Source organism: Streptomyces javensis (genome assembly GCF_039525925.1).
GTDB classification, from domain to species: Bacteria; Actinomycetota; Actinomycetes; order Streptomycetales; family Streptomycetaceae; genus Streptomyces; species Streptomyces asiaticus.
This window is the reverse complement of record NZ_BAAAIF010000016.1, coordinates 1-86575: the sequence shown is the minus strand read 5'-3', so window position 1 is coordinate 86575 and position 86575 is coordinate 1. Positions and strand designations below refer to the sequence as shown.

Annotated in this window: 73 protein-coding genes and 2 pseudogenes; 39 read left to right on the top strand and 36 right to left on the bottom strand. The window is 72.3% G+C overall.

The genetic code is table 11. The features are described 5' to 3' along the window. Positions 1–414: 414 nt before the first annotated feature. Both ABD329_RS17120 and ABD329_RS17115 read right to left on the bottom strand, forming a co-directional pair. Positions 415–1071: a DedA family protein gene (locus tag ABD329_RS17120; protein ID WP_344316590.1), complete on the bottom strand. Its 657-nt coding sequence runs from the start codon at positions 1069–1071 to the stop codon at positions 415–417. Further along, positions 1068–1850: an MBL fold metallo-hydrolase gene (locus tag ABD329_RS17115; protein WP_344316589.1), complete on the bottom strand. Its 783-nt coding sequence runs from the start codon at positions 1848–1850 to the stop codon at positions 1068–1070. Before ABD329_RS17115 ends, ABD329_RS17120 begins: the two co-directional genes overlap by 4 nt. 90 nt (positions 1851–1940) lie before the next feature. Between ABD329_RS17115 and ABD329_RS17110 the strand changes: the two genes are divergently transcribed. From ABD329_RS17110 to ABD329_RS17100, 3 genes are all read left to right on the top strand, one after another. After that, positions 1941–2522 carry a MarR family winged helix-turn-helix transcriptional regulator gene (locus ABD329_RS17110; RefSeq protein WP_344316588.1) on the top strand — a complete coding sequence of 194 codons (582 nt, stop codon included), beginning with the start codon at positions 1941–1943 and terminating at the stop codon, positions 2520–2522. Then, the gene (locus ABD329_RS17105) at positions 2515–3708 is read left to right on the top strand and encodes an EamA family transporter (RefSeq protein ID WP_344316587.1); all 1194 of its coding nucleotides are present in this window, start codon (positions 2515–2517) and stop codon (positions 3706–3708) included. The genes ABD329_RS17110 and ABD329_RS17105 overlap by 8 nt, the downstream gene beginning before the upstream one ends. Before the next feature lie 401 nt (positions 3709–4109). Then, on the top strand, positions 4110–5135 hold the full coding sequence (locus ABD329_RS17100) for a dipeptidase (protein WP_198280630.1): 1026 nt from the start codon (positions 4110–4112) through the stop codon (positions 5133–5135). Between the two features lie 64 nt (positions 5136–5199). On the opposite strand, the gene ABD329_RS17095 is transcribed toward ABD329_RS17100, so the two are convergent. Next, positions 5200–6027: an alpha/beta fold hydrolase gene (locus tag ABD329_RS17095; RefSeq protein ID WP_198280631.1), complete on the bottom strand. Its 828-nt coding sequence runs from the start codon at positions 6025–6027 to the stop codon at positions 5200–5202. Continuing rightward, entirely contained in the window at positions 6024–7196 is a 1173-nt protein-coding gene (locus ABD329_RS17090; protein ID WP_198280632.1) for an FAD-dependent oxidoreductase, read from the bottom strand. Before ABD329_RS17090 ends, ABD329_RS17095 begins: the two co-directional genes overlap by 4 nt. Positions 7197–7329: 133 nt before the next feature. Here ABD329_RS17090 and ABD329_RS17085 point away from each other — a divergent pair, with 133 nt between their 5' ends. Then, positions 7330–8067, top strand: a complete 738-nt coding sequence (locus ABD329_RS17085) for a TetR/AcrR family transcriptional regulator (RefSeq protein WP_198280633.1) — start codon at positions 7330–7332, stop codon at positions 8065–8067. An 11-nt stretch (positions 8068–8078) separates the two neighbouring features. On the opposite strand, the gene ABD329_RS17080 is transcribed toward ABD329_RS17085, so the two are convergent. The 4 genes from ABD329_RS17080 to ABD329_RS17065 form a co-directional block, all read right to left on the bottom strand. Continuing rightward, entirely contained in the window at positions 8079–8714 is a 636-nt protein-coding gene (locus ABD329_RS17080; protein WP_198280634.1) for a fibronectin type III domain-containing protein, read from the bottom strand. Positions 8715–8836: 122 nt separating this feature from the next. Continuing rightward, positions 8837–9445, bottom strand: a complete 609-nt coding sequence (locus ABD329_RS17075) for a hypothetical protein (RefSeq protein WP_198280635.1) — start codon at positions 9443–9445, stop codon at positions 8837–8839. A 12-nt stretch (positions 9446–9457) separates the two neighbouring features. After that, positions 9458–10162: a cinnamyl alcohol dehydrogenase gene (locus tag ABD329_RS17070; protein WP_198280636.1), complete on the bottom strand. Its 705-nt coding sequence runs from the start codon at positions 10160–10162 to the stop codon at positions 9458–9460. 137 nt (positions 10163–10299) lie between these two features. Beyond that, complete coding sequence (locus tag ABD329_RS17065; RefSeq protein WP_198280638.1) at positions 10300–10806, bottom strand: GNAT family N-acetyltransferase; 507 nt, start codon at positions 10804–10806, stop codon at positions 10300–10302. Between the two features lie 234 nt (positions 10807–11040). Here ABD329_RS17065 and ABD329_RS17060 point away from each other — a divergent pair, with 234 nt between their 5' ends. The 6 genes from ABD329_RS17060 (at position 11041) to ABD329_RS17035 (ending at position 19015) form a co-directional block, all read left to right on the top strand. Then, on the top strand, positions 11041–13617 hold the full coding sequence (locus tag ABD329_RS17060; protein WP_344316584.1) for a SpoIIE family protein phosphatase: 2577 nt from the start codon (positions 11041–11043) through the stop codon (positions 13615–13617). After that, the gene (locus ABD329_RS17055; protein WP_198280376.1) at positions 13614–14804 is read left to right on the top strand and encodes a sugar ABC transporter substrate-binding protein; all 1191 of its coding nucleotides are present in this window, start codon (positions 13614–13616) and stop codon (positions 14802–14804) included. The genes ABD329_RS17060 and ABD329_RS17055 overlap by 4 nt, the downstream gene beginning before the upstream one ends. Positions 14805–14816: 12 nt before the next feature. Continuing rightward, positions 14817–15599 (top strand): ATP-binding cassette domain-containing protein, encoded by a 783-nt coding sequence (locus tag ABD329_RS17050; RefSeq protein ID WP_198280375.1) that lies wholly within the window; start codon positions 14817–14819, stop codon positions 15597–15599. Beyond that, on the top strand, positions 15596–16807 hold the full coding sequence (locus ABD329_RS17045) for a sugar ABC transporter permease (protein ID WP_198280374.1): 1212 nt from the start codon (positions 15596–15598) through the stop codon (positions 16805–16807). Before ABD329_RS17050 ends, ABD329_RS17045 begins: the two co-directional genes overlap by 4 nt. Before the next feature lie 395 nt (positions 16808–17202). After that, positions 17203–17847, top strand: coding sequence for a DUF5819 family protein (locus ABD329_RS17040; RefSeq protein WP_198280373.1), 645 nt, complete (start codon positions 17203–17205; stop codon positions 17845–17847). Position 17848: 1 nt separating this feature from the next. Beyond that, complete coding sequence (locus ABD329_RS17035) at positions 17849–19015, top strand: HTTM domain-containing protein (protein WP_198280372.1); 1167 nt, start codon at positions 17849–17851, stop codon at positions 19013–19015. A 518-nt stretch (positions 19016–19533) separates the two neighbouring features. Here the strand turns inward: ABD329_RS17035 and ABD329_RS17030 are convergent. Further along, a pseudogene (locus tag ABD329_RS17030) lies at positions 19534–19845 on the bottom strand (AAA family ATPase); the annotation flags it as partial. 494 nt (positions 19846–20339) lie between these two features. Between ABD329_RS17030 and ABD329_RS17025 the strand changes: the two are divergent. From ABD329_RS17025 to ABD329_RS17015, 3 genes are read left to right on the top strand one after another with little or no spacing between them, the layout of a single operon-like run. Further along, positions 20340–22640, top strand: a complete 2301-nt coding sequence (locus ABD329_RS17025; RefSeq protein WP_344316583.1) for a phage holin family protein — start codon at positions 20340–20342, stop codon at positions 22638–22640. Between the two features lie 37 nt (positions 22641–22677). Further along, on the top strand, positions 22678–24069 hold the full coding sequence (locus ABD329_RS17020; protein ID WP_344316582.1) for an amino acid permease: 1392 nt from the start codon (positions 22678–22680) through the stop codon (positions 24067–24069). Between the two features lie 35 nt (positions 24070–24104). After that, on the top strand, positions 24105–25211 hold the full coding sequence (locus ABD329_RS17015; RefSeq protein WP_344316581.1) for a PP2C family protein-serine/threonine phosphatase: 1107 nt from the start codon (positions 24105–24107) through the stop codon (positions 25209–25211). A 34-nt stretch (positions 25212–25245) separates the two neighbouring features. Here the strand turns inward: ABD329_RS17015 and ABD329_RS17010 are convergent, their stop codons facing one another. The 3 genes from ABD329_RS17010 to ABD329_RS17000 are packed head-to-tail and all read right to left on the bottom strand — an operon-like array spanning position 25246 to position 27603. Next, a complete protein-coding gene (locus ABD329_RS17010) occupies positions 25246–26292 on the bottom strand; it encodes a bile acid:sodium symporter family protein (RefSeq protein ID WP_344316580.1) in 1047 nt (348 codons plus the stop codon). After that, positions 26285–26722 carry a hypothetical protein gene (locus tag ABD329_RS17005; RefSeq protein ID WP_344316579.1) on the bottom strand — a complete coding sequence of 146 codons (438 nt, stop codon included), beginning with the start codon at positions 26720–26722 and terminating at the stop codon, positions 26285–26287. The genes ABD329_RS17010 and ABD329_RS17005 overlap by 8 nt, the downstream gene beginning before the upstream one ends. A gap of 14 nt (positions 26723–26736) precedes the next feature. Next, positions 26737–27603: an isocitrate lyase/PEP mutase family protein gene (locus ABD329_RS17000; RefSeq protein ID WP_344316578.1), complete on the bottom strand. Its 867-nt coding sequence runs from the start codon at positions 27601–27603 to the stop codon at positions 26737–26739. 263 nt (positions 27604–27866) lie between these two features. On the opposite strand from ABD329_RS17000, the gene proP reads away from it, so the two are divergent. Together proP and ABD329_RS16990 are read left to right on the top strand one after the other, a co-directional pair. After that, complete coding sequence (proP, locus tag ABD329_RS16995; protein ID WP_344316576.1) at positions 27867–29330, top strand: glycine betaine/L-proline transporter ProP; 1464 nt, start codon at positions 27867–27869, stop codon at positions 29328–29330. Positions 29331–29475: 145 nt separating this feature from the next. Further along, positions 29476–29847: a nuclear transport factor 2 family protein gene (locus ABD329_RS16990; RefSeq protein WP_344316575.1), complete on the top strand. Its 372-nt coding sequence runs from the start codon at positions 29476–29478 to the stop codon at positions 29845–29847. Positions 29848–29902: 55 nt separating this feature from the next. Here ABD329_RS16990 and ABD329_RS16985 read toward each other — a convergent pair whose 3' ends face one another. Next, a complete protein-coding gene (locus ABD329_RS16985) occupies positions 29903–30706 on the bottom strand; it encodes a helix-turn-helix domain-containing protein (protein WP_344316573.1) in 804 nt (267 codons plus the stop codon). 80 nt (positions 30707–30786) lie between these two features. Between ABD329_RS16985 and ABD329_RS16980 the strand changes: the two genes are divergently transcribed. Next, complete coding sequence (locus tag ABD329_RS16980) at positions 30787–31098, top strand: 4a-hydroxytetrahydrobiopterin dehydratase (protein ID WP_344316572.1); 312 nt, start codon at positions 30787–30789, stop codon at positions 31096–31098. A 19-nt stretch (positions 31099–31117) separates the two neighbouring features. On the opposite strand, the gene ABD329_RS16975 is transcribed toward ABD329_RS16980, so the two are convergent. From ABD329_RS16975 to ABD329_RS16935, 9 genes are all read right to left on the bottom strand, one after another. Next, a complete protein-coding gene (locus ABD329_RS16975) occupies positions 31118–32482 on the bottom strand; it encodes a cryptochrome/photolyase family protein (protein WP_344316571.1) in 1365 nt (454 codons plus the stop codon). Positions 32483–32562: 80 nt separating this feature from the next. After that, a complete protein-coding gene (locus ABD329_RS16970; RefSeq protein ID WP_344316570.1) occupies positions 32563–33339 on the bottom strand; it encodes an anti-sigma factor in 777 nt (258 codons plus the stop codon). Further along, positions 33336–33920, bottom strand: coding sequence for a sigma-70 family RNA polymerase sigma factor (locus ABD329_RS16965; RefSeq protein WP_044568962.1), 585 nt, complete (start codon positions 33918–33920; stop codon positions 33336–33338). Before ABD329_RS16965 ends, ABD329_RS16970 begins: the two co-directional genes overlap by 4 nt. A 185-nt stretch (positions 33921–34105) precedes the next feature. Next, on the bottom strand, positions 34106–35281 hold the full coding sequence (locus ABD329_RS16960) for a S1 family peptidase (protein ID WP_344316568.1): 1176 nt from the start codon (positions 35279–35281) through the stop codon (positions 34106–34108). A gap of 177 nt (positions 35282–35458) precedes the next feature. Next, positions 35459–36289, bottom strand: a complete 831-nt coding sequence (locus ABD329_RS16955; RefSeq protein ID WP_309142807.1) for an aldo/keto reductase — start codon at positions 36287–36289, stop codon at positions 35459–35461. 111 nt (positions 36290–36400) lie between these two features. Further along, positions 36401–37222: an effector-associated domain EAD1-containing protein gene (locus tag ABD329_RS16950; protein WP_198279062.1), complete on the bottom strand. Its 822-nt coding sequence runs from the start codon at positions 37220–37222 to the stop codon at positions 36401–36403. An 85-nt stretch (positions 37223–37307) separates the two neighbouring features. Continuing rightward, positions 37308–37982, bottom strand: a complete 675-nt coding sequence (locus ABD329_RS16945; protein ID WP_198279063.1) for a hypothetical protein — start codon at positions 37980–37982, stop codon at positions 37308–37310. 19 nt (positions 37983–38001) lie between these two features. Further along, positions 38002–39828 (bottom strand): AMP-dependent synthetase/ligase, encoded by a 1827-nt coding sequence (locus ABD329_RS16940; protein ID WP_198279064.1) that lies wholly within the window; start codon positions 39826–39828, stop codon positions 38002–38004. 186 nt (positions 39829–40014) lie between these two features. Next, complete coding sequence (locus tag ABD329_RS16935; protein ID WP_182468685.1) at positions 40015–40908, bottom strand: LysR substrate-binding domain-containing protein; 894 nt, start codon at positions 40906–40908, stop codon at positions 40015–40017. Positions 40909–41042: 134 nt separating this feature from the next. Between ABD329_RS16935 and ABD329_RS16930 the strand changes: the two genes are divergently transcribed. Next, positions 41043–42146 (top strand): bile acid:sodium symporter family protein, encoded by a 1104-nt coding sequence (locus ABD329_RS16930; RefSeq protein ID WP_198279065.1) that lies wholly within the window; start codon positions 41043–41045, stop codon positions 42144–42146. 2 nt (positions 42147–42148) lie between these two features. Here the strand turns inward: ABD329_RS16930 and ABD329_RS16925 are convergent, their stop codons facing one another. Then, on the bottom strand, positions 42149–42871 hold the full coding sequence (locus tag ABD329_RS16925; protein WP_309142808.1) for a class I SAM-dependent DNA methyltransferase: 723 nt from the start codon (positions 42869–42871) through the stop codon (positions 42149–42151). A gap of 231 nt (positions 42872–43102) precedes the next feature. On the opposite strand from ABD329_RS16925, the gene ABD329_RS16920 reads away from it, so the two are divergent. Continuing rightward, the gene (locus ABD329_RS16920; RefSeq protein ID WP_198279066.1) at positions 43103–43561 is read left to right on the top strand and encodes a VOC family protein; all 459 of its coding nucleotides are present in this window, start codon (positions 43103–43105) and stop codon (positions 43559–43561) included. On the opposite strand, the gene ABD329_RS16915 is transcribed toward ABD329_RS16920, so the two are convergent. The 12 genes from ABD329_RS16915 to ABD329_RS16860 form a co-directional block, all read right to left on the bottom strand. After that, entirely contained in the window at positions 43558–45573 is a 2016-nt protein-coding gene (locus tag ABD329_RS16915) for an exo-alpha-sialidase (protein ID WP_246618718.1), read from the bottom strand. The genes ABD329_RS16920 and ABD329_RS16915 overlap by 4 nt on opposite strands. A 262-nt stretch (positions 45574–45835) precedes the next feature. Next, on the bottom strand, positions 45836–46198 hold the full coding sequence (locus ABD329_RS16910) for a MerR family transcriptional regulator (protein WP_198279068.1): 363 nt from the start codon (positions 46196–46198) through the stop codon (positions 45836–45838). Between the two features lie 46 nt (positions 46199–46244). Then, the gene (locus ABD329_RS16905) at positions 46245–47570 is read right to left on the bottom strand and encodes a serine hydrolase domain-containing protein (RefSeq protein ID WP_344316565.1); all 1326 of its coding nucleotides are present in this window, start codon (positions 47568–47570) and stop codon (positions 46245–46247) included. 195 nt (positions 47571–47765) lie between these two features. Further along, complete coding sequence (locus ABD329_RS16900) at positions 47766–48524, bottom strand: SDR family NAD(P)-dependent oxidoreductase (protein ID WP_198278332.1); 759 nt, start codon at positions 48522–48524, stop codon at positions 47766–47768. After that, on the bottom strand, positions 48521–49960 hold the full coding sequence (locus ABD329_RS16895) for an MFS transporter (RefSeq protein ID WP_198278333.1): 1440 nt from the start codon (positions 49958–49960) through the stop codon (positions 48521–48523). Before ABD329_RS16895 ends, ABD329_RS16900 begins: the two co-directional genes overlap by 4 nt. An 80-nt stretch (positions 49961–50040) precedes the next feature. Further along, positions 50041–50625, bottom strand: a complete 585-nt coding sequence (locus ABD329_RS16890) for a TetR/AcrR family transcriptional regulator (RefSeq protein WP_198278334.1) — start codon at positions 50623–50625, stop codon at positions 50041–50043. A gap of 141 nt (positions 50626–50766) precedes the next feature. After that, entirely contained in the window at positions 50767–51642 is an 876-nt protein-coding gene (fdhD, locus tag ABD329_RS16885; RefSeq protein WP_198278335.1) for a formate dehydrogenase accessory sulfurtransferase FdhD, read from the bottom strand. 5 nt (positions 51643–51647) lie between these two features. Then, complete coding sequence (locus ABD329_RS16880) at positions 51648–52520, bottom strand: 2Fe-2S iron-sulfur cluster-binding protein (protein ID WP_198278336.1); 873 nt, start codon at positions 52518–52520, stop codon at positions 51648–51650. Continuing rightward, a complete protein-coding gene (locus ABD329_RS16875; RefSeq protein WP_198278337.1) occupies positions 52517–54355 on the bottom strand; it encodes an NAD(P)H-dependent oxidoreductase subunit E in 1839 nt (612 codons plus the stop codon). The genes ABD329_RS16880 and ABD329_RS16875 overlap by 4 nt, the downstream gene beginning before the upstream one ends. A gap of 2 nt (positions 54356–54357) precedes the next feature. Further along, positions 54358–56307, bottom strand: coding sequence for a molybdopterin oxidoreductase family protein (locus ABD329_RS16870; RefSeq protein WP_198278338.1), 1950 nt, complete (start codon positions 56305–56307; stop codon positions 54358–54360). A gap of 192 nt (positions 56308–56499) precedes the next feature. After that, positions 56500–56622, bottom strand: a complete 123-nt coding sequence (locus ABD329_RS16865) for an MFS transporter small subunit (protein WP_256653775.1) — start codon at positions 56620–56622, stop codon at positions 56500–56502. Continuing rightward, positions 56619–58007 carry an L-lactate MFS transporter gene (locus tag ABD329_RS16860; protein ID WP_198278339.1) on the bottom strand — a complete coding sequence of 463 codons (1389 nt, stop codon included), beginning with the start codon at positions 58005–58007 and terminating at the stop codon, positions 56619–56621. The genes ABD329_RS16865 and ABD329_RS16860 overlap by 4 nt, the downstream gene beginning before the upstream one ends. Positions 58008–58165: 158 nt before the next feature. Here ABD329_RS16860 and ABD329_RS16855 point away from each other — a divergent pair, with 158 nt between their 5' ends. Then, complete coding sequence (locus ABD329_RS16855; protein ID WP_198278340.1) at positions 58166–58843, top strand: GntR family transcriptional regulator; 678 nt, start codon at positions 58166–58168, stop codon at positions 58841–58843. A gap of 56 nt (positions 58844–58899) precedes the next feature. Here ABD329_RS16855 and ABD329_RS16850 read toward each other — a convergent pair whose 3' ends face one another. After that, a complete protein-coding gene (locus ABD329_RS16850) occupies positions 58900–59181 on the bottom strand; it encodes a ribosomal protein L7/L12 (protein WP_198278341.1) in 282 nt (93 codons plus the stop codon). A gap of 172 nt (positions 59182–59353) precedes the next feature. Between ABD329_RS16850 and ABD329_RS16845 the strand changes: the two genes are divergently transcribed. The 20 genes and pseudogenes from ABD329_RS16845 to ABD329_RS16750 all read left to right on the top strand — a co-directional run. Continuing rightward, on the top strand, positions 59354–59686 hold the full coding sequence (locus ABD329_RS16845; RefSeq protein ID WP_198278342.1) for a hypothetical protein: 333 nt from the start codon (positions 59354–59356) through the stop codon (positions 59684–59686). Between the two features lie 21 nt (positions 59687–59707). Then, positions 59708–60016, top strand: coding sequence for a pore-forming ESAT-6 family protein (locus tag ABD329_RS16840; RefSeq protein WP_198278343.1), 309 nt, complete (start codon positions 59708–59710; stop codon positions 60014–60016). Positions 60017–60060: 44 nt separating this feature from the next. Beyond that, positions 60061–60459: a DUF6507 family protein gene (locus tag ABD329_RS16835; protein ID WP_214665078.1), complete on the top strand. Its 399-nt coding sequence runs from the start codon at positions 60061–60063 to the stop codon at positions 60457–60459. Continuing rightward, positions 60456–62573 (top strand): hypothetical protein, encoded by a 2118-nt coding sequence (locus ABD329_RS16830; protein ID WP_344316563.1) that lies wholly within the window; start codon positions 60456–60458, stop codon positions 62571–62573. The genes ABD329_RS16835 and ABD329_RS16830 overlap by 4 nt, the downstream gene beginning before the upstream one ends. Then, positions 62570–62935: a DUF6086 family protein gene (locus tag ABD329_RS16825; RefSeq protein ID WP_198281958.1), complete on the top strand. Its 366-nt coding sequence runs from the start codon at positions 62570–62572 to the stop codon at positions 62933–62935. The genes ABD329_RS16830 and ABD329_RS16825 overlap by 4 nt, the downstream gene beginning before the upstream one ends. Positions 62936–63002: 67 nt before the next feature. Next, the gene (locus tag ABD329_RS16820; protein ID WP_198281959.1) at positions 63003–63269 is read left to right on the top strand and encodes a hypothetical protein; all 267 of its coding nucleotides are present in this window, start codon (positions 63003–63005) and stop codon (positions 63267–63269) included. A 23-nt stretch (positions 63270–63292) separates the two neighbouring features. Then, positions 63293–64660: a type VII secretion integral membrane protein EccD gene (eccD, locus tag ABD329_RS16815; RefSeq protein ID WP_344316561.1), complete on the top strand. Its 1368-nt coding sequence runs from the start codon at positions 63293–63295 to the stop codon at positions 64658–64660. A 71-nt stretch (positions 64661–64731) separates the two neighbouring features. Continuing rightward, positions 64732–66108, top strand: coding sequence for a type VII secretion protein (locus ABD329_RS16810; RefSeq protein WP_344316559.1), 1377 nt, complete (start codon positions 64732–64734; stop codon positions 66106–66108). Continuing rightward, positions 66105–70124: a type VII secretion protein EccCa gene (gene eccCa / locus ABD329_RS16805; RefSeq protein ID WP_344316558.1), complete on the top strand. Its 4020-nt coding sequence runs from the start codon at positions 66105–66107 to the stop codon at positions 70122–70124. The genes ABD329_RS16810 and eccCa overlap by 4 nt, the downstream gene beginning before the upstream one ends. Next, positions 70121–71536, top strand: a complete 1416-nt coding sequence (locus tag ABD329_RS16800) for a DUF6177 family protein (protein ID WP_344316557.1) — start codon at positions 70121–70123, stop codon at positions 71534–71536. The genes eccCa and ABD329_RS16800 overlap by 4 nt, the downstream gene beginning before the upstream one ends. A gap of 176 nt (positions 71537–71712) precedes the next feature. Beyond that, a complete protein-coding gene (locus ABD329_RS16795) occupies positions 71713–72894 on the top strand; it encodes an ROK family transcriptional regulator (protein ID WP_198277810.1) in 1182 nt (393 codons plus the stop codon). A 388-nt stretch (positions 72895–73282) separates the two neighbouring features. Then, complete coding sequence (locus tag ABD329_RS16790) at positions 73283–74812, top strand: sugar ABC transporter ATP-binding protein (protein ID WP_198277811.1); 1530 nt, start codon at positions 73283–73285, stop codon at positions 74810–74812. A gap of 125 nt (positions 74813–74937) precedes the next feature. Next, positions 74938–75885 carry an ABC transporter permease gene (locus ABD329_RS16785; RefSeq protein ID WP_214664988.1) on the top strand — a complete coding sequence of 316 codons (948 nt, stop codon included), beginning with the start codon at positions 74938–74940 and terminating at the stop codon, positions 75883–75885. Next, positions 75882–76940, top strand: coding sequence for a substrate-binding domain-containing protein (locus ABD329_RS16780; RefSeq protein ID WP_198277813.1), 1059 nt, complete (start codon positions 75882–75884; stop codon positions 76938–76940). Before ABD329_RS16785 ends, ABD329_RS16780 begins: the two co-directional genes overlap by 4 nt. A 60-nt stretch (positions 76941–77000) precedes the next feature. Continuing rightward, the gene (locus tag ABD329_RS16775) at positions 77001–78191 is read left to right on the top strand and encodes a Gfo/Idh/MocA family protein (RefSeq protein ID WP_198277814.1); all 1191 of its coding nucleotides are present in this window, start codon (positions 77001–77003) and stop codon (positions 78189–78191) included. Between the two features lie 13 nt (positions 78192–78204). Next, a complete protein-coding gene (locus tag ABD329_RS16770) occupies positions 78205–79212 on the top strand; it encodes a sugar phosphate isomerase/epimerase family protein (protein ID WP_198277815.1) in 1008 nt (335 codons plus the stop codon). A 269-nt stretch (positions 79213–79481) separates the two neighbouring features. Beyond that, positions 79482–81935 carry a PQQ-dependent sugar dehydrogenase gene (locus ABD329_RS16765; protein WP_198277816.1) on the top strand — a complete coding sequence of 818 codons (2454 nt, stop codon included), beginning with the start codon at positions 79482–79484 and terminating at the stop codon, positions 81933–81935. Between the two features lie 78 nt (positions 81936–82013). After that, positions 82014–83444, top strand: coding sequence for a ThuA domain-containing protein (locus ABD329_RS16760; protein ID WP_198277817.1), 1431 nt, complete (start codon positions 82014–82016; stop codon positions 83442–83444). A gap of 434 nt (positions 83445–83878) precedes the next feature. After that, on the top strand, positions 83879–85021 hold the full coding sequence (locus tag ABD329_RS16755; protein ID WP_198282330.1) for an inositol-3-phosphate synthase: 1143 nt from the start codon (positions 83879–83881) through the stop codon (positions 85019–85021). 62 nt (positions 85022–85083) lie between these two features. Beyond that, positions 85084–85995: pseudogene (locus tag ABD329_RS16750) on the top strand (UbiA family prenyltransferase); the annotation flags it as partial. Positions 85996–86575: the final 580 nt, after the last annotated feature.

Genomic DNA, 86575 nt, shown 5'->3' with positions numbered 1-86575 from the left:
GTCCCTGGCCCCGAACGGGGGCGCTGCCCCTGGCCCCGGACCGGGGTGCTGTCCCTGGCCCCGAAACTGGGGCGCTGCCCCCGGCCCCGGACCGGGGCGCTGCCTCAGACCTCGGGCCGGAGGTCTGGCCCCGGTCCCGGGCCGGGGTCCCGGAGCGGGGGTCCGCCCCTCCCCGCGGCATGGGTATGCGGCTCCGCCGCGTGGCGGGGCTCGGCCCCGGGCCTCGGGGTCTGGGGCGGAGCCCCGGTTCGGGGTCCAGGGGCGGAGCCCCTGGTATCGGGAAGGGGCGGGGAGGGGAAAGCCCCCCGGGCGGGCCGGTACGGCAGGGACGCTGCCGGAGCGGGCCGGGCCGTTCGGGCCCGGTCCGGGGTGGCGGGGCGTCAGCCCGCAGCCTCGCTCCGGGGTGGCGGGGCGTCAGCCCGCAGCCTCGCTCCGGGCGTCCTCCGCCGTACGGCGGCGTACGCGGCGCCACACCGCGGGCGTCGTGCTGATCACGACCGTCAAAACGACGGCCGCCGCCACGCCCTCCCACGGCTCGGGGAAGAGCGAGCCGCCCAGGATCCCGATCAGCTGATACGTCACCGCCCAGGCCAGCGCCGCCGGCCCGGCGCCCCGGGCGAACCTCCGCAGTGGCCAGCGCGCCAGCAGGCAGGCCAGCATCACCGGTATCCGCCCCGCCGGGATCAGCCGGGACAGCACCAGAACCGCCACCCCGTGCTCGTCCAGCCGCGCCTGTGCCTGGTCCAGCCGCTCCGGCGCCGCGTGGTCGTGGATCCGCTCCAGCCACCGCGAGCCGTTCTTCGAGCGCACCCCGCGCCGCCCGAGCCAGTACAGCATCACATCGCCGGAGAAGGCGGCCAGCGAGGCCACCCCGAAGACCACCAGCAGCGACAGCGGGGGAGCGGTCTGGTGGATGGCCACCACCGCCGCCGAGGAGACCACCGCCCCGGTGGGCACCACCGGCACCAGTGACCCGAAGACCACCAGCAGGAACAGCGAGGGGTACCCCACCGCCTGCTGTGTCGATTCGGACGGCACGCTCCGCGCCAGATCCGCCAGATCCCCTATCACCTGGCGGGCTCCAGCCGCACGCACTCCCCGTGCACCAGCCGGTGCACCACCGCGTCGGGGGCGAGCCGCCCGGCGTGGCGGACGAAGTCGTCGCCCGGGGCGTGGAATTCATGCGGACGGATCGCGTCCATCCCGATCGGCCAGTACGTCCCGTAGTGCACCGGCACCGCGCAGCGCGCCCCCAGCCGCGCCAGCGCCCGCGCCGCGCGGCCCGCGTCGAGATGGCCGGGGCCGAGGTACGGCCCCCAGCCGCCCACCGGGAGCAGCGCCACATCGCAGGCGCCCACCGCCTCCGCCATCCCGTCGAACAGCCCGGTGTCGCCCGCGAAGTACGTGGTCGACTCGCCGCTCAGCACGTACCCCAGCGCGGGCACCCGGCTCGGCCCGTACGGCAGCCGCCGCCCGTCGTGCGCGGCCGGTACCGCCCGGATCCGCACCTCGCCGACCGCGCACACGTCCCCTGGCGCCATCTCGGTCACCCGCAGCTCCCGCGCCGCGACCACCCGCCGCAGCCCGGGCACCGCCCGCCCGGCCCCGCGCGGCACCACCAGCCGGGTGCCGGGCAGCAGCTTGGCCAGCGAGCCGAGGTGCAGATGGTCGGCGTGCAGATGCGAGACCAGCGCCACGTCCGCCACCGCCGCGGCGGCCGGTGGCACGGCTCCCCGGCGGCGCCGCAGATGGGCCAGCCGCCGTACGAAGAGGGGGTCGGTCAGCACCCGCACACCGGAGTCCCGCACGGTCGCGGTGGCATGCCCCCACCAGGTGATCTCCACCGACATCTCCCGCCTCCTCCCTCGGGCCGTCCCGCCCCGATCCTCTCACCCCGCCGGGCGGCGCATGGAATCAGCTCCGCCGGGTATGCATGACTCATGCATGATGAGAGGGAACGCGTAGCGAATCTGCTGGGGGCCACGGCGCTGGCGATCACCGACGATCTGCTCAGCGCCCCGGCCGCCGCGTCCCGCCTGAGCATGAGCGCGGCCGCCGCGCTGATCGTGCTCCGCGCCGACCCCGGCGTGAGCGTGACCGAGCTCGGCCGCCGGGTCGGGCTGACCCAGTCCGCGGCGGTGCGGATGGTCGACGGGCTGGAGCGGGACGCCCTGGTCGAGCGGCGCCGCGGAATCGGCAACTGGACCGGGGTCCACCCCACCGCCAAGGGCCGGCGGACCGCGGGCCGGCTGCTGACCTCGCGGACCTCCCGGCTCACCGAGGTGCTGGACAGCCTCGGCGACGCGGAGGTCCGCGACCTCGGCGCACTGCTGGCCACGCTGCTCGACGGGCTCTACCAGGGCAGCGGCTCGGCCGACCGGATGTGCCGGCTGTGCGACCGGACCGCCTGCACCCCGGACGGCGTCGAGTGCCCGGTCGGGGCCGCGGACCGGGCGGCCGCCCGGTCCGCGACCCCGACCGCGGCCGAGGACGGGGACGGGGCCCGTACGGACCATGGGTGAGCTGCTGGCCGTCGCCTCGGCGCTCTGCTTCGGCACCACCCACTTCCTGAGCGGGCTGGTCTCCCGCCACCGGCACGGGGTGACGGTCGCGGCCTGCGCCCAGGCGGGCGGCACGGTGGTCAGCCTGGTCCCGGTGCTGCTCACCCAGGGTGCCGACGCCCCGCCGTCGGCCCTGGGCTGGGGCGCGCTCTCGGGGCTCGGCACCGGGGTGGGCGTGGCGTGCCTCTACTGGTCGATGAACCAGGGGCCGATGAGCGTCGTGGTGCCGGTCAGCGACGTCACGGCGGTAGGGCTGCCGGTGCTGGCCGGGATCGCCCTCCTCGGCGACCGACCCTCGCCCCTGGCGCTCACCGGGATCGCGCTCGGGCTGCCCGCGCTCTGGCTGGTCTCGCGCGGTGGGCCGAGTGGGCCGAGTGGGTCGAGCGGGCCGCGTGAGCTGCGTGAGCTGCGTGGGCCGCGTGAGCTGCGTGGGTCGCGTGGGCTGCGTGGGTTGCGTGGACGGTGTGGGTCGCGTGGGTCATCTGAGCGGTGTGGGTCGCGTGGGCTGCGTGGGTTGCGTGGGTTGCGTGGACGGTGTGGGTCGCGTGGGTCGTCTGAGCGGTGTGGGCCGCGTGAGGGGCGTTGGCGGTGTAGGTCGCGTGGGCGGCGCGAGCCCCGTGAGTCGCATGGGCTACGTGGGCGGCGCGGGCCGTTTGAGTCGCACGAGTTGGGCGGGCCGCATGAGCCGCGCGGGCCGCGCGCACTGCGGTCGGGGCACGGGCCGGACGCCGACCGGCCGCGCCCGGCCGTCGTCCTGGCGCTGGTCGCCGGAGTGGGCCTGGCGCTGCACTTCTTCGCGCTCGCCCGGATACCGGCCTCGGCCGGATGGTGGCCGGTGGTGGTCAGCCGGGCCGTGTCGGTGGCCGTCATCCTGGCGCTGTTCCCCGCCACCGGCGCCTCCTGCCGGCTGCCCCGCCGGGCGGCCGCCGTGTCGGTGGTCGCGGGTGCGCTCGGCACCCTGGCGACCATCCTCTATCTGCTCGCCACCCGGCAGGAGTTGCTGTCCGTCGCCGTGGTGCTGTCCGCGCTCTATCCGGCGGTGCCGGTGCTGCTCGCGCTGACGTTCTTGCGGGAGCGGATCACCCGGCCCCAGGCCCTCGGGTTGCTCGGCGCGGGGCTGGCCATCGGGCTGATCGCCCTCAACTGACGGCGTGCCGCATGCGGTCTTGGGCGATGCCCGGCGGGGCGTGGCGCCTGCGGCGGGCCTTTCCCCTCCCCGCCCCTCCCGCGGCATCGATATGCGGCTCCGCCGCGTGGCAGGAGCTCCGCCCCCGGACCCCCGGACCCCCGGGGCCCGGGGGCGGAGCCCCACCTTCCAGCCCCTCCAGGGGGCACCTCCCAGCGGTAGCTGGGGGAGTTTGAGGAGCGGGGTCTGGGGCGGAGCCCCAGTTGAGGGAAGGGGCGGGGAGGGGGGAACAGCCCGCCGATTCCCCGTCCGCCAGACGAAAATCCATGGACCGGCGGCCGGTCCGTACGCCACGATGACCGCCGCCAACCCCGGCCCCGGCCTCCGGGGTCCCGGTCTCACGAAAGGCCACCGTCGTCCGTATGAGCAGTGCACTTCACCAGCGCGCCGTCGTCGCCGACGCCCACAACGACCTGCTGATCGCCGTCACCGCCCGACCGCCGCACCGCTGGGCGGACTACTTCCGGGAGCGCTGGCTGCCGCAGCTGCGCGACGGCGGGGTGGATCTCCAGGTGCTGCCCGTCTTCATCGACGACCAGTTCCGCCCCGAGGGCGCACTGCGCGAGACGCTGCGCATGATCGAGTGCGCCCATACCCTCGCCGAGGGCAACGCCGACGAGGTACGGCTGTGCCTGGACGGCGACGACATCGACGCGGCGCTCGCCGACGGCCGGATCGCCCTGGTGCTGGCGCTGGAGAGCGCCCCCGGGCTGGATGCCAACGTGGAGCTGCTCCCGACCCTCCACCGCCTCGGCGTGCGCGTCGCCTCGCTCGCCCACTGGGGGCGTACCGCCCTGGCCGACGGCAGCGGTGAGGACGCCACCGGAAGCCGGCTCACCGAGGCCGGGGTCCAGGCGCTGAAGGAGATGGAGCGCCTGGGCATCCTCTTCGACGTCTCCCATCTCGGCGCCTCCGGGGTGGCCCATGTGCTGGAGCTGGCCACCCGCCCCGTGCTGGCCACCCACTCCTCCGCCCGCGCGCTGCTGGACCACCATCGCAACCTCACCGACGAGCAGCTGCGCGGGATCGCGGCCACCGGCGGCACGGTGTGCGTCAACTTCCTCGGCGAGTTCCTGGCCACCGACCCGGCCGACCGCACGGTGGACCGGCTGGCCGATCACATCGTCCACATCGCCGAGGTGATCGGCGTCGGCCATGTGGGCCTGGGGCCGGACTTCATCAAGGAGGTCAGCGCGGACACCACCCCGCCCTGCTGCGAGGACGTCGAGTACGCCCGGCTGGTGGTCCCCGGCCTCGAAGGCCCCCGCGGACTGCCTCTGGTGACCGAGGCGCTGGTCCGAAGGGGCCTTCCGGAGGGGGACATCGAGAAGATCCTCGGCGGCAATGTGCTGGAGCTCTTCCGCAAGGAGCTGGGACGCCCCAGCTGAGCACCTCAGTTGGGACGCCCCAGCTGAGCACCTCAGCCGGGACGTCCCAGCTGAGATGTGGCGCCTATCGCCCGGCGGCGGCGCCCAGGAACGCGTCGATCGCGGCGAACGTGGCCTCCGGGGCCTCCCGGGTGGGGAGGTGGCCCGCGCCCGCGATCAGCTCGAAGCGCGCCCCGGGGATGGCGGCGGCGTACGCGCGGCCGTAGTCGGGCGGGACGACGGTGTCGTTCTCGCCCCACACCGCGAGGGCGGGCACCGTCACCCGGGCGAGCCGGTGCAGCAGCTTCGGGTCGGACTTCGTCGGCCCGGCGTAGGCCGCCAGCGCCTGGAGCGCCGCGGGCGAGGGCCCCCGGCGCGGCGCCGATGCGCCGGAGCCTTGTCCGGGCCGGGAGCCTTCCCCGGACCCGGGGCCCTGACCAGGTTCGGAGCCTTCCCCGGGCCCGGAGCCCTCACCGGGCGGCGGGCCGGGCGGCGCCGTGGGGAACCGCACCTCGTGCCCCTCGAGCCGCGGCCCGAACGCGCCCATGACGACCAGCCCGCCGATGCGGCGGCCCCGGTCGCGCACGGCCATCTCCGCGGCGATCCAGCCGCCGAACGAGCTGCCGAGGACCAGGACATCACGCAGATCGCGGTCGTCCAGCAGATCCAGATACGTCTCGACGAGGTCGTCCACGCCCGCGAACCACTCGGGGCGCGGGGTGTCCTCCCAGCCCGGGTGGGTCGGCGCCAGCACCCGGGAGGTGGCGGCGAAGTGGTCCACCACGCCGCTCACACTGGCGGGTCCGGCGCCGCCGTGCAGCACGAGCACGGGGCGGCCCGCGCCCACGTCCCGCACCGTCAGGGGCAGACCGGGGTAGGGCTCGACGGTGGTGAGTTCGGTGGGCGTGGTCATCGGTCCGCACCTCCGGCGGTCAGTGTGGTGAAGGCGTCCCGCAGGATCCGCAGGGCGTCCGGCTGGAAGAAGTCGACGAGGTGGTCGGCCGATTGCGCGGCCGCCGCCTCGGCGCGCGGGAACATGGCTGTCTCGTAGGCGTGCAGAGCCGTCTCCAGGTCGTCGTGGGCGGCCAGGGCGAGGGCGAGTTCCGCGCCGTCGAGCATGGCGAGGTTGGCGCCCGCCCCGGCGAAGGGGGACATCAGATGGGCGGCGTCGCCCAGAAGCGTGACGCCGGGCACCCGGTCCCAGTGGTGGCCGACGGGCAGGGCGTGGATGGGCCGGGGGACGAGCGGGCCGTCGCTGTCCGCGATCAGCGCGCGCAGCCCCTCGTCCCAGTCGGGGAAGAGGTCCAGCAGCCGCTTCCTGGTCGCCGCCGGGTCCGCCGGGTCGATGAGGCCCGAACGGCTCCACTCCTCCGGCGCCTTGACCGCGGTGTAGACGCGGATCCGGCCGCCGCCGTTGCGCTGGGCGAACAGCCCCTTCTCGTCCGCGAGGGCGAACATCGAGCCCCGGCCCACGAGTTCGGCGACGGCCGGGTGCCGGGTGTCCACGTCGTTCAGGAGGCCGTCGACGAATGACACCCCGGTGTAGACCGGATCGGCGTCGGACAGCAGCGGCCGGACCCTGGACCACGCCCCGTCCGCGCCGACCAGCACATCCGCCTCGACGGCCGTGCCGTCGGCCAGGGTGAGCGCGGGCCGCCCCGCCGCGCCGAGGGCGACCGCCTTGACCTTCTGGCCCCAGCGGACGGTCCCCTCCGGCAGCGAGCCCAGCAGCAGCTCCTTCAGCACCCGGCGGTCGATCTCGGGACGGTCGTTGCCGTCACCGTCCCGCGGCGGGGGGATGTGGAAGCCGACGTCGGCGTGCTTGCCGAGCAGCCGCAGCTCCCCGCCCTCGGGACGGCTCAGCGGCCGGAACTCCTCGAGCAGCCCGGCGTGCAGCAGCGCCCGCTGGCCGGACTCCTCGTCCAGGTCCAGCGTGCCGCCCTGGTCGCGTGCGGTCGCCGACGCGTCCAGCTCGTAGACGGTCGAGGGGATGCCGTGGAGGTGCAGGACGCGCGCCAGCGTCAGCCCTCCCGGCCCTGCTCCGACGATGGCGATACGGCGTTCACGGCGTTGTGTGGACATGACGATGGATGCCTCCCTGGGCCTCCCTGGCTCGGCGCGGATGCGCCGTGGATGGCAGGAGCGTAGGGCGACGAACGCGTTCGTGGCAAACGTGTTCGTGGCGAACGCGTTCGTCGACCGGTACGATGGCGCCATGACAGCGCACCCCACCGCCCCGCGGAGCCGCCGGGAACGTCCGGCGAAACCGGCCCTGACCCGGGAAGGCATCATCGCCACCACGGTCGACCTCATGCGTGCCGAGGGCCTGGAGCGGGTGACGATGCGCCGCCTGGCCAAGGAGCTGGACACCGGGCCGGCGTCGCTCTACGTCTACGTACGCAACATGGCGGAGCTGCACGCCGCCGTCCTGGACGAGCTACTCGGAGCCGTCGATCTGCGCCCGGCGACGGCGGACGGCGAGTGGCGCGACCGGCTGGTGCGGATCCTCACCTCGTACACCGCGGTGCTGTTCGAGTACCCCGGTCTCGCCCAGTCCGCCCTGGTGGCCCGCCCGTTCGGCAAGCACTATCTGAAGCTGGTGGAGGCCCTGCTGACGCTGCTGGACGAGGGCGGCCTCGAGCCCGACCGGGCCGCGTGGCTGGTCGATCTGCTGCTCCAGTTCGCCACCGCGACCGCGGCCGAGCACGCAAACCGGGCCCCCGGCGACACCGCCCAGAGCGAGGCGGACTGGCAGGCACTCGCCACGGTGGTGCGGGACGTCTCACCGCGGACCCATCCGCGTATCGCCGCGCTCGGCCCGCGGCTGCTGTCCGGGTCCCCCCAGAACCGGCTGGCCTGGGGCTTCGACGTCCTCATCGCCGGGGCGCGGCACGCCCCGCTGCCGGAGGTGCTCGCCCCGTCCCCGGTGGACGCCCAGGACACCGGGGACTGAGGCGGTGGCGCTCAGCCGCGCCCGGCGGGTCGCTCGCCGGTGGTCATCCGGGCGATGTTGGAGCACTCGCCGTAGGTGAACGGACGGACCCGGTAGGAGGCCCGCTTCTCGTTCGGCAGGGTGATCAGCCCGAAGGAGTTGATGTCCGGGTCGAGCACGGCGACCGGGTGGAAGGAGCCGCCGCCCCGGGGCCGGTCCTCCAGCAGATAGCCCCGCTCGCCCTCGGCGTGGTCGGTCCAGGTGAACCGGATGCCGTTGGCGTGCATGACGGTCGCGCGCAGATCGGTCGGGGTGGCCGACGGCCGTCGGACGGGGCTGGTGCGCACCCCCGCCCGCCGGATGGTGCGCGGGGGCGCCCACCTGTGCTCCTGGCGCTGCTCCGCCTTGGTGAACGATCCCTTCGGCAGGGTGACGTCGACCGCCCGGGACGCGGGTCCGTAGTACGGCCGCACCCGGTAGTAGAAGTGGGTCTTCGGGATCAGATCCGGGTGCCGGTAGGTGGTCTGGGTGAGCGGGGCGTAGGTGAGGATCGTCCAGGGTCCCCCGGGCTCGGTCGCGAACTCCACGGTCCGCCCCGCGGCGCCCGGCGCCTCCCCGTGCCAGCTCAGCTCGGCGTCGACGGGGGAGACCCGGGCGACGCTGAGCACGGTCCCGGTCGTCCGGCCCCCGCCGGCGCCTTCCGGCGCCTCCGTGGACGCCGCACACCCGCTGATTCCGGAAAGTCCGGCGGCGACGAGAACCGCCGCCGCCAGGACGCGTACCGAGCCGCTCACTTGCGCCAGAACTTGACGTTGCTCCACACCACGGTGGCCGGGCCGTTGCCGCTGCTGGTGCGGTACGCCCCGAACTTGTCGTAGAAGCTGCCGCCGGGGCTGTCCACGGTGTGCTTGAGCGAGCCGTTGATGTACGTACGGTGCTCCTTGCCCACCTGGTGCACCGTGTTGACGCGCACCGTGGCCCCGACCGTGCCCGCGTTGGACAGGGTGTCCCCGCCGTGCACGGCGTACAGCCGCCCGCCGCGCTCGACCGCGAGCATGAAGTACGGACCGGCGTCGCCGTCGGTGTCGTTGAACGTCTGCTTCAGGCTGATCCGGGTGCCGCCCATGCTGGTGACCCGGAAGTAGCCCTCGAACTGATGGGTCCCGCCGGTGTAGGTGTCATAGCGCCGCTCGGCCCGCTGGTCCCCGCTCGCGGTGGAGCAGGTGAGCTCGAAGGTGAGGTTGTCGACCTCTCCGCACCCGCGCTCCTGCACCTTGAACCCGGGGGATTCGGATGACCAGCCGCCCGGTTCGACCTCGGCGTGCGCGACGCCCGACGCCGCGAGCAGCAGCCCGCAGGCGGCGGACATCCCGGCGGTCACACGGTGTTTCCTGGACACGGTCCCACTCCTCTACTTGACCCAATAGTGGATGTTGCGGAACCGCGCCTCGGCCCGGCCGCTGCCGTGGTGATAGACGCCGTTCTTGAAGTGGCGGGTCGCCGGTCCCCGGTCGTCGACCGTCAGCACGAGCTTGTCGTCGGCGTAGACCTGGATCTTTCCGGTGCTCGCGTTGTGGGCGACCTTCAGGTTCCACCACTTGTTGTAGATACCGGACTTGATGACCGTGTCCGTATAGCGCTTGAGCGTCCCGCCGTTCTCGCTGGACACCCGGAACATGATGTCGGTGGCCGGGGTTCCGCTGGGGTGCTTGACCCGCAGGATCTGCATGATGTCCGCGCCGCTGGTCCCGGACGGCACATACACATCGGCGTCCCACATGTGCTGTCCCGAGGTGTACTCCTGCTTCCACCGCATTTCGGTGCGCGGATCGGTGTCGCTGCCCTCTTCGAGCGGCTCGTCGGTGGAGTTGACCCACATGGTGTGGGTCTTCGTGCTCGAGTTGTAGCTGTAGCGCTCGCTCAGGTCGAGGTTCCACGGCTTGTGCATCGAGTATGTGAACGACGTCTGCGTCCATCCATCGGTCGGCGAGGCCGCGGACTCCTTCGCCGCGGCCGTCCCTCCGGACGCGACCCCCGCCGACAGGGCCCCGAGCAGCGCGGCAACGGCCAGGACCGCCCTGGCGCGGGGGAAGCGTCTGATGCGTAATGCGGGCATATCAACCCACCTCCGGTCTGTTCCGTTCCCTTGTTGGATCATGGTCTAGACCAAGAGTCAAGGTAGGGCAGAGTTGATGGCGTGTCCATATCAATGAACAGGATTCACGACTGTGGTGGCGGGTGCGGTGGGCCGGGTCAACTCCGCCGCAGCGCCTTCACCATGACCAGCTCCCTGGTCACGCCGTCGGCCAGCAGATCCCCCGGCTCCCCGGTGGCGGCGAAACCGTGCCGCTCGTAGAGGGCGATCGCCGGTGCGTTGCCCGGGAGCACCGCCAGCCGCAGCGCCGTGGCGCCCGTCCGCAGGGCCCAGCTCTCGACCGCCGCGATCAGCCGGCCGCCGACGCCCTGGCCGCGCGCCTCGGGGCTGACCCAGACCGACCTCAGCTCCGGCGGCCGCCCGTCCCCATTCCCGTCCCCATCGCCGGGCATGCCGCCCGCCATCCCGACCGCCCGGCCGTTCAGCAGGGCCACGACGTGGTAGGCGTCCGGCATCTCCAGCCGGGCGCGCCACCGCTCCTCGCCGCCGCGGTGCCAGTCGGCGAGCCGGGACTTGAAGGCGTGCGGCGCCTCGGCCAGCGCGGTCCGGCGGACGTCCCGCCACAGCGGCCAGTCGTCCGTCGTGACCACCCGCAGCCGCACCATGCCGCCCAGTCTCCCGCACCGCCGGGTCGCCGCCGTACGCCGTTGCCCCGAGGGGAGATGGCCGGGTTCACCCCGCTGTGCCATGCTTTGAGGAGAGGCGCCATCCCTTTCGAGGGGGCGCGGCAGCGAAGGCCCCGCCGGTGGTCGTGACCGGTCGCCGCGCGGAGGCCGATCAAGGGCCCGGGTACGCCCACGAGACCGGCGGTCCACGCACGGAGGCGGTGCAGGCGTGCTGTGACCGGGCATGTGCTGACGTTCACGGGGACCGCGTTGGTGGCTGTCTATGTGCTGGACGCGGAGGGTGCCGAGCTGCGGTTGGCCGAGACGGTGCGCGGCGCCGGACGGTCGTACGCGCTGCCGGCTCGCTACCCCCTGTCCGGGCGCTCGCCCGTCGCCGACGCCTTCCGCGCCGGGCGCCCCCTGTGGCTGACCCCCACCGAACTCGCCGCCTACGGCCCCATCGGGCCCACCACGCCCGAAACCCCCACCACGCCCGGCGTCTCGCTGGGGGCGCTGCCGCTCGGCGGGGACGGCAAGGGGCTGGGGTGTCTGGTGGTGGTGGACGAGGCACCCGGCGGGATCGACGCCGACCGCCGCGGCTTCATCGAGCTCTACGCCCACCACGTGGCCGCCGGGGTCGAGGCGGCCGGACCGCAGGCGCTCACCCAGCGGCGGGCCGAACTGCCCGGCCTCACCCTGGACCGGCTGCGGGTCGGCTCGTTCGTCCTGCACCTCGACAGCGGGCGGTTGACCGCCGACACCCAGGTGCTCCACCTCTTCGGCATCCCCGGGGAGGACTTCGACGGACGGGTGGAGACCCTGCTGGCGGTGGCCGTCCCGGACGACATCCCCGCCCTGATGTCGGTCCTGGAGCCCGACCTGCTCAGCTCCGGCACCGCGCAGCTGGAGTTCCGGATCCGCCGCCCCAACGGGGAGCTGCGCTGGCTGGGCCTGCGCGCCCGGGTCGAGACGGCGGCGGACGGCACCCCCCGGCGCATGCTCGGCGTGATCGCGGAGACCTCGTATCTGCGGCCCACCGCCGACGAGGTGTCCCTGGTCCAGCGGCTGTCCGCCGCCCTGGCCGGGACCACCACCGTCCGCGACGTGGGCCGGGCCGTGGTCGGCGCGCTGCGCGATCCGCTCGGGGCGGGCCGGCTCGCGGTCGCCGAGGTCCAGGCCGATCAGCTGGTGGTCGCCGTCCTCGCCCCCGCCGAACCCGCCGCCTGGCCCGAGGTGTGGCGGGCCGCCTGGCGCTCCGAATGGCCCGAGCCGCCCAGCCATGCCCTGCCCACACTGGCGGAGGCGCTGCGGGAGGGGCAGGTCAGCATCTGGCCCGAGGGTGCCGATCTCGAACCCGGGCTCGCCGGTATCGGCCCCGGCGGCCTCGCCGTCCTCCCGCTCCCGGCGGACGGTCGGATCGTCGGCGTATGCCTGATCGGCTGGGAGGAGCGGCATGAGTTCGGCCCGGAGGAGCGCTCGCTGCTGACCGCGACCGCCGGTCTGGTGGGCCAGGCCCTGGTGCGCGCCCACGCCCTGGACGCCGAGCACGAGCTGGCCACCATGCTCCAGCGCAGCCTGCTGCCCCGGAAGCTGCCGGAGCTGCCCGGCGGAGTGGCCGTCACCCGCTATCTGCCCGCGACGATGGGGCTGGAGGTGGGCGGCGACTGGTACGACGTCATCCCGCTGCCGGACGGCCATGTGGCGCTGGTCATCGGGGACGTGCAGGGCCACAGCGCCGCGGCCGCCACGATCATGGGCCAGATGCGCACCGCCATCCGGGCCTACGCGGTGGAGGGCCATCCGCCCGATGTGGTCGTGGCGCACGCCAACCGCCTCCTCGTCGGCATGGAGACCGATCTCTTCGCGACCTGCTGCTACGCCGACCTCGACATGGAGGAGGGCGAGGCGTGGTTCGTACGGGCCGGCCACATCCAGCCGCTGCTGCGTCACCCGGACGGCACCACGGCGGAGCTCGACGTCGAGGGCGGCCCGCCGCTGGGCGTGGTCGCGGACGCCGAGTTCCCGATGACCGCGGCCGGGCTGTCATCCGGCACCCTGATCGCGCTGGTCACGGATGGTCTGGTCGAATCCGCCCGGCTCGACCTGGACGACGGGGTGCGCCGGGCCCGCCAGGCGCTGGCCCGCGCCGACCCGTCCGACCCCGGCGGGGTCGCGGACGCGCTCCTCGGCGGGGACAGCCGCCGGGACGACGACGTCGCGCTGCTGTTGCTGCGCTACGACGGGATGCGGGTACGGCCCACCCGGGCCAGCTGGACGGTGTGGCGGCTGCCCGACGCGGTGATGCACGCCCGCCGCTTCACCGCGCGCACCCTGCGCAACTGGGGGGTGGAGGCCGAGCTGGACGTGGCCCTGCTGGTCACCTCCGAGCTGGTCACCAACGCCCTGGTGCACACCCGGGGCGAGGTGCGGCTGAATCTCACGCTGACCGCGGACCGGCTGCGGATCGCGGTGAACGACCCCTCGCCGCGTACCCCGGTCAAACCGACGAGCGTGGACTGGGAGGCCACCGGCGGGCGGGGGCTGCTGCTGATCGAGGCGATGTCGCAGACCTGGGGCTCGGTGCCGCTGAGCGGGGGCAAGCAGGTCTGGGGCGAGATCAACTTGTCGTCCCCGCGGAAGGAGCCCCCGGGCGGGCCCCTGGAAGGGCCTCCGGAAGGGCCCACGGAAGGGCCCCCGGAAGAGCCCACGGAAGGGTCTGCGGAAGAGCCCACGGAAGGGTCTGCGGACCGGCCTCCGGGGGAGCTCCCGGAAGGCCCGAGGGGGCCGAGAAGGAGGAGGGCGAGACGATGAGCCGTTCCCGCACGCGCTCCCGTACGCGTTCCCGTGCGTGCCCCCGTACGCGCGACCGCCTCCGCGTGGCCGTCGCCGTCGCGGTGGGCCTCGTCCTGGCCGTGTCCCTCGCCGCCTGCGGCAGGGCGGCCCAGCTCGGCGAGACGATGAGCGTGGCCGGGGTCCATCGCCACGGGCCCCTGCACATCGGCCTGCTGCTCCCGGAGAACGAGATCGTCCGTTTCGAGCGCTTCGACAGGCCCCTGATACAGCGGCGGGTCAAGGAGCTGTGCCCGCGCTGCACGGTGAGCTACTCCAGCGCCCAGCACGATCCGGCGTCCCAGCGCAACCAGATCGAAGCCATGATCACGAACGGGGTCGATGTCCTCATCCTGGACGCGGTGGACACCCAGGCCGTCCGTCACTCCGTGGTCCAGGCCCACCGGGCCCATGTCCCGGTCGTCGCCTACGACCGTCTCGCGGAGGGGCCCATCTCCGGCTATGTCTCCTTCGACGGCGGAAGCGTCGGCAGGCTCCAGGGTGAGGCGCTGCTGAGGGCACTCGGCCCGAAGGCCAGGAGCAGCCAGATCGTCATGATGAACGGCTCGTCGACCGACCCCAACGCGGGCTGGTTCGAGCGGGGCGCGCGGTCCGTCCTCCGGGGCAAGGTCAAGATTGCCAAGTCCTACGAGACCGTCGGCTGGCGTCCGGAGAACGCCAACCGCAACATGTCCGCCGCCATCGCCGTCCTGGGCCCCCACGACATCGACGGCGTCCTCGCCGCCAACGACGGCCTGGCCTCGGGCGTCATCACCGCCCTCAAGGCCGCCCGGATCCATCCGATCCCCCCGGTCACCGGCCAGGACGCCGAGGTCGCGGGCATCCAGCGGATCCTCGCGGGCGAGCAGTACATGACCGTCTACAAACCGTTCAAGCCCGAGGCGTACACCGCCGCGGAGATGGCCATCGCGGCGGGACGCGGCCAGTCGCTCAGCAAGATCACCAAGCAGCGGGTCAACAGCTTGAGCGCCCGTGACATACCCGCGGTGCTGCTCGAGCCGGTGGCCGTGACCGTGCACAACATCAAGAGCACCGTCATCAAGGACGGTCTGTATCGCGTCGATCAGATATGCACCAAGAAGTACGCGGATGACTGCCGCAGGGCCGGGCTCATCGACCGGGACGGCGCACCGCACGACGCGGAATGAAGGGAGGCGCGGATGGCCCGACCGTCGGCCCCGCCCCTGCTGGCGCTGAGTGGCGTCTTCAAGCGCTTCGGCGCGGTCCAGGCGCTCAGGGACGTCGAGCTGGAGATCCACGCCGGTGAGGTCATCGCCCTGGTGGGCGACAACGGCGCGGGGAAGTCCACCCTGGTCAAGGTGATCGCGGGCGTCGAACCGGCCGACACCGGCACCCTCGAATGGCGGGGCCGCCCCACCCACATCGGCCGCCCGCACGACGCCCAGCACCTGGGGATCGCCACCGTCTACCAGGACCTCGCGCTCTGCGACAACCTCGACGTCGTCGGCAATCTCTTCCTCGGCCGCGAGATCACCCGGATCGGCGTCCTGAACGAGGTGGAGATGGAGCGCCGCACCCGCGATCTGCTGGCCACCCTCTCCATCCGCATCCCCGACGTCCGCAGACCCGTCGCGTCCCTCTCCGGCGGCCAGCGGCAGACCGTCGCCATCTCCCGGGCACTGCTCGGCGAACCGAGCCTGGTGATGCTGGACGAGCCCACCGCCGCCCTCGGCATCGAGCAGACCGCCCAGGTCCTGGACCTGGTGGAACGGCTGCGTGAACGCGGGCTCGGGGTGCTGCTGATCAGCCACAACCTGGGCGACGTCAAGGCCGTCGCGGACTGGGTCGCGGTGCTCCGCCTGGGCCGTAACAACGGGTTCTTCGACGTCACCACCACCTCCCAGGAGCAGATCGTCTCCTCCATCACCGGCGCTTCCGACAACGCGGTCACGCGGCGCGCGGCGCGGGAGGGGGAACTGTGAGCATCCCCGGCGGATCCAGCGCCCACGGTGCCGAACGCTTCAGCGACGTGTTCGGGCGCAAAGTGGGCGGCGGTACGTTCGGCGGCGTCCCGGTCCTGCTCGGGCTGATCGCGATCTGGATCACCTTTCAGGTCCTCAACCCGCACTTCCTCTCCCCGCGCAACCTCTCCAACCTCAGCGTGGACATCGTCGGCACCGGCATGATCGCGGTCGGCGTGATCTTCGTGCTGCTGATCGGCGAGATCGATCTGTCGGTGGGCTCGGTGAGCGGCCTGGCCTCCGCCCTGTTCGCCGTGTTGAACGTCAACTTCGGCATGCCCGAACCACCCGCCATCGTCCTGGGCGTCCTCTGCGGTACGGCGGTCGGCTTCGTCCACGGCTTCTTCACGGCGGTGGTGGGCGTCCCCGCGTTCGTGGTCACCCTCGCCGGACTGCTGGGGTGGTACGGCCTGATGCTCTCCATCATGGGCGCGTACGGCACCATCAACCTCGACGATCAGGGCCTGGTCGCCCAGCTGACCAACTACTACTTCTCCGATGTCGCCGCCGCCTACGCCCTGGCGGCGGTCTGCACCGCCGGGTACTTCCTCACCACCTGGCGCGACGTCAAGCGCCGCCGCGCCGCCGGAGTGCCCAGCCGCGCCCCGGTCTGGATCGGCGTCCGCACGGGCGTGCTCGCGGTGCTCGCCTTCGCCGCCGCGTATGTGCTCAACCAGTTCCAGGGCCTGCCGCTGGCCCTCCTGATCTTCGTGGTCGTCCTCGTCATCCTCGACTACGTCCTGCGCCGCACGGCCTACGGCCGGATGATCTTCGCCCTGGGCGGCGGCGTCGAGGCGGCCCGCCGCGCCGGGATCAGCGTGGTCTGGGTGCGCACCTCCGCGTTCATGATGTCGAGCACGATGGCCGCCATCGGTGGCCTCTTCCTGGCCTCACGGATCAACTCGGTCAGCCAGACCTCGGTTTCCACGGACCTGTTGATGAACGCCATCGCGGCGGCCGTCATCGGCGGCACGAGCCTCTTCGGCGGTCGCGGCAGCACGTGGTCCGCCCTGCTGGGCGTGCTGGTCATCCAGTCGATCGCCTCGGGCGTCGCCCTCATGGACATCCAGACCGCCGTCCAGTTCATGATCACCGGCGGTGTGCTGCTGCTGGCCGTCGTGATCGACACCCTCTCCCGCCGAGCGCAACGGGCCCACGGCCGGGCCTGATTTCCGGCGCGGGTCCATTCGCACTAAGCCGTCGTGTCGTTCTTGCCGTTGCTCGCGGCTGTTGGGCAGGCTGCGGATTTATCGAGTCTTTCGAGAAAGGCGGTCTGGTGAAGAGAGTTATTCGCCTATTGGTGCTGGGCACTTCCGTTGCCTGCGCCCTGGTTTTCGGTGGGGTCAACGCGGCACAGGCCCAGAAGTGGCCGGTCCTGCCCAAGGAGTTCTTCAGCGGCCTTACCGGCCCGGGGACGAGTCAGAGTAACCAATGTGACTCCAAACCGTCGCTCGGATCCCCCGGCACGAGTGGTGGCGGCAGCAGCAACACCCCCGCCCAGCCGGGGCCGCCCGGCGGCTTTGGATCCAACTGCCAGAACACCCGCGGCTAGGGGGCCGTGTCCGTGGCTGACACGGGAGGGCCCGGCCCCGGCCGGCCCCTCCCGTCCCTCGTCGTTCTGGCGGTGACCGCCGCGGTGCTGCTCGGCGCCGCGTGCTGGCACCTCGCCACGCTCTTTCTCGCCGTCACGCCGGACAACCCGGTCAGGAGCCGGTATGCACATCTGATCAACGGGCATGTCTATCCGGAATTCACTCAGGGCTGGCAGCTGTTCGCGCCCGAGCCGCTCCATGAGAACGTCATCGTGGAGGCCAGGGTGCGCACCGCCCGGGATTCCGGAAATCCCCACACGGGGCAATGGGCCAACCTGACGACTCAGGATGTCGAGGCCATCCGGCACAATCCCGTTCCCAGCCACGCGGATCAGAACATGCTCCGGCTGGCATGGGACTTCTATCAGAATTCCCACAGTCGGCGGGACGTACCGTTCGGCACCCGGGGAACTCTCTTCGCCGAATATGTCAAGCGAATCGCCCTCCAGCGCCTCGAAGGGCGACTCGGCGGTGAGCGGGCCGTCGCCGTGCAGGTGCGCGTCACCGCCAGACCGGTGGCCCCGCCCCGCTGGAGCGACCGGACGTCCGCGCAGAGCACCCGCCATCGCACACTGCCGTGGTGGCCGGTCAAGGACTGGGACCGCAGGGGGCTGTGACATGAGCATCGACCACCTCGGCCACCCCACGACGCGGCCCTCCACCGTCCCAGCGGCGGGTGCTACCCGCCGGCGATGGCGGCAGGCGGTGGCGAGACCGATCGCCTTCGCCTGCGATGCGCATGCGCGGTACCAGTGCGCCCTGTTCCGGATCGGCCTGAGCGGGCTCGTCCTGGCCTTCCTGCTGCGGGAATGGCCGCATCGGCGGGTGCTCTACGGCGACCGCAGCCCCTGGGCGCTGGACCTGGCGGCCCGCCTGGTCGCGGAGAACCACGCCTTCACCGTGCTGACCTGGAACGCCGGACGCTGGTGGTTCGAATGCGCCTACCACGGCGCGATCCTGGTGGCGGCCCTGCTGATGCTCGGCTGGCGGACCCGGGCCACCTCGGTCCTCTTCCTGATCGCCGTTCTCTCGCTCCAGAACCGCAACCCCCTCATCGGGGACGGCGGGGACAACGTGATCGGCGTGATGGCCATCTACCTCGCCTTCACCCAATGCGGAGCCGTCTGGTCCCTCGACGCCCGCCGCGCCCGCCGCAACCGCAGAGACGGCCGGGTCGACCGGGCCGGGTTCGTGATGTGGCAGATCCTCGGAGTGGCCCTGCTGTGGGTGTCGGACGGCTTCCAGGGGACCGCCTGGGCGGCGGTCCTGTGGACCTTCTGGGCCTGCCAGGGCCTCTGGTACGCGGCCCGCCGATGGTCACGGGGAGCGTGGTCGCGCGAACTGCTCGACGCCGCCGCCACGATGCTGCACAACTGCGCGATGCTCGTGATCGCGGCCCAGATCTGTCTCATCTACGCGACGGCGGGCTGGTACAAGATCCAAGGCACCCGCTGGCAGGACGGCAGCGGGCTCCACTACGCCCTGCACCTCCACTACTTCAGCCCCTGGCCCGGACTCGGCAGCCTGCTCGCGAGCCATATGCTCCTGATCGTCCTGCTGAGTTATGGCACCGTCGTGGTGCAGGTGGCGTTTCCGTTCCTGCTCGGCTACCGCCGCCTGAAGACCGCCCTGCTCGGGCTGATGATCCTGGAGCACGCCGGAATCGCCGTCCTGCTCGGCCTGCCCTTCCTGTCGGCCGCGATGGTCGTCTGCGACGCGGTGTTCCTGCCGACGGCGCTTCTCAAGCCCTCGCGAAGGTCGTCAGGAAGTCGGCCCAGGCGGTAGCGGGTATGCGGAGGTGGGGGCCGTCTGGGTTCCGAGGTGCGTATCGCATACGACGCAGAGAAAATGGTCGGGGTCGAGGTGTCCGACCCCCGCGAGGGGCACCCCGCGCTGGCGGACCCGATGCCGGACGACGAGTCCGGTCGCGGTTTTGGCGATCGTGGACGCGCTGGCCGAGGCGTGGGGGCCGCGTCGCCGGCCGCCGGGCCGGTGGGGGCGGAGAAAGGGGCGGCATCCGGGCTCGCGGGTCGGGGTCGATCCGGACTGCGGGGCGCCTCCGGGTACCCCTATCGAAAACACTTGATCTGACGCAACTAATAAGTCAAGCAATCTTCAGAGGGGTACCCCACCACCGGGCAGAGTCGTCCGGCGTCGGCCCAAGCCCCGACCGCGGAAGCCGCCACCGGCCCCGACCTCCCATCGGCCCGGCGGCTGGCGACGCGGCCCCCGCCCCCCACCTGCCGCACCCATGCTCAAATGCGCCGAAGGCGCGAAACGGCGCCGCAGATGACCAACGACCCCAGTGGCGAATGCGTCGCGCAGATGACCTGCCCACCCTTCTTCACCAACTCATGCAAATGGCCGATGAGTCCAAGGCAGGAGGCGAAGGAGAGCGCCGCCTCAGGCTCGTCCATGACGTACAGCCCGGGCTGGAGGAACTTACCCCGGAACGCCGCGAGAAACCCCTCGCCGTGGCTGACCGCATGCGGGGCGAGCCCCTCCCGGTCCAATGCGTCCAACGCGGTCTCGGCGCGCAGGAAGAACCCCTTGCGCGCCGCCCAACTTCCCAGCATCCGCCGCCCGCGCGGTGCCGCGTCGAAGCGGATCCCCTCCTCCTCACGCGACCCCGGGTCAATGTGTGCGTACGCACGTTCGATAATCATCGCCCGAGTCTCTCATGGCGTCCAAAAGGAGGCGGGCAACGCCTCGACCTCAAGGGCGGCTTGGCGTAGGTGGGCGGCAACGGGCCCACTCGCCAACACTCACCAACGCGGTGTCCGAGTACACCCACGCAGGCCAGGGCAGCGCCTCACCAGTGGTCTCGCCCACGAGGTGGGTCAAGACCTCACGCCCTTGCCCGTCAGTCCCCAGCACCCGGGGCGCCCCGTCGAATCCCACGGCCTCCGGATGACGCAGCACCGCGTGCACGGCAGGCGTCCAGGGCTGGGCGGGACGGTGGACGCTCCTGGCGAACTGATGGGCTGCCGTAAGCGGAATCGATCCATCCCGGTAACCCGCTGTCCGCCGGGTCGCGGGGGCGCTGTGCCACGCTTGGAGCCGGTTCGCGCGCATGGTGCGGACCGGTGATGCGAAGTGAGGGCGCGGCGTGCAGAAGCCCCGATGGAAGACCGTGGGGGGAACCCTGCTGCGGGTGGCGGCGGTGTGGGCGGTGTCCACGCTCACGATGCTGGCGCTCGCCGGGATCCTCCCCGACTTCCGCTTGAAGTCAGGTGACGGTGACACCGCGACGCAGATCGCCATCACGGCGGCCAGCGGCGCGGGGGCCTTCGGGGTGCTCAGCGCGCTGGTGTGGCCGCTGCTCGTGAGGGCGTTGCTGCTGATGCCCGCGTTGGTTCTGGGGCTCCTGGTGTTCGTGCTCAACGGCTCGATGCTGCTGATCGCCCTCAGCGTGAACCCGGACGGGCGCGGCGCCGCCGAGCCGGAGACCGCCGTCGTGGTGGCGGCCGTGATGTCCGCCGCGTCGTCGGCCACGAGCACCTTTCTGACCGTGCGGGACGACGGCGCCTACCGGCGGCGGCTGGCGCGGCTGGCCGTGCGGCGCAGGCGGCGGCTCGGTGAGGACGGGGGGAGCGACGAGCCCCCGGGGACGGTGTTCCTGCAACTCGACGGGGTGGGGCACGCGGTGCTCCGGGAGGCGCTGCGGGAGCGGGAGAACCGGCCACCGGTGATGCCCACCGTCGCGGGCTGGCTCCACGGCACCCACAAGGTCACACCCTGGCGCACCGACTGGTCCAGCCAGACCGGCGCCAGCCAACTCGGCATCCTGCACGGCTCCAACGAGGACGTGCCCGCCTTCCGCTGGTACGAGAAGAAGACCGGGGAGGTGATGGTGAGCAACCGGCCGACCAGCGCGGCGGTGCTCCAGCGCCGCGCCGCCGCCCGGGCGAGACACGACGGGCTCCTCACGGTGGACGGGGCCAGCCGGGGCAACCTCTTCACCGGCGGCGCCGATCAGCTGGCACTGGTCCTCTCGGTCGCGGCGCGGCGCGGTAAGCACAACCGCTCCCGCTCCGGCTACTTCGCGTACTTCGCCGACCCCGCCAACGCCACCCGTACCGCCGTGTCGTTCCTCGCCGAGGTGGTCCGGGAGATCTGCCAGTCCACCCGCGCCAAGCTGCGCCGCGAGACGCCCCGGGTGAAGCGGGGCGGGCTGTATCCGTTCATCCGGGCGTTCGCCACCGTCGTGGAGCGGGACGTCGTGGTGACGGCGGTGATGGGCGACATCCTCTCCGGCCGTACCGCGATCTACGCCGACCTCGTGGCGTACGACGAGGTGGCGCACCACTCGGGGCCGCGCAGCCGGGACGCCCGGCAGGTGCTCGCCCGGCTCGACTGCTCCATCGCGCTGATCGCCAAGGTCGCCGAGCACGCCCCGCGCGACTACCGCATCGTGTTGCTGTCCGACCACGGGCAGAGCCCCGGCGAGACCTTCGCGGGGGCGTACGGGCTGAGGCTGGAGGACCTGGTGCGGGCCGGTTGCGGGCTGCCCGTCTCGCGGCGCGCCGGGCGGACCCCGAGCGGGGCGGAGGCGCGCGAGGCGGGGCGGGCGGCGCTGCGCCGGCCGGAGAAGCCCGGGGCGGACGGGGACGGGTGGTGCAGGGGGCGGGAGGTCCCCGCCGCTGTCGTCAGCGCCGACAGCGCCGATGACACCGCCGTTTCCGATCCCATCGTGCTCGCCTCCGGGAACCTCGGGCTGATCTCCTTCCCCGACGTACCGGGGCGGATGAGCCGCGAGCGGATCGACGCCCGCCACCCCGCGCTGCTGCGCACCCTCGCCGACCACCCCGGAGTGGGCTTCGTACTCGTACGGTCCGAGGCGCACGGCGCGGTGGTGCTGGGCGCGGACGGGGCCGAGCACCGGCTGGACACCGGGGAGGTCTTCGGGACGAGCCCGCTCACGGTCTTCGGGCCGGGCGCCGAGAGCGCCGTACGGCGCACCGCGCACTTCCGGAACACCCCCGACATCATGGTCAACTCCTCCTACGACCCGGCGCGCGGCACGGTGCACGCCTTCGAGGAGCAGATCGGCTCGCACGGCGGGCTCGGCGGGGAGCAGGGGCACCCCTTTCTGCTGTGGCCGGCCGAGCTGACCCCGCCGGTGGCGGCGGGGGAGGAGCTGGTCGGGGCCGAGCGGGTGCACCAGGTGCTGCGGCGCTGGCTGGAGGAGGCGGACGGGCCCCAGGTGCCGGAGAAGGAGGCGGCCGCCGCGCCCGTGGAGGTTGCGACGGCACAGGCCCAGGCCGCCCCGGAGGCCGACGTGCCCGCCGGCCCCCGGCCGGCTAAGGCGTCCGACGCGGCGCGCACTGTGCAGGATTCCCGGTGGGACGGCGCCCCCGCCGCACCATTTACCGTGGTCAGCCGGGTCGTGCCGAACAAAACCCGGTGATTTGGGTGCCCTCTACACGTTCTGTGACCATGTTCCTATGCACGACCAGCCCCACCCCCGCCGCTTCGGCCTGCCCACGGCGACCGCGCTCGTCATGGGAAACATCATCGGCGGCGGCATCTTTCTGCTGCCCGCGTCCGTCGCCCCGTTCGGCACCCTCAGCCTGCTCGCCTTCGGCATCCTGACGCTCGGCGCCATCGCGCTCGCGCTGGTCTTCGGGCGGCTCGCCGAGCGCGACCCGAGCACGGGCGGGCCGTACGTACACGCCCGCGCGGCGTTCGGCGACTTCGCCGGGTTCCTGTCGGCCTGGTCGTACTGGACGATGACCTGGGTCAGCAACGCGGCGCTCGCGGTGGCGGCGGTCGGCTATGTGCACGTCCTGCTCCCCGGCCATGACTCGAAGGGCGCGAACCTGGCCGTGGCGCTGCTGGCGCTCTGGCTCCCCGCGCTCGCCAACCTCGCGGGGACCCGCTGGGTGGGCGCGGTGCAGCTGGTCTCCACGGTGCTGAAGTTCATCCCGCTGCTCTTCGTCGCCGTCGTCGGCCTCTTCTTCTTCGATCCGCACAACCTCGGCTCGTTCAACGAGGGCGGCGGCAGCGCGCTCGGCGGTCTGTCGGCGGCGGCCGCGATCCTGCTCTACAGCTATGTGGGCGTGGAGTCGGCCTCGATGAGCGCGGGCGAGGTGCGGGACCCGGAGCGCAATGTGGGACGGGCGAGCGTGCTGGGCACGGTCGGCGCGGCCGTGGTCTATCTGCTCGGCACGGTGTCGGTCTTCGGCACCGTGGCCCACCGGGACCTGGTGGACTCCACCGCCCCCTTCTCGGACGCGGTCGACGCGATGTTCGGCGGTGGCTGGGGCGGCACGCTGATCGCGCTGGCCGCCGTGGTCTCGATCGTCGGCGCGCTCAACGGCTGGACGCTGATGAGCGCGCAGGCCCCGTACGCGGCCGCGCGGGACGGACTCTTCCCGGCCGCGTTCGCCACCAAGCGGCGCGGGGTGCCCACCTTCGGCGTCATCGTCGGCGTGCTCCTGGCGTCCCTGCTCACCGTGGTCAACTACACCTCCGGTTCGAGCGGGCTCTTCGAGATCCTCGTGCTGATCACCACCTTCTCCGCGACGGTCCCGTATCTGCTGGCGTCGGGCGCGCAGCTGTACTTCCTGCTGTCCGGGCGCCGCGAGGAGGTGCGGACCGGGCGCTTCGTCCGGGACCTGGTGCTCGCGCTCGCGGGCTTCGGCTTCTCGTTCTGGCTGGTCGCGGGCGCCGGATACGCGGCGGTGTACCAGGGCGTGCTGTTCCTGTTCGCCGGTGTGCTGGTGTACGTGTGGATGGCGGCGCGGCGGACGAGCCGGGCGGGAGCCGACGACATCACGGAGGCTGCCGACGTCACGGCGGTGGGTCCGGCGGTCGCCGCCGACAGCACCGCCTGAACGCGCCGCGCCCGTATCGGGTGTAAGCAGGAAGTATGCGCCTTTCGCCCGACCTCACCCGCATAGGTGGGGAAACGCGGTCGAGCAGGGCGCTGTTCGCCGTCCCGCTCATGCTCATCCTGGCGGTCACGGTGATCGACCTCAACTCGCCGCCGACCGTCCACCTCGCCCCCTTTCTGATCGCGGCGCCCGCGATCACGGCGTCCTTCGCGGGCGCGGGCGGAACTGCCGTGATCGGAGCCCTCGCCGTGGGGGCCCAGATCATCATCGGTGTGCTCCACGGCGGCCTGATGACCGCCAACCACCAGGCGCAGTTCGTCGCCCTGATCGTGATCTCCGGACTGGTGACCAGCTTCCGCTACGCCACCGACCGGCACCGGCGCCGGTTGAGCCAGGTGCGCTCGGTGGCCGTGGCCGCGCAGGAGGTCCTACTGCGGCCGCTGCCCGAACGGATCGGGGAGCTGAGGATCGCCTCGCTGTACCTCGCGGCCGATGAGGAGGCGCAGATCGGCGGCGATCTGTACGCCGCCGTCCGCACCCAGGGCGCGACCCGGCTGGTCATCGGGGACGTACGGGGAAAAGGGCTGGCCGCGATCGGTGACGCCGCCGTGCTGATCGGGGCCTTCCGGGGGTCCGCCTACCGCAATCTCTCGCTGCCGGGCATCGCCGCCCACATGGGCAACGCCATGTGCTGGAACTGGCGCCACGGCGGTGGTGAGGAGCGGCACTTCCTGGAGTCCTTCGTGACCGCCGTGGTGCTGGACGTCTACGACGACGGCCCGGTGACGGGGATGGTGAACTGCGGCCACCCCCCACCGCTGCTGCTCCACAAGGGCGAGATCGCGTCGCTGGAGGTGGACGAGCCCGCGGTGCCGCTGGGCCTCGAGGAGCCGAGGGAGCGGGACTACCAGGTCGAGACGTTCCGCTTCGAGTACGGCGACCTTCTGGTGCTGCACACCGACGGGGTCGTCGAGGCCCGGGACGACGGCGGGGCCTTCTACCCGCTCCTCGAACGGCTCGCGGTCTGGAAGGGCGGCGGCCCGCAGTCGCTGGTGGACTACCTCCACGCCGATCTGCTCCGGCACACCGGCGGGGTCGTCAACGACGACGCCGCCATCGTGGTGATCGCCCGCCGCGCCTGAGCCGCCGCCCCTTCCGGCCCACTCCTTCCCCGGTCTACCCCCTCACCTCCGTGATCTGGACGCGTTCCCCCTGCGCCGAGGCGGCCTCCGGCGCCCGCCGGGACCACCGGCCCGCGATGATCGCGCACACCATCAGCTGCAACTGGTGGAAGAGCATCAGCGGCAGGATCACCGGCCCGGCCGCGTCCCCGAACAGCACCGCCGCCATGGGCAGCCCCGTGGCCAGGGACTTGTTGGAGCCGCAGAAGACGATGGTGACGCGGTCCTCCCGGCGGAAGCCCAGCCGCCGCGCGGTGAACGAGGTCGTGGTGAGGGCCAGCCCCAGCACGGCCGCCGCCAGCCCCAGCAGCGCCACCAGCCGGGCCGGGGTGATCTGGTTCCAGATGCCCTCCGTCATCCCCCGGCTGAACGCCGTGTAGACCACGAGCAGGATCGAGCCCCGGTCCAGCAGGGCCAGCACCTTCTTGTGGCGGCCGATGAACGGCGCGGTCCAGCGGCGCAGCGCCTGCCCGGCGAGGAAGGGGAGCAGCAGCTGGGTGGCGATGGCCAGCAGCCCGTTCGCCGAGAAGCGGACGTCCGAGCCGATCAGCCAGGCCGCGAGCAGCGGGGTGACGATCATGCCGAGCAGGCTGGAGTACGTCCCCGCGCAGATCGCGGCCGGAACATTGCCCCGGGCGGTGGAGGTGAGGGCGACCGACGACTGGACGGTCGAGGGCACCACGCACAGGAAGAGCAGACCGGTGTAGAGCCGGTCGGTGAGGAGGAACGGGGCGAGGCCGCGCGCGGCCAGCCCCAGCAGCGGGAAGAGTACGAAGGTGCTCGCGCCCACCACCAGGTGCAGCCGCCACTGCCGCAGCCCGTTCAGCGCCTCGCGGGTGGACAGCCGCGAACCGTAGAGGAAGAAGAGCAGCCCGATCGCGATGTCCGCGGCGTCGCCGACGGCCGTGGCCGCCGCCCCGCTCGCGGGCAGCAGCGCCGCCAGCGCGACCGTCCCGAGGAGGGCGGCGACATAGGGGTCCACCGCCCTCCCGAGCCGGCCCGGCCACGACAGCGGCCAGGACCTCCGTCTCACATCAATCACCGCCTCCGGCCTGCCACGGCGGGTGGCCGATCCGCGGCAGCATCCGATCCGCACCGGCGATGTCGCCCGCCACGACATCGATGGCGCCGCCGCCCCCGTCGTGGTCACTGCCCGCCGTGCCTCGGCTCAGCAGCAGGGTGTTGAGGGTGCGGTCGACCTCGAGCCAGGAGTCGGCGCCGGAGTTGTCGATGACCAGAAGACCGTTGTGCTGGTCGGAGACCGGTGCGGCCTCCTCCTCCGGTTCGCGGTCCTCGTCGTGCGGGGTGCCCGCGGGCGGCGGCGACGCCTTGGCGGGGGCCGCGGGGCCCGCGCACAGGACGCTCGCGGTGGCCGCGAGGAAGAGCCCCAGCGTGGCCGGGCGGAGCGGAAGGAGGTCCGTGCGGGGCTTACGGCGCCGGCCGGGGCCGGGGCCGAGGAGGGTCGAGGTCATGCGCGCGACCCTCGTCATCCGACCCTGGCGGGCTGACGGTCCCCGTGGTGCCTGCTGATGTTCCTCTCCAGCAGCTCCGTGGCGCCCTTGACCCCGATGGCCCCGGTGGCCCGGGTGTCCGGCAGCCGTCCGTCCGCCGTCTTGAGGTCGCTCAGCGCCCCGTCGATCGCGCCATGGGCGGCGAACAGGCACGGAGTGCTGTAGATGGCGACATCCACCCCGAGTTCGGACAGCTCGGACAGCGAGAGCCGCGGCGACTTCCCGCCCGCGATCTGATTGAACAGCAGCGGCTTGTTGCCGATGACCTTGCGGACCTTGCGGATCCACTCCACGCTGCGCACCCCGTCGACGAGGACGACATCCGCGTCGGTCTCCGCCAGCGCGGCCGCCCGGCGCAGGATCTCGGACTCCTCGGTGGCGTCCGTACGCGCCACCACCACCAGGTCCGTCCTGCTGCTCAGCACCAGCTGGAGCTTCTCGAGGTACTCCTCGAGCGGCAGGATCAGCTTGCCGTCGGCATGGCCGCAGCGGCGCGGGCGCCGCTGGTCCTCCAGGATCACCCCGGAGGCCCCGGTGCGCTCCAGCCGCTGCACCACATGGCAGGCGACCTCGGGGTCCACATAGCCGTCGTCGATGTCCACGAGCAGATGGTGTTCGGGGAAGGCCAGCCGCAGCCGCTCCACGAAGGCGAGCATGTCGGGCCAGGCGATGAAGCCGATATCGGGAAGCCCGTAATGCGATGCGGCGAACCCGAATCCGGATACGAAGAAGCCGTTGTAGTGCTGTGCGGCGATGGACGCCGAGTACATGTCGTAGATGCCGATGAGAGGAGTGGTGGGAGAGGAGCTGACGGCCTTTCGGAGGGCATTGCCGTAGAGCATGATGTCCCCTTGAGCTCGGCGCCTTTCGGCGCTGTGTGACGGGTTGTGCGATTGCGTGGATAGGTCTGGCGAAGGCCAAGAATCGGTAAAGCAACCGCCGGGTTCCCTGAAGATGCCCGGCCCTGCTCGGGCCGGGGTCGAACGCTCCTTGAGCGCCGTGGTCCTCGTCGTGGTCCTCGTCATGGGTGGTCTGCGACACGCCGGGCATGCCACGGCGATCGCCGGGTATGCGCAACAAGCCTGTCCACTGAAAAGAGTTGCTTGTGCCTGTCCAAACCGATGTCGAAGCCTCCGCGTCCGCGCCCTCCCGGCACCGCCTGCTCTGGCGTGCCATCCAGCGACGCAAGAACCCTCCACTGCGTCGGAGCGACATCACGGTCACCGAGGAGAAGACCGTCCGGAAAGCGGTGAAGGCCGCCGCGCTGGGAAACGCCATGGAATGGTTCGACTTCGGGATCTACAGCTATCTCGCGGTCACCATCGGCAAAGTGTTCTTCCCGTCCGGCAACGGCACGGCCCAGGTTCTCTCCTCCCTGGCGACTTTCGCGGTGGCATTTCTGGTCCGTCCGCTGGGAGGTTTGTTCTTCGGGCCGCTGGGCGACCGGATCGGCCGTAAGAAGGTCCTGTCCTTCACCATGATCATGATGGCGTCCAGCACGCTCGCCATCGGGCTCATCCCCGGCTATGCCACCATCGGCTTCTGGTCGCCCGCGCTGCTCATCCTGTTCCGCATGCTCCAGGGTTTCTCCACCGGTGGGGAATACGGCGGCGCCTCGACCTTCATCGCCGAATACGCGCCCGACAAGCGCCGTGGCTACTTCGGCAGCTTTCTGGAGTTCGGCACGCTGATCGGCTACACCTCGGCCGCCGGACTGGTGACCATCCTGACCGTGACGCTCACCGACTCCTCGATGGACTCCTGGGGCTGGCGCATTCCGTTCCTGGTCGCCGCGCCGATCGGGCTGGTCGGCCTGTATCTGCGGCTGAAGCTGGATGACACCCCCGCGTTCCAGAAGCTGGAGGACGAGGGCTCCACCAACGCGGCCGAGCGCGAAAGCCTGCCGTTCTGGCAGGTGTTCCGCACCCAGTGGCGCGCGATGGCGCTGTGCATCGCGCTGGTCGCCGCGTACAACATCACCGACTACATGCTGCTGTCCTACATGCCGACGTATCTGTCGGACACCCTCCACTACAGCAGCACCAGCGCCCTGGTCTCGATCATCGTCGTGATGCTGGTGCTGATGGCGGCCATCACCTTCGTCGGCCGGTTCTCCGACCGCATCGGCCGCAAGCCCGTGCTGATGGCCGGCTCCGTCGGCTTCCTGGTGCTCGCCGTGCCCAGCTTCCTGCTCATCAAGCAGGGCGGGATCGTCCCGGTCTTCGCCGGGCTGCTGCTCCTGGGGCTGTGTCTGCTGCCGTATGTGAGCGTGATGTCCGCGTCGCTGCCCGCGCTCTTCCCGACGAATGTGCGCTACGGCTCGCTCTCCATCGCCTTCAACATCTCGGTCTCGCTCTTCGGCGGCACCACACCGCTGGTGACCGAGGGCCTGATCAGCGGCACCGGGGACGATCTGATGCCCGCCTACTACACGATGCTCGCGGCGGTCGTCGGCATCATCGCCGCCGCCGTGATGAAGGAGACGGCCCGTAAGCCGCTGGAGGGCTCGCCGCCCGCCGTGGCCACCAAGGAGGAGGCCATCGCGCTCGTGGAGTCCCAGCGGTCCTGAACCACCCCGGCCACGGCCTGCATTACCCCGGCGGTAATCGACCCCCGCGCACGGCGGCGGCAGGGTTGAGGCATCGGGTTCCGGGCCGGCGCCCTCCGGTCCGGGATCCGCTCCCACCAGGGGATTTTCATGGAGGAGTGACCAGATGACGCAGTACGACACCGCCGTCGCCCGCTACTTCGAGGCATGGAACGCCACCGGCCCCGAGGCCCTCGCCAAGGCCGTGGCCGCCGCGTGGACCGAGGACGGCGGCTACACCGACCCGCTGGCGGAGGTGCGCGGCCACGAGCAGCTGGCCGCCGTGATCGCCGGGGCCCAGGAGCAGTTCCCCGGCCATGAGTTCCGGCTCACCGGCGCCGTGGACGGCCACCACGACATGGCCCGCTTCACCTGGGAGCTGGTCTCCACGGCCGACGGCTCCGCCCCGGTCGCCGCGACCGATGTGATCACCCTGGCCGAGGACGGCCGGATCCGCTCCGTCCTCGGCTTCCTGGACCGCGTTCCCACGGCGGGCTGAAACCGCGTCTCCGCGGCGGCTGAACCGCGTCCCCATGGCGGCTGAAACCGCGTCCCTACGGTCGGCCGACCCGGCCCAGGGCGGTGGCGGTCTCCGGGTCGGCCGGGAGGAAGGTCTCGATGGCCAGCTCGGAGACCGTGACGTCCATGGGGGTGTTGAAGGTCGCGATCGTCGAGATGAACGACAGCACCCGCCCGCCGTGCTCGATCACCATCGGCAGCGCGAAGGGCGGGGTGTCCCCGGCGGTCGCCGTCTCCCGGCCGCCGGTCTCGGGCAGCGGATAGGCCGCCACCTCGTCGTACAGCGCGCGCAGCGGCGAGGAGCGCATCAGCGCCAGCTGCCGGTCCATCTGGTCCAGCAGATGGCCACGCCACTCGCGGAGGTTGCGGATGCGCGGGGCGAGCCCCTCGGGGTGGAGGGTGAGGCGCATCGCGTTCAGCGGGGGCCGCAGCAGGTGCTCGGCCACCCCCTCCAGGAGCGCGGCGATGCCACGGTTGGCCGCCAGCACCTCATAGGTGCCGTCCACCACCAGCGCCGGATACGGCTCGTACCCGGTCAGCAGCCGCTCCAGGGAGTCGCGCAGGGCGCTCATCGACGGGTCGTCCACCGACCGCTCCGGATAGTGCGGGGCGTAACCGGCGGCGATCAGCAGGGCGTTGCGCTCGCGTACGGGGACGTCGAGGTGGTCGGCGAGCCGGAGCACCATCTCCTGGCTGGGCCGCGACCGGCCGGTCTCGATGAAGCTGATGTGGCGGGCCGAGGAGTCGGCGCGCAGTGCGAGCTCCAGCTGGCTGATCCGGCGGCGGTCCCGCCACTCGCGCAGCAGTGTGCCCACCCGGGGCGGCGCGGCAGTCGTCATGACCTGAAGGTAGCCGACGCCGGGCGGGGGCCGTGGCAGGGTGGAAGGGCCACCGGTCACCCGCGACGAAGGGATGTGTCATGGCAGTCGAGCCGCTCACCGACCAGGAGATCCAGCGACGTCTGGAGCAGCTTCCCGGCTGGTCGTTCGCGGACGACCGGCTCTCCCGGACGTATGTGTTCAAGGGCCATCCACAGGCGGCCGGGCTGGTGGCGGAGATCGCCACCATCCAGGAGGAGCTCGCCCACCACTCCGACCTCACCCTCGGCTACAACAAGGTGGGCGTCACCGTGAACACCCACAGCGTCGGCGGCAAGGTGACCGCGCTCGACTTCGAGCTCGCCGGCCGGATCGAGGAGATCGCCCCGCAGCATGGGGCTCGCGCCGACTGACCGGGCCGGCCACGCCGGGTCATCCCCGGGCGTGCTGGAAGCGGGCCAGGCCCTCCTGGAGGTCCACGATCGGGTCCGGGTACTCCAGCCGGTCCCGCTCGGCCTCCGGCAGCCGCCAGGGCGTATGGACGCCGGAGCCGGTCACCCCGGCCAGCTCCGGCACCCAGCGCCGCACATACGCGCCGTCCGGGTCGAACCGCCGGGCCTGCGCCAGCGGATTGAGGACCCGGTTCGGGCGGGTGTCGGTCCCGGTGCCCGCCACCCACTGCCAGTTCAGCTGGTTGTTGGCCACATCCCCGTCCACCAGCAGCTCCAGGAAGTGCCGGGCGCCGATCCGCCAGTCCTGGTAGAGCGTCTTGGTGAGGAAACTCGCCACCAGCAGCCGCGCCCGGTTGTGCATCCAGCCCTCGTGGCGCAGCTGCCGCATCCCCGCGTCCACCAGCGGATAGCCGGTGCGGCCCGCCTTCCAGGCCGCGACCTCCGCCGCGTCCTCGCGCCACCGGTCGCCCCGCGAGCGGTAGTCGGCGTACGAGGCGTCCGGCCGGGCGGCCAGCACCTGGTAGTGGAAGTCCCGCCAGGCCAGCTGCCGCACGAAGGCGTCGGCGCCCGCGCCACCCGCCTTCCGCGCCCGGTGCACCAGCTCCACCGGGGACAGACAGCCGAAGTGCAGATACGGGGAGAGCCGGGAGGTGGCGTCGCCCGCCAGGTCGTCCTGCCGGTCGGCGTAACTCCCCAAGCCCGACCGCCACCAGGAGCGCACCCGCCGGTGGCCCGCCGTCTCCCCGCCCTCGGGCAGCCCGGGGGAGGGGCTGCCGGAGGCGAGCGAGGTGACCGCCGCCACCGGCTCCGAGCGCAGTCCGGACGGCACGCTCACCGTGCGCGGCGCGCTCAGCGGCTTCCGCAGCCCCGCCCGCTGCCAGGCGCGGAAGTACGGGGTGAAGACCGCGAAGTGGTCCTTGCCCGCCGGGGTCACCTCGCCCGGCTCCACCGCCGTCACCACCGCGCCGTGCACCCGCAGCCGCCGTCCGTCCGCCTCCAGCGCCTCGCGCAGCCGCCGCTCGCGGCGGGCGGCGTAGCCGCTCACCCCGCCCGCGATGTGCACCTCGTCCGCGTCCGCCTGCCGCGCCGCCCGCAGGATCTCCGCCACCGCGTCCCCCCGGCGGACCACCAGCCGACCGTCGCGCTCGCGCAGCCCCGCGTCGAGATCGGCCAGGGCGTCCGCGAGGAACGCCACCCGGTTGGGGACCGCGAACCCCGTCCCGGCCAGACCGCGGTCCACGACGAACAGCGGCACGACCCGCTCGGCGGAGCGCAGCGCGCCGCGCAGCACGGGGTTGTCGGACAGCCGCAGATCGGAGGTGAAGACGGAGAGGGACGCGCTCATCCCTCTCCCTTACCCCACCCGGTCCCGCGGATCGGCCACTTCGCGCCCCGTGTCACCCGATATCGGCTGTTATGGCTCGCTCACGTCGAGGGGAACGTCAACAGGACCAGGGGATCGCTCGTCGGGGCCTTCGACCCCCCGGCGGGTTCGACCGTCACCCCCATGGCCGAAGCCTTCCCCACCGCGCCGCTCATGACCGCCGCCGTACTCCGGCCAGAGGAGTCCATCAAACCGGCCGGGCGCATCGTGCCGCCGTCGCTGAACCACAGCTGGTAGATCCGCCCGGCGGGCGGCTCGGGCAGCCCGGAGGCGAGGAACACCGCCTTGTTCAGCCCGCGCGAGACCACCACCGTGCCGGTCGAGCCGTCCGTCATCCGGCCGCTGCGGCTGCGCGCGTCGGGCGCGGCCAGCACCTGGGTCAGCTCCTCCGCCTGGGCCACCCGCTGCTCGGAGCGGCGGGCGGTGTCACGGGCGTCGGACGCCTGCCGGTACTGCCACACCGCGGCCCCACCGCATACGGCGGCCGCGGCCACACAGGCCGCCAGCGCGAAGTTCATCGCGCGCCGCCCGGTGCGCCGCCGGGGGCCCGCGTGGGACTCCCGGGCCTCCCGCGCCGCCACCCGGGGCGGCTCCTGGCGGACGGTGGCGATCCGCCGCAGCACATCGTCCTTCATCGTCGGCGGCGGGGTCAGGGCCGTGGCCACCGCCAGCCTGGTGGCGGTCTCCCGCAGCTCCCGCACCTCCTGACGGCAGGCGTCACAGACCGCCAGATGCCGCTCGAACTCGCTCAACTCCCGCCCCGACAGGGCGTTCACCGCGTACGCCCCGGTCAAGGTGTGCAGATCCGCTCTGGTCATGCGCCGACCCCCATGCAGTCCCGGAGCCGGATGAGCCCGTCCCGGAGTCTGGTCTTCACGGTCCCGAGCGGCAGCGACAGCAGCTCCGCCACCTCACGGTAGGAGCGGCCCCGGTAGTAGGCGAGCGTCACCGACTGCCGCTGGAGCTCGGTCAGCGTCCGCATGCAGCGGCGCACCTGCTCGCGCTCGAGCCTGGCCTCCACCTGCTCGGTCACCTCGTCGAACGCCGGGGTGCGGGACAGCAGCGCGGCGCGCTCCTCGCGGTCGGAGGCGGCCTGCGCCGAGCGCACCCGGTCCACGGCGCGCCGGTGCGCCACCGTCATGATCCAGGACATGGCGCTGCCCCGGCCCGGTTCGAACCGCGCCGCGGACCGCCACACCTCGACCAGGACCTCCTGGGTGACCTCCTCGGCCTGGGCCGGGTCGCGCAGCAGACTGCGCGTCAGCCCCAGGACCGGCCCGCTGACGGCGTCGTAGAGGGCGCCGAACGCGTTCTGGTCCCCCCGGGCCACCATCTGGAGCAACTCTTCGAGGTCTGGTCCGCGCGCGGCGGGGCCGCCGATGTACACGGGTTCTCTCACGGGCCGTCCTTCCGGGAACGATGCGGCGCACACGGAGGTGTCGTACCTCATTCGTCGCCCGGACGGGTGCGGATTGGTCAAGGTGCTCCGAACACGTCAAGGTGCTCCGAACACGTCAAGGTGTGCCGTTCACACGCGTGAGGCCACCGCGGTCAGCTCGACCGCGGCGGCCTCGGCGCCCGGCGTCAGCCGGTGGTGAGGGTGAGCCCGTAGGTCGTCAGGATCGGGTTCACCGGCTGGTAGTACGTCGTGCCGCCGACGGTGCAGTTGCCGGAGCCGCCGGAGGTGACGCCCTGCGCCTCGCTGCCCGAGATGAACGAGCCGCCGGAGTCGCCCGGCTCGGCGCAGACATTGGTGCGGGTGACCCCCCGGATCGTGCCCTGGGGGTACTGCACGCTGGTGTCGTGCTGCTGGATGGTGCCGCAGTGCCAGCCGGTCGTCGAACCGGAGCGGCAGACGGACGAGCCCACCGGCGCTTCCTGGGAGCCGGTGACGGTGACGTTGGTGCCCTCGGGGCCGATCACCCACGGCTGCGGGGTCCAGTCGGCGTTGGTGGCCACCCATGCGTAGTCGTTGCCGGGGAAGCTGGAGCCCTGGAAGGTGCCCTGCGCCACCCGGTTGAAGCCGGCGGTGGTGTCGCCCTGGCTGCCGCAGTGGCCCGCGGTGACGAAGCCGTTCTGCTCGGCCTTGGTCACCGAGAAGCCGATCGAGCAGCGGGCGGCGTCGTTGATGTAGAACGCCTCGCCGCCGCGCAGGTCGTACAGCGGGCTCGGCCGCTCGGCCGACTCCACGATCCGTACCACCTCGCGGTCCGCGCCGCTCGCGGCGACGAAGGCGGCCGCCTCGGTGGGCTCGGCCGACTGCACCACGACGCTGTTGGTCTTGACGTCCACGTACCAGGCGGAGGCGACATCGGTGGCCGGGGGGCGCTCGGAGGCGGCGCGGTCCAGGGCCTGCTTGGCGTCGACGAGGGCCTTGAGGCTGTGCTTGACGACGGCGGGCTTGGCGCCGCCGGCCATGATGGTGGCGCTCTGCTCCTTGTCGGTGGTGGCCACGGTGAGTTCGGCGGTGTTGCCGGACACCCACGCGCCGCCGTAGGAGCTGCCCAGGCTCTTGCGCAGCCCCGGTTCGGCCTCTCCGGCCCGGTACTCGTTGGATATCCGCATCCGCGCCTCATCGGCCGTCAGGCCCAGATCGCGCTGCATCGAGGCCAGCATCTCGGGGGGCACCTCCCTCCGGGGGCGGGGGGAGGGTTCACCGGGGTCGGCCACCGCGGGTATGCCGCTCCCCAGGAAGAGGGCGGCTATCGCGACGGTGCAACCGGCGGCCAGCTCAAGGCCGTGACGGCGTCTGCGGGACATCTTCGGTCTCCTCGGCTAGGGGCGTGGTCACGCTGTGTGCCCATCTGGGCGCCAAGCGTAATTGCCGGAGACGTGCCCCGCTCGGTGGACGACGGCGGGTACGGACGGCTTCGCCGTGGATACGGGTCCGCCCCGCCGCGGGGGACGCGACGGGGCGGGGCGGCGGAGCGCTCGGACTCAGCCGTTGAAGGTCTCGGGGTCGAAGCCCAGACGGACGCCGGTCTCGAGGGAGTCGATCGCCGCCAGGTCCTCGGAGTCCAGCTGGAAGTCGAAGACGTCGATGTTCTCCTTGATCCGCGACGGGGTCACGGACTTGGGGATCACCACATTGCCGAGGTCCAGGTGCCAGCGCAGCACCACCTGGGCCGGGGACTTCCCGTGCTTCTCGGCGATCGCCGCCAGCTTCGGGTCCTCCAGCAGGCCCTTGCCCTGGCCGAGCGGGGACCACGCCTCGGTGGCGATGTCATGCCGGGCGTTGAACGCGCGCAGTTCCGCCTGCGGCAGCTGCGGGTGCAGCTCGATCTGGTCGATCACCGGGACGATCGAGGTCTCGGAGAGCAGCCGCTGGGTGTGGGCGGGGTGGAAGTTGGACAGGCCGATGGCCTTGGCGCGGCCCTCGGCGTAGATCTTCTCGAACGCCTTCCAGGTGTCCACGTACTTGTCGACCCCGGGCAGCGGCCAGTGGATCAGGTAGAGGTCCACGTATTCCAGGCCCAGCTTGGTCAGCGAGGTGTCGAAGGCGCGCAGGGTCGAGTCGTACCCCTGGTCGGCGTTCTGGAGCTTCGTGGTGATGAACAGCTCGTCGCGCGCGATGCCCGACGCGGCGACGCCCTTCCCCGTGCCCTCCTCGTTCCCGTATATCGCGGCGGTGTCGATGCTGCGGTACCCGGCGTCCAGTGCGTTGCGCACCGCGACCTGCGCCTCGTCGTCCGGGATCTGCCAGACACCGAAGCCGAGCTGCGGCATCCGTACGCCGTTGTTGAGCGTGATGAAGGGGACCTTGCTCACGAGCAGTCGATCCTTACGTCGGATGTGGATTACGTCCTTCCAACTGATACAACGATCAACGGCCTGCCGTCATTCCCGTTCACCAGGGACTTCCGTTACCAGGGACTTCCGTTACCAGGGACTTCCGCGCAGGATCAGCACGCCGCCCCCGTCCCGTCCGATGCGCTCCGCCGCCCGCCGCGCCGCCCGCTCCAGCGTGGGCGCCTCGCCCAGCAGACCGTAGAGCCCGCCCGCGAAGGCCGCCGACGCCGCGCCGTCCAGCGGCCCGCGGTGGGCCACCACCACCTCGGCCGCCCCGGCGAAGAGCGCGGCCAGCGGCGCGCCTTCGGGGCAGCCGAGCACCACACCGGGCAGCGGGGCGCCGGTCAGCCGGCGGTAGACGGCCAGCAGCTCGGCCAGGTGCGCGGCCGGTGTGTGATGCGCCCGCCCGTCGCCGTCCTCGAAGACCAGCGTGCGCCCCTCCCGGCGGCAGACCAGATGCAGCACATCCGGGCGTACGGTGAGGATCCGCCGCAGATCGGTGGCGGCCGCCGCGGGGCACCGGTCCACCGTGAGGACGCCGCGGGCCGCCCGCCGGACGGCGGCTAACTCCTGGCCGCCCGGGGCGGCGCCGGTCACCAGCACCCGCCGGGCCCCGCCTCCGCCCGGCCGCTCCCGTAAGGCCGCGCGGAACACCTCGTTGTGCGGAAAGCCGACGCGGGCGGCGGCCAGGACGCGCAGTCTGCCGTCCGTGACCCGGCCCGCGGCGACCGCCCCGGCAACCGCGGACCAGAACTCCCCGGCGGTCGTGGCGGCCGCCGGTATGTGCTCGGCGGGGAAGCCCGCTCTGCGCAGCAGCGCAACGGCGGACGGGCCGGGCGGGAAGACCCGCGCCAACTCCTCGGTCTCCTCGGTCGTCAGCGCCGGATGCCCGTCACCGTCCTGGCCGTCCACCGTGTTCCGTCGCTCCTCGCCCGTGTTCGTACCGCTGTGTGCCCCCCCCGCTTGCGTCCCCGCGTTCGGATCCCGCGTTCCGTCCCTACTGAAGCGCGGCCAGGCGCAGCGGTTCCTCGAGCTCTTCCCGGAAGCGGTGCAGGGTGTGCCCCTCGCGCACCGTCGCGCCCACCGCGACGGCCGCCCGGCTCACCGCCCCGCGCGGCGCCCGTACCACCATGGCCAGCCGGTACGTGCCCCCGATGCGCACCGCGGAGGTGTGCCGGATCTCCCAGCCCGGATCGGACCGCAGCTCCCGCCGCGCCTCCAGACAGACCCGCTCGCCGAAGGCGGTGTCGCCACCGTCCTGGAATCCGAGCCGCGGGCCGAGGTGGGCCGCGGGCGCCGACGCCCTCACCTCGGCGGTGAGCTGGCGCGGGGTCATGGACCAGGCCACCGGCTGGAAGACCGCGGTACCCCGTCGCACCGGTTCCGCCGTGAGGCTGAGGTCGAGGTTGACCGAGTGCAGGGCGGGGTCCGGCGCGTCCCGGGCGCAGGTCACCGACAGATGCACCAGGTGATAGACGGCGTTGTCCGCCTCGGCGCGCAGGAAGTCCAGCAGCTCCGGATCCGTCCCGACGAGGTCGGCCGTGACCGGTAAGGCCACCGGCCCGCCCAGGACCACCCGCCCGGCCAGCCTCGGGCCGCTGGGCTGGGGTGTCTCCTCGGACAGCAGGGCCAGTTCGCGTTCGGGAAGTTCGGGGAGAATGACATCGATCATTTCGTGCCCCCTTCGCGGCTCAGGTGTTGTACAGCGCCTCGACCTCGACGGCGTACGCCTGTTCGATGGCCTTTCGCTTCAATTTCAGCGACGGCGTCAGCAGACCATGCTCCTCGGAGAACTGCGCGGCAAGTATCCGGAACGTACGAATCGACTCCGCCTGCGAAACGGTGGTGTTCGCCGCGACCACCGCCCGCCGGATCTCGGTCTCCAGATCGGGGTCCCGGACCAGCTCGCCCGGCGGCAGCTCGGGCTTGCCGCGCATCGTCAGCCAGTGCGCGACCGCCTCCGAGTCCAGGGTGACCAGCGCCGCGACATACGGGCGGTCATTGCCCACCACGAGGCACTGGGCCACCAGCGGATGCGCCCGCACCCGCTCCTCCAGACCCGCCGGGGAGACCGACTTGCCGCTGGAGGTCACCAGGATCTCCTTCTTCCGCCCGGTGATGGTGAGATAGCCGTCGTCGTCCAGCGTGCCCAGATCGCCGGTGGCGAGCCAGCCGTCGCGCAGCACCGCGTCGGTCGCCTTGGGGTCGCCGAGGTAGCCCTCGAAGACCTGGCCGCCGCGCACCCACACCTCGCCGTCGTCGGCGAGGTGGACCGTGGTGCCGGGGATCGGCACCCCGACCGTGCCGAAGCGGGTCTGCTCGGGCGGGTTGGCGGTGGCGGCGGCGGTGGACTCGGTGAGGCCGTAGCCCTCGTAGATGATGACGCCCGCGCCCGCGAAGAACAGGCCCAGCCGCCGCTCCATGCCCGAACCGCCCGACATCGCGTGCCGCACCCGGCCGCCCATCGCGGCGCGCACCTTGACGTAGACGGCCTTCTCGAAGAACTGGTGCTGCATCCGCAGTCCGGCGCCCGGGCCCGGCCCGGTGCCGAACGCCTTGGCCTCCTGCGCCTCCGCGTACCGCACCGCCACGTCCACGGCCTTCTCGAACACCCCCAGCTTGCCCTCCGCCTCGGCCTTGCGGCGCGCCGCCGCGAACACCTTCTCGAAGATGTACGGCACCGCGAGGATGAAGGTCGGCCGGAACGTCTTCAGATCGGGCAGCAGCGCGGCGGCCGAGAGCTTGGGCTGGTGGCCGAGCTTGACCTTGCCGCGGATGGCGGCGACCTCCACCATCCGGCCGAAGACATGGGCGAGCGGGAGGAAGAGCAGGGTGGCGGCCTCGTCGCCCCGCTTGGAGTGGAAGGCCTCCTCGTACCGTTCGACGATGTTGTCGCATTCCGCCATCAGATTGGCGTGGGTGATCACACAGCCCTTGGGGCGGCCGGTGGTGCCCGAGGTGTAGATGATGGTCGCGGGCTGTTCGGGGGTCACGGCCAGCCGGTGCCGTTCCACCAGATCGTCCTCGACGGATTCCCCGGCCGCCAGCAGCTCCTCCAGCGCCCCCGCGTCCAGCTGCCACAGCTGCCGCAGATGCGGCAGCCGGTTGACCACCGAGCCGACCGTCATCGCATGGTCCTCGTGCTCCACCACACACGCTGAGACCCCCGCGTCATGCAGCATCCAGCAGACCTGCTCGGCGGAGGAGGTGGGGTACAGCGGGACGCTCTGGGCGCCGACGCTCCACAGGGCGAAGTCGAAGAGCGTCCACTCATAGCGGGTGGGGCACATGATGGCGACGCGGTCGCCGAACCGGACACCACGGGCGAGCAGGCCCTTGGCGAGCGCCGTCACCTCGTCCCGGAACTGGCCCGCGGTCACGTTCTGCCAGCCGCCGTCCGCCGTTTTGCGCGCCAGTGCAACCCGGTGGGGGTCGGATTCCGCATGGTCGAAGACGGCGTCCGCCAGTCCTCCGGCCTGAGGCGGCGTCGCCAACGGGGGGACGGTGAACTCGCGCAATACCTGCTCCTTGAAGCCGCTGGGCACAGCGCCGCGACCGTACCCGATCCGGCCCCGGATGCGGGAGAGGTGTTTTGTGCCCGGAACGTACGGAATGCCGGGCGGACAGTGAGGTGAAAGGGTATCAATCAGGCGCTGGCGAGGGCGGATTGCGTGGAGTCTGGTCCTATGCGCCGCGTGTGTGGCTCATATGTAACGGTCTTCTGCACGAAATCTCTCCGATCGTGGCACAGGCCCCGCCAGGATCGCGGCGGCGAGTCGCTCCGCGGCGGCGTGCGAGGCGCCCTCCTGCCGACGCTTCCCGTACAACAGTACGAAATCCACCGGGCCGAGGTCGGGCAGCCCGGCCCGTTCGGGGACCGGCGCCAGGCCGGGCGGAATCAGGCCATGGGTGTGGGCCATCACCCCGAGCCCGGCGCGGGCCGCCGCGACCAGTCCGTTGAGACTGCCGCTGGTGCATACGATCCGCCATGACCTGCCGTGTCGCTCCAGCACATCCAGCGCGCGGGCCCGGGTGAGCCCGGGCGGCGGGAAGACGATCAGAGGGAGCGGACGGTCCGGATCCAGCCGCAGCCGCTCGGCGCCGATCCACACCAGCCGGTCCCGCCACACCAGCTGCCCGCCCGGCCGGTCCTCGGACCGCTTGGCCAGGACCAGATCCAGCTTGCCCGCCTCCAGCCGCTCGTGCAGGGTGCCCGACAGCTCGACGGTGAGCTCCAGGTCCACCTCGGGGTGATCGCGGCGGAACCCCTCCAGGATCTCCGGCAGCCGGGTGACCACGAAGTCCTCCGAGGCGCCGAAGCGCAGCCGGCCGCGCAGCCGGGTGCCCCGGAACCAGCTCGCCGCTCGCTCGTTCGCCTCCAGGATGGAGCGGGCGAACCCCAGCATCGCCTCGCCGTCCTCGGTCAGCTCCACCCCGTGGGTGTCGCGGGCGAAGAGCTGCCGCCCCACGGCCGCCTCCAGCTTGCGGACCTGCTGGCTCACGGTGGACTGGCGCACTCCGAGGCGGTCGGCGGCCTGGGTGAAGCTGAGGGTCTGGGACACCGCGAGAAACGTCCGGAGCTGGGCGGGGTCGTACATGGCGCCACTGTACGCCGAGGCCATCACGGGACGCGATGACAGTCAGAGCGGTATACGGGATTCCCGATGGCCTTGATCGGGAGCACCATGGAACGGGCCCCGTCCGTGTCCACGCCAGGCCAGAAAGAGAACGAATGCCGCACCGCCCGCACTTCCGCAGGATCGCACTCCGCAGGATCGCACTCCGCAGGATTGCCCTCCCCTCCTGGCTCCCCGTGGACGGTTTCATCCTCGGACTCATCGGCACCGTGGCGCTCGCCGTGTTCCTCCCGGTCAGCGGCCGGGCCGCCACCATCACCGACGGGGCCACCACGGTCGCGGTCGCCTTCCTCTTCTTCCTCTACGGCGCCCGGCTCTCCACCCGGGAGGCGCTGGACGGGGTGCGCCACTGGCGGCTCCATCTGACCGTGCTGGTGTGCACCTTCGTCATCTTCCCGGCCCTCGGTCTGGCCGCGCGCGGCCTGGTGCCGTACGTGCTGACGCACCCCCTCTACACCGGGCTGCTCTTCCTGTGCCTGGTGCCCTCCACGGTCCAGTCCTCCATCGCCTTCACCTCGATCGCCCGGGGCAATGTGGCCGCCGCGATCTGCGCGGGGTCCTTCTCCAGCCTGCTCGGCGTGGTGGTCACGCCGGTGCTGGTGGCGCTGTTGCTGGGCGGCAGCGGAGGCGGTTTCTCGGCCGACTCGATGATCAAGATCGGGCTTCAGCTGCTGGCCCCCTTCCTCGCCGGGCAGCTGTTGCGCCGCTGGATCGGCGGCTTCATCTCGCGCCACCGGGCGGTGCTGCGGCTGGTGGACCGGGGCTCGGTGCTGCTCGTGGTCTACGCGGCGTTCAGCGAGGGCATGGTCCGGGGCATCTGGCACCAGGTGACCCCGGCGCGGCTGGCGATCCTGCTCGGCGTCGAGGCGGTCCTGCTCACGGTGATGCTCACGCTCACCTCGTACGGCTCGCGGAAGCTGGGCTTCGTCCGCGAGGACCGGATCACGATCGTGTTCGCGGGGTCGAAGAAGAGCCTGGCCGCCGGGCTGCCGATGGCGAGCGTGCTCTTCGGCGCCCAGGCGAGCCTGGCGGTGCTGCCGCTGATGCTCTTCCACCAGATGCAGCTGATGGTCTGCGCGGTGCTGGCCCGCCGCTTCGCGGCGCGGGCGCCGGAGGCGGCGGTGGCGGAAGCCGAAGCGGGGCCGCGGTCTCCGGCTCCTGCGGACAGCGCGGGCGACGCCGCGCTGACCCGCGTCTGACGTCAGCTTGTGGCGGCCGGGTTTCCGGCGGTCCGGTCCGCGTTCCCGTCCCCGTCCCCGTCTCCCTCTCCGGCGGGCGGCAGCGGCTTGCGGGCGATGAGGGACGCCTGCGGGGTGGGTTCCCAGCGCTCCGGTTCCCGGAACGTCCGGGCGCGGACCGGCAGTCCGGCCCCGGCGAGCAACTCGGCGATCCGGTCCGGCTGCCACCGGCGGAAGGTCAGCGACACCTTGTGGCCGAACGCCTCCGTGTAGTCCCGCTGTTCATCGCCCACCTGGAAGCCCACCAGCGCGTATCCACCGGGCGCCAGCACCCGGTGGAACTCGGCGAACACATCCGGCAGCCGCTCCTGCGGAATGTGGATCGTGGAGTACCACGCCACCACGCCGGCGAGGGTGCCGTCCGGGATGTCCAGGGCCAGCATCGACCCCTCCTCGAACCGCAGCCCGGGATGCTCCCGCCGGGCCAGCTCCACCATCCGCGGCGACAGGTCGATCCCGTACACGGACAGTCCCAGACCGTGGAGATGCGCGGTCACCCGGCCCGGTCCGCAGCCCACATCGGCCACCGGTCCGCCCCCGGCGTTCCGCACCAGCTCGGCGAAACCGGCGAACACCGCCCGTTCCAGGGTCTGGGCCGCCAGCTCATCGCGGAAGCGCTCGTCGTAGTCGAGGGCCATGGCGTCGTAGGACGCCCGGGTGGAGTGGAGGAAGTCGGCTTCGGTCACGGCCGAACACCCTAGCGGAGGACCGGCGGACCACGCGGCGGAGCCGCATATCGATGGGCGGAGCAGCCGCTGCCAGGCGTTAAGGCTCCGGGTGCTGGGGCGGAGCCCCAGTTTCGGGAAGGGGCGGGGAGGGGGAAGCAGCCCGCCGCTGCGACACGATCCGCCGGGCACCGCTTCGCGGGACCCACCGCGCCGGGCCCCGTTGTCAGACCCCTCTGGGAGGCTTCGGACATGACGACGCTCACGCTGCAACTGACCATCGACTGTGCCGAGCCACGCCGGATGGTGGCCTTCTGGTCCGAGGCCCTGGGCTATGTGCCCGAGCCCCCGCCGGGCGGCCACGCCACCTGGCGGGAGTACTGGGCGGAGATGGGAGTGCCCGCGGAGGAGCTGCCCCCCGGGGTCGGGGAGACCCCGGAGTCCATCGTGGATCCGGAGGGGCAGGGTCCGCGGGTGTGGTTCCAGCAGGTTCCGGAGCCCAAGGTGACCAAGAACCGGCTGCATCTCGATCTGAAGGTGGGCGGTGGGCGGGATGTGCCCCTCGCGGTCCGCACCGAGCGCGTCACGGCGACCGTGGACCGGCTGAAGGAGGCCGGAGCCACGGTCGTACAGATCATGGACAAGCCCGAGATGGAGCACTACGCGGTGCTGCTCCAGGACCCGGAGGGCAATGAGTTCGATGTCGTCTAGTCGTGGGGGGACCGCACGCGGTCGAGGGGGAGGTGGACGAGGGCGCCGGAGTGGGGGTCGTCGAGCGGGGCGTTGAACTCGCGGACGCGGCGCAGTTCGGTGTCGGACAGGGCGCGGGCGTACAGGCGGAACTCATCGAGATCGCCCGTCATAGAGGACCGGCTGTCCACGGCCTGGCCGAGATGGAGGCCGAAGGGCGCGGTGCGGCTCACGGTGCCCGGGGCATCGGGGGCGGTGACCGCGGTGCCCCCGTCCACGGTGAGGGAGAGCCGTCCGCCGCTGCGGACCAGGGCGAGGTGGTGCCACTGCCCGTCGTTGTAGGCGGCGTCGGTGGACACCGAGGCGCTGGTGAAGGTGGCGAAACCGTTGACCGTGGTCATCAGCGCCCGGATCCGGTTGCTCCCGGGCTCACCCCGCAGCCAGACCTGCGGCTGTTTGTTGCCGATGCCGCCCATCCACAGGAACGGATGCTGCCCGGAGGCGGCCGAGTAGCGGAACCACAGGCTCACGGTGAAGTCGCGGGTGCCGAGCGGCAGGGCGTTCCGGTACGGGACCCGTACGGCGTCGTCCGTACCGTCGAAGGACAGCGCGTCGCCGAAGCGGCCGTCGTCGCGCTTGGCGGCGCCACCGAGCACGGTCGCGGACCGGGCGCCGGGCGCGCGGTCGTCGGTGGTGGGGGAGGGCGGTCGGCGGGAGCCCAGCCAGTCCTCGGTGAAGCGGGCGAAGCGGATCTCGTCACGGGCGTCGACCGCACCGCCCTCGTACAGCAGCCCCACCGTGTCGCGGGAGATCGCGACCATGTCCGAGTAGCCGGACCAGTCGGTGGTGACGACCTTGCCCCGGTCCACACCGTCCCAGCTGCGGGCCTCGTCCCAGGAGGAGCGGACCATCATGGTGCGACGGCGGTCGGGGTCGGCGGGGGCGGAGAAGAGCAGTCGGCTGTAGCCGTCGCGGGCCGGGTCGCGCAGCCGCAGGATCGAACCCTGCACCTGGGGGGTGGGCAGATCGGGGATGGTACGGAAGGGCGCGGTGAAGCTCTGGCCGCCGTCCCGGCTGATGGTGTAGTCGCGGTGGCCGAGATCGGTGCCGTCCTGCTCCCGGCCGTTGACGTAGATCGAGCCGTCGGCCCGCTCCACCAGCGTCATCTCGGACGGCTTCTGGCGGAAGGTGCCGTCCTCCGCGAGCGGATAGCTGTCCACCGCGCCGATGCGCCAGCGGTCGCCGCCGTCGTCGCTGTAGGCGAGCGCGGCGTGGTTGTCGGTGATGCGGCCGCCGCTGAAGCTCTCGGTGTTGAGGGTGAAGACCAGCCGGCCCTTGTGGCGTCCGCGCTGGAGCTGGATGCCGTGCACGGGGCCGGTGGCGTACCAGGAGTTCCACTGGGCCGGCATCAGCGAGGAGCTCAGATCGCGCGGCGCCGACCAGGTGGCGCCGTTGTCGTCGCTGTACTGGAGGTGCGGGGAGCGGTCACAGGGGATGTCGCAGCTCTGGGAGTCGTCGCGGCCGGTGTTGTAGGTGCTGGCGAGCACGATGCGGCCGGTGCGCTGGTCCACGATGGGCGCGGGGTTGCCGTGGGTGTCACCGTTGCCGTCGTTGACCACCTGGAGCGGGCCCCAGGTGCGGCCGCCGTCGGTGGAGCGCTTGAGGACCAGATCGATGTCCCCGGCGTCACCGCAGTTGTCGACCCGGCCCTCGGCGAAGGCGAGCAGGGTGCCGTCCTTGGCCTTGACGACCGCCGGGATCCGGAAGCAGGAGTAGCCCTGTTCCTGGGCAGACTTGAAGAGGACCTGTTGTTCGAAGCCGGAGTCGGCGGTGGAGCCGGAGCCGGAGTCGGAGCTGGCGCCGGAGTCGGCGCGGGCCGCGGACGCGGAGGAATCCGTGTCCGCGGCCCGTACCGGAAGCGGGATCAGGGCCAGCGCCGCGGCGGTGAGGAGCACGGCGGCGCGGCACCGCCACGGTCTGGTACGGGAGCGGGGTGGTCTGCTGCGGGGACGTGTGCGGAGAACTGACGCCATGGTCACGGCCTGCCCTTCAGACTGCCTCGTTGAGGCATCGGCATCTGGACGTCGAGGCCGTCGGGCATCACGCCATGAGGCATCATGCCGTCAGGACATCAAGACATCCCATGTCTCACACATGACTGCGGCTGAAAGTGTCTCGTCCTGCGGTCGCCCGGGACAAGGACCGTGCGTCATATCCTCGTGACGCTACGCCAGTTGAGGTGAGGACGGGGCGCGAGGGGGACGGTGCCCGCCCCCGGACGGCGCCCCGCCTCGGTCAGTTCATGGCCGTCTGGCCCGCCGTGATGACCCGGTCCAGCAGCGACCGGGACAGCTCGAGCTCCTCGATGGCCGAGGTCATCCGGTCCCGCTCGGCGCGCAGTTCGCCCAGCAGGTCCGGGCAGGTGGGTACGAGGTGCTCACCGTCGTCGCGGAGACAGGGCAGGACCTGGGAGATGGTCGCCGTCGACAGCCCGGCCGCCAGTAGCGCGCGGATGCGCCGCACCACCGCCACATCGGACGCGCGGTACGCGCGATAGCCGCTGGGCAGCCGCTCGGGCCGGAGGAGACCCTGCTGTTCGTAGTAGCGCAGCAGCCGTTCGTTCACCCCGGTGCGGCGGGACAGCTCGCCGATCCGCATGGGCCTCCTCCTCGCGGCCATCAGCCTCCGAACCCTCTAATGAGTGTCAGAGTTTACGGCCTCCAATCCCCTCGCACAGAACCCGGTCGACAAGGCCCTGCATGACCCGCTCGGCCCGGAGCAGCTGCTCGTCATCGGCGGTCTTGCCACTGGAGCTGATGGTCACCGAGCGCCGCCCGCCCTCGGTGAAGCCGGTGCGCACCGTGGCCCCTTCGAGGTCGCCGCCGTGGCCCCAGCGGTAGCCGCCGCAGCTGAGCGGCTGGCGTATCATCCCGAGCCCGTACTGGGCGTGCGGGAAGGCCACCTCGAAGTCCGGTCCGACGGGGACCGTGCGGCGCATCTCGGCCAGCTGCGCCGGGGGCAGCAGACGGCCGCTCAACAGGGCGGTGTAGAACCGGTCCAGATCGCGGTCCGTGGTGATGAGGGAACCGGCCGCACCGCCCCAGGAGACGTTCCGCAGCGTGGTGTCCGTCCAGCTGTCGGAGCTGGGGAAGCGCTGATACGTATGGGCGTACGGGGCCTTGATCCGTGGGTCGTCCCCGGGCTCGGAGGTGCCGGTCAGGCCCAGCGGGCGGATGACGCGGTCGCGGACCTCCTCCGGCCAGGCCCGTCCGGTGACCTTCTGGATGATCATTCCGGCGAGAACATAGCCGGGGTTGGAGTAGTTCCAGTCGGGCTCCGGGTCATCGGCCGGGGCGGGCGGGAAGTCGGGCCGGTGCTTCATGGCCCCGGCGACCACCTGCTCGGGGGAGACATGGTCGAACCGGGTCCGCTCGAAGTCCGCCGCCGAGTCGCCGGTGTCGTCGCTGTAGGCGTAGTTGTGGATGCCGCTGGTGTGCTGGAGCAGATTCCGGACGGTGATCCGGCGGCCGTCGTTGCCATTGCCGCTCACCACGCCCGGCAGCCACGTGTCCACCGGATCGCTCAGCGAGAGCCGCCCCTCGGCGACCAGTTGGAGGACGACCGTGGCCACGAAGGACTTGGTGACGCTCGCGGCCCGGTAGTGCGCCCCATAGGGCATGGGGCGGCCGGTGCCGCGCTCCGCCTCGCCCGCGCGGGCGTGGATCCGGCGGTGACCGTCGCGCACCTCCACGGTGATGCCGATGAATCCGGCCTCTTCCAGCGTCCGGGCCACCGCGCGCCGCAACTCGGCCTCAGTGAGCCGGTGGCCGGTGGAGGTGGCGGAGCCGGTGGAGGTGGTGGAGGTGGCGGAGTCGGCTGCGCTGGTGGAGTCGGCGGCGGAGGAGCCGGGACCGGCTTTCGACCCCGTGGTGGCGGCGGCCGGGACCGCGGCCGCACCGCCGAGGAGGGCGGCGGTGACGGCGGCGGCCGTGACGAGGCGTAAGCGAGGGCGCTTCGTGGGTGCGTTCATGTCTCACCAGCTTCCGGGGGCGGTGGTGTCCCAGCCATGCGGCAAGCCCCCGGGGTTCGGGTGGGGACAGCCCCATGGCCGGACTCCGGCTGGGCTCCGGTCGGCTTTTCGGTTGGGCTCCGTCAGGAGTTCGATCGGCTTTCGGCCGGGCTCCGGTCGGCTTCGGCCGGGCTCCGGCCGGGCGCTCGGGGCCGGTCAGGCCGATGAGCCGCTGTCCACCACGAGATCCGTGCCGACCACGGCTCCCGCCGCCGGTGAGGCGAGGTAGAGCACGGCCGCCGCGATCTCGTCCGCCTCCGCCACCCGGCCCAGCGGAGTCTCGCTCTTCGCCCGCTCGGCGCGGTCGGCCTCGGTCTCACCCGGCCGCAGCGACATGGGGCCGTCGGAGGCGCCGGGGCTGACCGCGTTGATCCGGACGCCCTGGTGGATGTGGTCGAGCGCGGCGATCCGGGTCAGCGTGGCGACCGCCGCCTTGGAGGTGCTGTAGGCGCCGAGGCCGGACACCCGCAGATGGGCTCCCAGGTTGGAGGAGACATTGACGATCGCCCCGCCGCCATGCTCCTTCATATGCGCGATCTGGTGCTTCATGGCCAGCCAGACACCGGTGACATTGGTGCGCAGCACCGCCTCCCAGTCCTCCTCGCTGACCTCGCCGATGGGCCCGTTGCCGCGCAGTATCCCGGCGTTGTTGACGGCGATGTCCAGTCCGCCGAAGCGGGCGACGGTGCTGTGCACCAGCTCCCGCAGCTGCCCGGAGTCGGTGACATCGGCGGTCACGGCGGCGGCCCGGCCGTCGGCGGCCTCGATGAGGCGGACCGTCTCGGCCAGGGTGGATTCGGTACGGCCCGCGGCCACCACGGAGGCGCCTTCGGCGGCGAAGGCGAGCGCGATGGCACGGCCGAGACCGCTGCCCGCTCCGGTGACGAGGGCGGTCTTTCCGGTGAAGCGGTTCACTGCGTGGCTCCTTGAGGAAGGGAGGAGGGACGGGACGGACGGCTCCGCTGGACGCGGAGGTTCAGGGCGGCGACGAGGGCGAGCGCGGCCCCCGTCGCGGCGAGGGAGACGGCATCGCTGCCGAAGGTGAGCACGATGGCGAAGACCACGGTCGGGCCGAGCTCCATCGCGGTGTTCAGCACCCCGCCCGCGAGCCCGGTCCGCTCATGCGGCACCCCATGGGTGGTGAGCACGGCGGCCCCGGCGAAGGAGGCGGCGGCCCCGGCCGGCAGCAGCACCAGCCCCGGCAGCAGCGCTGAGGCATACGCGGCGTGCGGGTCGAGCCCGGTGAGGGCGAGCAGCACCAGCCCGGCCCCGGCCGTGGCCAGCCCGGCGGCGGTGACGACGTGGGGGCCGAAGCGGGCTATCAGCGGCCCGGCCGCCCGGCCCGAGGCGAGCAGGGCGATGGCGAACGGCACAAAGGCGGCCGATGTCCGCAGCGGCGACCACTCACGGTCCGTCTGGAGATGGAGCGAGAGGGTCACAAAGGTCATCGCGGTCGCGCAGGCGCTGAACGCGATCGCCGCGAGGGCGAGCGCCCGCCGCCGGTCCAGCAGGAAGCGGGGCGGCAGCAGCGGGTCGCCCGCCCGGCGCTCGGCGTACCAGAACGCGATGAGCAGCACGGCCCCGATGAGCAGGGGCACCAGCACCCCGGCCGACGACCAGGGCAGGGCGTCGGTGGCCACGAGCCCATAACTGGCGAGCGTGATCCCGGCCGTGGCCAGCAGCGCGCCCGGCAGATCGAGGGCCCGGCCCCGGCTCGGCGGGGTGTCCGGCAGCAGCCGGGGCGCCAGGACGAGGGCGGACACGGCCACCGCCAGCGGTACGGCGAAGCTCCAGCGCCAGGACAGCAGCTCGGCTATGACGCCGGAGAGCAGATTGCCCGCGGTGGCGCCGAGCACGGAGAGCCCACCCCAGGTCGCCATCGCCTTGCCGTAGGCGGTGGGAGCGGGGAAGACGGCGCGCAGCACCGTCATGGCGGCGGGCGCTATCAGGGCCGCCCCTGCGCCCTGGGCGAACCGGGCCGCGAGCAGGGTCCCGATACCGGGGGCGAACGGGGCGGCGGCCGAGGCGGCGGCGAAGAGGAGGAGCCCGGCGGTGAGGGCCCGCCGCCCGCCGTGGCGGTCGGCGAGACGTCCGCCGAAGAGCAGCAGCCCGGCGAAGGTCAGCCCATAGGCGGCGCTGAGCAGGATCAGGTCGGCCCGCTCCAGGCCGAAGGCCCGGCCGATCTCGGGCAGCGGCACGGCGATCGCCGCGAGCGTGAAGATCAGGGTGATCTGGACGGAGCCGAGCAGGGCGAAGGCCCGGCGACGGTGGGTCGTGATGGTGGTGGGGTCGGGGGCTGTGTCTGTGTTGGTGTCGGTATCGCTGTCGTACGGGGTGGCGGTGACGGTCATCTTTCCCCCAATATTTGACCGATCGTTTTAATATGAGGGCATGCGAATGGGCTCTGTGTGACTCCAGTGATCGTGAGAGATCAGTCCAGCAGTGCCAGCGCCTGCTCCGCCGCGTCCCGCACCCGGGCCGGGTCGTCCGACGCCTTGCCGACCACCCGCAGCCCTTGCAGCAGCACGAACAGCATCCGCGCCAGCGCGCGGGGGTCGCGGTCCTCGGGGAGCTCGCCCTGGGCCTGGGCCCGTATCAGCGCGGAGCACAGCGGGGTCTCCACGCGGTCCCAGCTGAGCTCCACCCGGCGGGCCGCCGCCGGGTCGTGCGGCGCCAGCTCGGCCGCCGTGTTGGTCACCAGGCAGCCGGCCAGCCGCAGCTCCGGAGAGGCGGCCTCCTCGGCGAAGCGGCGCACCACCGCCCGCACCGCGGGCAGCGCGGGGCCGGGCTGGGACAGCTCGGCGAGCAGGGACGGGTCGCGCGTCTCCGCATAGCGGTCCATGGCCTTCAGGTACAGCTCGTGCTTGCTGCCGAAGGTCGCGTAGATACTGGCGCGGCCGATGCCGAGGTAGTCGACGAGGTCCGCCATCGAGGTCGCTTCATAGCCGCGCTGCCAGAACAGCTCGAGAGCCGACTGGAGGGCGGCCTCTGGATCGAATTCCTTCGTTCTGGCCATGCCCCAACCCTAACACCTAACCAGAACGAGCGGTCAAGAACGCTTTCGAGTGAAAGCCCACCGGACCCGGTAGGGGCCGGCCGACGCAGGGGGCGCTCCCCGTCGGCCGGCCCGCCAACCCGTGCAGCGGGCGGACCGCTCTCAGGCCCCGCCGACCGCTGTCCGCAGGGCGAGCCGCTGCTCGCCCGCGTACACGTTCATCGACGTGCCGCGGAGGAAGCCGACCAGGGTCAGCCCCGTCTCCGCCGCCAGATCCACCGCCAGCGAGGAGGGCGCCGACACCGCCGCCAGCACCGGGATCCCCGCCATCACGGCCTTCTGCGCCAGCTCGAAGGAGGCGCGCCCGGAGACCATCAGCACCGATCCCGACAGCGGCAGCAGGCCCTGCTGGAGCGCCCGCCCCACCAGCTTGTCCACCGCGTTGTGCCGCCCCACGTCCTCCCGCAGGTCCAGCAGCTCACCGTCCGGGCTGAACAGCGCCGCCGCGTGCAGACCGCCGGTCCGGTCGAAGACGCGCTGCGCCGCGCGGAGCCGGTCAGGGAGCACGGAGAGCGTCTCCGGCTCGATCCGGACGGCGGAGCCCCCGGCGGCCGCCCCGTCGCCGAGCCCGTCCGCCAGCGGCCAGCGCGCGGTCGTCCGCACCGCGTCCAGGCTGGCCTTGCCGCACAGACCGCAGGACGACGTCGTGTAGACATTGCGCTCGAGCGTGATGTCCGGGACCGGCACGCCCGGCGCCAGCGTCACATCCACCACGTTGTAGGTGTTGGAACCGTCCTGGGTCGCGCCCGCGCAGTAGACGATGTTCGCCAGCTCGTCCGCGCGCCCGAGGACGCCCTCGCTCACCAGGAACCCGGCGGCGAGGGCGAAGTCGTCGCCCGGTGTGCGCATGGTGATGGCCAGCGGTTTCCCGTTCAGCCGGATCTCCAGCGGCTCCTCCGCCACGAGGGTGTCCGGCCGGGTGCTGACCGCCCCGTCCCGGATGCGGATGACGCGGCGTCGCTCGGTGACCCGTCCCATGTCGATCAGTCCCGGTTCTGTGCGTGGTTCTGTACGTGCTGGTACCCGAATCGGCCCTTGATGCACAGGTTCCCGTGCGTGACGGGGTTGTCGTGCGGCGAGGTGACCTTCACGATCTCATTGTCCTGCACATGGAGGGTGAGATTGCAGCCCACACCACAGTAGGCGCACACCGTGGTCGTCTCCGTCTGGGCCGCCTCGTCCCACGTCCCGGCCTCCCGCATGTCGAACTCCGTCTTGAAGCTCAGCGCGCCGGTCGGGCAGACCTCGATGCAGTTGCCGCAGTAGACACACGCGGAGTCGGTGAGGGGCGCGTCGTGCTCGGTGGAGATCCGGGCGTCGAAGCCACGGCCCGCGACCGCGATCGCGAAGGTGTTCTGCCACTGGTCACCGCAGGCGTCCACGCACTTGTAGCAGAGGATGCACTTGTCGTAGTCGCGGACGTACAGGTCATTGTCGACCTTCGGCTCCTCGTCCATCCGGGCCGCGGCCGCGCCGAACCGGTCCGGCTCGGCCCCGTACTCCTCGATCCACTCGGCGGCGCGCGGGGTCGTGGACAGATCGGTTGAGGAGGCCAGCAGCTCCAGGACGACCTTACGGCTGTGCCGGGCCCGCTCGGTGTCCGTGCGCACCTCCATGCCCTGCTCCACCCGGCGGGAGCAGGCGGGGGCGAGGGTGCGGGCGCCCTCCACCTCCACCACACACACCCGGCAGGCGTTCTTCGGGGTGAGCGTGTCGCCCTGACACAGGGTCGGGATGTCCTTGCCCGCGGCGCGGCACGCGTCCAGCAGGGTGCTGTCCTCCGGGGCGCGCACCGGCTCGCCGTCCAGGGTGAGGTCGACCAGTCGGCGCGGGGGTCGCAGCGGTATCGCGGTCACTTGAAGGCTCCCAGGCGGTCGATGGCGGACTCCACGGCGTTCCAGGCGGTCTGGCCCAGACCGCAGATCGAGGCGTCCCGCATGGCCTGGCCGACCTCGCGCAGCAGCGCGATGTCCCCGGCCGCGGCGGCGCCCGTACGGTCCTTGAGCCGGTGCAGCGCCTCCTCCTGCCGTACGGTGCCCACCCGGCAGGGGACGCACTGGCCGCAGGACTCGTCGCGGAAGAACTCCGCGATGCGCAGCAGGATGCGCGGCAGTTCGACGCCCTCGTCCAGCACCAGCACCACCCCCGAGCCGAGCGTGGTGCCCGCGGCGCGCGTGCCCTCGAAGGTCAGCGGCACATCCAGCTCGTCGGGGCGTACGAAGCCGCCCGCGGCGCCGCCGAGCAGCACCGCGCGCAGGGTCTCGGGCGGCCCCGCGAGCTCCAGCAGCTCCCGCAGCGTCGCCCCGAACGGCAGCTCGTAGACGCCGGGCCGGGCGACCGTGCCGGAGACGCAGAACAGCTTGGTGCCGGTCGAGGTGCCGGTGCCGGTACGTGCGTACGCCTGCGCGCCCTCGATCAGAATCGGCAACACATTGACCAGGGTCTCCACGTTGTTGACCGCGGTCGGCTTGCCGAACAGCCCCTTCTCGACCGGGAAGGGCGGTTTGCTGCGCGGTTCACCGCGCCGCCCCTCGATCGAGTTGAAGATCGCGGTCTCCTCGCCGCAGATGTACGCGCCCGCGCCGCGCCGGATCTCGATGTCGAACGCGAACCCCTGGCCCATGACGTCCTTACCGAGGAAGCCACGGGCCCGGGCCCGGTCGATGGCGGTGCGCAGCCGGCGCAGCGCCCGGGGGTACTCGCCGCGCAGATACAGATAGCCGCGGTGGGCCCCGGTGGCGTAGCCCGCGACGGTCATGGCCTCGATGAGGGCGTAGGGATCGCCCTCCATCAGGACCCGGTCCTTGAAGGTGCCCGGTTCGCTCTCGTCGGCGTTGCAGACCAGGTAGTGCGGATGGTCGGGCTGCTGGGCGGTGGCCGACCACTTACGCCCGGTCGGGAACGCGGCCCCGCCCCGCCCGACCAGACCCGCCTCGGTCACCTCCCGGATCACCCCGGCGGGCCCGATCGCGAACGCGCGCCGCAGAGCGGCGTATCCGCCGTGGGCACGGTAGTCGTCGAGCGACCCCGGGTCGACCGCCCCGATCCGGCGCAGCAGCACCAGGCCGTCGGCGCCGGTCTGGGGGACCGCGGCCACGGCGGGCGGCTCGGCCGCCGCCTCGTGCGGTGCCGACGCCGCGTCGGCGACCGCCCGGGCGGTGGCGGGGGCGACGACCGCGGCCTGCGGCGCCTCGCCCGCGCGGAGGACCAGGGCCGCCGGGGCGCGCTCGCACAGGCCCAGGCAGGGGCTGGGCTGCCAGACGGCCCCGGACCCCGCCGAGCCCGCCGGGCCCACGTCCCGTTCGAGCTCCGCGCACACCTGGGCGGAGCCCCGGGCCGCGCACGCCAGGTCCGTACAGACGTGGACGACGGTCGCCGGACGGGGTTTCACCGCGAACATCGCGTAGAAGGTCGCCACCCCGTAGCCCTCGGCCGGAGGGACCGTCAGCCGGCGGCACAGATAGTCCAGGCCGCCCTCGCTGATCCAGCCCACCCGGTCGTTGAGGGCGTGCAGTCCGGGCAGCAGCAGATCGCGCCGCTCCCGTGCCTCGCGGCCGCCGCGCGCCCAGCGCAGATCCGTGTCCGTACGGTCGTCCGCGCCCTCCCAGGCGGACTCGGGCGGGCCGAGCAGCGCGTCGACCGCCGCCCGCTCCTCGTCCGTGGGCTTGCTGTCACCGAACCGCAGATCCACGATCAGCTCCTTACGGCGGTCACGGGAATCTTCTCGATCCTTATGGCCGACGCCTTGAACTCCGCCGTTCCCGCGATGGGGCAGTTCGCCTCGATCGTCAGGGAGTTGGTGTCCACCTCGTCGGGGAAGTGCATGGTCATGAAGGCGAGCCCCGGCCGCAGCCCGGGATCGATCCACACCGGCGCCACCACCGAACCGCGCCGCGAGGTGACCCGCACCCGCTCCTCGGCCTCCACCCGGTAGCGGGCCGCGTCCTCCGGGCACAGCTCGACGTACTCGCCCCGCCGCAGCGGAGAGGCGAAACCCCCGCTCTGCACCCCCGTGTTGTACGAGTCCAAGCGCCGCCCCGTGGTGAGCCGGATCGGGAAGGCGTCATCGGTCAGATCGACCGGCGGATCGTGCTTCACCGGTCCGAAGGGGGCGAGCGGACCGCGCAGCGCCGGATCGTCCTCCCACAGGCGGCCGTGCAGATAGGTGGGCTCGAGACGGTCGGTGCTGGGGCAGGGCCACTGGATGCCCTGGTGCTCCTCCAGCCGCTCGTAGGTCATGCCGAAGTGGTCCGGGGAGACGTCGCGCAGCTCGTTCCAGACCTCCTCCGCGCCCTCGAACTTCCAGTCGTGGCCCAGCCGCCGCGCCAGCTCGCAGATGATGTCGATGTCCTCGCGCGCCTCGCCCGGCGGCTCCACGGCCTTGCGCACCCGCTGGACGCGCCGCTCGCTGTTGGTGGTGGTGCCCTCCGTCTCGCACCAGCCGGCGGTCGCCGGGAGCACCACATCGGCCAGCTCGGCGGTCCTGGTGAGGAAGATGTCCTGCACCACCAGGTGCTCCAGCGACTCCATCCGCCGGACGGCCTGCTCGGTGTCGGCCTCGGACTGGGCCGGGTTCTCGCCGATGCAGTAGACGGCGCGCAGTTCGCCCGCCTCCATGGCCTCGAACATCTCGGTGAGGTTCAGCCCGTAACGCGGCTGGATGACCACGTCCCAGGCGCGCTCGAACTTGGACCGGACGGGCGGGTCCAGGATGTCCTGGAAGCCGGGCAGCCGGTTGGGGATGGCGCCCATGTCGCCGCCGCCCTGCACGTTGTTCTGGCCGCGCAGCGGCTGGAGTCCGCAGCCGTACCGGCCGACATGACCGGTCAGCAGGGAGAGATTGATCAACGCCCGTACGTTGTCGGTGCCGTTGTGGTGCTCGGTGATGCCGAGCGTCCAGCACAGCTGGGCGCGCTCGGCGGTGGCATAGGCGTGCGCGAGGTCGCGGATGGCGTCCGCCGGGACCCCGGTGACCTTCTCCGCGACGCGCAGCGTCCACGGCTCCACATGGGCCGCGTACTCCTCGAACCCGGTGGTCGCGCGCTCGATGAAGGCCCGGTTGGCGAGCCCCGCGTGGATGATCTCGCGGCCCACGGCGTGGGCGAGCGGGATGTCGGTGCCCACGTTGAGCCCCAGCCAGCTCTCCGCCCATTCGGCGGTCGAGGTGCGGCGCGGATCGACGGCGTACATCCGGGCGCCGTTGCGGATGCCCTTGAGGACGTGATGGAAGAAGATCGGGTGCGCGAAGCGGGCGTTGGAGCCCCACATCACGATGAGGTCGGTGTCCTCGACCTCCGCGTACGACGAGGTGCCGCCGCCGGAGCCGAAGACGGCGGACAGCCCCGCGACGCTGGGCGCGTGGCAGGTGCGGTTGCAGGAGTCGACGTTATTGGTGCCGATCACCACCCGGGTGAACTTCTGGGCCACGTAGTTCATCTCGTTGGTGGCGCGGGCGCAGGAGAACATGCCGAACGCGTCGGGCCCGTGGGCCGCCGTCACGGCCCGGAACCCGGCGGCGGCCCGGCTGAGCGCCTCGTCCCAGGAGGCGCGGCGGAGCTCTCCGCTCACCGAGTCGCGCACCAGGGGATGGGTGAGCCGCGGGTACTGCTTCTGCTGTCGGTTGCGCTGGCGGTTACGGGCCACGACGGGCTCCTTACGGCGGTCACGCCGCGTGGTGCGACGTGAAGGGACCGAGCGTCCGGGTATCGTCGACTGAATATTGAATACAGTATGCCCGAGAAGGGGGTCAAGGAGTCGGACGACACCTCAACCCCTCTCCGGCCTCCGGGCGATGGGACCTCGGACCGTGTGGAGAGCTCAGTCGGTGGAGCGGGCTCAGCCGGTGAAGAGCTGGGTGGCCTTCTGGACGAGTTCGTAGACCCCGTACCCGAAGGGCAGCACCACCCAGGCCCAGACGGCCACGGTCAGCGCGGTGCGGTCTTTTGTGGGCTCGGTCATCGGTCCCCTCCCTTCTCGGCGGGAGCGGCCTCGGACTCGGCCGCCGCGGGGGCCGGTTCGTGGAAGCGCGGATGGACCGGCCGTATCAGCTCGTTGGCGACGAAGCCGACGACCAGCAGCACGATCATGATGGTGAGCGAGAGCGAGTACAGCCCGGGGCCGGTCTTCCCCGCCTCCTCCTGGTGGTCGGCCACCTTGTTGACGATGTACGGGCCGAGGACCCCGGCCACCGACCACGCCGTGAGCAGCCGGCCGTGGATCGCGCCCACCTGGTACGTGCCGAACAGGTCCTTCAGATACGCCGGAACGGTCGAGAAGCCGCCGCCGTAGAAGGAGAGGATCACCAGGGCGCACACCACGAACAGCGGCTTGGAGGAGTCGCCGAGCTGTGAGATGGCCAGGTACATCAGCGCGCCCACGCCCAGATAGACCCGGTACATGTTCTTGCGTCCGATGAGGTCGGAGGTGGACGACCACAGCAGCCGCCCGGCCATGTTGGCCGCCGACAGCAGGGCGACGAAACCGGCCGCCGCGGTGGCGGACACGGGGGTGTCGGTGTCCTTGAAGTAGTCGCCGATCATGGGCGCGGCCTTCTCCAGGATGCCGATGCCCGCCGTCACGTTCATGCACAGCACCACCCACAGGAACCAGAACTGCGGGGTGCGGATGGCGTTGCGCGCGGAGACGTCGGCCGCGCTGATCATGTGCCCCTGCTCCTGCGGCGGTTCCCAGCCGGCGGGCCGCCAGCCCTCGGGCGGTACGCGCACCAGCAGTACGCCGAGGGTCATGAACACCGCGTAGGTCACGCCGTGGACCAGGAAGGTGGCGGCGATGCCGCCGTTGTCGGTGCCGAAGTGCTCCAGCAGCTTGCTGGACCAGGGCGATGCGATCAACGCTCCGCCGCCGAAGCCCATGATGGCGATGCCGGTGGCCATGCCGGGCCGGTCGGGGAACCACTTCATCAGCGTGGAGACGGGGGAGATGTAGCCGATGCCGAGACCGATCCCGCCGATGAAGCCGTAGCCGAGGACCACCAGCCAGTACTGGCTGGTGGCGGCGCCGAGGGCGGCGACGAGGAAGCCGGAGGAGAAGCAGACGAGGGAGACGAACATCGCCCAGCGCGGGCCGTTGCGCTCCACGAGCGTGCCGCCGAAGGCGGCGGACAGGCCGAGCATCACGATGCCCAGCTGGAAGGGGAGCGCGCTGGCCGTGCCCGAGAGGTCCATCGAGGACTCCAGGGGCGGCTTGAACACGCTCCACGCGTAGGCCTGGCCGATCGAGAGATGGACGGCCAGGGCGGCGGGCGGCACCAGCCAGCGGCTCCAGCCCGGGGGGGCCAGGGTGCGCGAGCGGCTGAGCGGGCCGAGACGATCATTGGTGAGCATGTGCCCGGACTTTAAGGATTCAACGAGTCGATGACTAGACGTCAAGGTACCTGGGATGTGTCGGCGGCGTGGACAGGTTGGGTAAACTGTAGACAATAACCAATTCACGCATCCGGTGAATCCGGATATTCGGTGAACGGCGAGCCAGAGGGGGCGCGATGCTGTCCAGGGGACTACCGCAGGGCGCGGTGCCGAAGCTGGAGCGGCCCGGGCCGCTCCGCGAGCGCGTCTACGAGGCACTGCTCGAACTCATCACCACCCGCGCCCTCAGCCCCGGCCAGCACCTCGTGGAGAGCGAGCTCGCCGGCCATCTCGGCGTCTCCCGCCAGCCTGTGCGGGAGGCCCTCCAGCGGCTCAACACCGAGGGCTGGGTCGATCTGCGGCCCGCCCAGGGCGCGTTCGTCCACGAGCCCACCGAGGAGGAGGCCGATCAGCTCCTTACGGTGCGCACGCTCCTGGAGGCCGAGGCCGCCCGGTTGGCCGCCGCCGGGGCCGACGAGGCCGGCGTCGCCGCCCTGGAGGCCCTGTGCGCGAAGGGCGAGCGCGCGGTCCTGGACGACGATGTGGACGGCGCGGTCGCGGCCAACGCCGAATTCCACGCCAAGGTGATGGAGCTCGCCGGAAACGTGGTCCTGTCCGAACTGGCCGCCCAGGTGGACCGCAGGGTCCGCTGGTACTACACCCCGGTCGCCCGCCAGCGCGGCAAGCAGTCCTGGATCGAGCACCGCGAGCTGATCGCGGCCATCGCCGCGGGCGACGAACACGGTGCCACGGCCGTCATGCGCGCCCACACCGAACACACCCGCCACACCTACCACGACCGCGAGCGCCCCTGACCCGGTCCGCCGGTCCGCCGATCCGCGGTCCGCCGGTCCGCCCGGCGCCGCGGCCTTCAGGCCATCTCCATGCGCTCGACCGCGTCCTTGGCCTCCTTGAGGCCGGCGTCGGTGAGTTCCCGGTAGACCTTGATGGCCTCGATCTTCTTGCCCTGCCGCACCAGGGCCACCACCCGCTCCATGCCGGGCTCCGCCACCTGGATGTCCAGATGGCCGAGGATGAGATCCAGCTTGCGCTCGATGCGGTCCGCCCTGCGCTGGATCTTCTGGATCCTCGACTCCAGCAGCGGATACTGAAGTATGAGGGCCACGATCGCGATGTACGCCGCTGTCTCCATGATCAGTGATCGTAGTGGCGCGCCGCCGCGGGGTCTGTTACGAGTTGGGCGACCGGCTGTGACAAAGCGGTGGCGGCACTGTCGGTGCCCGGGGCCATACTGAGGTGGGTCGGGTCTCCGCTGCGGGGCCCGCTCGACGGAACCATGGCGACTACCCGACGGGGGTGGGTTCGTGAAGTTCGACATGGGCAGTTCCACGCTGTCAACGCTGGCCTCCCAGACATCCGGATCGAGTGATGACCTGGGGGCGCTCATCCGCCAACTGATCGCCGCGGCACAGCCGTTGGAGGGCCGCTTCAACGGCGCGGGCAAGGCGGCGTTCGACCAGTTCAAGCAGAACGCGGACGAGATCACCGCGGCGCTCAACGGCTCACTGCGGGACATCCTGGGCGGCCAGTCCGGGATGGACAAGGCATTCGGCAGCGGTGACGTGGAGTCGGCGGACAACGCGCGGCAGACCATGGCCGCGGCCAATTTCGACGCGGCCCGCTTCAGCGGCCGGTGAACACGGCGGGGGTGACGAGCGATGGGAAATCAGGATCGGCGCAGCTACGACACGGGGGCGTCGGGTGAGGTGCAGGGAAGCCTCGGCGTGGTGATCGGGCAGCTGGAGCGGGTGCTCACCGATCGGGACCGGGCGGTGAAGGCGGCCATGGCGGACTTCACCGCCGACGGTGTGGCGGACGAGTACCACGGCAAGGAAGCGCGGTGGAACAAGTCCGCCGCCGAGGTGCGGCAGATCATCCAGCTGGTGAAGTCCACTCTGGAGAAGAACGACGGGACCGCCCAGCAGACGCTGTCCAGGGCCAAGGCCGCGGTGGACGCCATCGGCTGAACTCGCGCGACACCGCGCGCCGTTGAGGCTGAAAGGGGGACGTGGTGGGAAAACCTGACGACGGCTGGGACATCGACACCAGTGGGGTGCGCGGTGTCCTTCTCAAGACCGGACGTGTCGCCGACGACATCGAGGGCCAGGCGAAGTCGTACGGCAAGCATCTGCTGAGTGCCGCCAAGTCGGCGGGCACGCTGAGCATGGGGTGCGGGCCCAAGCCCGAGGGCGGGCCCGTCGCGGCGGCCCTGGTCGAGTTCGAACAGAAGACAGAGAACGACATCAAGTACATCGCCGCGCGCTCCGGCAAGTCGATCAAGGGCGCGGCGACCGCCACCAAGGAGTACGTCGGGGGCGACCTCGCCATGGCGGCGCACGCCCAGCGCGAGGCGTTGAAAGCACCCGATCTGAACCCTCCGGGTAAGCACCATCGGAACGGTCCGAAATGATCAGTCTGGATGGCATTCCCGAATTCACGGGACACCTGGAGCAGTTGGAGAAGGACGCGCCCGCGCTGAAGACGGACGCCGGACACATCCGCAAGACCGGTCAGGGGGTCCACGACCAGTTCCAGGGCCTGTCGGCGTACTACACGGCGCCCGAGGCCGAGCAGCTGTTCGCGACCACCAGGCCGGTCAAGGAGAAAGCCGACGGGTTCGCGACCAAGCTGGAGGCCGTCAGTGATGCCCTGAGTGCTTACGCCACCGAGGTGCGGCCGATCGTCGAGCGGCTCAAGCGGCTCAGGACGGACGCGGCCGAGTTCATCAGGGAGAACGGGGGTGACGACGACTGGAAGGACGACGGGGACAAGGTCCAGCACAACAATGACCTGATCGCCGATGTGGGCGCGGCCACCGCCGCGTTCGAGGCTGCCGAGCGGAGCTGCGCCAACAAGATCAGTGCTCTGGTCGGCGGCACCCACTGGGTGGTCGACGACGGCACCCACAAGCCGGGGATGTACGGCTACACGGCCGATGTCTTCCAGCACGCGGAAAAGACGCCCTGGGGCACTCAGGAGTCGGAGACACACCACTGGTACGAGTTCGGCCACTGGATCAAGAGCTTCGTCTGGGACGGCTTCATCGTCGACGGCGTCTGGGGGACCATCCGGGGACTGGGCACCATGGTCGGGGTCGACGGCTGGGACGCCTTCAAGAACTCCTGGGCGAACCTCGGCAAGCTGGCTGTGGGCCTGTCGCTGAACACGCTGCTGCCGGGCTGGTACATGACGCCCGACTCCATGTTGCCGGGGTTCCTCAAGAGCACCAAACACACCATGATCAACGCCGGTAAGGCGATGGTGGCATGGGACGAGTGGGGCAAGAACCCGGCGCGCGCGGCGGGCGGGGTCACGTTCAACGTGCTGACGGCCATCGCCACGGACGGCGCGGGGTCCGCCGCCAAGTCGGGCGCCGTCGCGCGGACGCTCAGCGTGGCGGGGAAGGTCGGCAAGGTCGTGGACCCGATGACCTACGTCTTCAAGGGCGCGGGCATCGGGCTGTCCAAGCTCAAGGTCGGCGACCTGGTGAGCCACCTGAAGAACCTGCGCGGCGGCAGCGGTGTGGAACTGCCGGACGGCTCACTCAAACTTCCGGACGACACGGTCTTCCGCCCGGACGGCTCGGTCAAGCTGCCGGACGGCAGCGTCCTGCACAAGAACGGCGCTCTCGAACTTCCCGACGGCACCGTGCACCACCCGGTGCACGAGCCCTCCGCCGGCGACCGGCAGGCGCTGGCCGAGGCCCAGCGCCCCCGCCAGCGCGAGCTCGCCCATGTGGGTGGCCCCGGCCACGAGGTGGGCCGCGCTCCCGACGACCTGGGCCCCCGCGCGAGCAAGGACGACCCGAACGACCCACCGAACAACCCACCGAACGACCCACCCGCGAAGCACACCCCCACCACGAGTGGCGGCTCCCACCCCACCACCCACGACACCGGCACCCCCACCCACGACCCCGCGGCTCCGGGCGGCGGCGGCGGCCCGGGCCGCAGTGGTCCTGGCGGCGGTGGTCCGGGGGGCCCACACGACCCGGGTGGTTCCGATGGTTCCGGTGACCCCACGGATCCGGGTGACCCCGGTGACTCTGGTGGCTCCACGGATTCGGGTGGTTCCGCCGACTCGGGCGGCGCCACGGATTCGGGCGGCTCCGGCGACTCCGGTGGTCCCCACGATCCCGGTGGCCCTGCTGACGGGCTGTCCAACCGCGTCCGGCCGCCGCGTGAAGGGGATACCAACTACGTCGTGGACAATCCGAGTGACTGGTCCGACACCATAACGGACATCGACAGAGTGCGGGACGGCACGCTGTGGGAGGAGAAGACCGCCACCGGACAGGATCCGCGGATCGACACCGGTAGGTGGGTTACCAAGCATGTACTCAAAAAGCTGGATGCGTACGCCAGGGCACGCCCCCATTTGAAGGGTTTCGAGGACGCGTCCATCGGCGTTCACTTCACCGAATCAGGCGCGACGTCGGCGTTCAGATCCGCTGTAGAGTCTGCCGTCGCACAGTGGCGATCGAGTCATCCGGGCATCGAAGTCAAGATCAGGTGGACTGAATGAGCTGCTACTTCCAAGTCGGCGACCGGGATTTGTGGAATCCCTCGAACTCCGTCGCCACTCTCTTTCTCGACCAGGCCGAGGCGTTTTCGCGGCTGGTCGGCCACAGTTCGGGTCTGGGGCCCATTGTGGAGGACGAATGCCAGGTCGATGTGGCGCGGTTCCAGAAATTCACCGGACTGCTCGTCAAGAGATATCAGGACTCGAACAACAGGACTTTGAGGTCTCTGACAGAGGGCTTCATCGTCGTGTCACTGGTGCTGGTTCAGCGCGCCGGCGGAGAGGTGGAAGAGATCGAGCAGGGTTACGCCGAGATGTGGACCGCGCTTCGAGAGGCTCAGGACAGGGCCATGCCGGATGACTAGGCCGTCCGGACCGCGCTATGCGGACGCGGACGGGCCCGGGTTTGGGTTTGGGGAGTGACCGGAGATCATGGCACGGGACTACGACAGTCAACTGCTGGAGTCGGTGGCGGTCCGGCGGCGGCGGATCCGGGACGCGCTGTTGTTCGGGGCGCAGCGGGGGCGGCGGTCGGTGGATGACAACGTGGGGAAGGTGTTCGCGGGCATCGTGATCGCGGCGGTGCTGTGCGCCGGGTGCGTGGGGTGGTCGTTCATCTCCGACACCATCGGCAAGCAAGGCCGGTCCGGGCCGGGTGTGCTGACGCCTTCGTCCACCGCGACGGACACGGCCCGGTAGGGCCTGTCGGGGGAGGGGGACTCGTGGAGGCGGCGAAGCGGGCGCGGCGCGCCGAGTTGAGCCGGGTCACGCTGGTCGGGGAGCGGCGGCGGGTGGACATCGTGCTGCCCGCCGACGAACCGGTCGGCCGGCTGCTGCCGGATGTGTTGCGGCTGGTCGACGACCAGGTGGCGGACCGGCCGACGCTGCGGCATCTGGTCACCGCCGAGGGGGTCGTCCTGCCGCAGGACGCCACGCTCACGTCCGCGGCGGTCCCGGACGGCGCGGTGCTGCGGCTGGTGCGGGAGCGGGACGTTCCCGCGGCGCCGGTGGTGCACGACGTCACCGACGAGGTGGCCGAGGACCTGGACCTCCGGGCATGGCGGTGGTCGGCGGCGGCGCGGCAGTGGACCGCGAGTACGGCCACCCTCGCGCTGGCACTGGCCGTCGGGCTGCTGGCGCGACGCGGCCTCCCCGACTCCGGCGTGGCCACCGTCCTGGCCGTGGCGGCGGCGGCCACGGCGCTGGCCGGGGCCGTGGCCGCCCGGCTGCGCAACCGGGACCCCGGCGCCACCCTCATGCTCACCGGCGGCGCCCTCGGTGCGCTCGCCGCCTGGACGGCCGCGGACGCCCACGGCTGGGGCGGCGCGGCGCGGCTCGCCGGCGTGGCGGGGGCCGTCGCGGTGACGCTGCTGCTGCTCGGGGCCTCGGCCACGGTCGGGCGGGGCGCGTACATCGGCGCCGGGGCCGTCGTGGTCACCGGCGGGCTGTGGGAGGTCGTCGCCGCGTTGCAGGACGGGGCCCACACCGATGCCCAGCAGGCCCGGTCGGGCGCGGTGCTCGCCGTGGTGTCCGTGGTGGCGCTCGGCCTTCTGCCGCGCCTCGCGCTGACCGCCGCCGGGCTCACCGGTCTTGACGACCGGCGCTCGGGCGGGGCGTCGGTCAGCCGGCACGAGGTGGCGACCGCGCTCGCCGCCACCCACCGCGGGCTGGTATTCGCCACGCTCGTCACCGCGGTGTCCGCCACCGCCGCCGGGCTGCTCGCCGTAGGCGACGCCTCCCCATGGACGGTGCCGCTCACCGCGGTGCTCGCGGTCGTCCTGCTGTCCCGGTCGCGGGCGTACCCGCTGGCGGCCGAGGTGGTGGCGCTGCTCGCCGCGGCCCTGGTGCTGGTGGTGCGTCTGGTGGCGCTCTGGCTCGACACCACAGACGGCCGACCGTACGGGCCGCTGGCCGCGCTCGCCGTCGCCGCGCTGCTCCCGCTGGGCGTGCTGACCGTACGGCCGCCCGAGCATGTCCGCGTCCGGCTCCGGCGGATCGTGGACCTGGTCGAGGCGGTCGGCGTCATCGTGCTGTTCCCGCTGGTGGTCGGGGAGTTCGGGGTGTACGGGCGATTGCTGGACGCGTTCTAGCGCCGGATCCCGGCCGTTGTCGTTGTTGTTGTTGCCGACCGTTGTCCGTATCCGAGCCGAGGGGAGGCGCCATGGGCGCAGGGGATTGGCAGAGCGATGTGCTCCACCAGTTGCGGAACACGCCTGCCTCCAAGAGCCCCGGGCCCTCCAGGGCCGCCGAGGCCGCGGATGTCGGCAAGAGCGGTCATGAGGCGCCGGAGGCTGCCGGGGGTCCGCATGGCCCCAAGGCCCGGGATGCCGCTGATGTCTGGGAGGCAGCCAAGGCTGACGCGCCCAAGGCTTCGGAGGGTGGCTCCGACTCCAAGGGCTCGGAAGGCTACAAGGCTCTGCGCGCTCTGATGGCTTCGAGCGCTCCCGGGGCTGGGGAGGCTCCCGGCGGTTCGGGAGCCACCGAGGCCGACCCCGCCCCCGCCCCGCGGCGGGTGAACGGGGCGGCGGGCCCGGATGACCCCGAACCCGCCTCGTCCCCCGCCCCCGCCGACCGGCGTCCCGAGGCTCGCCCCCAACACCTGCCCGCGCCCACACCCGTGCCGCCCGTCGACCCTCGGCTCGCCCTCGCCCAGGGCAGGCTCCGCAGCGGCGACCCGGTTACCCGCCGCGCCGGGCGCACCCTGCGGCGGCTGGTCGCCGCGTCCGCCTCGCGTGAGGTGGAGGAGGCCACCGAGGTCGCCCGGTCGGTACAGCAACCGGTCACCACCGGGCGGCAGATCGCGGTGAGCAGCATGCGCGGCGGCGCGGGCAAGACGACGGTCGCCGCGCTGCTTAACCTCACCTTCGCGCACTACCGCCAGGACCCGGTCCTCGTCGTGGAGGCCGACCCGGCGCTGGGCAGCCTGCCCATCCGGCTCGGCGCCGAGTCGGTCCGCTGGACGTGTGCGGACGTGGCCCGAATCGTGACTCCCTCGATGCAGTTCGCAGAGGTCACCGGCTATCTGGTCCAGCTGCCCGAGGGCGGCTGGCTGCTGCCCGGAAGCCAGGGCCGCATCGGCACTCCGCTGGACATCCGGGCCTACCGCACCGTGACCATGGCGCTGCGCCGCTACTTCGGTGTCACCGTCGTCGACTGCGAGACGCTTCCGGGTGAGCTGGCGCGTACGGCCCTGGACACCGTGCAGGCCAGGGTGCTGGTGGCGCCCGCCACCCTGGAGGGCGTGGCGAGCACCCGCACCGTGCTGGACTGGATGGCGGCGGTGCCGCGGCCCATGCTGCCCGGCACGGTGGTCGCCCTCACCCAGTCCTCGCCCGACACCGCGCTCGACCTGGACGCGGCCCGCGCCCACCTCGCCGAGAGCGGGGTCGAGGTGATGGCCATCCCGTACGACCGCCATCTGGCCGCGGGCGGCGCCATCCGCACCGGGCTGCTCGCGCACAGCACCCGGCTGGCCGCGGGCCGCCTGGCCGCCGCGCTCCTGGACCGCGCCGTGCGCGACAGAGGAGGACGGCGATGACATCCCACCTGGTGCACCGGCCCGCCCGCACCACCCGCCCGCTGCCCGAGCCCGAGCCACGCACCATCGAGGCCCCGCCCAACCTGCCCGAGGGCAAGGCGGCCGGGGCCGCCATGTCGCTGCTGCCGATCGCCGGGGTGATGAGTTCGGTCGTCATGATGACCGTGCTGCGCAGCGGCCAGTTCGCGGCGATCGGCGCCCTCGTCCTCGTGGTCACCGTCGTCGGCGCCCTGGTGCTGCTGTTCTCCCAGCGCGGCCGCGCGCAGCGCACCCGCCGGCGGCAGCGCGAGCGGTATCTGGAGTATCTGGAGGAGCTGCGTGAGGAGCTCGGCGCCGAGGAGCGGGCCTGGCGCGCCACCGCGCGGGTGCTCGACCCGCCGCCGCAGGCCCTGTACGACGTGGTGCGCGACCCGGCCCGGCTGTGGGGGCGGCGCCGCACCGACCCGGACTTCCTGCGGGTGCGGATCGGCACCGGCGAGATGCCGCTGCGGCCGCTGACCGTGGCCCGGCAGTCGGGCAGCGTGCTCACCCCGCCCGACCCGTTCATGCTCAACGAGGCGGGCGCCCTGGTCGGGCGCTACGCACTGGTCACCGATCTGCCGCTGACCGTGCCGCTGGACCGCGTGGGCAATGTCAGTGTGGTGGGGGAGCGGGACGCGGTGCTGAGGGTGGTGCGGGCGCTGCTCGTCCAGACCGCCGCCGCTCACGCCCCCGACGACGTGGCGCTGGCGCTCGCGGCCCCCGGCGACCGGGTCGAGCGGGACTGGGCCTGGCTCAAGTGGCTGCCGCACCTGCTGGACACCGAGGAGCGCGACGGACCGGTCGCGGCCCGCCGGATCGCCCCCGACCTGCCCCAGCTCGCCCGGCTCATCGGCCGCGACCTCCGGCAGCGCGCCGCCTACGCGGCCGAGGTACGGCGCGGCCTTTCCGGGGCCGACGCGCTCGGGCTCAGCAGCCGACTGCTCGTCATCAGCGATGACCACGGCGAGGAGGCGCGGGAGCTGCCGCGCCCCGATGAGGCCGTGGCCCACCGCGAGATGGGCGTCACCGTGCTCCACCTGGTCGCCGAGCGAGTGCAGGAGCCGGGTGAGGTGGCGATCCGCGTCACCGTCGGCGAGGACGAGGTGGTTGTGGAGGACCTGCGCGGCGGGCAGCCGACGGGCGCCCACGGCACCGTGGACGACGTCACCGCCGCCGGGGCCGAGGGCCTGGTCCGGATGCTGGCCCCGCTGCGGCTGTCGACCGAATCCCTCGTGGACGCCCCGCTGTCCGGCCCCGTCGACTTCGCCGAGCTGCTGGGCGTCGACGACCCCGGCGCCCTGGACCTGGCCCGTGCCTGGGCGCCCCGCGGCGAGCGCTCCTTCCTGCGGGTGCCCATCGGCGTCAACGACGCCCACGAGCCGGTGCTGCTCGACCTGAAGGAGTCCGCCGAACTGGGCATGGGCCCGCACGGCCTGTGCGTCGGCGCCACCGGCTCCGGCAAGAGCGAGCTGCTGCGCACCCTCGTCCTCGCCCTGGTGGCCGGCCATCCGCCGCAGGACCTGGCGCTGGTGCTGGTCGACTACAAGGGCGGCGCGACCTTCGCCCCGTTCGACGGGCTGCCGCACGTGGCGGGCGTCATCACCAACCTGGAGAACCAGGCCGGGCTCGTCGAGCGGGTGCACACCAGCCTCGCGGGCGAGGTCAAGCGCCGTCAGCAGGTGCTCAAGGACGCGGGCAACGTCGCCGACATCTCGAGTTACGCGGCGGTGCGCGAAACGACGAGACCCGACCTGGAGCCGCTGCCGCATCTCTTCGTCGTCATCGACGAGTTCGGTGAACTCATCACCGCCAAGCCCGACTTCATCGATCTGTTCCTGTCCATCGGCCGCATCGGCCGCAGCATCGGCGTCCATCTGCTGCTGTCCAGCCAGCGCATCGAGGGCGGCAAGCTCAAGGGCCTGGACACCTATCTCTCCTACCGGCTGGGCCTGCGCACCTTCTCCGCCGACGAGAGCCGCACTGTCCTGGACACCACCGACGCCTTCCACCTGCCGCCGCTGCCCGGCTTCGGCTACCTCAAGGTCGACACCACGGCGTACGAGCGGTTCAAGGCCGGGTACGTCTCCGGCCCGTACCGGGGCCCGGCTCTGCGCACCGTGGAGGACGCCGGGCCCGCCATCCACCCCTATCCGGCGTACAACACGCTTGCCGGGCCGGAGGAGTCCGCGCCCGTCGAGGACGACGCGCCCGGCGCGGGCAAGCGCACCCGGGACCCCGGGCCGACCGTGATGTCCGTGATGGTCGGCCGGATCAGGAACGCCGCCGACCCGGTGCGCCGCATCTGGCTGCCACCGCTGCCCGCGGCGCTCCCGCTGGACGGTGCGGCGGGGCCGGTGGAGGTCGACGCGGCCCGCGGCATGCAGTTCGCCCGGCGCCCGGGGACGATGCGGGTGCCGCTGGGTCTGCTGGACGACCCGGGACGGCAGTGGCAGGGGCAGTGGACCGTCGACCTCACCCTCGCCGGCGGCCACGCCGCCGTGATCGGCGGCCCGCAGTCCGGCAAGACCACGCTGCTGCGCGCCCTCGCGCTCTCCCTCGCCCTCACCCACACCCCGCGTGAGGTCGGGATCTACGGTCTCGACCTGGTCGGCGGCGGCCTCCAGGCGCTCGCCGCGCTGCCGCACGTCGGTGGCGTCGCCGGGCGGTCCGACCGGGAGCGGGCCACCCGCACGGTCGAGGAGGTGCGCGGCATGCTGGATGCCCGCGAGGAGCTCTTCCGCGAGCACGGCATCGACTCGGTGGAGCGGCTGCGTGCCCTGCGCGCCGCCGGATCCCTGCCCGAGTTGGCGTCCACCGACATCGTGCTCCTCATCGACGGGTTCGGGGCGCTGCGCGACGACTTCGAGGCCCTGGACGACGCCGTGGGCGACCTGCTCAAGCGCGGCGGCGGGTACGGCATCCATGTGGTGGCCGCGATGCTGCGCTGGAACGACGTGCGCATCGGCCACCAGTCCACCTTCGGCACCCATATCGAGCTGCGGCTGAACGACGCGGGTGACAGCAGCGTCGACCGCAGGCTCGCCGAGACCCTCACCCCCGACGACGCCGGGCGCGCCCTGACCGACCGCAAGCTGTTCGCGCAGACCGCCCTCCCGCGTCTGGACGGCAGCGCCTCCACCGCCGACCTGGGCGCGGCCGTCGAACAGGCCGCCCGGTCCATCGGCGCGGCCTGGCCGGGCGAGACGGCGCAGCGGGTCCGGGTGCTGCCCGCGCGGCTGCCCGCCCGGTCGCTGCCGTCGGCCACGGCCCAGCCGCGCCGGGTGCCGATCGGGGTGGACCAGACCGCGCTCGCGCCGGTGCTGCTCGACCTGTTCGACCGCGACCAGCACCTGCTGATCCTCGGGGACAACGAGTGCGGCAAGACCAATCTGCTGCGGTTGATCGCCGACGGCCTGGCAGCGCGGTACTCCGACGAGGAGCTGGTCTTCGGGATCATGGATCCGCGGCGCGGGCTGCGCGAGGTGGTGCCCGAGGCGTACCAGGGCGGCTATGCGTACAACGCCCGGATCTGCGAGGGGCTCGCCGCGGGCATCGCGGGCGAGCTGGCCAAGCGCATGCCCGACGAGACCACCGGCACCCCGCCGCCCGCCGCGGGCCCGGCGTACGACGGGCCCCGCATCGTCATCCTCGTCGACGACTACGACATCCTCACCACCGCGGGCCAGCAGCCGCTCCAGCCCTTCCTGCCGTATGTGCCGCACGCACCCGACATCGGGCTGCACTTTGTCGTCGCCCGGCGGGTGGCGGGCAGCGCCCGGGCCCTGTACGAGCCGTTCCTGATGACCTTGCGAGAGAGCGGCACATCGGCCCTGGTGATGGCGGGCGACCGGATGGAGGGCCAGCTGTTCCCGGGCGTGTACGCGTCCGCACAGCCGCCCGGGCGCGGTCTGCTGGTCCGGCGTGGTGAGCCCGACCGCCTGATCCAGACGGGATGGGTGGAGCAGGAGCGGCACCCGGAGGAGGACGGCCGATGACCCAGGACGTGATCGCGCTCACCGAGCGGATGCCCGACATCTGGAGCCTCGTCGCCGGGCTGTTCGCCGGGGGCCCCGACCTCGACGTGCGCTCGGCCGGCGAGGGCGCGGTGCTCCAGATGTGCGACGAGGCGGGCCGCCCGCTGGTGTCCGTGGAGGCGCCGCTGCTGGTGCGGGTCGCGGGCGAGGCGGCGCGGCTGCTGGGCCCCGAGGCCGGGGACACCGGCGTGCCCGTGTGGTGGACCGAGGCCAGGGCCGCCACCGGAGTGGAGCGCGCCGAGCTGCTGGCGGCGTCCTTCGCGCGGCGCCTCGCCCGGCTGTGCGGCGGCTCGGTCTGGCCGTCGGACGCGGCGGCGGACGCCGAGGCCGCACGGCCCGGCGCCGGTTCCGCGGCCGCCGCCCCGGCCGCGGCCCAGCCCGCCGTCGACGTGCTCACCGAGCGCACGGCGGTGGTGCTCCAGGACAGACCCGTGGTGGCCATGACGGCCTGGCTCTCGGACGCGATACGGGCCGCGGCCGCGAGCGACCGCGCCGTCCAGATCGTGACCCCCGCGACCTCCCGGCTCAGCCTGCCCACGCGCCTGTCGCTCACCGGACCGCCGTCCCGCTGGGTGGTGCGCGACGACGAGGGCGGCGGCTATTACGACGGGCTGTCCGGCGCCCTGCTGCGCTGGCACGACGGGGGGTTCACCCCGGTCGAGGCGGAACCGGAGCGCACTCCGGTGGCCCGGGCCTTCCTCGAGGGTGCCGAGGACACGGGGGAGCGCCAACTCGCCCTGTCCTTCCGCACCGTGCAGCCGGCCGAGGAGCGGCTCGTCCTGGGTGGGCCCCTCGAGGCGGCCTGGACCGCCGTCACCGGTGGTCCACCCGAGGGCTGGAGCACCGCCGAGCCCGTCAATCTGCCCTGGTCGGGCGAGGCCCTGACCGCCCTCGCCCGCGACCGCGCCCCGGCGAGCACCTGGGTGGTAGCGGTGGGCCGTGCCGACCGGCCCGCGATCGCCACGCTGCGCGTGGAGCGGACCGCCCGGGGCGTCGAACAGGACGTGACGCTGGCCTTCGGCTACGGCCCCGACGAGAAGCCGCCGCTGGACGTCCTGCCCGACCTCGCGGCCACGCTGGTGACCGAGCACGGGCTCCAGTCGCTGCTGGCCCAGCTGCGGGTCGCCCGCCGCGACTTGAGCCTGCCCGCCCGCTTCGAACCGCCCGCCGTCCCGGTCGGTTTCGCGCTCGGGGCCGACGAGACGCGGGAAGTCGGCCTCACCTTCGCCCGGCGCACACCGCTGCCCGCCCGGCCCGTGCCGCTGGGGCCCGCGGCTCGTCCGGGCTTCTACTATCCGCTCGGCGACGGGAGTTCACCCTCGAGCTGGGCGCTGTTCGAGCAGCTCATGCGGCATCTGAGGCAGCCAGGCTGAGGCGTCGCCGGGCACCCGAGGGGCACTCGTGCGCGCATTACTTTGTCCTGAGACAGGAGAAAGTCGAAGCCAATTGCGGCGCAAGTTCTTCCCACTCCCGACAACCGCTGCTACGTTCCCCGTGAAAGCCCGGCCACATGGATGCCGATGACGGCGGGAGGGGCAGCGTGAGGCGCATGACGGCACGACCGGCGAACGCGCATCAGGCGCGATTGCTTCGCCTGCTGCGCGACGGCGGCCCCAACTCCCGTGCTCAGCTGGGCGATGAGATCGACCTGTCGCGTTCCAAGCTGGCCGTGGAGATCGACCGGCTGCTGGAGACCGGACTGGTGGTCGCGGACGGGCTGGCGGCCTCGCGGGGCGGCCGGCGTTCGCACAACATCCGGCTCGCGCCCGGGCTGCGGCTGCTCGGCGTGGACATCGGCGCCACCTCAGTGGACGTCGCCGTGACCAATGCCGAACTGGAGATTCTCGGCCACCTCAACCAGCCCATGGATGTGCGCGAGGGGCCCGTCGCGGTCTTCGAGCAGGTGCTGGACATGGCCGCGAAGCTCCGGGCGTCCGGGGTGGCCGAGGGGTTCGACGGGGCGGGCATCGGAGTGCCAGGACCGGTGCGGTTCCCCGAGGGCGTGCCCGTGGCGCCGCCGATCATGCCGGGGTGGGACGGCTTCCCCGTACGGGAGGCGCTCAGCCAGGAGCTCGGCTGCCCGGTCATGGTCGACAACGATGTGAACCTCATGGCGATGGGCGAGCAGCACGCTGGAGTCGCCCGTTCCGTCAAGGACTTCCTCTGCGTGAAGATCGGCACCGGTATCGGCTGCGGGATCGTCGTCGGCGGTGAGGTCTACCGCGGTACGACGGGCAGCGCGGGCGACATCGGCCACATCCAGGCCGAACCCGACGGCCGCCCCTGCGCCTGCGGCAACCACGGCTGCCTGGAGGCGTACTTCGGCGGCGCGGCGCTGGCCCGTGACGCCGAGGCGGCCGCCCGCGACGGCCGGTCCGCCGAACTCGCCGCCCGGCTGGAGGAAGTGGGCAGCCTCGCCGCCACCGACGTCGCCGCGGCGGCCTCGGCGGGCGACGCGACCGCGCTCGACCTCATCAGGGACGGCGGCACCCGTACGGGCCAGGTCATCGCCGGGCTCGTCAGCTTCTTCAACCCCGGTCTGGTGGTCATCGGCGGCGGTGTCACCGGGCTCGGCCATACACTGCTCGCCGCCATACGGACCCAGGTCTACCGCCAGTCCCTGCCCCTGGCCACCGGCAACCTCCCCATCGTGCTGGGCGAACTCGGCCCGGCCGCCGGGGTCACCGGCGCCGCCCGCCTGATCAGCGACCACCTCTTCTCACCGGCATGACCGCCTGATGGCCACCACCGCATGACCGTCTGACCCCGTCCGGTCCCGGCCGGACCGCACCTCGGCACAGCGCAGCAGCAGCACGGCATCCGCACCGCACCGCATCGCACCGCCCCTCGGCGTACGCCATGCCGAGGCACGAGCCGCACCACCGAGCCGTACACCACCCGGCACCAGATCACACCGGGCGGCGCCGCTACCCCGTCGCGCCCCGCCACGGCACCACCCCATCACGGCACCACCACATCACCGTCCCGCCGCGCACCCGCACGCCCAGCGCCCCGCACGCCCAAGCGCCCGCACACCCAGCGACCCGCACCGCATCGAGCGACCGCACCGCATACGAGCGACCGCACCGCATCGAGCGACCCCGCCGAGGAGGCCCGCCATGGCACCGGCACCACCCGACCCGCGCCCACTCCTCACCATGTCCGCGATCACCAAGTCCTTCCCCGGCGTACGGGCCCTGGACGGCGTCGACCTCGATGTCGAAGCGGGCGAGGTGCACTGTCTGCTCGGCCAGAACGGCGCGGGCAAGTCCACCCTCATCAAGGTGATCGCCGGGGCGCATCAGCCCGACAGCGGCGAGATCCTCTGGCGCGGCGAACCGGTCACCCTCAAATCGCCCATCGCCGCCATGCGCCTCGGCATCGCCACCATCTACCAGGAACTCGACCTGGTGGAGGGGCTGTCCGTGGCCGAGAACGTCTTCCTCGGCCATGAGATGGCCACCGGCGGCTTCGTCCGCTCCCGCGCGGCCCGCACCGCCACCGCCGCCCTCCTCACCCGGCTCGGGCACCCCGAGATCGACCCGGGGCGGCTGGTGGGGGACCTGTCCGCGGCCGGGCAGCAGATCGTCTCGATGGCCCGCGCGCTCTCCCACGACGTCCAGTTGATCGTGATGGACGAGCCGTCCGCGGCCCTCGACCCCGACGAGGTCGACAACCTCTTCCGCATCGTCGGCGATCTCACCGCCGCCGGGGTCGCCGTCGTGTACATCTCGCACCGGCTGGAGGAGATCCGCCGGATCGGCGACCGCGTCACCGTGCTCAAGGACGGCCGCGCCGCGGCCCGCGGGCTGCCCGCGCGCACCACCCCGACCCGCGAGGTCGTGGCGCTGATGACGGGCCGGGACGTGGAGTACGCGTTCCCGCGCCGCACCACGGCGCCGCCCGTCGCCACCGCCACGCCCGTACTGCGCCTGGAGAACCTGGGCCGGGCGGGGGAGTTCGAGCCGATCGACCTCGAGGTGGCGCCCGGCGAGATCGTCGGACTGGCCGGACTCGTGGGCTCCGGGCGGTCGGAGATCCTGGAGACCGTCTACGGCGCCCGCCGCCCCACCTCGGGCCGGGTCGTGGTGGACGGCCGCCCGCTGCGGCCCGGCAGCGTGACCGCCGCGGTGCGCGCCGGGCTCGGTCTCGCCCCCGAGGAGCGCAAGGCGCAGGCGCTGCTGATGCTGGAGTCCGTCACCCGCAATGTCTCGGTCTCCTCGCTGACCCGCTTCTCCCGCGCCGGATGGGTGGACCGCGGCGCGGAGCGGGCGGCGGCCCGCGGCTGCGTCCGCGATCTGTCGCTGCACCCCGACGACCCGGAGCGGCCGGTGCGCACCCTGTCCGGCGGCAATCAGCAGAAGGCCGTACTGGCCCGCTGGCTGCTGCGCGGCTGCCGGGTGCTGCTGCTGGACGAGCCGACGCGCGGGGTGGACGTCGGCGCCCGCGCCGAGCTGTACGCCGTGATCCGCCGACTCGCCGACGACGGCATGGCCGTCCTACTCGTCTCCAGCGAACTGCCCGAAGTCCTGGGCCTCGCCGACCGGGTGCTGGTGCTCCGCGAGGGCCGCGTCGTCCATACGGCGTCCGCGCGGGAGCTGGACGAGCACCGCGTCCTCGACCTCGTCATGGAAGGGAGCCCGTCGTGAATTCACCCGGGAGCAGGCCGGCGTCCCCGCCTCCGGCCGACCCCGCCCCGGTACCGGGCGCGGGCGCCACGCTGACGGCCGGTCCGGTCGGCAAACCGCCGGCCGGCCGTACCGACACCGATCCGCTGAGCAGGCTGCGGCGCCTGGCCGACCTGCGCAACCTCTCCCTCGTCGGGGTGCTGGCGGTGCTGATCGCCGTCGGCGGCTTCACCAAGCCCGATGAGTTCCTCAGCACCGACAACCTCCAGCTCGTGCTCACCCAGGCGTCCGTCATCGGCGTCGTCACCGTCGGCGTGACCTTCGTCATCACCAGCGGCGGCATCGATCTGTCGGTCGGCGCGATCGTCGCGCTGGCCTCGGTGTGGGCCACCACGCTCGCCACCCAGGACTACGGGCTCGGCGGCATCCTGCTGTGCGCGGTCCTGGTGGGGCTCGGCTGCGGACTGGTCAACGGGGTGCTCATCGCGTACGGCGGGATGGTCCCGTTCATCGCCACCCTCGCGATGCTCGCCTCCGCCCGCGGCCTCGCCCTCCAGATCAGCGACGGCAAGACCCAGGTCGTCACCGTCGATCAGGTTCTGGACCTCGGGCTCCCGGACGCCTACGTCCTCGGCATACCGCCGCTGGTGATGATCTTCGCCGCCGTCACCGTGGTGGGCTGGCTGGTGCTCAACCGCACCACCTTCGGCCGGCGCACGGTCGCCATCGGCGGCAACGCGGAGGCGGCCCGGCTCGCGGGCATCGACGTCAAACGGCAGCGGCTGCTGCTGTATCTGCTCTCCGGGCTGTGCTGCGGTGTCGCCGCCTTCATGCTGGTCGTCCTCACCGGCTCGGGCCAGAACACCAACGGCAACCTCTACGAACTCGACGCCATCGCCGCCGCGATCATCGGTGGCACGCTGCTCAGCGGCGGCCGCGGCACCATCACCGGCTCCGTCCTCGGCGTCCTCGTCTTCACCACCATCACCAATCTGTTCGCCCTGAACAACCTTCAGAGCGATGTCCAGCAGATCGCCAAGGGCGCGATCATCGTCGCCGCCGTCCTGGTACAGAAGGGTCGTTCGACGCCATGAGGTATGCCAAGAGCTCCTCCTCCGCCACCAGTCGCAGAAACCTCCTCCTGGGCACCGCCGCGGCGGGCGCGCTGTTCGCCGCCGGGTGCACCAGCAACGAGAACAACGACGACGGCGACAACGCCAAGCAGGCCGCGAACACGGCCAATGACAAGCCCGGTAAGGCGGTCACCATCGGCTTCGCCGGGCCCCAGGCCGACCACGGCTGGCTCAACGCCATCAACGAGCAGGCCAAGCGGCGCGCCAAGGAGTACAAGGATGTCACCCTGGAGGCCACCGAGGGCTCCAACGACACCGCCCAGCAGATCGGCCAGATCGAGACCCTCATCAACAAGAAGGTCGACGTCCTGGTCATCCTGCCCGCCGACGGTAAGGCGCTCACCCAGGTCGGGCTCAAGGCCATGCGGGCGGGCATCCCGGTGGTCAACCTCGACCGGGTCTTCGCCTCGCCGCAGGCGTACCGCTGCTGGATCGGCGGCGACAACTACGGCATGGGCCTCAACGCCGGGCGCTATATCGGCGAGCAGCTCAAGGGCAAGAAGAACGCCAAGGTCATCGAGTTGGCGGGGATCGACAACCTGGAGCTGACCCGGCAGCGCACCGAGGGCTTCAACGACGCCCTGAAGAACTACCCCAACATCAAGAAGGTCGGCCGCCAGGCCGCGGAGTTCACGGTCGAGTCGGGCCAGGCGAAGATGGCCCAGCTGCTCCAGGCCCACTCCGACTTCGACGCCCTGTGGAACCACGACGACGACCAGGGTGTCGGCGCCGAGCGCGCCATCAAGCAGGCCGGGCGCGATGACTTCCTCATGGTCGGCGGCGCGGGCGCCAAGCACGCCATGGACGCCATCAAGGCCGACAACAGCGTGCTGAAGGCCACCGTGCTCTACCCGCCCACCATGGCCGCCTCCGCCATCGACCTCGCCCGCGCACTCGGCCAGGGCAAGGGCGTCGGCGGCCTCGCGGAGCTGGAGATCCCGGCTTCTCTCACCCTCTACTCCGCCGTCGTCACCAAGGACAACGTGGACGAATACCTCCCCACGGGATTCAGCTGAGCCCGATTCAGGGCCAGACCCCCCACCTCGCGTCGGTTTGCGATCGTCAGAAGGAGTCCCATGGAAAATCCTGAAGCGAAGACACTCGGCGTCGGCATGGTCGGCTACGCCTTCATGGGCGCCGCCCACTCCCAGGGCTGGCGCACCGTCGGCCGTGTCTTCGACCTCCCCGCCCGCCCCGCGATGTCCGCCGTCTGCGGGCGCGACGCGGACGCCGTACGGGCCGCCGCGGACCGGCACGGCTGGGCCGTCGCCGAAACCGACTGGCGGGCGCTGATCGCCCGGGACGATGTGCAGGTGGTCGACGTCTGCACCCCCGGCGACAGCCATGCCGAGATCGCCATCGCGGCCCTGGAGGCGGGCAAGCACGTGCTGTGCGAGAAGCCGCTCGCCAACTCCGTGGCCGAGGCGGAGGCCATGGTGGAGGCGGCGCGGCGGGCGCGGGAGCGCGGCCAGGTGGCGATGGTGGGCTTCAACTACCGCCGCGCACCCGCGATCGCGTACGCCCGCCGAATGGTGGCGGACGGGCGGATCGGCGTGCTGCGCCACGTCCGGGTCACCTATCTCCAGGACTGGATCGTCGACCCGGAGTTCCCCCTGGTGTGGCGGCTGCGGCGGGAGTACGCGGGCTCCGGCGCCCTGGGCGACCTGGGGTCGCACATCGTCGACCTGGCGCAGCACCTGGCCGGGGAGCGGCTGATCGGCGTCTCGGCGCTCACCGAGACGTTCATCCGGGAGCGGCCGCTGCCCGCCGGCGCGGTGGCCGGACTCGGCGGCTCGGGGGCGGGCGGGGCGGCCCGCGGACCGGTGACGGTCGATGACGCGGCGCTGTTCACGGGGCGGTTCGGCTCCGGGGCGGTGGCGTCGTTCGAGGCCAGCCGGTTCGCCGCGGGCCGTAAGAATTCGCTCAGGATCGAGCTCAACGGCGATCGCGGTTCGCTCGCCTTCGATCTGGAACGCCTCAATGAGCTGTCCTTCCACGACCACACCGAGCCCGCCGTGGACTCCGGCTTCCGCCGGATCCTGGTGACCGAGCCCGAGCACCCCTACCTCGACGGGTGGTGGCCCCCGGGCCACGCCCTCGGCTACGAGCACACCTTCGTCCACCAGGCGCGGGACATGGTGCTCGCGATCGCCGACGGAACCGGCCCCGAGCCGTCCTTCGAGGACGGGCTTCAGGTGCAGCGGGTGCTGGCCGCCGTGGAGGAGAGCGCGGAGAAGAACTGCGTCTACACCCCCGTACCCGTCTGAGGAGGAGGCCGGAATGCCCAGACCCTTCACGCTCTTCACCGGCCAGTGGGCCGACCTTCCCCTGGAGGAGGTCTGCCGGCTGGCCCGGGACTTCGGCTATGACGGACTGGAACTCGCCTGCTGGGGCGACCACTTCGAGGTGGACCGGGCGCTCGGCGAGTCCGGCTATCTGGACGGGCGGCGCGAGCTGCTGGAGAAGTACGGCCTCAAGTGCTGGGCCATCTCCAACCACCTGGTCGGCCAGGCCGTGTGCGACTCGCCCATCGACGAGCGCCACAAGGCCATCCTGCCCGCCCGGATCTGGGGCGACGGCGAGGCGGAGGGCGTACGGCGGCGGGCCGCCGCCGAGATGGCCGACACGGCGCGCGCCGCGGCCGCCTTCGGGGTCCGCACCGTCATCGGCTTCACCGGCTCCTCCATCTGGCATCTGGTGGCGATGTTCCCGCCGGTGGTGCCGGGGATGATCGAGCGTGGCTACGAGGACTTCGCCGAGCGCTGGAACCCGGTCCTCGACGTCTTCGACGCCGAAGGCGTGCGCTTCGCCCATGAGGTGCACCCCAGTGAGATCGCCTACGACTACTGGACCACCCACCAGGCGCTGGAGGCCGTCGGCCACCGCCCCGCCTTCGGGCTGAACTTCGACCCCAGCCACTTCGTCTGGCAGGACCTGGACCCGGTCGGCTTCCTGTGGGACTTCCGGGACCGGATCTACCACGTGGACTGCAAGGAGGCCCGGAAGCGGCTGGACGGCCGCAACGGCCGCCTCGGCTCCCATCTGCCCTGGGGCGACCCCCGTCGCGGCTGGGACTTCGTCTCCGCGGGCCATGGCGATGTGCCGTGGGAGGACGTGTTCCGGATGCTGCGCTCGATCGGCTACGACGGTCCGGTGTCGGTCGAGTGGGAGGACGCCGGGATGGACCGGCTCATCGGCGCCCCGGAGGCGCTGGCCCGGCTGAAGCACTTCGACTTCGACCCGCCGACGGCGTCGTTCGACGCGGCCTTCGGCGGCGGGGACAGGTAGCGACGAGGACCCGTCCGTCCAAGGGCCCCTGGGTGGGGGACCGCACCGCGCCCCCACCCAGCTTTGTCCTGCCCGTGGATGAAGCGGTATCTGTTTTGCGTCAAAGGGGTTTCCGGACCGGACAAACCCCGCTACGGTCCTTGAGATGTACCGGCCACATAGGGGCCCCTCGCCCCGGACCGGTCATCCCGGCGCGACGGCGCGCGCCTGTGCCAGTCACGGCGGCCTGACGGCTCGCCCGTACCCCCCTCTTTCCACGGAGGATCAGCGTGCACAGGAAAAGGCTTCGACTGCGCGGACCCCTCGCGCTCGTCACGAGCGCACTGCTCGTCGGCGCGGGGCTCGCGTTCACCGCTCCCCAGGCGGGCGCGGACCAAGCGGACCAACCCGCCCCGGCAGCCGAGCAGTTCCAGCAGGTCACCCTCGCCAAGGGCGTGGAGGAGACCGGTGAGCCCATGACGCTCGCCGTGCTTCCCGACCGCTCCGTGCTGCACACCTCGCGCGACGGCACCCTGTGGCTGACCGATGCCACGGGCGAGACCAAGGTGTCCGGCAAGCTGCCCGTCTACTCGCACGACGAGGAAGGGCTCCAGGGCGTCGGCATCGACCCCGGCTTCGCCGACAACCGCGCCATCTACCTCTACTACGCGCCCCCGCTCGACACCCCGGCCGGTGACGCCCCCACCCAGGGCACGGCCGCCGACTTCGCCAAGTTCGACGGCGTCAACCGCCTCTCCCGGTTCACCCTCAACGCCGACGGCACCCTGAACACCGGCAGCGAGAAGAAGGTCCTGGACGTCCCCGCGTCCCGCGGTATCTGCTGCCACGTCGGCGGGGACATCGACTTCGACGCCGACGGCAACCTGTACCTGTCCACCGGCGACGACACCAACCCGTTCGAGTCCGACGGCTTCACCCCCATCGACGAGCGGGACAACCGCAACCCCGCCTTCGACGCCCGGCGCTCCGCGGGCAACTCCAACGACCTGCGCGGCAAGGTCCTCCGCATCAAGGTGGCCGACGACGGCTCGTACACCGTCCCCGAAGGCAACCTCTTCGCGCCCGGCACCGAGAAGACCCGGCCCGAGATCTACGCGATGGGCTTCCGCAACCCGTTCCGGATCAGCGTGGACAAGCCGACCGGCACGGTCTACGTCGGTGACTACGGACCGGACGCCGGTGCCGCCAACCCCGAGCGCGGACCGGGCGGCGCCGTCGAGTTCGCCCGGGTGACCAAGGCCGGCAACTACGGCTGGCCCTACTGCATCGCCGACAACAAGCCGTACCGCGACTACGACTTCGCCACCGGCACCTCAGGCCCGGCCTTCGACTGCGCCGCGCCCAAGAACACCTCGCGGTACAACACCGGGCTCACCGATCTGCCGCCCGCCCAGCCCGCCTGGATCCCGTACGACAACGACTCCGTGCCCGAGTTCGGCTCCGGCTCCGAGTCCCCGATGGCCGGGCCGGTCTACCGCTACGACGCCTCGCTCGACTCCCCGGTGAAGTTCCCCGAGTCCTACGACGGGAACTTCTTCGCGGGGGAGTTCGGCCGCCAGTGGATCAAGCGGATCGAGCAGGGCGCCGACGGGGCCGTGCAGAAGATCAACGACTTCCCGTGGTCCGGCACCCAGGTCATGGACTCGGCCTTCGGCCCGGACGGCGCGCTGTACGTACTCGACTACGGCCTCGGCTACTTCAACGGCGACGAGCACTCCGCGCTCTACCGGATCGAGAACGCCACGGACGGCCACTCGCCCATCGCCGAGGCAAGCGCCGACCGCACCTCCGGCAAGGCGCCCATGAAGGTCGCCTTCTCCTCGGCGGGCACCTCGGACGCCGACGGCGACACCCTCGCCTACAGCTGGGACTTCGGGGACGGCACGACCTCCGCCGCCGCCAACCCCACCCATACGTACAAGAAGAACGGCACCTTCACCGCGACCCTCACCGTCAAGGACCCCACCGGCCGCACCGCCAGCGCCAATGTGCACCTCACGGTGGGCAACACCGCGCCCAAGGTGACGCTGCAACTGCCCGCCGACGGCCAGCTGTTCAGCTTCGGGGACGAGGTCCCGTTCAAGGTCAGGGTGACCGACCCCGAGGACGGCACCGTCGACTGCGCCAAGGTCAAGGTCACCTACATCCTCGGCCATGACAGCCACGGCCACCCCGTCACCACGGCGAACGGCTGCTCCGGCACCATCAAGACCAACGCGGACGGGGAGCACGACCCCAACGCCAACATCTTCGGGGTCTTCGACGCCGAGTACACCGACGGCGGCGGGGGCGGCCAGCCGCCGCTGACCGTCCACGACCAGTCCATCGTCCAGCCCAAGCACCGGCAGGCCGAGCACTACGGGAAGAGCCAGGGCGTCTCGGTGATCTCCCACACCCCGGCCAACGGCGGCAAGACGGTCGGCAACATCGAGAACGGGGACTGGATCTCCTTCACCCCGTATGTGCTGGGCAACGCCAAGGACTTCACCGCACGGGTCTCCTCGGCGGGCGCCGGCGGCACGCTGGAGATCCGCAGCGGCTCCTCGACCGGACGGCTGCTCGGCACCGTCACCGTGCCGGTGACCGGCGACTGGGAGACCTTCCAGGACGTCAAGACGACGCTGAGGAAGCCCCCGACCGGCACCACCGCGCTGACCCTCGTCTTCAAGGGCGGTGCGGGAGCGCTCTTCGACGTGGACGACTTCACGATCGGCACCGGCTGACGAGTTGACGCCCGGGGCCCGGGGCGGCGGCCGCTCGCGGCCGCCGCCCCCGGCCCGGGAGGAAGGAGCACGACGGATATGCACCCGCACACCTCTCCGCACCCCAGACCCGGCTCCCGACCCGCCTCCGGAACCCGCTCCCGGCGTGCGGCGCGGCTCGCCGCCGCCGGGGCCACGCTGCTGCTCGCCCTGACGGCCCTGCCCGCCGCCGCGTCCGGGGCCGCCGCGTCCGGCGCCGCCGACGACGACCGGGTCCTGGTCTTCTCCAAGACGGCCGGCTTCCGCCATGACTCGATCCCCGACGGCATCGCCGCCATCAAGGAGCTCGGCGCGCGGAGCGGCTTCGCCGTCGACGCCACCGAGGACGGCGCCGCGTTCACCCCCGGCAACCTCGCCCGCTACGACGCCGTCGTCTTCCTCTCCACGACCGGCGACGTCCTCGACACCGCCCAGCAGTCCGCGTTCGAGCGCTATGTGCGGGCGGGCGGCGGCTACGTCGGCGTCCACGCGGCCGCCGACACCGAGTACGACTGGCCCTTCTACGAGGGCCTGGCCGGGGCGTACTTCCAGTCCCACCCCGCGATCCAGCGGGCCACCGTGAACGTGGAGGACCGGGGCAACCCCGCGACCGCGCACCTGGCGCCGACGTGGGAGCGGACGGATGAGTGGTACAACTACCGCACCAACCCGAGGGAGCGGGTGCGGGTCCTCGCCACCCTCGACGAATCCTCGTACCAGGGCGGCGCGATGGGCGAGGACCACCCCATCTCGTGGTGCCAGGAGTACCGGGGCGGCCGCGCCTTCTACACCGGCTTCGGCCACACCAAGGAGTCCTACGCCGACCCCGCCTTCCGGCAGCACCTGCTCGGCGGCATCCGCTACGCCACCGGCGCCGTGCAGGCCGACTGCCGCCCCGAGCAGGGCTACCGCCCCCTCTTCGACGGCACCTCGACGGACGGCTGGAAGCAGGCGGGCCCCGGGAGCTTCACCCTCGACACCGCCTCCGGGACCCTCACCTCGACGGGCGGCATGGGGATGCTCTGGTACGACGCGCGCGAACTGCGCTCGTACTCGCTCAAGCTGGACTGGAAGATGGCGGGCGACGACAACTCCGGCGTCTTCGTCGGCTTCCCGGCCTCCGACGACCCCTGGTCGGCGGTCAACAACGGCTACGAGGTGCAGATCGACGCCACGGACACCCCCGATCACACCACCGGCTCGGTCTACGGCTTCCAGTCAGCGGACCTCGCCAAGCGGGACGCGGCGCTGAACCCGCCGGGGGAGTGGAACACGTACGAGATCCGGGTCCAGGGCGAGCGGCTACGGATCTGGCTCAACGGCGTGAAGATCAACGACTTCACCAACCGGGACCCGGCGCGCAGCCTGCTCCAGGGCTACGTCGGCATCCAGAACCACGGGGAGGGGGACGAGGTCTCCTTCCGCGACATCCGCGTCAAGGACCTGCCGGCGAAGGGCGGCGGCCACCACCAGCGCCACCACGACGGCTAGGCCCCCCGGTCCGCCGTCCCGACGGCCCGAGGGGAGCCGTGGGGACGGCGTGGCGGCGGGCAGGAGTACGCCGCCTCCTCCCGCCGCCACCCCCACCACCCGTCCAGCGCCGGAACCCTGACGGCCCCGGGTCACCCACCCGGCGGCTCCGGCCGCCCCGCCCCGGTCCCGACTCCCGGGCGCGGGGCGGCCTCGGCCACGCCCGCCCGACCACACCACCCTCGCGCCACGTCCGCCCGACCATTCCACCCCCGCGCCACGTCCGAACCGTCGCCACCACCCCCGCGCCACGACCGGCCGACCACACCAGCCCCGCGCCACGTCCGCCCGACCATTCCACCCCCCGCGCCACGACCGAACCGGTGCCACCGACGCGGATCCGCGCCACCCCGAACCACCTGCGCAACCCACGCCCAGCCCCCGGGAGGCAGCCAGTGACCACCCGTCCCGACGACATCACCCCACTCCGCGACGCACCCCGTACCGGGGTCTGGCTCATCGGCGCTCGCGGTTCCGTCGCCACTACCGCCGTGGCGGGCTGCGCCGCCGTCGCCGGGGGGCTTCAGCCGGCGACCGGAATGGTCACCGAGACCGCGGCGTTCGCGGACAGCGGCCTGCCCGCGCTCGCCGACCTCGTCTTCGGCGGCCATGACACCGCCGCCACCCCGCTGCCCAAGCGGGCCGAGGCACTGGCCGCCGACGGGGTGCTGCCGCACGGGCTGCCCGCCGCCGTACGCGGCGAACTCGCCACCGCCGACGCGGCCGTCCGCCCGGGCGGACCACAGCCCGGCGACGGCCGGGGCGAGGAGGAGCTGATCGCGGCGTTCGCTGCCGACCTCACCGAGTTCGTCCGTACGCACGACCTCGCCCGCGCCGTCGTCGTCAACGTCGCCTCCACCGAGGCGGCCCCGGAGGACGCCGGGACCCTGCCGCCCAGCTCGCTCTACGCCGCCGCCGCGCTGCGCGCCGGATGCCCGTACGTCAACTTCACGCCCTCCACCGGGCTCCACCACCCCCGCCTGCGCGAACCGGCCGAGCGCTCCGGGCTGCCGTACGCGGGGCGCGACGGCAAGACCGGGCAGACGCTGCTGCGGTCCGTTCTCGCGCCGATGTTCGCCCAGCGGGCGCTGGCCGTGCGGAGCTGGTCCGGTACGAACCTCCTCGGCGGCGGCGACGGCGCCGCGCTCGCCGACCCGGGCGCCGCGGCGGCCAAGAACGCGGGTAAGGCGCGGGTACTCTCCGACACCCTCGGCGAACTCCCCGACGGCGAGCTGCACATCGACAACGTGCCCGCGCTCGGCGACTGGAAGACCGCCTGGGACCACGTCTCCTTCGAGGGCTTCCTCGGCTCCCGGATGGTCCTCCAGACCATCTGGCAGGGCTGCGACTCGGCCCTCGCCGCACCGCTCGTCCTCGATCTGGCCCGGCTGACCGCCCGCGCCCATGAGGTCGGCCTCACCGGGCCGCTCCCCGAACTCGGCTTCTACTTCAAGGACCCGGACGGCGGCCCGGCCGCACTCGCCGAGCAGCACGCGGCGCTCGTCGGCTTCGCCGGGCGGCTGCGGGGCCGGTCGTGACGGCCGAGGCGGGGGCACGGGGGCCCTTCGGGACGTGGGGCGACTGGGCCGAACTCCTCAGGGTGTCCGCCCTGTTCACCGTGCCGGGTGACGCCCTGGCGGGCGCGGCCGCGGCCCGGTGCGGCCCCAACCGGGGCACGGCGCTCGCGGTCTGCGCGTCGCTGTGCCTGTACGAGGCGGGCATGGCGCTCAACGACTGGGCCGACCGGGACATCGACGCCGTGGAACGCCCCGGCCGCCCGCTGCCGTCGGGCCGTATCGCCCCGGCCGCGGCACTGACCGCCGCGACCGGGCTGACCGCCGCCGGGCTGCTCTGCGCCGCCGCCGCGGGTCCCCCGGCCCTCGCCACGGCGACGGCCCTGGCGGGCACGGTGTGGGCGTACGACCTGGGGCTGAAGAACACCCCCGCGGGCCCGTCCGCCATGGCCGCCGCCCGCGCACTGGACCTCCTCCTCGGCGCCACGGCCTCCGCCCACTCCGCCCCCGTCCGCTCCCCGCGCTCTGCCCCTGCCGTCCCGCGCTCCGCCCTGCGCCCGGCCGCTCTCCTGGGCGCCCACACCCTCGCGGTGACCACGGTCTCCCGGCGGGAGGCGGTCGGCGGCTCCTCGGCGGCCCCGCTCGGCGCCCTCGCGGCGGGCACGGCGATCGCCTGGGCCGCGACCAGAGGCCTGGCCCCCGCCGCAGGTCACGCCTCCGAGGCAGGCCACCGGGCACCGGTGGTTGCCGCCCACGAGGCCGGGGCCACCAAGCCAGGCCGACGCGGCACCCGGGCGGGTGACCCGGCAGCGGGAGGCGCCGCCGCTGCCCTTGCCAGGGGGCTCTCCCGCGCGGGGCTGCGCCGCGGTGGTCCGGCAGGTGGCCCGGCGGCCGGGGGCGCGACTGCGCTCCTCGCCGGGGGGTTGTCTCACGGGGGGCTGCGGCGCGGCGCTTCGGCGGGTGGCCCTGCCACCGGTGGTGCCATCGCTGCCCTCGCCAGGGGGCTCTCCCGCGCGGGGCTACGCCGCCCCGGCAGTCCGGCAGGTGGCCCGGCGGCCGGGGGCGCGACTGTGCCCCTCGCCGGGGGGTTCTCTCACGGGGGGCTGCGGCGCGGCGCTTCGGCGGGTGGCTCTGCCACCGGTGGTGCCATCGCTGCCCTCGCCAGGGAGCTCTCCCGCGCGGGGCTACGCCGCGGTGGTCCGGCTCGGCGACCCGCCGGGGCCCTGACCGCCCCTTCGGGCCAGGGCAACCGGCTTGGTTGGCGGTGGGCCCCTCGCCGTGCCCTCGCACAGACGGGCCGAGCCCCTGCCGTGGGTGCGGCGCTGGGTGGTGGGGCTGCCTCGGGGCGTGGTCCGGTTGTCGGCGGCGCCGTTGGCCGGGGTCCGGCCAACGGGTGGAGCCCGACCGCGGCGGCCAGCGCCCGGCCGTCCGCCTCGGCCAGGACCGCCGTGCCCGGCCCGGCGGCCGCCGTCCAGGGCACCGCGGCTGCCGTCCAGGGCACCGCGGCCGCCATTGCCCACGAGCTCGCGCGGGGCAAGGGCGTACGGGCAGGGCGCGGCAGTCCGGCGGGGCGGCTCG

What these genes read in the sequence shown, in the direction of transcription:
- ABD329_RS17020 (WP_344316582.1), top strand. Translation starts at nt 22,678, where the DNA reads ATGCACGACCAGCCCCACCCCCGCCGCTTCGGCCTGCCCACGGCGACC.
- ABD329_RS16980 (WP_344316572.1), top strand. Translation starts at nt 30,787, where the DNA reads ATGGCAGTCGAGCCGCTCACCGACCAGGAGATCCAGCGACGTCTGGAG.
- ABD329_RS17035 (WP_198280372.1), top strand. Translation starts at nt 17,849, where the DNA reads ATGAGCATCGACCACCTCGGCCACCCCACGACGCGGCCCTCCACCGTC.
- ABD329_RS16960 (WP_344316568.1), bottom strand. Translation starts at nt 35,281, where the DNA reads ATGTCCCGCAGACGCCGTCACGGCCTTGAGCTGGCCGCCGGTTGCACC.
- ABD329_RS17005 (WP_344316579.1), bottom strand. Translation starts at nt 26,722, where the DNA reads ATGACCTCGACCCTCCTCGGCCCCGGCCCCGGCCGGCGCCGTAAGCCC.
- ABD329_RS17000 (WP_344316578.1), bottom strand. Translation starts at nt 27,603, where the DNA reads ATGCTCTACGGCAATGCCCTCCGAAAGGCCGTCAGCTCCTCTCCCACC.
- ABD329_RS17095 (WP_198280631.1), bottom strand. Translation starts at nt 6,027, where the DNA reads ATGACCACGCCCACCGAACTCACCACCGTCGAGCCCTACCCCGGTCTG.
- ABD329_RS16920 (WP_198279066.1), top strand. Translation starts at nt 43,103, where the DNA reads ATGACGACGCTCACGCTGCAACTGACCATCGACTGTGCCGAGCCACGC.
- ABD329_RS16890 (WP_198278334.1), bottom strand. Translation starts at nt 50,625, where the DNA reads ATGGCCAGAACGAAGGAATTCGATCCAGAGGCCGCCCTCCAGTCGGCT.
- ABD329_RS17090 (WP_198280632.1), bottom strand. Translation starts at nt 7,196, where the DNA reads ATGTCCACACAACGCCGTGAACGCCGTATCGCCATCGTCGGAGCAGGG.
- ABD329_RS16975 (WP_344316571.1), bottom strand. Translation starts at nt 32,482, where the DNA reads ATGAGCGCGTCCCTCTCCGTCTTCACCTCCGATCTGCGGCTGTCCGAC.
- ABD329_RS16760 (WP_198277817.1), top strand. Translation starts at nt 82,014, where the DNA reads ATGCACCCGCACACCTCTCCGCACCCCAGACCCGGCTCCCGACCCGCC.
- ABD329_RS16810 (WP_344316559.1), top strand. Translation starts at nt 64,732, where the DNA reads ATGGGCGCAGGGGATTGGCAGAGCGATGTGCTCCACCAGTTGCGGAAC.
- ABD329_RS16800 (WP_344316557.1), top strand. Translation starts at nt 70,121, where the DNA reads ATGACCCAGGACGTGATCGCGCTCACCGAGCGGATGCCCGACATCTGG.
- ABD329_RS16820 (WP_198281959.1), top strand. Translation starts at nt 63,003, where the DNA reads ATGGCACGGGACTACGACAGTCAACTGCTGGAGTCGGTGGCGGTCCGG.
- ABD329_RS16935 (WP_182468685.1), bottom strand. Translation starts at nt 40,908, where the DNA reads ATGTACGACCCCGCCCAGCTCCGGACGTTTCTCGCGGTGTCCCAGACC.
- ABD329_RS17050 (WP_198280375.1), top strand. Translation starts at nt 14,817, where the DNA reads ATGGCCCGACCGTCGGCCCCGCCCCTGCTGGCGCTGAGTGGCGTCTTC.
- ABD329_RS16915 (WP_246618718.1), bottom strand. Translation starts at nt 45,573, where the DNA reads ATGGCGTCAGTTCTCCGCACACGTCCCCGCAGCAGACCACCCCGCTCC.
- ABD329_RS16910 (WP_198279068.1), bottom strand. Translation starts at nt 46,198, where the DNA reads ATGCGGATCGGCGAGCTGTCCCGCCGCACCGGGGTGAACGAACGGCTG.
- fdhD (WP_198278335.1), bottom strand. Translation starts at nt 51,642, where the DNA reads ATGGGACGGGTCACCGAGCGACGCCGCGTCATCCGCATCCGGGACGGG.
- ABD329_RS17110 (WP_344316588.1), top strand. Translation starts at nt 1,941, where the DNA reads ATGCATGATGAGAGGGAACGCGTAGCGAATCTGCTGGGGGCCACGGCG.
- ABD329_RS16990 (WP_344316575.1), top strand. Translation starts at nt 29,476, where the DNA reads ATGACGCAGTACGACACCGCCGTCGCCCGCTACTTCGAGGCATGGAAC.
- ABD329_RS16905 (WP_344316565.1), bottom strand. Translation starts at nt 47,570, where the DNA reads ATGAACGCACCCACGAAGCGCCCTCGCTTACGCCTCGTCACGGCCGCC.
- ABD329_RS16795 (WP_198277810.1), top strand. Translation starts at nt 71,713, where the DNA reads ATGACGGCACGACCGGCGAACGCGCATCAGGCGCGATTGCTTCGCCTG.
- ABD329_RS16855 (WP_198278340.1), top strand. Translation starts at nt 58,166, where the DNA reads ATGCTGTCCAGGGGACTACCGCAGGGCGCGGTGCCGAAGCTGGAGCGG.
- ABD329_RS16790 (WP_198277811.1), top strand. Translation starts at nt 73,283, where the DNA reads ATGGCACCGGCACCACCCGACCCGCGCCCACTCCTCACCATGTCCGCG.
- ABD329_RS16775 (WP_198277814.1), top strand. Translation starts at nt 77,001, where the DNA reads ATGGAAAATCCTGAAGCGAAGACACTCGGCGTCGGCATGGTCGGCTAC.
- ABD329_RS16860 (WP_198278339.1), bottom strand. Translation starts at nt 58,007, where the DNA reads ATGCTCACCAATGATCGTCTCGGCCCGCTCAGCCGCTCGCGCACCCTG.
- ABD329_RS16770 (WP_198277815.1), top strand. Translation starts at nt 78,205, where the DNA reads ATGCCCAGACCCTTCACGCTCTTCACCGGCCAGTGGGCCGACCTTCCC.
- ABD329_RS16970 (WP_344316570.1), bottom strand. Translation starts at nt 33,339, where the DNA reads ATGACCAGAGCGGATCTGCACACCTTGACCGGGGCGTACGCGGTGAAC.
- ABD329_RS16825 (WP_198281958.1), top strand. Translation starts at nt 62,570, where the DNA reads ATGAGCTGCTACTTCCAAGTCGGCGACCGGGATTTGTGGAATCCCTCG.
- ABD329_RS16895 (WP_198278333.1), bottom strand. Translation starts at nt 49,960, where the DNA reads ATGACCGTCACCGCCACCCCGTACGACAGCGATACCGACACCAACACA.
- ABD329_RS17065 (WP_198280638.1), bottom strand. Translation starts at nt 10,806, where the DNA reads ATGGTGCGGCTGCGGGTGGTCACGACGGACGACTGGCCGCTGTGGCGG.
- ABD329_RS17100 (WP_198280630.1), top strand. Translation starts at nt 4,110, where the DNA reads ATGAGCAGTGCACTTCACCAGCGCGCCGTCGTCGCCGACGCCCACAAC.
- ABD329_RS17070 (WP_198280636.1), bottom strand. Translation starts at nt 10,162, where the DNA reads ATGCCCGCATTACGCATCAGACGCTTCCCCCGCGCCAGGGCGGTCCTG.
- ABD329_RS16830 (WP_344316563.1), top strand. Translation starts at nt 60,456, where the DNA reads ATGATCAGTCTGGATGGCATTCCCGAATTCACGGGACACCTGGAGCAG.
- ABD329_RS16945 (WP_198279063.1), bottom strand. Translation starts at nt 37,982, where the DNA reads ATGATCGATGTCATTCTCCCCGAACTTCCCGAACGCGAACTGGCCCTG.
- ABD329_RS16930 (WP_198279065.1), top strand. Translation starts at nt 41,043, where the DNA reads ATGCCGCACCGCCCGCACTTCCGCAGGATCGCACTCCGCAGGATCGCA.
- ABD329_RS17055 (WP_198280376.1), top strand. Translation starts at nt 13,614, where the DNA reads ATGAGCCGTTCCCGCACGCGCTCCCGTACGCGTTCCCGTGCGTGCCCC.
- ABD329_RS16850 (WP_198278341.1), bottom strand. Translation starts at nt 59,181, where the DNA reads ATGGAGACAGCGGCGTACATCGCGATCGTGGCCCTCATACTTCAGTAT.
- ABD329_RS16780 (WP_198277813.1), top strand. Translation starts at nt 75,882, where the DNA reads ATGAGGTATGCCAAGAGCTCCTCCTCCGCCACCAGTCGCAGAAACCTC.
- ABD329_RS17085 (WP_198280633.1), top strand. Translation starts at nt 7,330, where the DNA reads ATGACAGCGCACCCCACCGCCCCGCGGAGCCGCCGGGAACGTCCGGCG.
- eccCa (WP_344316558.1), top strand. Translation starts at nt 66,105, where the DNA reads ATGACATCCCACCTGGTGCACCGGCCCGCCCGCACCACCCGCCCGCTG.
- ABD329_RS16865 (WP_256653775.1), bottom strand. Translation starts at nt 56,622, where the DNA reads ATGACCGAGCCCACAAAAGACCGCACCGCGCTGACCGTGGCCGTCTGG.
- ABD329_RS17115 (WP_344316589.1), bottom strand. Translation starts at nt 1,850, where the DNA reads ATGTCGGTGGAGATCACCTGGTGGGGGCATGCCACCGCGACCGTGCGG.
- ABD329_RS16840 (WP_198278343.1), top strand. Translation starts at nt 59,708, where the DNA reads ATGGGAAATCAGGATCGGCGCAGCTACGACACGGGGGCGTCGGGTGAG.
- ABD329_RS16985 (WP_344316573.1), bottom strand. Translation starts at nt 30,706, where the DNA reads ATGACGACTGCCGCGCCGCCCCGGGTGGGCACACTGCTGCGCGAGTGG.
- ABD329_RS17105 (WP_344316587.1), top strand. Translation starts at nt 2,515, where the DNA reads ATGGGTGAGCTGCTGGCCGTCGCCTCGGCGCTCTGCTTCGGCACCACC.
- ABD329_RS17015 (WP_344316581.1), top strand. Translation starts at nt 24,105, where the DNA reads ATGCGCCTTTCGCCCGACCTCACCCGCATAGGTGGGGAAACGCGGTCG.